This is a genomic window from Dyadobacter sp. HNCC25DJ187, assembly GCF_056895255.1.
On sequence record NZ_JBXHAT010000002.1, the window covers coordinates 288,358 to 403,700 of the forward strand.

Consider the following 115,343-nt stretch of genomic DNA (forward strand, 5'->3'; position numbering starts at 1 on the left):
TTGCTGAAGATAACGTCCGATGCGAACATCTGTGTAAGTCGCGCCTTTGCTTTTGGCTGCGTTCAGTGCCGTTTCAGTCAACTGTTTTTTCGTGGCTACATCCAGCCAGGGTTCAGCCAGTTGCTCGGCGGAGACCGGGTTACCTATTAAAGGCACCGAAGGAAGCATTAAAGCCCCCAATCCCATACCAGACATCTGCATAAAATCTCTTCTTTTCATTTGATTTGGTTTAGTCCTTTAATTTTATGAAGGATGAAGATTAGTTAAATTATTTCGATCAGCCGTGGCTGGATTTACTACAATGTAATTAACAAATATTAGTACAGCAAGAGAAGTGTTCCATGCTATGTTCACATATTACCGTTTCAAGGCTCCTTTTAGTGTTTGACTTTTACTGAATAAGATCTGGACACCAGTCATTTACATTTTGTTATAAATACATTTTCAACCTATCCAAACATTATTCCGAATAAAGGTAAGTTATAAATATAATAGATTGGACTATATCCTTAGCCCGATACATTAGTTTAAATTTACTAATCATTAATATTTATTTATATTTTTTAATAAATATTAGTATACCGCCTTTTACTTAAACTAATCCAAGAGTATCTGTCAAAGTTTTATTCAAAGAGCTGCCTAATATGAAAAAAGCCGCCAGCTGTTAAAAGCTGACGGCGTTTTTTATTATATACAGTGTTTTTATCTCTTTTTAAACTCCAGGTATGGCTGGGTAGAAGCGCCTGTTGATGTATTGGTAATTTTTAAATCAATATTAATCTGCTGAACTCCGGAAGCATTCACCACTTTCGTTCCCTGCCCTTCCAACCGCTCGGTCCTTGTAACCCCTTCTCCCTGATCAACAGTCACCGTTTCGTCAATTGTAAATCTGTCAGCTGATGTTACTGTAACATTGCCTAGCTGAAGTTTATGTACACGAGTAACTGTTTCACCTGGCAACTCAATGATGTAGCTCCTGTTATAGGCAATTTGCAACTGGTTGTTATTTACCTTTCCTATCTCCCAGGCATGTCCAACTGCTATTCCATTGTCAATTGTAGTTGTTTGATAGTTACCTACAAAAGCAGAGGCTAAATCATTTTCCGGCTCCACATCCTTGTCTTTATCCTTACAAGCTCCCATGAAAATCACCAGACAGCAGAAAATTAACTTTTTCATATTATTCTAATTGATGTATGCTTATAAATTCAAATATAAAATAGACTCTCCAAAGATTGATTATTTCATAGCATTAAACGGTATCAAATCGTTTAGTATTGTTCAGCGAGAAATGATTATTTGGATCAGAAAGGAAGCCGGCCCAAATCCACGTTCCCTCCTGAAATCACGATTCCGACTTTCTTGCCTGCAAACAGTTGCTTGTTTTTTAGAACGGATGCAAGCGATACTGCTCCGGAGGGCTCTACGACTAATTTCATTCTTTCCCATAACAGCCGCATGGCTTCAACGATTTCCTGATCTGAAACAGTAAGTACGTCAGCCACATGTCCATGAATAATCGGGAAGGTTTTATCACCGAGATAAGTCAGCAGACCATCTGCTATCGTATTTACATAGGGAGCTTTTTCAATGCGCCCATTTCTAAATGACAAAACCGCATCAGCAGCTCCTTCGGGTTCTGCGGCATAAACCTGCGTACCGGGAGAAAAATATCGAGCAGACAGCGCCGTTCCGCTTAGTAGACCTCCACCACCAACAGGAGCCACAATCATATCAAAATTCGCTTCTGTATCTTCGACCATTTCTTTAGCAACGGTAGCCTGTCCTGCAATTACTTCATAATCATTAAAAGGGTGAATGAAAGCAGCACCTGTTTGTTCCACTATCTTCAGCACTGTACTTTCCCGCTCTTCGGGCGTATTCTTACAAAAGGTTATTTCTGCGCCATATCCTTCAACAGCTTTTATCTTAACCAATGGGGAATTATCGGGCATTACGATAAACGCTTTCGTTCCCACCTTTGCGGCAGCCCATGCAATGGCCTGTGCATGGTTTCCCGAAGAATGCGTCGCAATACCATTTACTCTCTCCTGATCCGGCAACGATAGAACCGCATTCAGTGCACCTCTTGCTTTAAATGCCCCAATCTTTTGAAGATTTTCACACTTGAACATGAGCTCACTACCACTTATACTGTTCAAAGCAGATGAGCCCATGATAGGAGTACGGTGTATAAATGGTGCTATAAGCTCATGAGCCTGCTGAATGTTTTCCCGATTCGGGGCATGAGTCATCATAGAGTTCCGGATATAGTTAAATGAATATTTAATTTTTCAGCCTGTCGTTCCTGAGTCACAAGATAAGCTGAGTCCTTCTAAATACAAAAGGCCCGTCAGTGAAACTGACAGGCCCTTATCAACAATTCAAAGTCAACTTATTTGCCTGCGTTTGGCGTATACAAGTTAAAGAACTGATCCAATTTTGGAGTAATAATGATTTCTGTACGACGGTTCAGGCTACGGTTAGGAGCTGAATCGTTTGGAGCCTTAGGCAAGTACTGGCCACGACCACCTGCGATCATACGAACTGGCTCAACACCATATTTCTTCTGAAGCGTACGTGCAACTGATGTAGCGCGCAATACACTAAGATCCCAGTTATCAGAAACTTTATCAGTAGCGATAGGTACATTATCTGTATGACCTTCAATCAGGATTTCAATTTCTTTATAGTCGTTAAGGATTTTAGCAACCTTAGCCAAAACTGTTTCAGCCTGAGTATTGATTACAGAGCTTCCTGAACGGAACAACATCTTATCTGAAAGAGAAACGTAAACAACACCTTTCTTTACTTCAACCTGAACATCTTCATCGCTTACATCAGCCAATGAACGTTTCAGATTCAGTACAAGCGCCATATTCAAAGAATCTTTGCGCTGAATACTTGCATTCAAATCACGGATCTGAACACCCTGAGCATCCATCATTGCCAATGACTTCTTAATGCTTTCCGAACCTTCTTTGCTGATCACAGACAGATCAGACATACGGTCCAGAAGATTGTTATTGTTTCTCTTAAGGAAGTCAACCTGATCTTCGAGTTCCTTCAATTTTGAATTTTTACTAGTCAATTCGTCATTCTTCAACTTAAGATCGTTGTTCAAACTAGCAGTTCTGCTATCGCAATCATTAAGGTCAGCTCTTGCCTTATCAAGCTGGATTTGGATTTCGTTCGCCTTGTTCTGTACAGCAAGCATTTTCTTCTTACTGGCACATGAACCCAAAACAAACAGCATAGCAACAGCTACAAGCGTATTTCTCATAATTAAAGGGTTATTTGGTATAAACACTGGTTAAACGGTATAAAAGATAAATTCATCACAAAAATCAGGCCAAAATGCCTTTTCCGACCTTGAAAATGCAAAGGTAGAAAAAAATCAGATCGCTAAACACAATCTGATTTTTCTAATTCGATTCTAATATTGCCTGTTTCCGTAGCCCAGGACCCATTTACTATGCAAGTGCACCTAGCCAGTATCAACGAAATTAATACCGGATGGACCAGAAAGGATTTCTCCTCCCCTTGATACTGGTTTTCATCAGATCTGCAATGAGTGCGTTGTACTGAGGTTTATTTAGCTTCTTTCCTTTCATTTTTTTAGGAAGCGCCATCTGCTCTGCTGTCACTGGTTTGAGTTCAATATTGTCGGCTGTGATCACTACATCTCCTTCGTTAATATCCAGCTCGAGTATCAAACCCGGCAAACCGAAATACTTTTCCGGGCCAGCCTGAACTGAAATGTCGTTGGCAAACCAGGCTGTAATCGTCTGATTCCTGATTGTATCTTTGGTTACAGCCATCATGCATAAGTACCCTTTGATTTCCTTGATTTTGTTCATCACTTTCCATTGCGGGGCTTTCAAACTGTCTTCTGTCACGTATGTCTTTCCTGAAACTGTTTCCAGGTCAGTGATCTTTTCCGTCTCATAATTGCGATATATGACGAAGTCCTCCGGCCTTCCCCATCCTCCTTCTTCCACCACATCCTCATAACGGCTTTCGTTTTCATTAAAGTAAAGGCGGGTTTTCGATTTCCATTCATCGTCACCTCCCCAGGTGAGTTTAGCACGATCCTTTTCTTCCTGCGTTAGAAAATCCAGACGGGCAATAATTTTAGTATAATACTGTACACGCTCATAGGTCACAACGCCTTGCTGCGATTGCGCTTTGGCAGCGAAACAGTTTATGACCACAAATAAAACAGTGAATAATCTTTTCATTATAACTTCGAAATTTAGATACGGATTTAATAGCCATAACCTTTACGACGAACTGAATGCGCAACACCCCGCATGTTGTACGTAAAGCTTAACATGAAATATCGTGCAAGTGTGCGAACCTGCTCCTGAGACACTACGTTGCCAAATGCTGACTGCGAGATCCCTCTGTTTTTGTTGAAAAGATCATAGGCAGACAAACGAATTTCACCCTTTTTACTTTTCAGCATGGTTTTGTACACCGACAAATTGAGAATTGGCATAGACTGGTCAAATCCAAAACGCTTGTTTACATAAGAATTGTAAGAAAATCTGCTGTTGAAATAAATGTCCTTCGGCATTCTGAAGTTCATCTCCGCACCATAGTTGGTATTCACGATCTTTTGATTCTGTCCCGTACTGACGGAGTAGCGCGTATCACTGATATTCCAGCCAGCATTGGTGTAAATCGTAAGTTTATCGCTGGGGGTGTAATCCAGTCTCAATCCCATATTGTAACCGTCAGTATTGGTTTCGTTAAGAACCGAATTGATGTTTGTCAGGTTATTGTTGCGGCTATATGAAGCATTAAGATTCAGATTGCTTTTTGTCTTTACGATAGGAAAGCCATAATTACCATAAGCGTTAAAATTATTCCCTCCGCTGATGTTTTCCGCGATAGTGGTTGTAACCAGGTTTTCAGAAACTGTTTGGTTGTAAATCACCTGGTTCTGATAAGCATTGTAATTCAAACCAAAAAACATCTGAACAAAACTTCCCGGGTTGAAATAGTTGAACCCTAAATTAGCGGAGTGAGTTAATGTCGGAACCAGATTGGGGTTACCGACTCTAATATAAAGAGGATTGCTATTGTCCACGATCGGCTGCAAATCCCGGATATTCGGCTCCTGAACGCTCACACTGTAGCCGCCATACAAGTACCTGTTATTTTTCAGGTCGAAGTTCAGCGAGAAGTTAGGCGTCCAGTTGAAAAAATCTCTGTTGATATTGGTACGGGTTGGATCCGACTGGTTCACTGCAAAATCTCCGTTCAGCCTGATTTCCTGCGCTCCTAACCCAGCCGATACATTGAAACCTTTATTAGAATACCTCAACGTAGTCCCTATCCGATTATAGGTTGTTTTATTCTTGTAGTATCTGCTCAGATTGGTATTCATTTCTCTTCCTGATTCCGTGATGTCAAATACATCACGATCTACATCATCTGTTTTCAAACTGAAATTGTAGAAACTCTCCAGAAAGAATTTTTTGGACAGTGGCTCTATATAGAGAAGACTGCTTTTAATCTGGTTACGCAGACTTTTTGTTTCATTAGTCTGATTGATATTGATTACACTGTCCGGAACGGTCTGTGACGAATCATAAAAGCGGTTCATTGATCGCTGTATGGAATTCCCTTCAGAGTTATTGACATTGTAACCAAAACTGGCTGCAAAATTCCGCCCCTTCTTTTTGAATTTATGTCTGAATATGGCGGTATTGCCCAACGCAAAAGAGTTGAAGTCTGAATAATTATTCACATCACTCATGGTGGAGAGTTGGTCCACATCTTGTTGCCCACGGTAATATTCCTGATGGCTGGAATAGTCCGTAGTACCATTTCCAATCCGCATGTTACTCAGCACAATAAGTGTATTCAGGGAATCCAGCGTTTTTTCAAATCTTAAGCCTCCGCGGTGGTTCTCATTAAAATTGCGGCGCGCGTTGATATCCAGCGTAGTAAATGAAGAGTTATTGAGGAAATTAGTCCTGCGCGAAGTCGCATCCAGGTCCTGCGTAGTCTGGTTGTAATAATAACTTGTGTTGAATTTGGTTTTCTTTTCGTCAAAATTATAGTTCGCGCCACCTGCCCAGTTTTTATTGAATCCCCGGTTTTGTCCTCCGCGTCCTGCCTGAATGGTAAGGCTTTCTTCATCATTTTCTCCTCCAAACGAGATATAACGTACACCTCCGCCAAATCCAAAATCACCGTCGTCGCCCCAGTTAAACGACTGGCTTCCCTTAAAATCCTGGTAATCATCCCACGACATGCCACCTGTGTTGGTGTTGCTACCCAGTCCAATTACCGAGAATTGATTTTTTTCATTGAATCTGTTGTAATTAATTTTGCCCTCCACTCTTTTGTCCGTTCCCGCTGCCAGAGATGCTTTTCCAAATCCGCCTTTCTTATGACTGTCCTTGAGCTCCAGATTCAGTGTTTTTTCATGCTTTCCATCATCTACGCCAGTAATTCTTGACTGCTCTGTTTTGTCATTAAAGACCTGAACTTTGGAAATAGCCTCTGCAGGAAGATTTTTGGTAGCGGCTTTCACATCATCTCCAAAAAATCGCTTACCGTCGACCGTTACACGTTTTACCGATTCACCCTGTGCCTTCAGACTACCGTCCTGTTCTACCTGCATGCCGGGAAGCCTACGCAGCAGATCTTCAACCGTTGCTCCAGGCGGAACTTTAAATGCCCGTGGATCATATTCAACCGTATCTCCCTTTATACTTAAAGGTGCTCTGGCCGTTTTAATAACCACTTCATACAAATCCTGATTCAAGAATTTCATACCAAGCTTACCCAAGTCTGTTACATCTCCTTCTTCTGGCTTAACATTCTGCTGATAAGGAAGATACCCAACATAAGAGACTTTTAACAGATAAGGAATACGCTTGACATTTTTAAATTCAAATGCTCCCTGTTTGTCGCTTCTTCCGAAATTCACAAGAGATGAATCTTTCGGAAGCAATAACATGACCGTTGCTTCAGGGAGTCCAGCACCGGCAGTGTCGGCCACAACACCTTTGAGGGTGAAACGTCCGGTTTGGGCGTGTAAGGAGAGCGCTGTCATGCAGCACACCAACAGAAGTAGGATTTTTTTCAAAGCTAATAGATTGTTTAGGGTAAAAAGTAACCGGTGTAATACCGACTGCAATACTAAGAAATCTGACAGATAATAACAACTATAAACTTAGTTTATGTAGATTTTTTGTACTAATTAGATGAATTTTAACATTATTTAAGCTTTACACAGCTATAATATATTGATTATCAATACACTATACTTACATAAACAAATCAAGATTAAAGACTAGCTTCGCTAACAATCACCTGTCACAATGTAAACATCCAGTGATCTGAAAAACCGAATAATACCGACTTCTACTTACATTTTTACAACCTACTCAAATATAAATAAATATCATATATAATTTACTTTAATTAATATTTTTTTTCGTTTTAGTATTTTTACAGATATTTTATGATCCTGAATAACATCCGGCACATCGTCACCAATGAAAAGAATAGGTTTATTATCTGACACACACGGCTTTATAGATGAACGCATTCTCGGCCATTTATCATCATGTGATGAAATATGGCATGCAGGTGATATCGGAGCATTGTCGGTGATAGACAAACTGGAGGCACTTAAACCAACAAGAATCGTTTTTGGAAACATTGATAATAAAGAAATTCAGGTAAGAACACATGAGAATCTTTATTTTGAAATAGAAGGTTTTCGGGTTTGGATGACCCACATAGGGGGAACTCCTCCCAGATATAATCCGATTGTAATGCCCACCCTAAAAGAATCACCTCCTGATATTTTCATTTGTGGACACTCACATATACTACGTGTGATCCGAGATAAGGATCTATCTAATATGCTATATATTAATCCCGGTGCAGCCGGGAAAGAAGGGTTCCATAAAATGAGAACATTACTTCGTTTTAATCTTCACGATGGCGTGATCAGCCAGATGGAAGTCGTTGAGCTTGGAAAAAGGGGAGCTATAGAAAAATAAAAATCCCGATGAAATTCATCGGGATTGTGAAGATTGCTTTGAATAATCTCAAAAAGTCACCTGTACTGTTTTTGGGATATTGTTACGAAGTAAAACAGCTTGGACTTTTTGACCTTTTTCGTGATTTCCCAAAATTTCCATGTAGTCATAAATGGTTCCGATTTCTTTACCGGCCAGTTTCAGAATAATATCACCGGTTAATATACCTGCAGCCTCAGCAGGTCGACCTTTTGAAACCCCGTCAATTTTTAAACCTTTTCCCTGAAAGCTGTAATCAGGCATTACACCTAAGGTAACTTTGAAATTAGACGTCGTCCTGGCAGTATGCGGATTGCCTGCTTCCACAAATTCTGGTTTTTCTTTTTCCTGATCCAATTGGCCGATAACTCCTGCAATAAGTTTCAATATTTTGGCTTCGCCCGTAAAATTAATCTTGTCAGCATCGTCAGAAATTTTGTGATAGTCACCATGTGAGCCTGTAAAAAACTGCAGTACCGGAATATTCTTCAGATAAAAAGATGTGTGATCCGAGGCGCCAACTCCGGAGGAGTCAACCGTATACCGGATTTTGCTTTGCTCAGCTAATGAAGGCACTATTTTACCCCAGACAGGGCTGGTGCCCCAACCTGATACAATAATTCCCTTGGCTTCATCCAACCTCCCGATCATATCCATATTGATCATGGCAGAAACAGTATTAAGCGTAATTGTCGGTGATTCAGTAAAATACTTCGACCCCAGTAAACCGAGCTCTTCCCCTGAAAATGCCATAAAAAGAATATTGTGCTTTTCGTTTTTGCCATTGCCAGCAAAGTGTCCGGCCAGTTCGATCAGGCCGGTTGTACCGGATGCATTGTCATCAGCTCCGTTATGAATCTTGTTTTTACTGTCGGGAGATAATGAGCCGCTCTGATAACCTTTCCCCAAATGATCATAATGTGCTCCCACTACGATCGTCTGCGCTGATCCGTTGTCAAGAAATCCAATTACGTTGCGTCCTGTGACCGTATGTGCATGGCCATCAACAGAATAGGTGACCTGAAAAGGTTGAAAGAATGAATTATCCTTGCCAGCGGGTTTTAAGCCAGCTTTTTTGAACTGTTCAGCTATATAGTTCGCCGCTTTGATTTCACCAAGACTACCCGTTCCGCGCCCTTCGAGATCGTCAGAGGCCAGAAACTCAATATGCTTTCTAATCTGGTCCGCTTTAAACTCCTGAGCGCGAGACTTCACGCTTATGCATAACGCAAGAGCTGCTAATGCAAATAATTTCATCTGTAATTTTTTAGTCTTGCTTTTCAAATTGGAGAAGTTTAAAGCTTCTCCTGGATTTCAGTCAGGAATTTTCGTACACGCAACAGACGCTGTATCAGCAATTGGGAATCCTCTTTTCTACGTAACTGCTCACGTGCCCCTTTGATCGTTCTCCCCTGCTTGTCTTTCTGGTGCATGATCTTTCTGATCACCTCAATATCACGCTCCGTATATCGGCGTCGGTTACGACTATCGCGCTTAGGATTAAGCTGAGGAAACTTTTTTTCCCAAAACCTGAGTGCTGATGGTTCACAGCCAACCATCTCGGCTACTTCGTTTGTGTCGTAATATAATTTTTCGTTGGCTTCCATAAGGTCTGAATTGAGAACAAAAATAGCAGAGCTAACTTATTAATTAATAATAATTCTAAATAATTTCTTTCATCCAATAATATTTCCCGGTTCAATAACATAAAATTAGCTTCATAAGATTCAGGAAGTATTAGGATAGAAGGCAAGTAATTTTTGACACTAAAAGTAAAGCAGGGGTTCGCATCAATTTCCCGATGCCAACTCCTGCTTTACTTGTGGTAATGTATGACTAAGCCTTGTTTTCGGAGAGGGACTTAATTTTCCCGAGCACTTTATCAACGAATTCGGAATATTGGGCCTGCACTTTATCTGCTTCCTTCAACGAACTGAAATCACCTACATCAATTGTCAGCCTGGTTTGATCTTTGGTCTGGCTTAACTCATAAGAGATAGTCACATTAGACTCCGATGGCGCCAGATCCCACTTATTCGAAAACAGCGACTGTACTATTAGTTCATGAGGGATCATTTCGATAACTACGAGCCGTGAGGATCCTGCCCAGTCAATTTCCCGACCTACTTCGAGATAATAATCCTGAAAGTCTTCTGGTAAGGCATCCCACTGTCTGATAAACTTCGGAGCAATTAACACTTCCCATACCTTACTAACGGGCGCTGCAATGGTTATAGCCTTGTGTACATTAAGTCTTTTCATCAGTGTTAAAATTTTTAAGAGCAGTAAAGCGAACGGTTATACCTACACTTATTTGAAAATACAGTGCCAGCTTTCTGTATACAAAAGTTTAGAGGTTAAATACACCTGAAATTTCAAACATCTCATCTTTACTTTATATATATTTACCAGACTTACTAACTTCTGTATCAATGGATCAACGCATCATTAATCTCTTTGACGAATATACGCACAAACCATTGTCGAGAGACATTTTTCTGAAAAAACTAACCAAACTTGCAGGAAGTACGGGAGCTGCCCTGGCACTACTTCCTCTATTGGAGGTTAGCTATGCGAAAGCTGCAACAATATCAGAACAGGATGAGGATATTATTGCCGAAGACATTACCTATCCCGTAGAGGACCGTACCATGAAGGGCTACCTTGTCCGCCCCAAAGGAACAAAAAAGAGGGGTTGTGTACTTGTGATTCATGAAAACCGGGGCCTTAATCCTCATACCAAAGATGTAGCACGAAGAGTTGCGAAGGCTGGCTACACTGCTCTTGCTGCTGATGCACTTGGACCATTTGGTGGTACCCCCGAAAACGAAGATGAAGCCCGGGCATTATTTGCCAAAATTGAACCTGCTCAAAACCTGAACAATTTTTTGAGTGGCCTGGCTTACCTGCGTTCTCTTCCGGAAAGTAATGGTAAAACAGCTGTCGTAGGATTCTGCTGGGGAGGGGCACTTTCGAATCAGCTTGCTGTACATGATCCAAAGCTGAATGCTGCGGTGGCTTATTATGGCCGCCAGCCTGAGAAAACCGATGTTTCTAAAATCAAAGCATCAGTACAGCTACATTACGGAGGGCTGGATGAGCGGATTAACGCCGGAATTCCTGACTACGAAAATGCACTAAAATCAGCGGCTGTAAAGTATGAAATCTTTGTGTATGAGGGTGCTCAACATGCATTTCTCAACGACAGCGCTCCTACAAGATACAATCCTGAAGCAGCTAAGCTGGCCTGGGACAGGACACTGAATTTTTTCGAAAAGAATATTTCGTAACATTAATAAAATGGCCTGCGAGTTCAAAAACCTGCAGGCCATGCTTCATATTAATGTAATACGGGTTGTGCTTCCGAATTGCTTGTCTCTAACTTTTCATTCACTCTCTTAGATAGCGAGCGGAAAAAGGTATACATTACTACTCCGGTCACTACGCCTACTACTACGATCTTTTTCATAAGTCTTCAATTTATATGTTTGTCATTGATTTCATGCTAAATATCCACCATCAAAAATAATACCAGATTAAAGGGTGGGATTAAACGAACTGATCACACCCGACATTCTGGTACGGTTTTTAAACAGTCACTACCAAACAAACACTATGAGAGAATGGACGTGGTTATTTTTTTTGAAGCTATCGGCAATCTGCTTTTTGCAGCAATATTATTTACGGCGGTCGTCATGGCCACGTGTCTCTTTATATTTACGCAACTTATGAAGCAGCTAGGTGAAAAGTTGGCAGTTATGTACCTATCAAACCATAAATTGCTGATGAGACGAATTAATTACAAAATTCACACTTTCAGGAAATTAGCTTCTGACGCAATAAAAATTCGAGCTGATTATTCGCATCAATAAGTTTGCTGATCAATTCCTTATTCTCTTCTCTTAGCCTGAAAATCTCGTAGGCATTTTTGATAATGATCTTCAATTGCTGTTCGTCCCATGGCTTATTCAGGTAATAATAAATGTGTCCCTTATTTACTGCATCAATTACCGCGTTGATGTCCGTGTAACCCGTAAGCAAAATTCTGATTGGATCTGTGTGTTTTTTCAACACTTCAATCAGAAAATCTACACCAGTCATTTCCGGCATACGCTGATCTGTGATAATGACATGTACGAGGTTATTCTCCAATAGGGCAAGCCCTTCCTGACCTGAAGTAGCAAGCAACACCTTGAAATCTCTGCGAAATGCTGCTTTGAATGAATTGAGATTATTTATTTCGTCATCAACATACAGGATGCTGATTTTTTCTGACTGTTCCATGGGTAATTTCTTAGTCTTTCTAGTATAACCAATTAAGCCGGGTAAATATAGCTTTCTTTTCAGAAACGTTGATGTGGTGCAAAAGTACTACATCAACTGTAAAACTATATTATATTCCCACTTCATGGTAAACAACTAATGGTAAACTGATAAATATTTTGTTCCTTGTAATCTGAAGTATACATTTACGAAAAGTGTTCATCGATCAGCATGCCTCCAGTTGCAGATACGATTGGAATTTCAACTTGCACACACCGGAAAAATATTAGTAAACTGCTGGTATTTTACCATTCAAAGTAAGATAACTGCTATACCTGATGCAAATGTTGTTCAGAAACATTACCATTTCGGGTCAGGAATTATAATTTTTGAGAAATGTACCAAAAAGAAGAATTTGACAAAATATTTTCGCCTGTTGTCCTGAATAATGCCTCCGATACAGTTAGTATTGAAATTGAACTGCTGAAAGAAAGAAATCCGGGTTTATCAGTAATCGATTTATTTTCGTCTCAGAAAAAAGAATTATTCAAAATCCAACATCCGCGTGCTCGATTCTCAGAAGAAGAACTGCAGAAAATGTACGACGAATGGCTGGCTGATCAAAACTCATTTCTGCTTGGCACCTGGTTTTTCTATCCATGGAATAACAAGATCATTCATCTATTAGAGCGGGATGAATTCATAAGGTTAAGAACCAGCAGAAATCACTATAAAATATCTCCGGAAGAACAGGCAGAGCTTTCTGAAAAAAAAATAGGTATTATCGGGTTATCAGTAGGACATGCCGTGGCTGTGAGCATTGCTACAGAGCGAATTTGTAGTAAGTTGAAACTTGCAGACTTCGACACCGTAGAGCTCAGCAATCTGAACCGTTTGAAAACAGGACTCCACAATATTGGCCTAAACAAATGCATTGTGACGGCAAGGGAGATTTCTGAAATTGATCCATTCATAGATATAGAATGCTTTACGGAGGGAATAACCGAACAGAATCTCTCGGATTTCCTGACCGGAGGCGGCAAACTGGACATCCTCATTGATGAGTGTGATGATGTTGAAATTAAACTGACCAGCCGCCAGCTTGCACGCCAGAACCATATTCCTGTGGTAATGGAAACCAGCGACCGAGGTATGTTGGATGTGGAGAGATTTGATCTGGATTTTAACCGCCCTATCTTTCATGGATTACTGAATGGAATACCAGTTGAAAAGCTAAGACATATACAGCCTCAGGAACGCCTGGGACTTGTAATGAAAATTGTCGAGCCTAACAAAGGCTCTGTACGGGGAAGGGCATCTTTGCTTGAAGTAGGTCAGTCGATCTCAACCTGGCCGCAACTGGCTAGTGCAGTGACACTTGGAGGAGGTGTAGTGACAGACGTATGCCGAAGAATTTTGCTGAACCAGTTTACCGATTCGGGCAGATACTATGTGGATCTAGAAGAAATTATTTCAAATCGGCAAACCGATAAACAATCGCTGAGTTTCAGAAAGACTATTCTACCATTCCTTCATGAAAATGCGATTCGTATATGTGATTCGTTACCGACGGTTACTGGCAGTAATGTACCTTCATTAAAGGAAATAGAACAACTTGTTGAAGCAGCCAGCGCAGCTCCTTCCTATGGAAATGACCAACCCTGGAAATGGGTTTTCAGAAATGGAAAACTACATCTGTTTCACGATCCTTCCCGATCCTTTGCATTTGCTAATGTAAACAACCTATCAGCATATCTGAGTCTTGGAGCCGCTTATGAAAACCTGACTTTAAAAGGGCGGGCATTGGGATTGGCTCTATCTACTCATACATTCCCTTTGGGAGCGGATTCTGAACTAGTAGCTGTGATATCTTTTCACCAGCCAGAAGACCTTATCGGCGAGCCGGTTGCATTTCCTGAACTTTCTGAATTCATACATTCCAGAGATACCAATCGGTCGTTCGGCAACGCTCAGCCTTTAACACAGCATGATGTAGAAACTTTACAGGCGACGTTAGAGGATACAGATAAGCTCGGACTGTCAATCCTCAACGACCGGGAGCAACTTGTTCAGATAGGTTCATTGGCAGGAGAGTGTGATCTTATTTCGATGTTACATGAACATGGACATCACGATTTTTTTGAGCGTAATATCCGGTGGACATCCACTGACTATACCTCGACGTACGATGGCGTTCCGTTACAGCCAGCCACTACCCCACCTGCAATACTTGCCACCCTTTCGGTATTACGGGATCAAAAAGTGGCTGCTGCCTTACGTAAGGTAGGAGGTGGTAATGTCGTGGTCCAGACAACGACCCAATCTGTGCTGACTGCCGCGTGTGCAGGTGTGTTATGGGTCCGCGAACCATCTGTGGAAAGCTTCTTTCTTGCAGGAAGAAATATGCAGAGACTCTGGCTACGATCCACACAAATAGGTTACACACTACAGCCGGTCTTTTCCCCGGTATCGCTGTTTTTGCGATTGGAGTCAGGAACTGACCTTGACCAGGCTGAAAAAGAGAAGTTGACTAATCTTAGGGAGATTTTTAGAAGTATTACTAAATTAGACGGCGGCAAGAGAGAAGTGTTTTTATTTAAATTATCAAAAACTGAAAAGCAGGTAATTCCTACAAAACGGCTCCCGTTAAGTGAAATTTTATTCCTGTAAAAAGAAAATATCTAATGGTCGCAAAAATCAGAGCTTACAAATCTCCTGATGACATTGAAACCAGCCTGAGATATATTGAGGGACACAGGAAAGTGCTGGAATCTTATGGAGTAAAAAAGGTAACCTCTGCAAATCATAACTGGCTTTATGATGAACAAACTTATGTGGTTATAGTAGAGTCAGAAGACGGGGATAGAATATTCGGAGGAACCAGAGTTCAAATACGCTCCAAGGATCTGAAAATGCCGATGGAGGATGCAATTTCCAAAATTGATACAAACATATACGATTATATGGACAACTATCAAAATAAAACGTTGGCAGAATTCTGTGGTTTGTTCAATTCGAAGGAAGTAGCAGGATTTGGGATAGGAAGTATATTTCTGGGCAGAATTGCTATTGCCATTGCCGCCAATCTGGGGGTTGATCACATGATGGGTCTTTGTTCGCCTGCTACCTTGCGTAACAGTTTACGGGTAGGTTTTGAAATACTACGGGATCTGGGCAATAATGGTACATTCTATTATCCGCGAGAAAGTCTGATCGCAACGGCGCTGATCATTAAAGATGTAGTAAATTTACCTAATGCAACAACGGAGGAAAGAGACCGCATTCTTGATTTACGGAACAACCCGAACCAATTTGCAGTAGAAAAGGGTCCAAAGGGAGAACTGGATATTATTTATGATACAAAGATTTAGGCATTTACTGAGACAAAACTTCTTTCTTCTTCTACTGCTGTGCGTATCTTCTCTATCGTATGCAGATCAGATTGAGTTTAGAGGTCAGGACATCCTGATAGGCAAGTCTTTAGAAATTGCTGAAGATCCTACTAATAAAATTACTTTTGATCAGGTCAGCCAGCTTCAGTTTTCAAAGAGTAAAGAAGCTTCTCCTAACTTCGGATTTAGTAATTCAACCTGGTGGGTCCGGTTCACTGTACGAAACAATACCAAATCTAAAAACCTGTATCTGGAACTGGGATATCCAATGATACATGATATAGAAATCTACGATGCGAATGAGCCCGGTCATTCGCAAAAAATTGCCAAATCTGACTCGTTCGACAAGCGAATCAACCGATATCAGAATCCCGCTTTTATTATATCCATTCCTGTTGGAGAAAGTACCACATATTATCTTAAAATCAGAGAAAATACTCAAATTTTTCTACCGTTATTTCTAAGAAGTCAGAGTGGATTTCTTTCGACTGTTTTAACCGGAGAGATTCTGATGGGAATTTACATCGGAATTCTTCTCGTAATGCTCTTTTACAACCTATTCCTGTACTTTTCAATCAAGGAAAACAGTTACCTTTTTTACGTACTTTATATTCTCTTTATCGGACTTACGCAGATGGCCCTGACAGGCTATGGCTTCAAGCTCTTATGGTCGGATTATCCAGGTTTTAATACTTTTTCGCCCACATTTTTTTCCGCCATTTCCGGATTGTTTGCGGTACTATTTTTTCAGAACTTCCTGTCCACAAATACTAACACACCAGTACTTCACCAAGGTTTATATCTTGTGCTGGCGGGGTATTTCCTGTCGGTCATTTTTAAGATAGCCGGGAACGAGTCTGTGAGTTTCGCGCTTACAAATTTATCAGGCATAGCATCCATCGTATTGGCCCTGACGATATCGGCCATTATACTCAAAAACGGGTATCGCCCTGCTTTGTACTTCCTGGTGGCATGGTCAGTGTTTTTTTTGGGACTGGCCCTATTTGTGCTCCGAAATGTGAACATTTTGCCTTATAATACCTTTACCAATTATACGATGCAGGCTGGGACCGCTATTGAGGTTATCTTACTCTCTTTTGCCCTTGCCGACAGAATCAATATCCTTAAACGGGAGAAAGAATTATCTCAGGAGCAAGCACTTCTGGTATCTAAGGAGAACGAAAAGATCATCAAAGAACAGAACGTCGTTCTCGAACAGAATGTAAAGGAAAGGACTAAAGAACTCCTTCGGGCAAATACAGAATTGATCGATACACTTAACCGGCTGAAAGATACACAGACTCAATTGATTGAGTCAGAAAAAATGGCATCTCTCGGTCAGTTAACAGCAGGTATCGCCCACGAAATTAATAACCCTATTAACTTCGTGAGTTCCAACATCCGTCCGCTGAGAAGGGATATTGGAGAGTTGGTGATGATCCTTGATGCTTATGAAAAAATGTTACCGCCCGGAACAAATACCGTCACAGAACAGCAACTGAAAGAAATTGAAGATTTAAAAGAAGAACTCGACCCCGACTATCTGAAAACTGAGCTTAATACGCTGATGAAAGGAATTGAAGACGGGGCACACCGAACAGTTGAGATTGTGAAAGGGTTGAAACTGTTTGCACGTGTGGACGATACTGATCTGAATATGGTCAACATCAATGAAGGAATTGAATCAACGTTGATTATTCTTAATTATCAGATCGGAACAAAATTAAAGATAGTGGTTGATCTTGATAATATTCCAAACGTGGAAGGCTTCGGAGGCAAGCTTAATCAGGTTTTTATGAATATTATCACCAACTCCGTTCACGTTTTACAGAAAGATTCCACCCATCCAGATCCAACGATTTGGGTAAAAACCTGGATGAGCAGTCCGGATCATGTGACAATTTCTATCAGGGATAACGGCTCTGGAATGAGTCCGGAAGTGAAGGCTAAAATATTTGAACCTTTCTTTACAACCAAACCAGTAGGAGAAGGTACGGGTTTGGGTCTTTCTATTGTATTTAAGATTATTGAAGTTCATAACGGTACAATAAATGTCAATACCGCACCGGGGGAAGGAACAGAATTTGTCATCACCCTGCCCATTTTAAAGAAAAAGAACCCTATCCTGACGATCAATGACTGAGAAACCAATTAGAATACTCTATATAGACGACGAAGAACATAACCTTCAATCGTTTAAAGCCAGCTTTAGAAAACAGTGGGACATCACTACAACGCTCTCTGTAATTGAGGCTGAAGCGCTTTTACAGGAGAAAAATTTCAACATCATACTTGCAGATCAGCGTATGCCGATCATGACTGGTGTACAATTTTTCGAAAAAATCAGAGACCAATATCCTAATATCATCAGGATTTTAATCACTGGTCATACCGATATTGGTGCGGCCATTGATGCGATTAACAAAGGCGAGGTTTTCCGTTTTATAGATAAACCATGGGATTACGTGTATGTCGAAAACGCAATCACACATGCATTTGATATCTACAAAACCAGAGAAGATCTCAAACAGAGAAATATTGAGCTTCAGAAAGCGAACGAAGAGCTTGATAAATTTGTGTATAGTGCATCTCACGACCTGCGTGCTCCTCTGATGTCTGTGCTGGGTATTGTCAATCTGGCGCTCATGGAAGAAGATCTTAAATCTCAGAATGAGTATCTTGAACTGATTCGTAAGTCTGTGAAAAAGCTGGATACATTTATCATCAATGTCATAGATTATTACAAAAATGCGCGTGGGGTTGCTGTGATTACCGACATCAATTTCGATGAGTTAATTACAGAAGTACAGGCGACAATACAATATCTTCCCGAATTCGGTAATCTTAGGATTACCTCAGAAATTACCGAAAATGGTATCTTCAGATCTGATGTGATGAAGCTCAGGATCATATTCAGTAATCTGATTAATAATTCAGTAAAGTTTCAGGATCCTTCTAAATCTGATCCCTATATACATATCAAAGTAGAATCAACGACTGACTATGCCAGGATAATCATACAGGATAATGGCATGGGCATACGGGAAATAGATCAGGACAAGATATTTAAGATGTTTTACAGGGCTGGTGCTACAAACAGTGGCTCCGGAATCGGGCTTTATATTGTTCATGAAGCGATTACAAAACTGGAAGGATCTATAGATATTTCTTCAAATTACGGCGAAGGCAGTATTTTTGAGATACGTATCCCTTCTATAAATAAATAGTCGCTATGAATCATCTTTTAGACGTCATACTTATAGATGATAGTGCCTTTGACTTATTTATATACGAAAAGTTGCTGCACAAGAGCGGACTGACTCGTTCGATCAAAACCTTCAATTCGGCCAGAGAAGCGCTTCAGTATCTGATAGCGGAAGAGCAAAGTCTACCTGATACTTTAATATTGCTCGATCTTCAGATGCCCGATATGAATGGTTTTGAATTTGTGGACAGTTATGACAACGTATCAGAACGGCTGAAAAGCAAAGTCAGGATTTACATGCTGTCTTCCACAATAGACTCCCGCGACATAGACCGAGCTAAATCTAACCCCAATATAATAGATTTGCTTCCCAAACCACTTGATATTCCTTTTTTGAAAGCAAAGCTTTCGATTGGAACATGATCAAAGAGATCCATTCTGCACAACTCTCAGGAATACTGAGAATTGAAATTGGAGGACTCCCCACATTGTTTATAAATAGTACAATTGATCGCTTTATATCTCTTGGGATACTTGCGTGTACGAACCCACTTCTATAACATTTCCTACACAAAAGATAATTTTGCAAAGCATTTCCTTTTCAGAAGGAAGGCAGGTATGATATTGAGAATACTTCTATCCTTGAAACCAATAACTTATTTTCAATGAAAACGGATAACAAAACCCTTGATGAAATTATTAAATTGCATAGTGAGTATGTTAGAGAAATTGATCACAGCGGAATTAAGCCTCTCTCTGCAAACATTTACAAGAACAACTCCTACAACTTCGTAAGATGGATAAGAGACGAGTTCTCTCCAGGCAGCTCAAAGTCAAAAAGAAAAGAAGCATAATTAAAAATCATCCTGAGAGTAATGACTAATAGCCGGTGACTTTTGTTATTTTTGACGACCAATTGAATGTTTTAAATATCAATCACAGGCCATTATGATTTTCGCAGTATTAAATTTTTTGAAAGGACGCTTTTCGAAAGAGGCAATAGACGAGGTTAAGTCCAATCAAAATAAAATTTCCCGCCAGGAAGCGCTGCAGCAGTTCAGAAACCTTGCTTCCAGGCGGGATAAAAAGAGTTGATTAACAACCTTGCCCATAATACGCGTCTTTCCCGTGTTTTCGAAAGTAGTGCTTATCAATCAGACTTTGCTTGATGGAGGGCGTATCAGCACTGATCTGAAGGGTAAGGAATGCCATCTTTGCAATCTCTTCTAAGACTATAGCGTTATACACGGCTTTGGCAGGATCTTTACCCCAGGTAAATGGTCCGTGACATGCTACCAGAACCATTTCTACTTCCTGTGCACTTAGATTTTCCTTTTTAAAAAGATCCAGGATCTGATGACCCGTTTCCATTTCATAATCTCGTTGGATCATCTCATCGGACATGACTGCGGTTACAGGTACCGGCTGAGTCAGGTGATCAGCATGCGTTGTTCCTAAATTAGGAATCGACTTCATCGCCTGTGACCACGCCACTGCATAAGTGGAATGCGTATGGCATACGCCTCCTATTTCCGGAAAACTCTTATATAGCAAAGTATGCGTTTTAGTATCAGAAGATGGTCGCATATTCCCTTCCACCAACTGATTATCCAAATCGACCACGACTATATCTTCTGCTTTGAGACGATGATAAGGTACCCCACTTGGTTTGATAGCTACCACACCAAGCTGCCTGTCAATACCACTCACATTGCCAAAAGTGACGATCGCAAGCTGCTCCTTAGGTATTTCCATATTAGCCTCATATACCATTTCCTTTAAATATCTGAATTGCGACATCATGATAATAGTTTAGCTAAAGGGTATTAAATTTTACGTCCATAATGAGTTTCAGCCCAGCGCAGCTCATTTTTAAACTGTCGCAATCTGGTATCTTGGTCTATCACAACCAGTTCTACATCAAACATTTCTGCAAACATTTCCATATGTTCCGCATTTAAATTCTGACTATACACCGTGTGATGGGCCCCGCCCGCATAAATCCACGCGGCGCATGCCGTACGCAGATCTGGAGCTGGCTTCCATAGTACACGCGCAACCGGTAGTTTTGGCAGCGCATGTTCAGCCTCTACTGCTTCCACCCCATTTACCAATAACCTGAACCTGTTGCCCATGTCTATAAGAGAGACATTCATAGCAGGCCCTGCTGCCGAATTAAATACCAGTCTGACAGGATCTTCTTTGCCACCGATTCCTAAAGGATGAATTTCACATGAGGGACGGGCAGATGCTATTGTGGGACAGATCTCAAGCATGTGTGATCCCAGTACCAGATCATTCTCCGGATTAAAATGGTAGGTATAGTCTTCCATAAAAGAGTTTCCACCTTCCAGCCCGGAACCCATCACTTTAAGAGCCCTCACCATGGCTGCCGTTTTCCAATCACCTTCTCCGGCATAACCATATCCGGATGCCATTAGCCTTTGCGAGGCAATTCCTGGTAATTGTTTCATTCCATGCAAATCTTCAAACGTATTGGTGTATCCTTTGAAACCACCATGTTTTAAAAACTGCCTCATTCCCAGCTCAATTTTAGCCGCATCATACAGGGATGATCTTTTGTCTCCGTTCTTTTGCAACGAGGCTGTAAGGTTGTAAGTGTCATTATATTCCTGTACCAGTCTTTCTGTTTCCTCATCGCTCACCTCATTGATTACAGCAACAAGATCTCCGACCGCATAAGTATTGACAGAAAAGCCGAAAGCCATTTCGGCAGCTACCTTATCACCGTCCGTAACCGCGACTTCACGCATATTATCGCCAAATCTGGCAAATTTAGCACCGTTCAGATCATACTTTCCAACGGCGACACGCGCCCATTGCCCAAGTCCCTGTTCAATATGATCCTGTTTCCAGTGTCCAACAAGCACTTTCCTGTTTAATCTCATTCTGGTCATCATGAAACCGAATTCTCTATCGCCATGTGCCGACTGATTCAGATTCATAAAATCCATATCTATTTCATTCCATGGAATATCGCGGTTGTATTGTGTGTGCAGATGAAGAAGTGGCTTTTGCAATACATGCAAACCACGAATCCACATTTTTGCCGGAGAGAAAGTGTGCATCCATGCCACTATACCAATACAATTTTCTGTGGTATTGGCTTGCTGAATCACCTGGTAAATCTCATCAGAAGATTTTACAACGGGCTTAAATACAACCCTGACTGGAACATGCTTCGAATTATCGAAATACCGACTGATTTCTCTGGAATGTTCATCAACCTGACGAAGCGTTTCTTCTCCGTATAAATCCTGGCTACCAGTAACAAACCAGATCTCAAACTGTTTTAAATCAAGTATCATATGTAAACAATTAATCTACCTGTAATGAAATTGGGGTTTCTCTTAAAAATTCATTTTCAATAAAATCTCCGGCCTTCTGGTATTTGCTATACAACTTCTCATAAATACTTACGGTCTCGGGTCTAGGATGATAAACCGCATCAAAACCGGAATTCATGGCGCGCTGTGCTTCCGTCAGAGATGGATATATCCCGCAGGCTACAGAAGCAAACATCGCTGCTCCCAATGCACAAGCCTGTTCAGATACTGCTACCTTGATGGGCATATTAAGCACATCTGCCAAAGTTTGCATTACAAAAGGAGACTTTTTGGCTACGCCGCCGATAGCAATGACCTCATGAACAGGAACCCCTTCGGCTCTGAATCTTTCAACTATACTTTTTGAGCCAAAAGCAGTGGCTTCCACCAGTGCTTTGAAAACAGCTGGTCCGTTTGTTGCCAGATTAAGCCCGATCAATGCACCTTTTAAAGTGTGATTGGCATCAGGGGTCCGTCGGCCATTGAGCCAATCCACGGCGAGCAGATCTTTGTCGGTAACAGGTAATAATGCAGCTTGTTGGGCCAGATGAGGAATCAACTGATCAGCCAGAATCTGAGCTTGTTCTTCCCCAAGAAGCATTTTAACCGGCTCAATTATTAATTTAGCAAACCAAGCATATACATCTCCAAAGGCAGACTGCCCCGCTTCCATGCCCAGCATCCCCGGCACAATTGAACCATCCACCTGCCCACAAATTCCTTTAACGAGCAGATGCCCCACTTCATGATTAGGTGCGACCAGCATATCACAGGTAGATGTCCCAATTACTTTACACAAGGCGTAGGGTTCTGCCAATGCACCGACTGCTCCCATATGCGCATCAAACGCACCCACACCAATTGTTACGTCCGAAGGAAGTCCAAGCTTTTCGGCCCATTTAGGAGCTATTGTTCCAACCGCTTGATCCGAAGTATAGGTATCGTGATACAGCCTGCCTCTTAAACTGGTTAATAATGGGTCAAGCTCTTTGAAGAACTCGTCCGATGGTAATCCGTCAAAATCCTCATGCCATAATGCTTTATGTCCTGCAGCGCATCGGGAACGCTTCATTAACAGAGGATCCGTATTACCAGCTAATTCCCCTGATATCCAGTCACAATGCTCCACCCAGGAAAATGCACTTTCCCTAACCGCGTCATCTATACGCAGTGTGCGTAATATCTTTGACCAAAACCACTCTGAAGAATAAACACCACCTACAAACTGTGTGTAGTCAATATGCCAGCGGCGTGATAGTTCGTTGATCTCTTCTGCTTCCGCGTTTGCGGTATGGTCTTTCCAAAGAATGAACATACCATTGGGATTGGTCTCAAATTCTGGCAGTAACGCAAGCGGAGTTCCCGTTCGGTCCACGGCTACAGGTGTTGAACCCGTTGTATCAACAGATATGCCTTTAATATGCTGTACGACCGTGTCAGGGACCTGAGCAAGCGCCGCCTTTACCGAAGCCTCCATACTCTCAGTATAGTCGAGCGGGTGCTGACGGAATTGAGACATCGAAGCATTACAATACAATCCTTTTTTCCAGCGGGGATATTCACTGACTGCAGTTCCGGCTATTTCTCCTGTATTGGCATTTATTACAACTGCACGTACAGAATCAGTACCAAAGTCAATACCTATTACATATTTATCCTGCATGATCAAAATCTGATAAGGGAATAACTGAATTTACATTTTTAATTAATCATCGGACAAATATAAACATATCTATACATAGTGTACTTATGACACATTTAAATTTGCAGGAAATTTAAATTCAGTACATACCAAAGGTCTACTTCAGTTACGCATCAAACTTTCCCTGGATTCTGGCATGAAATTCCAGAAAGAATTAAACTTTTTCTTATACCTTACTGTGTCGAGCTTGTACAACGTAGCTTTTTTGGTAGCCGAATGGGTGTTTTTCATCCCCGTATCAATCAGCAAGCCAGTTGATAAAAGTTTCCTGCTGAAGTTTCGACGGTCGATCGGTGTATTATAGATAGCTTCATACAATTTCTGAAGTTGCGGAATGGTAAACTGTTCGGGAAGAAGTTCAAAACCAAGCGGATGCATTGCAGCTTTATAACGAAGGTGTTCAATTGCCTGATTGACCATATCATTGTGATCAAAAATCAATGATGGAAGTCTATCGAGAGCGATCCATGATGCATTGTGATTTCTGACAGCATCCTTATCCTGATCATCAATATTGATAAGTGCAAAAAAAACAACTGATACAGTTCTGGCCACAGGATCGCGACCCACATTTCCATATACCCCCAACTGTTCTGCATAAATATCTTTAAGACCAGTTAAATTACGCAGAATACGACTTGCACCATCTTCCAGGTTTTCTTCTAATTCTAAAAAACCACCCATTAAAGACCAATTTCCACTTTCCGGCTCAAAGTTTCTCTTAATCAGTAAAAGTTTGATATCCTTTCCATCGAAACCAAAAATAATACAGTCAAGCGCTACGATGATACCTGAGGCATTGGGATAACTGGTCATAAAAATCTTATTATTGACAAAACATGCAGCATTGTATCGGCAAATATAAGGGGCAATTATATACGACCACAATTTTCATCCCATCGCATGGGTGGCTATTTCCATCCACTGCCTACCATTGTGCTGCAACAAGTGAAAAGCCTGAACTTCAAAATGGTCGATAAATTCATATTGACTGAATTCCTCCCAGGCCTCCCTGAACAATGCCGGGCTTAGATCACGGTAAGCGACTGTGATGTGAGGAGAAAAATTCCTCTCCGTAAAGCTTGCGGACTGATCCGGAAATGCCTGTTCAAATTGTGTCAGGATCTGTTTCTGTAGTGTATACAGTTGCTCTATATCCGCAGGCTTTATATAGATTACGGGACTTTTTTTATTCGCAAATGCTCCGAAATTACACAATCCCTGATCATATGATTGTACACTGATATCCAGACCTGCAAACCACGAAAGTAATTCGGAGTGCCTGGTATGCTCCAATTTGAATGGAGCTTTAAGGGTGATATGCGGTACCACACGCAGAGACCTGGAGCTTTCGAATTTACCAGCGATATACTGCTGAACGGATATAACCCGATTGCTCACATGATCTGGTAAAACAATAGCTATGAAGTATAAGTTAGTTGCATGGGTCATTCTGATAGCCGGTGGTTGGAATGGTACTGATATAAACGCTTCATCATCTAAACAACCTTACTTTAAAGCTCTAATCACATGCATGGTCCAAATGCGATAAATCTTGCACGGAGCTTATTGGCTTCTTCTTTCGCCACCTTCTTGATGGACAATACCTTCACGCCGCACACGTCATAAAGATGCTCAAACTGCTTTTTTGCAATTTCAGCAGGTAGCATAGATTCTTCGGTCCACAGTATAAAAGAAGCACCATTCTGGTATTTGGCAAAGGGGCCCGTTGTTACGAGAAAAAAATTCATATGTGATAGAGGTATACAATGTTAATTGCCTCCAAGTTACAATAGAGCTAACATTGCCATATCTAATTATACTATTTTTTTGTAAAAAAATTATTAAACGGTTACAAGTGTAGATCAGTTATACCTATTAACCCGCTGGCGCACAATCAAAATGCATTTGCAATAGTCGGATTCAGCATACATATCATTATTTATACCAATAGTACCATTAAGAGAAGTTTAACAAATACTTAATCTTCAATTGCTGTCATTATCGAATTTCTCCACCAGTTTTGCACTCGAATCGCTACACTTATTCAAGAATCCAGCAACCGTACGGGTTCGATCAAAACCTTTGTTCAGGTTGTAATCCAATTGTTCATGAGACTTATATCCTTTTTGTTTGTTTTACTTACCGCATATCTGCCATCCTTTTCCCAGCAAGTCGACAATCCTAAGCCCGAGGCGCATTCGCATAATGACTACGAGCAGAATATACCATTCTGGAGGGCATACTATCAGAATTTCGGATCGATTGAGGCTGATATTATCCATAAAAATGATACATTGTTTACAGCGCACGACATACATGGAATCAGCCCGGAAAGAACATTTTCAGCGTTGTACCTGAAACCGATTATATCCCAAACTATAAAAAATGGTGGGTTTATTTACCCTGAAAAAGAAAGTCAGCTACAAGTACTGATTGATCTTAAAACACCTGCAAAGGAAACCTTGCCTGTTCTGATTCGCGAGCTTGATCCTTACAAACAACTACTTTTCCCCCGTGGATCTGTTAAAATTGTAATTAGCGGTAACATGCCCGAGCCAGATGATTTTGATAAGTATCCTGATTACATTTTTTTCGATGGCCGTCCTGAAATTGAATACACCACAAGCCAGCTTGCCCGTGTGGGTTTGATCAGCCAGGGATTTTATACCTATTCCCGTTGGAATGGTAAAGGAATTCCAACAAAGAAAGAAAAGGATTCCATTGAGAAATTAGTTGCAGAAACACACCGGAAAGGTAAAAAACTCAGATTGTGGGCGACTCCGGATCACATTAATGCATGGAAGATGCTTTCCAATTACGGAGTGGATTACCTGAATACGGATCGCGTTGAAGAACTTGGAAATTATCTTAAAAATAGAAATCATGCTGCATATCAAGCCAAAGATTTCCATATACCTTATAAGCCCACCTATCTGCATAATGACAACCGCTCCAGGGTTAAAAATGTAATACTTTTGATTGGCGACGGAATGGGCTTAACTCAGATTCACGCAGGGCTTACAGCAAATCGGGGAGAGCTTAATCTGACTCAATTTTTAAATATCGGTTTTTCAAAAACAGCTGCATCTGACAGTTACATCACCGATTCCGCTGCAGGCGCAACAGCAATGGCCAGCGGCAAAAAAACCAGAAATCGGGCTATAGGTGTAGATAGCAATTTGTTGGCAATAGCGAATCTGCCCGAAAAGCTAAGACCATTGGGTGTTCGTTCAGCCCTGATATCGGCAGGTAGCGTCACAGATGCAACTCCTGCCGCATTCTATGCACACCAACCCGATAGAAGTTTTGAGACAGATATCGCCGGCGACTTCCTGAAATCACCCGTAGAAATACTGATCGGTGGAGGTATAGATCACTTCCAAAAAATTAAAACCATTGACTCTCTGATAGCAAAGGGCTATCAAATATCTACGAAATGGGACGATCTTGCCAATTTAAAAGCACCGTTTATTCTTTTAGATGATAGTAAAACAGGTTCAATATTAAAGGGGCGTGGCAACTTTCTGACCGATGCCCTCACGAAAACGATCACCACACTGAGCAAAAATCAAACAGGCATGTTTGTGATGGCAGAGGGAGCTCAGATAGACTATGGCGGACATGCCAACGATATAGCGTACGTCGCATCTGAAATGCAGGATTTTGATCAATTGGTTGGAGAGGCAGTCCGCTTTGCCGATTCGAACGGGGAAACGCTGGTCATTGTTACCGCTGACCATGAAACCGGTGGACTTACCCTTTTAGATGGAAATTTCAACTCCGGATATGTTGACGGACATTTCAGCACCAACGACCATACAGCTGTGATGGTGCCTGTTTTTGCCTACGGTCCACACTCCCTTGACTTCCGCGGAACGTATGAAAATACTGCTATTTTTGAGAAAGTTCTCCGCATCATGCATCTTTATAATCATGAAGAAAAAAAAAGTAGTATAACAAACCCTTGACAATTAACTATTAATCAATATATCAGACTTCAAGAATCGCTATCAGGGATTCTTCTTACAAGCTAATTGAAGTAAATCCACGGTCTACTCTTACTTTTACGTATCATTAAATTTCCTTAAACCTGTATGAAAAGAATACTTTTTTACCTCATCCTGACCTGCGGAGTTGTACAAACGGCAGTTGCTCAGAAGAATGCTACGATCAACGTGGCGAGCTACAACCTCAGATATAATAACCAAGGTGATGGTGTGAACGCATGGCCTAACAGAAAAGAAAATGTAAAAGCCCTGATCAGATACCACGAATTTGACATATTTGGTGTGCAGGAAGCATTAGCAGGGCAACTCAGAGATGTAGCGGAACTACCTGAATTTAGCTATTTCGGCAAAGGCCGTGACGATGGGAAAGAAGGTGGCGAACACTCAGCCATTTTCTATAAAAAGGACCGTTTTAAATTGTTGAATTCCGGAGATTTCTGGTTAAGCGAAACGCCAGAGAAACCCGGTAAAGGATGGGATGCTACCTGCTGCAACAGGATTTGCAGTTGGGGCAAATTCACAGACCTTCAGACAAAAAAAGACTTTTACTTCTTTAACGTGCATTTTGATCATCAGGGGGTAGAAGCACGAAAACAGTCTGGCGTTTTGATGGTAAAAAAAATCAAGGAAATAGCTGGAAACTCAACCACATTTCTGACCGGAGATTTTAACTCCACACCTGACACTGAGCAGATCAAAACCATTCAGACGCTTTTAGCTGACGCCCACCAGACCACAAAGCAACCGCCATATGGCCCTGAAGGTACGTTTAACGCCTTCAAATTTGATGCTCCGATGGAAAGCCGCATAGATTATATATTCACAAGCAAGAACGTAGATGTACTTAAATATGGCGTTTTGACTGATGCAAAACAACAGCGTTATCCTTCCGATCACCAGCCGGTTGTGATCAAAGCACAAATCAAATAATTGACAGCTTACAAAATAAAAAGATCCGTAAACGATGTACTGCTTACGGATCTTTTTTATATACAACCTGCTATTGCGCCAGGTATCCGCCATCAACAGGATAGTAGGCCCCTGTGATAAAAGACGCTTTCTCCGAACTTAGAAACAATACCAGCTCCGCTACTTCCTCCGGCCGTCCAAGCCGTCCGACAGGATGCTTGGATTCAAGAAATTGTAAAGTATCCTGATCAAAATCTTTGAGCAAGGGTGTAGCTATAAATGCCGGACCAACTGAATTGGCACGAATATTCTTCGTTCCATACTCCAATGCGACGTTTTTGGTCATACCCACGACGCCATGTTTTGCAGCTACATAAGCAGCACTATTGGCAAACCCTACACTTCCTAATATAGAAGCCATATTCACGATCGCACCTTCACCTGAATCCACCATAGCCGGGATCTGGTAACGCATCCCATAAAAAACGCCAGACAGATTGACAGCTATAACCTTGTCCCAACCTGCAATGGGATACTCTCCTATTGGCGCTGCCGGACCTCCAATGCCCGCATTATTGCAAGCAATATGGAGTGAACCATATTTGTCTACGGTTTTGACAACGAGCTTTTCATGATCATCCGCTATGGCGGAATCTGCTTTTACGAAGAAGGCTTCCCCTCCCGAAGCGAGTATCAATGCTACGGTTTCCTCACCTTGTTTTTCATCAATATCAGAAACAACTACTTTCGCACCTTCACGTGCATAGACGATGGCAACGCTCCTACCTATGCCCGACCCGGCGCCTGTTACAATTGCAACCTTTCCTTCCAGTATTCCCATGATCAATTCTGTTTAAGTGAACAATAATCGTGGATGTAAATTGCTAACATTAGAGATGTCAGTAAATGATGCAGGTCAGCTGTTTACATGACGTTGCAAGCCCTGGTTATAAGTCTGCTATGTATTTTTGCCCTCCTAAGGCACGCATTTGCCTGGATATCTGACCGGTACGCCTAACAATGTAAGGTGAAGGATTTTTAATTGAGAACCGGATTGGATTGGGCAGCACAGCTGCAATACGTGCTGCCTCAGCCCTTCCCAGATTTTTCGCTGACTTATTATAGTAACGAAGCGAAGCCGCCTCCACGCCGAATGTCATCTCTCCCATTTCAGCCACATTAAGGTATACCTCCAGAATACGCTGCTTGCCCCAGACTATTTCAATAAGCACAGTAAAATAAGCTTCCAGACCCTTACGTATAAAACTACGGCCGTGCCAAAGAAACACATTTTTAGCCACCTGCTGAGATATAGTACTGGCTCCTCGCGCACGTTTACGGTCCTCGGTCATCGCATCGTAAATCTCATTGAAATCGAAACCCCAGTGATTTGGAAAATTCTGATCTTCAGAGGCAACTACAGCCAGTGCTACCTCCTTCGAAATATTCTCATAAGGCTCCCAGTCGTGATGTATTTCAGTATCCTGATCCGCCTTAAATGCATCAATTTTACAAGACATCATATAGGGCGTAAACCAGACCGGTAAAAATTTGAGAATAATCACCCAGACAATAGAAATTCCGAAAAACAGTATAAAGATTCTTAACGCAACAAACGATAAAAGGCGGAGCATAAATAATTTTTCTTCCTAACAGATACTAAAAGCTTAAAACAGCGTACAAAGAACTGAAACTAATCAGGTTTAGGCAAAGAATAATTTAGCAATATCTGTCCAATTTTTTCTTCTTACTCAGTCTCAGGTACTATGAATGAAGAAATACTCAGTTTTATATGGCGCTATCAGTACTTTGAGCGCTCTAATCTACGAACCGATGAAGGATTCCCTCTCACTATTCTTCGTCCAGGTTTAAAAAATGCGCACTCCGGCCCTGACTTTTCCGGTGCTCGTATCACTATAGATGGTATTGAATGGGCTGGAACCATAGAAATTCACACACAGTCTTCTCATTGGTTGAAGCATCGGCATCATGATGATCCTGCCTATAAGAGTGTGGTACTTCATGTTGTATGGGAAAATGATATGCCGATAAAACATGAAGAGGGCTCACTGATACCCACATTATCACTTAAGGGGCTGGTTAAATTATCCGTATTGGAGCGATACAGGAGTCTGCTCGATGAAGACCAGACTATAGCATGTTCAAAGTTGTTTTCCGGAGTTGACACAATTCATAAAATGAATATGCTCGACCGGGCTTTATTAAGCCGCATAGAATCCAAAGCCGCACAAGTGACAACATTGGCAGAGGAAAATCATCAGGATTGGGGGCAAACCTGCTATCAATGGCTTACAAAACACTTTGGGTTTAAGCTTAATGATCCCATATTTTTCAGACTCAGCCAGATACTACCTCTTAAAGTTCTACTCAAGCATAGAAACAATCTCCTTCAGATCGAAGCACTTTTTTTCGGCTGTGCCGGTTTAATTCCGCCGCACTGTGAAACCAAGAGTTTAGAAGAAGCAGATCCCTATATTTCCGCCCTTCAACGGGAATACCACTTCTTATCGGCTAAATATCATTTGACGCAGATTCAACCACACGAATGGAAATTTATGCGACTTCGCCCATCAGGATTCCCCACAGTCAGGCTGGCACAACTCTCCGCTTTAATCTTCAATACAGCTAGTATATTCAACGATTTGCTAAAATGTAACAGCATGAATGAACTACATCAGATATTTAATCTTAAACAATCGGTATACTGGCAATTTCATTATACATTTCACAGCAAATCGGAAAAACCAGTACCTTTTATGGGAAAAGATGCAGGAAATTTACTGATTATCAATGCTGTAATACCGCTTCTGGCCGCTTTTGCCCTCCAAAGGCAAAAGCAGGAGCTTTTTGACAAAGCCCTTGAATGGCTATCCAACATCCCTTCCGAGAACAATCACATTGTCAGAGAATGGGCCGCATTGGGAATGCCCAGTAAAACTGCAGCAGACTCACAGGCCCTTATTCAGCAATACAATATGTTATGTAAAGAAAAGCAGTGTTTGAGTTGCGCCGTAGGCCTCGATCTCGTCCGAAAAAACTAGGAACGACCGACCAGATTAACGCCGGTAAGCAGAAATACAGAGCCCACTAGAAAAGGAACAACAGACTCCCATTTGCTTACTGTCAAACCCAATACGGGTTTATCGGATAAAAAAGCGACGCATGCAAACAGCAGAACCGCTATGCCAAGCAATGTAAGAAGAGCACCAAAAAAACGTCTGAAACGTGTAGCTTCCATGAGGGATAAATATGTCCGGTTAATTTTAGGCTGCAAAAGTACGCAATCGGAGCTCTCCGAACAATGAGGTTCAAATCGAAATACATCAAATTACCGGAACCAGACCCATTTTCTTACCTTCTTCAATCATCAGTGCATAAGCCGGTTCATATTCATTGGGGACAATCCCCTCCAATATTGCCTCCCGGATCATTTCTTTAATTACACCCACCTCTCTGGACGGTTTCAGGCCGAAGGCTTCGATGATGATTTCTCCGGTGATCACAGGCTGGAAATTGCGAAGGGCATCGCGCTCTTCCAGATCTTTGAGCTTTTGTTCTACGATATCGAAGTTATGGAGAAACCGCTTGACTTTCTCCGGATTTTTAGACGTAATATCAGCGCGGCACAACTTCATCAATGCTTCTATATCTTCTCCTGCCTCTACGAGCAGACGGCGCATTGCAGAATCTGTTATTGTCTCTTTCGACAATACAATAGGTCTGAGGTGAAGCCTGACAAGTTTTTTAACAAACTTCATCTTTTCATTCAAAGGCAATTTCATCCTTCTGAAAATCGATGGCACCATTCTGGCTCCGATTTCTTCATGATTGTGAAATGACCAACCTACTTTCTTGTCAAATCTCTTTGTAGCAGGTTTGGCAATATCATGCAAAATAGCGGCCCAGCGAAGCCATAAGTCATCTGTGTGCTCCGAAACATTATCAAGAACCTGCAGGGTGTGATAGAAGTTGTCCTTATGCCCCTTTCCATCCTTGGTTTCAACCCCCTGAAGTTCTACGAGTTCAGGAAATATAATAGAAAGGAGGCCGGCATGATAAAGAAGTTTAAAACCGTATGAAGGAGTTGGAGAAAGTATTATTTTATTAAGCTCATCAGAAATTCTTTCCATTGACACGATGTTGATGCGATCTTTCATTGCAATGATAGCATCAAAGGTATCCGGCTCGATGTCAAAGTTAAGCTGTGAAGCAAAGCGTATGGCGCGCATCATACGCAGGGGATCGTCCGAGAAAGTGATGTCCGGAGCTAACGGAGTGCGGATAATCCTTTTACGTAGACTCTTCACTCCTTCAAAAGGATCAATCAGATTTCCGAATGTGTTTTTATTAAGGCTGATCCCCATCGCATTAATAGTAAAATCACGCCGGTTCTGGTCATCCTGGAGTGTTCCATCTTCTACAGCCGGTTTTCGCGAATCAGCCGTATAGGATTCTTTTCTGGCACCCACAAATTCCACCTCCAGCTCCCCCTGCTTGATCTGTGCAGTTCCGAAAGTCTTATAAATACTGACATGAACAGCGGGGCCCAGTTCGGACGCAACCAGCTCAGCAAGCTCAATTCCACTACCAACAGCTACAATATCAATATCCTTACTACCACGTTTTAGTATCAGGTCACGTACAAAGCCTCCGATTATATAAACATCAATACCAAGCCGTGACGCGGCCTGCGCTACAACTTCCAGTATAGGATATTGTGTTAACTGCTCTTTAAAATTCATTCCGCAAAGGTATACATTTCTTAACCTCTACGGAATTGTAAAACCATCAAGTGTTCGTAAAAATACGTCAGCAGAAGGTTTAAGCTACGAAAATGCCTTAATATCTGATATTTTGAGGTTGCCATATATGGGAAGATATCATCAGTAATATCTGAAACGGAGCGAGAAGAATGGCTGTAAGGATAGCCGCTACAATCCATATCAATCCCATCATACCGCGGAGAAAGTAAACGATAAAATCATCCATCATGGCATTTAATATTATATTTTATGACAAAAATATCACATTAAAGCGACATACGTCTTATTTGTCACTTAAGATCACTAAAACGGATGAATTTTCTACCCGGGACGAATTGAATTGTCACCCCGGATAATTATTAGCTGTTCACCATAAAAAATGCCGTTCTCGGGAATCGGTCGAACAACTCGTCTTTTAAAGATTTTTCTATAGGTAATTCTCCTATAGCAGCAGACATGCATTGCAACCAGGCCACTGCATCATCCTCAGTAATCGTGTGTGGCATGTGCCGTGCGCGCATCATTGGATGTCCGTGCTGGTCAGAGTAAAGCTGAGGCCCGCCTAAAAACTGGGTGAGAAATAGTCGCTGTTTTTCCTTAATCTCTTCTTTGTCGCTTTTAAACAATCTGGAAATCAGATCATGTTCAAAAACCAGATCATAAAAACGGTCTGTAAGCAACCGGAGCGTTTTTTCTCCGCCAATTCTTTCGTAAAGTGATATATGTTCCATCTATGATTCAAAACGAAGGTGCTTCACTGATTCCCCTGACTTCCGAAGTTCAGTAAGAGCTTCAATCCCAATTTCCAAATGTGTTTTAACATAATCATTTGTTACCTTTTTATCACTTTCTTCTGTTTTTACCCCTTCCGGCACAAGTGGATTATCAGAAACAAGCAGCAATGCTCCGTGAGGAATGGAATTGGCAAAACCAACGATAAAAATGGTAGCCGTTTCCATATCTATCGCCATGGCTCTGATCTGACGGAGATATTCCTTAAAGGTGTCGTCATGCTCCCATATCCTTCTGTTGGTCGTATAGACTGTACCCGTCCAGTAGTCCATTTTATGCTTCGCAATACTAGCCGAAACCGTACTCTGCAAACGGAATGAAGGGAGTGCAGGAATCTCAGCAGGCATATAGTCATCCCCTGTACCCTCACCTCTGATGGCCGCAATAGGAAGAATCAGATCTCCGATCTGTGTTTTCTTTAAGCCTCCGCATTTACCCAAAAAAAGAACCGCTTTAGGACTAATTGCGGATAGCAAATCCATGACAGTTGCTGCCATTGGACTTCCCATACCAAAATTAATGATGGTAATGTCATGTGCAGTGGCTGTTTGCATGGCACGCCCCTGCCCTTTCACCTCAACATTAAACTTCTCTGCAAACATGTTAACATAATTTACAAAGTTGGTAAGCAAAATATAACTTCCAAATTCTTCCACCGGCGTACCAGTATACCTTGGCAGCCAGTTTTCAACAATTTGTTCTTTTGTAGTCATGTGTATACAAATGGTAAAGTTTCTGATGCAGTATCACCCGGACAATTATCCGGTCTATTGATTCAATTCCATTTAGCAGCCATCCACTATATTTGTGCATGGAATCATTGAATCTTCCCGCATTTGAGCACAAAGTTAAACAGGTAAACGGGAAACCTTATATTTTCGACATCATCCGCCGAAAATTCGTCATGCTTACGCCGGAGGAATGGGTACGTCAGCATTTTATACATCTTCTGATCAACCAGTATGGTTATCCTAAATCCTTATTTGCTGTAGAAACAGGAATGAAGTATAATACCCTTTCTAAACGAACTGATATTATGATCCTCTCACCGGAAGGAACTCCATTTCTTTTGGTAGAATGTAAAGCGCCTTTCGTGAAGATCGGAGAAGCTACACTTGCACAGATAGGACGATACAATTTTACTTTGAAACCTACGTATCTGGCAACGACAAACGGATTTTCTCACTATTGTTTTCAGGCTATCGGGGGGCAAATTCATTATATGGATGATTTTCCAGCCTACCGAAATGTGGCACCTGAAAAATAAAAAATGGTTTGCCGACACCTATCCGGCAAACCATTCTGTCATACTTAACTACTTTGAATTATTTATTAGCAACCAATTTCACATCGATAGAGAAATCATCATTGATTACTTTGTCGCCCAGGTTATCAAAAAATGATTTTGAGCTGTATTTGATGTCATATTTCGAACGGTCTACAATCATTTTACCAGTTGCTTCGGCACCGGTTGCAGTTGGTTTAACTGTTACAGGGAAAGTTACCGGCTTTGTAATTCCTTTAATAGTAAGATCTCCTGTTACGTCATAAGCACCGGCACCTTTTGCAACCGCTTTGGTTACAACAAATGTAGCAGTTGGATGTTTTTCAACAGAAAAGAAGTCATCAGATTTAAGGTGACCGATCAATTTACCATTGTATTCTTTATCAGCGATATCGGTACAAGTGATCGTGTTCAGGTCAGCTACAAACTTTCCTCCGGTCAATTTTGCGCCGTCAAGAGTCAATGTACCTTCTTTAAGACTGATTTTACCTGTATGCTCACCAGCAACTTTTTTACCCAACCAGGTAAGCTCACTTTTTGAAGTATTCACTTTCAAATTGGAAGCTTTTGCTTTTCCGCCGTCAGCAGCAGAAACATTTGAAGATACAAAAAGGGCAACGGCAACAGATGCTACGAACGCTTTTACTAATTTCATTTTAGTCTTAATTTTAAAAATTGAATTGATTGTTATTTACTTTTATTGGTTCTTATTGTTTGAATCTGATTCTCTCATTTTGTCAAGCAATCCGCTTATAAGCTCCGCTTCTTCCACTGTGATAGATGCACTCAGGCCATTTTCCCATTCTTCCAAAATCGGATCAATCCGCGAAAGCAGCTCAAGACCTGTTTCTGTTATGACTACATCTACGGCACGACGGTCACTTGGGCATGAGGTCCTTTTCGCAAATCCCTTGACCAGCAACTTATCGATCAGCCTGGAGGTATTCGAGTTCTTATCCAGCATCCTGTCGGCAATATCGCTTACCTTGATAGGATTTGACTGCTGCCCTCTCAAAATCCTCAGTACATTATATTGTTGTGAAGTGATATCGTGCTCTTTGAAAAGCTCCAGTTGTTTATACCCTAACCAATTACTGGTATAGGTAAGATTGATGGCAAGACGCTGAAACGCACTTCGAAATTTTTTCTGCTTTATATCGGTTTCAATAGACATAGCCTGGTCGTTTAAATGATTCAATGCCCATGTATGTACATTTAATGTATCAACATCTATTTGCAACAAAATCGTTCAGCTGGAAACAAAAATTTCCCTCCGATTTTAACTATTCCAATACAACACCATCACAAACAATTCATTTACAACACATTAACCATTTATAAAATTTTTAATATTTTATGTTTAAACTCAACACATCACTGATACTTGCTTCTAATTCTCCCCGGCGAAAACAACTATTGGAGGAAGCTGGATTTGATTTTGAGGTGCAGGTGAGGCCAACTGACGAAAGATATCCAAGTGATACAGAGCCGGAACAAGTGGCTGCTCATATTGCAGAGCAGAAAGCTGAAGCATTCAGAAATGACAGTAGTGATAAGCTGATCCTTACCGCCGACACAGTGGTCTTACTGAAAAATCGCATACTTGGGAAGCCTGCAGATCGCGAAGAGGCATATACCATGCTTCAATCACTGTCAGGTAATACCCATCAGGTGGTGACAGCTATATCGCTTTTAGCGAACGGCCAAATCGCTACTTATTCCGACATTGCAACAGTTTCATTCAAAAAACTCGAAGATTTCGAAATTAACTATTATATTGATCATTATAAACCATTCGACAAGGCAGGTTCCTACGGTATTCAGGAATGGATTGGCATGGTGGGTGTAGAGCGAATACAAGGTTCATTCTATACAATAATGGGCCTACCGGTCCATCTGGTGTACCAAATACTCCGGCCATACATACTTAACCCAACCTTAACTACATCAAAATCCGATTCATTAATCAGGTAAACAGACACCAAATTCTCCCTGCATGATTACAGATCATCCCGAAATGATTCCCAAGGTTTGTTACGAGATATTTGTCAGATCATTTTGTGATTCAAACGATGATGGAATTGGTGATATAAGGGGAATTATATCAAAGCTGGATTACCTTGCAGATCTGGGTATAGAGGCGATATGGCTAACTCCTATCCATCCTTCTCCTAGCTATCATAAATACGATGTGGTCAATTTTTACGAGATTGATCCGGAATATGGTACACTTGCAGATTTTACAGAACTTCTTGTTCAGGCCCGCAAAAGGAATATTGCTGTCTACCTGGATTTGATTGTTAACCATATTAGCACGCTTCATCCCTGGTTTATTGAAGCGAGCAAAGGAAGTCACAATCCTTTCCGTGAATTTTTTTGGTGGATGTCTCCCGAAAAGATCGAAGCAATGGGTATAAAAAAAAGAGAAATGTCGGCGGATTCCGATGAGGTCTATCCGTGGCACGACAACCCGGGTGACGAAGAACTTTTTTACGGGATGTTTTGGAAAGGAATGCCTGACCTGAATTACGACTCAGAAAATCTGCGCTTTGAACTCTCAAAAATTATTTATTTCTGGTTGATTGACATCGGAGTGGACGGATTCAGGCTAGATGCTGCCCGGCATATATATCCACCATGGGTTGAATTTAACAATCAGAATTTCTGGTGGTACTTTGATTACTTCGTCAGAAACATCAAACCTGATACATATACGGTTGGTGAAATCTGGGCAACCTCAGAAGAAGTCGCTCCTTATTTCAAAAACCTGAATGCTGCGTTTAATTTTGACCTGAGTTTTGCTATTCAACGGATTCTGATCAATGAGAAAAACGAAGGTTTAACAGCCCAATTACTGGCCAGCTATGCCTTATTTGAAAAGTACAATCCTCAATTTATAGATGCGACCATGCTGACCAATCATGATCAGAGTCGCATCGGCAGCGTTGTAGGTGGAAATCTTGAAAAGATGAAACTGGCTGCATCAATATTGCTGACGCTTCCGGGTCAAGCATATATCTATTACGGGGAAGAAATCGGTATGCTGGGAATGAAACCAGATCCGAACATCAGAGAACCTTTTATGTGGACAGATATGCATACTGATCCTCAGAAAACCAGGTGGATTGATCCTGTATTCTCTACGGAAGAAACTGTGGTGCCACTTTCCCGGCAACAACATCACCCCGATTCCGTTTTTACCCACTACAAATCGTTAATTGCGCTGAAAAAAAACTATCCCGCACTCTCAAGAATTCTGAATCCCAATCTCGCAGAAGTGAGTACATCCGACGAAAGATTATTGGCTTTTCGTCGTTCCGATGCGGAAGAGCCTGTTCTGGTGATGCACAATGTTTCGGCCCAGGCTGTTGCCGTTGCACTCCCCGAAAATGAGCAGTATTTCAGCAAGGTTATATTTGCTACCAATTTCCCGGATAAGCATATTAGTCAGACATTTACCCTACCCGCATGGTCAACCATCATCCTGGTTCCGGAAATCGGAATCAGTAAGTAGCCTACACATATTTACTTTTAAAGGCAATGATGTATTTCAAACGACTATGAACATTAATTCCTCTTTCTACACCGCATTGTTTTTTATTTCATTAAGCACCTGCGCTATGGCTCAAAAAATATATCCCACGATGGGAAAAGTAGTTTATGAAGATCCCGAATTTGAGAAATTACTCCCAAAATCTTCAGTAGTGGAAGTAGTAGCATCCGGATTCACATGGTCAGAAGGACCCGTATGGAACAGATCTGAAGGACATTTACTGTTCTCCGATGTACCTGAGAACAAAGTTTACAAGTGGGACGAAAAGTCTGGGTTGTCGGTTTTTCTAATGCCGTCGGGATATACAGGTTTAGGAACTTATAGCGACGAACGCGGAAGTAACGGTTTATTAATCGACAATTTGAGAAGACTCGTTTCCTGTGAGCATGGCGACAGGCGCATATCAGCAATGCCCTTAAACACTGGCGGTAAAGTTACACTAAGTGGGAACTATAACGGAAAAAGATTCAACAGCCCCAATGATGTGGTGCAGCATTCTGCTAACGGTAACTACTATTTTACAGATCCTCCTTACGGACTGCCCAAAAAACAGGATGATCCATCACGCGAATTAAAAGAATTTGGAGTTTACCGCATTGACCAGCAAGGGAATACCACATTACAAATTGCAGATCTGACCAGACCAAACGGACTCGCCTTTTCTCCGGATGGCAAAATCCTATACATAGCCCAATCTGATCCTGAAAAGGCCATCTGGATGTCCTATCCTGTTGACGAAAAAGGAAATATTGGAAAAGGAACATTGTTATACGACGCAACTGCGATGGTAAAAGCAGGAAAATCAGGGCTGCCTGATGGCCTGAAGATCGACAAGCATGGAAATTTATGGACCTCCGGCCCCGGAGGCTTACTGGTACTTTCGCCCAAGGGAAAGTTGCTGGGTAGAATTGAAATGGGTGAATTAACTTCCAATTGTGCCTGGGGTGGCGACGGATCAGTGCTTTACATGACGGTAAATGGCTACATCTGCAGAATCAAAACTGCAGTTACAGGCGCAGGTTGGTAAGAAAAGGAGAACAATATCCGATCATGAATCAGATGTTGCTCTCCTCAGGGTATTACCTATCCAGTCCTCTCAATTTAAGAAATGTCGCATCTACCTCAGCCTTTACTTTAGGCCAGTCCGCCTTCCCTTGCTTGTAAATGCTCACATAAGATTTATAAAGTGTTATTTGATTGGAGCTGAGCTGATCCAGCTCAGCTGATATGCTCTGTCTGCTCTCCGCACCAGCACTTTTATAATCACCAAGCAGCTTGTTATAGCGCCTTTCGGTAATATCTAATTCATACAAAACAACATCGGCCAGTTTATCCATTTCGCCATTGAGCTTAATCAGTTGACCGTACTGATCACTCATTTCCGTTTTTTGAATGGTAGCATCAGTCGCATTCCCACTGTTCAGATTGACATGATTCCTTCGATATTCTCCAGCCTGGCTTGTGGAACTGCCCACCGCAGACCTCGAATTGATGCGGAGTGAATCCTGTCTTGCTGATTCGGTGAGGTAATTGCCATGCCTGGCAGTTGTCACAGTCTCCGAACCATCCGACTTTTTAAGTGAACCAGACATATTTTTCACACCGGTACATGAATACGTAAGCAATGATGTAAGAAGCACACCAGCAAGTAAAGTTTTACTTCTCATCGGAGTTGTATGTTAAAAGTTATGTCTTAAACCTATGTTCAGATTCGGATTGAAATAGAATATTTTCGGCAGAAGCTCTACATAAGCGCCTGTTTCAATAAAAAATGATGTTGGCTTGCTGGCAAAGAAAAACTCCAGTCCGCCAGTGGCCGACGGTCCGGTGGAAATATTGGTCGTATGAACACTTTTTACGTTACGATCAGGGTAGTAACGCCGTGAGTTGAGCTGTACCCCCACTCCTCCATAAGCCATCATTCTCTCGTTGAACATCGGAACATACCATAGATAGGTTCCATTGAATGACACACCAATAGCACCCAGGTCGTCATTAGAAGTTTTGTAAGTAGATTTATTTTTCAAAAACCCCGTATAAGTGCCTACTGACAGGTCCAATCCGTTACGATCTCCATATTTACGTAGTGATACACCTGTAGGCTCTCCCAACTTGAAACCTATAGCCCATTTCTGCGTTTGGGCACTTGCTGTTAAAACACTAAAAATCAATAAAGAAGCCAGATAATACTTTTTCATAACTAATCATTTTAAGTCGGGATAGTCCCCATACTGTTTCAAAAACTATCAATTTCAATGCCACAAACCTATAAAGATTTCAACATAACTGTCAGAGCATCGATATGATATTTTACGACTCGCACGTAATAAATCCGTCACATTTCAATAAATGTTCAGAGCCACCCGCTTGCTCAACTTATTTCTAATAAATTGTTTCAGTACTATTTTATCTTTAATATTGCGCCAGAAACACAATGTCACATACTAATTTTCCAAAACAGTGTCGGAAGGTAAAAAGAGCCAGATTTTTAATTCAAAAGACTTAATTGCCTATTTCCTCGTTGCAGGTACCGGCGCTGCAGTTCAGCTACTTTGCTCTAGTTTATTTCAGGACTGGTTCGGACTTACATTCCAGGAGTCCATCATGCCAGCTTACGCTGCTTCCTTTATTGTAGGTTTTGCCCTCACTAAACTTTTTGCTTTCGATGCCCGCAAAACAAATCAGACCCGACGTGAAATGGTTAAATTTCTGATGGTGGCTGTTTTTTCCGGATTTGTAACTTACATATTTTCAAACGCTGCTTATTACATCTCCAATAATTATTTTGAAACATATCAGTTTCTTATTCCATATTCTGAGAAAACTGTCAATTTCAATGAAATGGTGTGTTACACAGTTGGGATGGGGTTCAGCTTTATAAGTAATTACATTCTTCATAAGACCTTTACATTCAAAAGCACAGGTTTTTACAACCGCCTGAAAGTCCTGATCCGTTAGCTATTATAATTTTTCAATAATAATCGCTGAGGCTCCTCCTCCACCGTTACAAATCGATGCAAGGCCATATCGGCCGCTCTTCTGTTGCAACACAGACAACAGCGTACTGATGATCCTTGCTCCGGAAGCTCCAAGCGGATGACCTAAAGAAACTGCACCACCATAAATATTAACTTTTTTCTGATCCAGATTCAGCTCAGAAATATAAGCGAGTGCAACAACGGCGAAGGCCTCATTTATTTCAAAGTAATCGATATCTGCCAAAGACAGTCCAGCCTTTTTTAATACCTTTTGTGTGGCAAGCATCGGTGTTGTTGTAAACCACGCAGGTTCCTGTTCCGCATCGGCATAAGCCACAATACGTGCAACAGGTTTCAGGTTTTGAGATTGCACAACTTCAGCAGAAGCCAAAATCAGCGCTGCAGCCCCGTCATTGATAGTGGAAGCATTCGCAGCTGTAACTGTACCGTCTTTGGAGAACACGGGTTTTAAAAACGGAATTTTCTCGAATTTGACCCGCTTGTATTCCTCGTCTTCGGTGATGTAAGTACTTTCCGCACCTTTTATGCCAGGTATTTCTACCGCTGTTATTTCATCTTTGAAAAAGCCCTTCTCGGTAGCAAAAGCACTTCGCTGATAAGATTGGATGGCGAAAGCATCCTGTTGTTCGCGTGTGATATTATATTTACTGGCCGTATTGTCACCACAAACACCCATCCCCACCTGATCGTATACATCAGTCAATCCATCTTTGACCAACCCATCCAGCACTTCGCCGTGACCATAAGCCTGTCCGTAACGCGCCTTGGGAAGGTAATAAGGTATTTGCGACATATTCTCCATCCCACCTGCAACGATTACAGATGCATCCCCGAGTTGAATAGATTGTGCGGCAAGCGTAACCGCTTTCATTCCTGAAGCACAAACCTTGTTGACCGTTGTGCATATTACTTCCGGTTTTAAACCGGCATAAATAGCTGCCTGCCGTGCCGGAGCTTGTCCAAGGTTGGCTGATATGACATTGCCCATGTATAGTTCATCTACCACGTCAACGTCAAGCTGTGTCTTAGAGAATGCTCCTTTAATTGCCGCAGCACCAAGTTGAGCTGCATGAATACCCGACAAACTTCCGCCAAAACTTCCGATAGGTGTACGACATGCCGACACGATAAATACGTCTTCCTTCATGGTTTCTGATTTGATGATACTCAAAAATAGAAACTATTCTGAAAGTAACACCTTGTCATGACAGATTCCTGTTCAGAAAACTCATTTCAATTCATCTGAGCTTGATGGAAGCTTATTATATTCACCTTTAAAACTATAAAATCCAAAAATAACAAGGCCAGCACAAATCGGGATAAAGATCAGGATGATAATTCCCCATTGTAAGGAGGTATTCATACGGTCAATTCCTAAATCTGCTTCGGCGATTTTTTCTATGGCCTGAAAGATTAAAAACACAATTATAGCCGGCCCGAGCAATATCCAAACAGCCCCAAGTATTCTTTTCAATATGTTCATATTCAATGTTTTTATTATGTTAGTCCATTACATCTTCATCACCTTTGTTATTGATGTATACTGCTCCTATGACAAAGGATAATGCAGCAATTCCTATAGGGTACCACAAACCAGACAACGGTGTAGAACCCGGATAAGAAGCAACCAGCGTAGCAATAAACGGTACCAATCCACCAAAAACGCCGTTACCGATATGATACGGCAGCGACATGGAGGTATACCGGATCTGTGTAGGAAACAATTCCACCAGAAATGCAGCTATCGGCCCATAAACCATCGTCACAAGCAGTATCTGAAAGAAAACCAATGCTATAAAAATGATATACGTAGCCGATGAAAGGGTTACATCAGCGACCACAGATTTATCTTCAATGGGTAGCAATACATCATCCGGTACCATTCTGGTATTGATTTCACTGAAAGCCATACCATTGTCCAAAGTTTTACGCACCGTACTGGTAATTAGTGAGTCTTTGTCTTCGTTGATCATCGTTTGCTTAACCACAGGCTCGGAGGTGGTATTGAGCTGAGATTGCGCCATGGCTTTCACGTCTGTCGCATCCAGAAAATACTGGTATATAGGCCTGTAGAAAAATACACCAAGCAGCATACCAGTCAGCATAATCCATTTACGACCTACGTTATCACTCCAGGATCCGAAAACGACAAAAAATGGCGTAGCCAGCGCAATTGCCCATAGAAGTATGTATCGGGATTCATTAAAATCCAGCTTACATGTATTTTCCAAAAATGACTGCGCATAAAACTGACCGGTATACCAGATCACCCCCTGCCCCATCGTAGCTCCAAACAAGGCAAGCAGTACCATTTTGAAATTAGCCTTCTTCTGAAAACTTTCTTTCAATGGATTTGCAGAGACCTTTCCTTCTGCTTTAAGTTTTGTAAAAACAGGTGATTCATGCATTTTCATTCTGATGTATATCGAAACACCAACCAGAAGAATAGACAATAAGAACGGGATTCTCCATCCCCAGTCAGCAAACTGATCGGCACCAATGAGATTCTTTGTGACCACGATAATACCAAGGGAAAGAAACAGCCCCAATGTCGCAGTAGTTTGTATCCAACTGGTGAAAAAGCCACGTCTGCCAACGGGAGCATGTTCAGCCACATAGGTAGCAGCACCGCCATACTCTCCGCCGAGCGCCAGCCCCTGCACCAATCTTAGAATAAGCACTAATATTGGTGCAGCATAACCTATGGTTTCGTAAGAAGGAATAAGACCGATCAGAAATGTAGATCCGCCCATAAGCACGAGGGTAAGCAGAAATGTATATTTCCGTCCTATCAGATCTCCGAGGCGACCAAAAACCAGGGCACCAAACGGCCGGACAATGAAACCCGCAGCAAATATAGCTAGGGTGTTTATTAGAGCTGAAGCACCGGCGTCACTTGGGAAAAGTTGTTGTCCGATGATCACCGCAAGACTTCCGAAAATGTAGAAATCATACCATTCAATAAGTGTTCCCAGTGATGAGGCAGCGATTACCTGCGTGATACTCTGTGTAACGTTGTCGTTCTTAGAACTCATGGGTAAAAATCAGGATAAAGTAGCGGGTGATTCAGTGTTACTACCAAACCAGTGTAACAAGGAATATTAAACTAATTTCTACGAAAGTAACAATCTGCACGACGTTACTCATGTGGTTTTGCAAAAACCTGTATTTTCATGTTTTGGTTGTATATGATGCCTGGCAAAACACTATTTCATGCACCTCCGCTGATGTTTTGTAGTCAGGTTTGGTAATATCTAAAAACCTGTACAACTTGATTGCTCTTAAATCCAACATCATGGGCAAAAACCTGATTCTAACACTCATACTATCTCTGACTATCGGGCATGTACGTACGATAGCCCAACCAATATCGCCAGACTCATCTTTGATCGTAAAAAAAACGACTGATTTTGATGTAGACGGCAAGGGATCCTCCTCAAACTGGCAGACTACACAATGGCTTCCTATAATCATTCAGAACAACTCCCAACAAAAACAACCTGGCAGACAGTACATATCACGTATCAAAGTTCTTTATTCAGAGAAAGGCATGTATTTCCTGTTCGACTGTGAAGATCAAAGACTTACCTCCACGATTCAGGAGGACTTTGGAGCCTTGTATAAGGAAGATGTCGTAGAAGTTTTTCTGTGGCCCGACACTTCCGTTCCCATCTATCTTGAATATGAAATATCTCCGCTAGATCATGAGTTGGTGATCCTTGTGCCTAATCTGAAAGGAGGAATGCAAGGCTGGAAACCATGGAATTATACCGGCGATATGAAGGTAAGACATGCCACGAGTGTTCAGGGAAGTTTGAAAAAGAGTATGGCAGCGGTGGAAGGTTGGAAAGCCGAATTTTTTATACCTTTTTCTCTGATGAGTCCAATCGTTCCACAAATTCCAGTATCTGGTACTATATGGAGAGGGAATTTTTATCGTATTGATTATGATCAGGAACCCGCCTATTATTCCTGGAAAAGAACGAATGGCAGCTTTCACGAATATCAAAAGTTTGGAACCTTATTATTTGAGTAGCCATGAACTCAATCCGATTCAAAATGGCCTATACTAAAAAAGTCCTCAAGTTGTAAAACCCAAGGACTTTCTTCAGTATCTATATTTGAATCAGGAAGTATCAGATCCTAATCCAAACCATTTGCTTTTTCTTCTTTTTCAACCTCATCTTCACTTTTTCTGGTGAGATCAGGATCATCGGCTGGCTTCCTGGTCGGTTGCGTGTTAGTAGGTATATCCGGAAAAACAGGTGCCTCTCCAATTGCCTTACTTCTTTCCAATATTGCTGGTTCTCCTCGTTGACGTGCCATAATGATTGTTGTTTGGTTATGATTACTAATACATTACATCTGACCAAATCAAATAATCATTCCAGCGGTGGTTAACTGTCATTTTGCTAAAAATCGTAGACAAACAGCCCGCTGCTGTTTCATTCCTGACACCGTATATACTTTATATCAATCCTCCTGCAATATCAGTTGCATAAAAACTGCATCCAGCCACTGATCAAATTTAAAACCCACCTCACGCAGATACCCTTTTTCTATGAATCCGAATTTTTTATGAAACTCAATGCTGCCTCTGTTAGATGCATCAATAACACCAATCATCGTGTGAATGCCTGATTCGCCGGCCCGCTGTATAAGACTTTTCAATAACCTGCCGCCAACACCCAGACCTCGTGATTTCTCATCCAGGTATATGGAGTGCTCGACACTAAATCTATAACCTATTTTGGGTTTGAAAATATTATACGAACCGTATCCTATCACTTTTTTGTCATGCTCGGCAACAATTACGGGCATTCCGTCCTCAATCATTTTCTCGAACCAGGCTGTTTGCTCCTCCAGCGTCCTGGTCTCGTAGTCGTAGATGGCTGTGGTGGTTAGAATCGCCTGGTTGATGATGTCAAGAATGACAGGGAGGTCTTTCGGAGAAGCATTTCGTATGATCAGATCCATTAAAACAATATACTGTTGTTTGCGTAGTGTTAAAATTCAAAGTTAGCCCAAAATACTAAAAGTCAAATTATTCGACCTGTCCATGCAGGAACTTTATAACATTTATTTTTCATTCCTCAATTTTTCCAATAGCTTTGTCGAAACTTTAGGGGTGTCCCATATGCGGACTGAGATAATACCCTTTGAACCTGATGCAGTTAGTACTGCCGATAGGGAAAAGTCGGAGATAACCATTCATTGGTATCTATATGAATCTTTCGCGAGGTCCATTCCTGAAGTTTTATTTACAAAACGTTATTCAGAATGGAAATCAGCATCAATCAGCAACTTACGGAAATCTCAGAAAATGTGACGGTGCAAAAGCTACTGACTTCTCTATTTTCTAATCCCGGAAAGGGGATAGCCGTAGCAATCAATCAGAGCATCATTCCTAAGTCACAGTGGGAAAAACACATCCTTCTGCCCGACGACAAAGTCACTTTAATCAGAGCCACACAAGGCGGCTAAACGCCGGCTTTGCATTCCAAAACATCCGAGTTAAGATTCATCCCACCATTGCCGACACGACCGGCCAAACAGCACATATACATGAAAATTGAAAAAACACCAGGTGAAAATGTAATCACCCGTACCCCGTTTCCGGCTTCAAAGAAAATTTATGTAAAGGGAACCATTCACAACATCGAAGTTGCGATGCGGGAGATCACACTGTCTGATACACGCATACACGGCAAAACAGGTATCACAGATGTCAATTTACCAGTTACTGTTTATGACACGAGTGGTCCTTATACAGACCAAAACATTGCTATTGACGTACGAAAAGGTCTCAGTCCGTTAAGAAAGTCATGGATTATGGACCGTGGTGATGTGGAACAATTGGATACGATATCCTCCGACTATGGCAGGCAAAGGCAGCTGGAGCCAAGTCTGGATTCCTTACGATTCGCCTGCAACAACAAACCGCTCCGTGCAAAATCGGGACAAAATGTATCTCAGCTTCATTATGCAAAACAGGGCATAATCACTGCAGAAATGGAGTACATTGCCATACGGGAGAACCAACGAATTGCTGAGCAAATCGAGAGGCTCGATAAGAAAGACCGCTTTCTGGCGCATCAACATACCGGTCAAAGTTTTGGAGCGAACACTCCAAAAACATGGATTACACCTGAGTTTGTACGCGAAGAGGTCGCATCCGGCAGAGCTGTAATTCCTTCCAATATCAATCATCCCGAAAGTGAGCCCATGATTATTGGGCGAAATTTTCTGGTTAAGATTAATGCGAACATAGGTAATTCTGCTGTTACTTCGAGCATTGAAGAAGAAGTTGAAAAAGCTGTATGGGCGTGTCGCTGGGGAGCCGATACAATTATGGACCTTTCAACAGGTAAAAACATACATGAAACCCGTGAGTGGATTATCCGCAATTCCCCTGTTCCCATTGGTACAGTTCCCATTTACCAGGCACTGGAAAAAGTGAATGGCAAAGCAGAGGATCTAACCTGGGAATTATTCAGAGATACCCTTATCGAGCAGGCTGAACAAGGTGTCGATTACTTCACGATACACGCCGGAGTACTTTTGAGGTATATTCCGCTGACAGCCCGGCGTGTCACCGGCATCGTTTCCCGCGGTGGTTCTATTATGGCCAAATGGTGCCTTGCCCATCACAAGGAGAACTTCCTTTACACGCATTTTGAAGATATATGTGAGATCATGAAAGCTCATGATGTAGCATTTTCACTTGGTGACGGTTTAAGGCCGGGTTCCATTGCAGATGCGAATGACGCAGCACAGTTTTCCGAACTGGAAACCCTTGGCGAACTGACGAAAATTGCGTGGAAGCATGATGTGCAAACCATTATTGAAGGTCCGGGACACGTACCCATGCATATGATTAAAGAGAACATGGATAAGCAGCTGAAGCATTGCCATGAAGCACCGTTCTATACACTCGGACCATTGACTATGGATATCGCGCCCGGATACGATCACATCACTTCTGCAATCGGCGCGGCAATGATCGGCTGGTTTGGAACGGCTATGTTATGTTATGTCACTCCCAAGGAACACTTGGGATTACCAAATAAAAAGGATGTGAAAGATGGGGTAATCACTTATAAGATTGCTGCACACGCTGCCGATCTTGCGAAAGGACATCCGGGAGCACAATATCGTGATAATGCACTTAGCAAAGCCCGATTTGAATTCCGGTGGGAAGATCAGTTTAATCTGGCTCTGGATCCTGACACTGCAAGGGAATTTCATGACGAAACATTGCCTGCTGAAGGTGCCAAAGTAGCTCATTTCTGTTCGATGTGCGGACCCAATTTCTGTTCGATGAAAATTACGCAGGATGTACGCAATTATGCTGAAGAAAACGGCCTGATGGAGCAGGATGTATTGCAGGAAGGTATGCAAAAGAAAGCGCTCGAGTTCGCCGACAAGGGAAGTGAAATATATCTGTAATGAAACTATTGGCCATATCCAGTCCCGATTTTATCCCTCACGAAGCCCGTATCATCAACGGACTTTTCAGGGCGGGACTGGAATATATCCACATCAGAAAACCGGAATGTACCCTGGATCAGTTAAGGGTCCTGCTTGATGAGATCGACGAAGAATTCATCAGCAGGATTGCTGTTCACCAACATCATCAAGTGGTTTCAGAATTTAAAATTTTCAGGTTGCACTTTACTGAATCAATCAGAAGAAAGACGAATGAAAACGAATTGAAAAATCTGAAAATGCGGGGCTACTGTTTGAGTACCTCGGTTCACGATTTGGAAGAAATGGTAAATTTGAACCCTTACTTCAGCTACACCTTTTTCGGGCCGGTATTTGACAGCATTTCAAAGTCGGGGTATAAAAGTTTGCTTGCCAAAGACTTTTATCTGGAAAAGAAATATAAAACAGTTCCGGTAGTTGGCCTCGGAGGGATTACTATTTCCAATCAACAACAGGTAAAGGACATGAATTTAGATGGTGCAGCTATTTTGGGAATTTTATGGCAGGAGCCCTCAAAAGCCATTGAAGTTTTTACATCGCTGGCTTCTGCCATTAACTCTTAAAAAGAATAATACTGGCAGAAAAGCTCATGCCTATGCAAAATATTAATGACATGATTGACAAGCTACAATTCATATCTAATCAAACCGACGAACTTAGTCATCTGGAATGCATCCAAATTGCATTGGACGCAGGATGTACATGGATTCAGCTTCGCATTAAAGACCAACCAGAAAAGTATGTTTGCGAAATTGCTCATCAGGCAAAAAACCTATGTGATAAGTATGATGCGAAATTAGTTATCAACGATTTTCCGACAGTAGCAAGAGAGGTAAATGCCTACGGTTTACATCTTGGCCTACAAGACATGACAATTTCCGAAGCCCGAAAAATCACAGGTTCAAATATCATCATCGGCGGAACGGCCAACACTGCAAAAGATGTACGCAACCGCATAGAAGAAGGTGCAGATTACATCGGACTGGGACCATACCGGTATACCAGTACCAAGCAGATTCTAAGCCCTTTCCTGGGTTTGGACGGATACCGCGCAATCATGACAAATCAAGCTAGACAAAACAAGCAGATTCCCATAATTGCTATCGGAGGTATTACAGATCATGATATAAATGGTCTGGTATCAGTTGGAGTGCATGGCATTGCTGTTTCGAGCTTAATAGTTCAGGCTGAAAATCCTGAACAACTTATTTCAAAAATTCAAAAAGCACTATGTTAAAAATAGCAGATAAAGCATTTTCTTCCCGCCTGTTTACGGGTACTGGAAAATTCAGTTCTTCCGAATTAATGCGTGAGTCGCTGATTGCTTCCGGTTCGGAATTGGTGACCGTGGCATTACGCCGTGTAGATATGAACAGAGCCGAGGACGACATTTTAATACACCTTAAACACCCAGGTGTCAATCTGTTACCTAATACGTCCGGTGTCCGGACAGCAAAGGAAGCAGTTTTTGCAGCCCAATTGGCGCGGGAAGCATTGGAAACGAATTGGCTCAAACTGGAAATTCATCCGGACCCTAAATACCTGATGCCGGATCCGATTGATACATTGTTAGCTACAGAAGAGCTCGCAAAGCTCGGATTCATCATCCTCCCCTATATCCATGCTGACCCCGTTCTTTGCAAAAGACTTGAAAATGCAGGCGCTTCTGCTGTAATGCCATTGGGCTCTCCTATCGGAAGCAACAAGGGGTTAAAAACCATTGATTTCCTGGAAATCATTATTGAACAAAGTAATATTCCGGTGGTGGTTGATGCTGGCATAGGATCTCCCTCGGATGCGGCGAAGGCAATGGAAATAGGTGCGGATGCTATTCTTGTGAACACAGCTATCGCAGTAGCCGGAGATCCAGTTCAGATGGCAAAAGCATTTCGTATGGCCGTTGAAGCCGGCAGAATGGCATTTGAATCCCGATTAGCCGGACAGGGTCATTATGCAATAGCCAGTAGCCCACTAACCGCTTTTTTGGATGAATAGCTTTAAAGATGTATTTGAAACCCATGACTGGGACACTGTAAAAAACAGCATCTATTCGAAAACCGGATCAGATGTGCAGCGTGCCCTGGAAACAAATAAACGCACACTGGAAGATTTTAAAGCATTGATCTCTCCCGCAGCGGCAGCTTACCTGGAACCGATGGCACAGCTCAGCCGCCAGCTAACACAGAAGCGATTCGGGAAAATCATTCAGCTTTACATTCCGCTATATCTATCAAATGAGTGTACCAACATCTGCACGTATTGCGGATTCAGTCTTGATAATAAAGTGCGAAGAAAAACGCTGACCGAAGAGGAAATTCTCAAAGAGGTCCACGTAATAAAAGACCTTGGTTATGATCATGTATTGCTGGTAACAGGTGAAGCCAATCAGACTGTACATGTGGAATATTTCAAAAAAGTACTCAAACTGATTCGCCCCCATTTTGCACATATTTCCATGGAGGTGCAACCTCTGGATACAGAGGAGTATACAGAGTTAATTCCCCTGGGACTTACGTCAGTGCTGGTGTATCAGGAGACCTATCATAAAGAAGACTACAGAAAACATCACCCTAAGGGCAAAAAAGCTAATTTTAATTACCGACTGGAGACACCTGACAGATTAGGCCAGGCAGGTATTCATAAAATGGGCCTTGGGGTTTTAATTGGACTGGAAGACTGGCGAACTGATAGTTTTTTTACTGCGTTACATCTGCAATATCTGGAAAAAACATATTGGCAAATACGCTATAGCCTTTCTTTTCCACGCCTGCGGCCCTTTTCAGGAGGATTGGAGCCTAAGGTAGAAATGAGTGACAGGGAACTGGTGCAACTGATTTGTGCTTATCGTTTATTCAATGAAGACATTGAACTTTCTTTATCGACCAGAGAATCCGAAAATTTTAGAGATCACTGTGTGCAACTAGGAATTACTTCCATCAGCGCCGGATCAAAAACGAACCCCGGAGGCTACGCGGTGGAGCCGGAATCATTGGAGCAATTCGAGATATCGGATGAACGTAGCCCTGAATTGATTGCCAATATGATTAAATCGAAAGGTTACGAACCCGTCTGGAAGGACTGGGATAGAGTGATGCAGTTCTGAATTAGCGGGTGATTGGCAATTATCGTAAAGAAATAGATAGGCCCGGTAACTAACCACTGGAAAAATGGAACCATTAGAAAGAAAACGATACATCCGTCAGATCACACTTCCCGAAATGGGGCTGGAAGGGCAGCAAAAACTTAAACATGCAAAGGTACTTGTCATAGGAGCAGGTGGCTTGGGTTGCCCTTTGCTTCAATACCTTACTGCGGCAGGAGTTGGCATAATCGGAGTTGTAGATGACGATACTATCGATCTTACCAATCTGCATCGGCAGATTCTATATTCTCCGGCTGATATTGGCAAAAACAAAGCATTAACAGCGGTAGAAAAACTATCGGTGATGAATCCGTTTGTGAAACTGACCGCTATTCCGGTCCGACTCAGTAAGCAAAACGCATCTGAAATCATTTCCGGATATGATGTAATTGTAGACGGTTCCGATAATTTCCCGACAAGGTATTTGGCCAATGATGTTTGCGTGAAAGAAGGCAAGCCACTTGTATTCGGATCTATTCTCAGATTTGAGGGACAGGTTTCTGTCTTTAATCACAAGGGAGGACCTACCTACAGATGCCTGTTTCCTGAGGCAGAGGAAGGTGATAATTGTGAGATTGCAGGTGTGCTTGGTATATTACCTGGTATCATCGGCACCTATATGGCCAACGAAGTAGTGAAGATTATCTGTGACATCGGTGAAACACTATCTGGTAAACTACTTATCATCAATACGATCAACAATCGCACTGATATTTTTTCTTTTAGTAAAAGTGTTCCTGATACTTTTGAGAGAATCAATCAATCTGATCCAGTCTCCTTATCTGATTCAAAACAGATAGTCTTCTCAACCTACAACGCACTTTTGTCAGCAAATCCTGACCAACTTTTGTTTGTAGATGTGCGCGAGGAATATGAGTATGACGAAGACTTTGTATCTGGCATCAACATTCCCTTACCTGATCTACCGGAAAAAATAACGGATTTGCCAAACGAAAAAACAATCATTTTTTATTGCCGCAGTGGTGCACGTAGTAAAATGGCTGTGAAACTGTTAGCAGGAAGAAATTTCGAAGGAGATATTTACTGGATGAAAGAAGAGTAACACCAATTTCATTAGTTCAGTTAAAGTAATAATTTAACTAAGTTTCATTGCTTGTGCATTTCCGATCCTGCTATCATCACAGTTCGGATTGCTCAGGAAAACTATCGGAGTAGATAACAGGTTAGCTGGAAAATACCCTGACCGTTCAAAAATATTATTCAAATAATAACTCTATAAGTTTGGTAGATTAGATGGTTTTAGTAGTTTTGCATCCACTTGATATTTAGCATACAACAAACAAAACTATCAATGTTGCAAAAAGTCCTATCACTGAAACTACCTTCACTTAACATCTGGGTCATTCTTCCAATAAGTATTCTGGCTTTAACTGCTGTTATTTTGCTGTTTACAAACGGAACTGTATCCATTGATCAGGAAAGTATTCAGTCTTTTATTCAAAGCGACTTTGCGTTGTATCTGTTGGTAGGATTGGGAGCTCAACTCGTCGACGGCGCACTTGGAATGGCTTATGGTGTAACGTGTACTTCATTTTTATTGAGCCTCGGTGTAACTCCCGCAGTCAGCAGTGCAAGCGTACACGTGGCGGAGATGTTTACAACAGGCGCCTCTGCGATATCACATTTTCGTTTTAAAAATATCAATAAAAAATTATTTAAAAGTCTGCTTATTCCTGGCGTTTTAGGAGCTGTAGTGGGTGCCTATTTACTATCCGGCGTTATTGATGGTGAATTTATTAAGCCATTTATTGCATTCTATATGTTGGTATTAGGATTAATTATTATCCGAAAGGCCATTCAGAAAAATCATGTAAAGAATAAGACTAAACGACTTGGTCTGCTTGCAGCATCCGGAGGTTTTTTGGATTCGATAGGCGGTGGTGGCTGGGGACCTATTGTAACCTCCACACTGCTTGGACAAGGTCGTGACCCGCGTTATACGATCGGCTCGGTGAATGCTGCGGAATTTGCTATTACGTTCGCCAGCGGAATTACATTTCTCATATTTCATGGTGTAAACAGCTGGCAAGTTGTACTCGGACTTATTGTGGGGGGTGTAATTGCTGCACCATTCGGAGCCTTGGTTGTAGGAAAAATCAAGCGTAAACCACTTATGCTAATTGTCGGTTGCCTTGTTATTTTCCTAAGCCTTCGCACAATTCTAAAAAGTACCGGCGTATTGTAGACAGTCCATTTTGGGCGTTGCGTCAAAATCAGTAGATTTGCTCAAATCTGTTTCCCATCTATGACTTCTGATTTCGGCTACATCTTACTTTTCATCATTGCAGGTATTGTTTTGATTGGTCTCATGCTGACTATAGCTAAATTCCTCCGGCCGCATCGTCCGAATGAAGAGAAGCTTAGCACCTATGAATCCGGTGAGGAACCGATGGGAAATGCCAATATCCGATTCAACGTCAGATTTTATGTAATCGCGCTGATCTTTGTTCTCTTCGAGATTGAGCTCATTTTTCTTTTCCCCTGGGCCATTGTGTTTGGAAACGAAACGCTCATTGAACAAACAAACGGCCAGTGGGCATGGTTTGCAATGGCTGAGATGACCGTTTTTGTTGGAATTCTTGTACTTGGTCTTGCCTACGCCTGGGGAAAAGGATATCTGGACTGGGTAAGACCTAATCCGTTGATACCGGAAATTAAATCTCCGGTACCTACAGACCTTTATAAAAACATCAACGAGAAGTATAAAAGCAGATAATTCAGGAAATATTACCTGTGCATACCTCTCCAAACCTTTTGGCTGCCTTTCGGAAAAAACACCAGACCAAGCTGAGCATATAGCTGATTAGCTCTGAAAGAAGGCAGATCATTAATTGTCACATCGTCCCCTCTCCACATTCCTCTGCGCAGCACAGGTAGATGATAAGTGGCCTTTGCGCTGATATATACTTTATCGTGGATCTTAGGAAGAAAATTCATTTTATAATCTACCCCTACGCCTCCATGCAGATTCAGGCTACCGTTGTAAAGCTTCATAGATTTGAAGTCACCCGGATTCTGTATGACTTGTAAAAGACTGGCGGACTGATCGTTTTTAATCCTGAGTTGATATAGCATTAAATCCCATCCCAGTGGAACCAATACATTCCATCTTTCGGTATTGACAAATTTAGGACTTGCGTCCACACCTATGCCTATACCTCTGAACATGCTTCTTGGCATATCCTTGTCTCTATTGTACTTAGTGCTGTTGGCAAGTATCAACCTATGTTCCATATAGAACTTATCGGTCTCTCTACGCTTTGCCAAAACAATAGATGTCATTAAAGACTCAAAAGGTCTGATATTCAGCTCCCTCATCTTGTCACGGATTCCACTGAAACTTTTATTAGGCAATACCCCTACCTCACCATATATGGCAAATCCACTGGTATAGGTCTTTGAGCGAGTCGAGTCCGCAACTTCCTGCGCCTGAACTCCGATATGCGTAACCAGCAATGTCAGGCCTGCAAGTAATTTATTTTTCATAGGTTTTGTTAGTATTATATAGTGAATGATGAGTTTATGCAACAATCGTTTCTGTCCATTTATATTTACATTTGTAATAAATGGGTATAAATGGAATGACAAATATTGTACCAACAATACCTAACAATGAGCTGAAAAATGAGTGAGAGAATAAAAAACGGAGACGGAGGTATAATACTTACGAACGCAGAAGATCTGATGAACTGGGCCAGGCTTTCATCGCTGTGGCCAATGGGGTTCGGACTGGCTTGCTGCGCAATTGAAATGATGGCCACATACGCTTCTCACTACGATTTGGAGCGATTTGGAATTATGCCTCGCCCTTCACCCAGGCAGTCAGATGTAATGATTGTCGCAGGAACCGTAACATTTAAAATGGCGGACCGGATCAGACGCTTGTATGAGCAAATGCCTGAGCCCCGCTATGTCATATCGATGGGAAGTTGCTCAAATTGCGGTGGCCCGTACTGGGAACATGGCTATCACGTCGTAAAAGGTGTGGATAGAATTATACCTGTTGATGTATATGTCCCAGGTTGTCCTCCCCGCCCGGAAGCGTTAATTGGTGGTTTTATGAAATTACAGGAAAAAATAAGAGGTGAGCATCCCCTGGCACCGGAATTGTTTTTAGAAATGGAAGAGAAATTTTCAAGTGTTTCGTAGGAGCCTGCATTTTTCTATATACCTGTTCAGTTTTAACATTATTTAAAAGGAATGACATTTCAGGAAATAACGGAAGCCGTAACAAACCATTTCCCTCAAATCAAAATAGACGGAGACCTTAAAGGTCCTCAACCTATTCTTATTGTGTCATCTGATGCGATTGCGGAGGTTTGCAGGTTTCTGCATACAGATGAGCGGCTCTTTTTTGATTACCTGGCATGCATCACGGGCATCGATAATGGTCCCGGGCTGAACACCATGGAATTGGTCTACAATCTTACTTCGATTCCATATGGTCATGATCTGATGGTCAAAGTGATTTTCCCGCGCAACATCCAGGGAGAGACTTTACCTGTTGTACCTACCGTAAGTCATATCTGGAGAACAGCCGACTGGCACGAGCGGGAAATATTCGATCTTATAGGAATCAGTTTTGAAGGTCATCCTGATCAACGAAGGATTCTGCTTCCTGAAGACTGGGTGGGTCATCCACTCCGAACAGATTACATCCTTCAGGACCGGTATCATGGTATTTATGTAAAGTATGAGGATGGTCCGCAACTGGAATAACACTTCATTGAAATTTTACCTAAAATCGTTTAGTTTAAGCAATCGTCAATACAGAATCAAATGCGCTTCGTCATCTCAATTGCAATCCTTACCTGCCTGTCAATATCGGCATTTGCTGCCACAGATTCGCTGATTATTAAGGGACGTATTTCAAATTTGAGTGGCCGTCTTTACAGACAGGCTCCGTCTATTACCTTCTCCCGTAACAACATTCTTCAGCCGCAGTCCGAGCTCAGCAAACAAGCGTCGCTAGCACCAGATGGCAGTTTTCGGGTGTCGTTACCGATGTTGTACAGTAAGGAAGAGATTTATCTGGATTATGGTGGTAAGGCCTATACGACATTTCTGGGATCACCGGGCACCATTGAGATTACATTTAACGGAGACTCCTTGTCTACTAAAAACCGACTGTTTTACTTCGCAGGTGTAAATGCGGAAGCCAATAATCAAAACTACCTACTTGTCAATGAGGAGGCAAAACGTATCAGAGCAAACTCCGTATTAGGAACCCGCTTTTATGAAACTTTTTGGGCAAAAAGCCCCACTGAAGCACAAAACCTTTCCAGCAAAAGAGCTGAACTAAAATTATCAGCACTTCAGGCTGTAGCGGCAACCGGTATAGTCGACCCGACCCTGAAAAGCTGGGCCCAGGCACTTGCCGACGACGAAATGCTACAAAACCTGTATGAGTATGCCTTGACAAATCAATACGCTTTGGGTAAAGATCTGCTTGACAGCCTGAATCGATTTGGTCGATCGCCTCTTACCATGCAGCGGGTTACATGGGCTAGCCGTTTCGGTAGTTTTGCCGACAGACAAATTGACGAAAAAAAAGCAACGACCCCATCCAGAAACAACTCTTTACCAGTAAAAAGGATGGCCTTTCTGATTCGCAGCAATTCATCAAAGCTTACCGCATCGGAGCGGGACCGACTCGATGAAATTATCTCCAAAGGAACAGCCGAAAAAGTTGAGCTTGACTTTCTGAGTAATTTATATGCAAAAAATGAAATGCTGCTCAACCTGCTATTCAGTTATGAACGAGAAAGCCGGTTTTACGGTGAGATGTTTGACAGTACGGCGAGAGAATTTCTTAAAGCAAGATTCTTACCTCGTAATTTTTATAGATATACATACAGCCAGCAGCTGAGATTAAGTCAGCATATTCAGAGTACTTTAAGCATTCCGCAGTTCAAGGCCTCTCTGGATGAAATCGTCAGGATGGAAGTGAGTGACAGTGTTAATATTGAGAAATTCATTGCATTCAAAGATGCACGCGCGGAGCCTACAGAAGCTTTGCCCGGATATTTCATCAGTGCATCCAATGAAAGAGGTACAACCTGGTTTAAACGTATGACAGACCTTTACAAAGGGAAAACAGTCTATGTCGTAAAATGGAGTTTCGAGGATTCTAAAAGTCGTGATGATCTTGCTTTTATAGCTGCCTTGCAGGCACAGCTCCCGGCGGATGTAGTCTTCCTTTTCCTTCATCTGCCTTCCGATGAAATATTTGTTTCAGGTGATTTGGTAAAACAATATATCATCAGGCATCGTTTGAAAGGAATACATATGTTTTTATCGAGTGGTCAGGCGATGGATTTACTGTTTAAACTTAATCCTATAGAGGCCGGAACTTATGCTATTATTAAACCAAACGGAAAGTTTGCTCAGAAAACAGCCTCTTCTCCTGCTGAGCTTGATAAAACCATCCAGGCTATTTTGCAGGCGTCTGGTAAATAACCATTTTATAATTCCGTTTTTGTATATTCACCTACCATAAACTGCCGCATTTATCTTACATAACATTTCTTATACAGCCTGAGGCTTTGCCCTGTTGATCCAATGTATAGATATTTGATACTGTTTTTATTTGTAACCAGCCTGGCTTCTGCGCAAAATCCGGATAGTCTCAAAAGAGTTACATATGAAAGAGACAGCATCAGATATACCAATCTGAAAGTACGCATGTCGAAAACTAAGTTTTCCAAAGCAGTATACAGATTGTTATTCAGAGATGTATACAACCAGGGGAAAGTGAGCGAGGTGAAGGAGATTGAGAAAAATCCTTTTACTCCCTATGAAGGAATGGTGATCCGAAACATCGTCATTCATCAACTGGATATGTTGGGTGAGTCTGTCTATGATACCACGAGAAAGGGCAAACGACTCGAAAGGTTTTTAAGCAAGAACTTTCACACAAATACAAGAGAAGGCATTGTAAGAAAGTCTTTTCTGCTATTCTCTGAAGGTGATGACATACGTGCGCAGGTACTCAAAGACAATGAACGTCTACTTCGTTCCAACAAACTAATCACAGATGCCAGGATACTGGTTATTCCCAGACAAGACGTAACCTGGATGGCCGATGTTGTCGTTTTGATTCAGGATGCCTGGTCACTTAACTTTTCAGGCGGGTTCAGTTCCTTTAACAAATTCAATATTGGCCTCAATAATATTAACGCCAACGGAACCACGCATTCCCAGCTTACCGCAATCCGGTGGGATGGTCGCGACACACTTCAGAAATTCCAGTTCCGTACTATATATACAGTTCCTTACATCGGTAAAACTTTTATCACCGGTCAGGCAAGTTTCATTTACGAACGGGATCTGAAAGAACAATCTGTCAGGTTTTTCAGGCCATTCCTCACGACTGAAACAAAATATGCCGGTGCCGCTGAAGCAGGAAGTTTGAGACAAAAGCACTATAAAAGAAATATTATGGATGCTGAAGAGCCTATACCTCTCTTCGAAACCAAGTACAATTACTACGATATGTGGTTGGGGAGAGCTTTTAAATTTCCTTTTAAAAATACTGTTTTATCTGAAAACTCACGTCTTGTTACTGCTGTCCGCTACAACAATTATAAATTCCTGGACAGGCCACCCGTATCAGCTGATTCTAATAAGATCTATTGGAACAAAAGCGCTCTGCTTTTCAGTTTGGGCTATTCCAACCGAAATTATAAAAGGGACGTACTGATATATGGATTTGGACGAACAGAAGATGTACCGGTGGGAAATCTTTTTTCGCTTACCATAGGCAAAGAAAAAACAGAATTTGGCCAGCGTGGCTATGGTGGTCTGCAATATGCTACCGGAAACTATCTGCCCCACAACCTTGGATACCTCTATCTTTTGTTTAATGCAGGAAGTTATTATCAAAGTGGCGTGGCCCGGCAGGGCGTGATCAATGGCCAAATGAATTATATCAGCAACCTGATTCCTTTCAGATATAGCTTTTTCCGGCAGTTTCTCACCTTGCGCTACACGCATGGTATAGACAGGGATGCTTACGATTACCTGAACATCAGCAGGGATCAGGGCATCAGAGGGATATATAGTGATCAATTGATTGGAACTAAAAGATTTACAGTCGGAACTGAAACCGTATTCTTCTCGGACAAAAGTTTATTGGGATTTCGTATCGCCTACTTTATTTTCGCGGATTTGGGACTTGTAAACAGCGTGGAAAAGTTGCGCAAAAGTCCTCTTTATCAGGGATACGGATTAGGGCTTAGACTACGAAACGAAAACCTGACATTCAATACGTTTCAGATCCATTTTGGTTACTACCCAAACATCCCCGGCAATAGCAGCCCGATGCGCTTCGGAGCTGCCGGAAATGTACCCCTTCGGTTACGCGATTTTGATATCTCCGCGCCTTCTATTGTGCCATTACAGTAGAAATCTGAATCAGTCTTCCTTTGAGAATAGTCTGCTGATCAGTTCATCGGTCAAAAGCCGCGGCCCTTCTTGTTTCCATTCTCCTTTGCTTTCGGGAAAGTTATTACGACAAAACCCTTCTCTTTTCGAGAAATCAAACAAAGCCTGACAGTATCCATTGATCAGCAGCGAAGCGATCATACCATCCTGTGTCCACATGATCTGAATTTTGCAAGGTTTATCTTTATGTATGACGTCCACTGTATTATAGATGTGCAATGCATCCAGAATATTAATCTGTTCGCCAATAGCAACTGCATAGAAGTAGCCGGTTTGTGTATCATCTTCAAAAGATACTACATAAGAGGTCACCGGAGCCACACTTGTAAAGTAAGCATCCTGGCCAATCTGAAATGTCTGCTCAAATCCGATTGTCTGCGATTTATAAATACTCATTCACCTTATAACGATTAGGTTAGTAATACAAGGAGTTTGATAACAACTCCTTTTCCGAACTTTGCTGTGGCAAGAAACACAGAATTTCTCCCAAGTAAAAACATAGTGTTGAGAAACAGTAAACTCAAAAAATTAACATTAAATATGCCCTGCCAGTGGTCTTTTTCAGATATACGAATTAACTTTGTGGAATTTTTGGACCTACACCTACTTATTAAGGCTGGAGGCATCACCGAAAGTTGCTAAAAAGTTTTTTTCTACATTCTACAAATTACCAATTACTGTGCCCAAAAATACGAATATCAAGTCCGTTCTAATTATCGGTTCAGGTCCAATTATTATAGGTCAGGCGTGCGAGTTTGACTATGCCGGTTCTCAGGCCGCCCGTTCTCTTCGTGAGGAAGGAGTTGAGGTAGTATTAATCAATTCCAATCCGGCAACGATCATGACCGACCCCATCAGTGCGGATCATGTGTACCTGCTTCCTTTGGAAAAGAAATCCATAATTAAAATTTTGGAACAGCATATTGCGATGGGTAAACCTATTGATGCTGTACTTCCCACCATGGGTGGACAAACTGCATTGAATCTTGCTATTGACTGTGATAAAGCAGGCGTATGGAAAAAGTACAATGTGGATATTATAGGTGTTGATATTAAAGCAATCGAAACAACCGAAGACCGCGAAAAATTCAGGCTTAAAATGCTTGAATTGAACGTTAACGTTTGTAAAGGACGTACGGCCCGCTCATTTTTGGAAGGAAAAGAAATTGCTCAGGAAATAGGATTTCCTTTGGTTATTCGCCCATCATTTACATTGGGTGGTACAGGAGGTGGTATTGTTGATAAAGAAGAAGATTTCGATCAGGCACTTAACAATGGTCTTCATGCTTCTCCAACCCACGAGGTATTGGTTGAACAAAGTGTGACGGGCTGGAAGGAATATGAACTTGAACTACTCCGAGATAATAAAGGAAACTTTATCATCATTTGCTCTATTGAGAACTTTGACCCGATGGGTGTTCATACGGGCGATAGTATCACAGTAGCGCCGGCGATGACACTGCCTGATACACTGTATCAGCAAATGCGTGATCTGGCTATCAAAATGATGGACGGAATCGGAAAATTTGCAGGTGGTTGTAACGTTCAGTTTTCAGTAAATCCTGAAAATGATATGATCATCGCTATCGAGATTAATCCTCGGGTTTCCCGTTCTTCAGCTTTAGCCTCAAAAGCTACAGGTTATCCTATTGCAAAAATTGCTGCTAAAATGGCGATTGGATACAATCTGGACGAACTTATTAACCCGATTACAGGAAGCACCTCTGCTTTCTTCGAGCCTTCGATTGACTACGTTATCGTAAAAGTCCCACGTTGGAATTTCGATAAATTCAAAGGTGCAGATCGCTCACTGGGACTGCAAATGAAGTCTGTGGGTGAAGCGATGGGAATAGGACGCAATTTTCAGGAAGCACTGCAGAAAGCATGTCAGTCTCTGGAGATTCGTCGTAACGGACTCGGTGCTGACGGTCGTGAACTACGTGATCAGGAAGCGATCAAATATAGTCTTGCTCACCCAAGCTGGGATCGTCTTTTCCACATATATGATGCATTCAAAATTGGTTTGTCTTTCAAAACAATCCAGAATCTTACTAAAATAGATCCATGGTTCCTTCGCCAAATCGAAGAATTGATTGAGCTGGAACAAGAGATTGGTAAGTTTGATCTTGAAGATCTGCCTAAAGAGCTGTTGCTTAACGCCAAACAAAAAGGTTATGCGGATCGTCAGATCGCTCATTTGCTAAATACAAAAGAAAGCAAGGTTTACGACAGAAGAAAAGAACTGGGTATTCAGCGTGTATACAAATGCGTAGATACCTGTGCCGCAGAATTTGAAGCCAAAACCCCTTATTACTACTCTACTTTCAATTCATCTCAGGACATGCCTGACAACGAATCCGTTGTAAGTGAGAAAAAGAAGGTGATCGTCTTGGGTTCCGGGCCTAACCGTATCGGACAGGGGATTGAATTCGACTACTCATGTGTTCACGGAGTATTGGCCGCGAAAGAAGCAGGTTACGAAACCATTATGATCAACTGTAATCCTGAAACTGTATCAACAGATCCGGACATTGCAGATAAACTATATTTTGAGCCGGTTTTCTGGGAACATGTTTATGACATTATACAGCATGAAAAGCCGGAAGGTGTGATTGTTCAGCTTGGTGGACAAACTGCACTGAAAATGGCAGAGAAACTAGATAAATACGGTATCAAGATCATTGGAACCAGCTATAATTCGTTAGACTGGGCTGAAGACCGTGGCCGCTTCTCTCCCTTGCTGGAAGAGCTTGGTATTCCTTATCCTAAGTTTGGAACAGTAAGAACTGCTGATGCTGCCGTTGAACTTTCCCGTACACTTGGGTTCCCGTTACTTGTTCGTCCAAGTTATGTATTGGGTGGCCAGAACATGAAAATTGTTCTCAACGAAAAAGAGCTGGAGCAACATGTGGTTAAAATCCTTCATGACATTCCTGATAACAACATTCTTCTTGACCATTTCCTTGAAGGCGCACTTGAAGCAGAGGCTGATGCAATTTGTGATGGCGAAGACTCTTACATTATAGGTGTAATGGAGCATATTGAGCCAGCCGGAATTCACTCAGGTGACTCACATGCTACACTTCCTCATTTTGATCTTTCGGATGATGAGGTGCGACAAATTGAGGAGCATACACGCAAAATCGCAAAAGCGATGAGCGTGAAGGGTTTAATCAACGTACAGTTTGCTGTGAAAAACGGAATTGTATATGTAATTGAAGCTAACCCAAGAGCATCAAGAACTGTTCCATTCATATGCAAAGCGTATCAGGAACCTTATGTGAATTATGCAACCAAGTTGATGCTGGGGGACAAGAAAATTGCTGACTTCACTTTCAATCCGGTAAAAAAAGGTTGGGCTATTAAAATACCGGTATTCTCTTTCAACAAATTCCCCAATGTAAATAAGGAACTTGGACCAGAGATGAAATCTACCGGTGAGGGAATCTACTTTATTGATGATCTTGAAGACGAATTTTTCCAAAAGGTTTACAGTGAAAGGAATTTATATTTGAGCCGATAGGTTCTTGATACAATAATTGAAAGCCCGGTGTTAATCCGGGCTTTTTTATTGTATTGTTAAATTATTCTTACACATTCACTATTTAACTAATGGCCACGTTGTTATTTTCACCTCTCAAGATAAAAAATATCACACTTAAAAACCGGATTGTCGTATCACCCATGTGCCAGTATTCATCGGTAGACGGCTTTGCGACGGACTGGCATCTGGTACATTTGGGTAGTCGTGCCGTAGGCGGTGCAGGATTGATTATTTCTGAAGCCACTGCTGTATCTCCTGAAGGGCGCATATCGCCTGATGATTTGGGAATTTATAGGGATGAACACATCGATAAACTGAAACAAATCACCACCTTCATCAAGCAGCAGGGCTCGGTTGCCGGTATTCAGCTGGCACATGCCGGAAGGAAAGCGAGTACGCAGGCAGCATGGAAAGGTCGTGGGCAAGTACCGAAGGATCAGGGAGGCTGGCAAACACTGAGTGCCTCTGCCATTCCGTTTAATCAGGGAGATGCAGCTCCGTTGGAGATGTCGCATGGGGATATCAGTAAACTTATTCAAGACTTCGCTAATGCAGCTCAAAGAGCATTACAGGCTGGTTTTGAAGTAGTAGAGCTGCACGCAGCCCATGGTTACCTGATACACCAGTTTCTGTCGCCACTCAGCAACCAGAGAAACGATAACTATGGAGGCTCTTTTGAAAACCGTATCCAGCTTCTCCTTGAAATTATAGAAGCAGTACAGGAAGTTTGGCCTTCAAATCTGCCGCTTGTTGTTCGTATTTCAGCAACAGACTGGGCGGAAAATGGCTGGGACCCAGAGCAATCGGTTGAATTATCGAAGATTTTGAAAGAAAAAGGTGTTGATATGATTGATGTATCAACAGGTGGATTGGTTCCACATACCAAAATACCTATCGGTCCACTTTACCAGGTTCCGTTTGCGTCACAGATCAAAAAGAACGTAGGTATTTTAACGGGTACTGTTGGATTAATTACTACCAGTGAGCAGGCGGAGGGTATTTTGCAAAGCGGTGAAGCAGATCTGATTTTCCTGGCACGTGAAATACTGCGGAATCCTTATTTCCCCATCGAAGCAGCTAGAGAACTTAAAGAAGACATCGTTTGGCCTGTGCAGTATGAAAGAGCCAAGGTTTAAAAGATTCCAGATAAAAAAAATCGCCTGTTAAGTTTTACAGGCGATTTTTCAAACAAAATTTTCAGTAAGCATCAGATTTTTTGCAATTACTATCGTAACAGCGATTAATAATGGTATCTCAGATTATCCGACACTGGTACCCAACTGTGAGTGGTCCAATCGGTGTCAAGAATCTGACGAATAGCCTGTTTCAACTTAGGAAATGAACCTGGCTTGCGTATAAAATAATTGGCGCCGTGATCATACACTTTCCGAATCATATCTTCCTGTCCGGTTGTTGAGAAAATAACTATTGGAATGTCTTTCCATTTTATAGTTGCCCGAATCTGCTCCAGACATTCAAAGCCATTTTTTCTAGGCATATTCAGATCGAGGAAAATTACATCCGGCGGGGGCGGTACCGTCGTTTCCATCAGATCCAATAGTTCAACACCATCATTAGCAGTGGTAAGCTCAGTAGTATCACAGACCTCCCTTAATGCATCCTCAAACAACATGCAGTCGTCTGCATCGTCGTCTGCCAGATAGATTGATTTATTTGATTTCATTATCATAATATCTTCATTTTCTACACTTTCTCAGTATAAATACTTGATCAATACTTGTACGTGAAATTGATGTAAGTAATTGGAATTAGTTACCGTTTAACGGAATCTACTCTTAAACTGAAAACACCCGGTATTTCCTGAATGCTGGGGATACTTAACCTGTGAAAACACAGGTCAATACGTAGAAGAACAGTGCAGGACTAAAATAAATTCTATATAAACTTAATGAATTTAAATACAAGAAACAAATAGAAGCTCAGTTTTCACAGATCATCTTACCTAAGTCTATGGGATTAATATACACTTCACACAGTTAAATTAACCACAAACGACTCATTCAATGCCAGTTAGCACATCAAAATTCACCATCTAATCCTTCTTTCGGTTTCTTTTTAGCCTGATGCAAACGATAATTTAACGTTAAATTAATTTGGCGTAGTCTCCCTTGTGAGTTAGTTCGTGCATAGAAATTGGGTCCCTCAGTAATAGATCTGAATTTTCGTGAGTTAAAGATATCAACCACACTCAATGTAAGCGTTCCGTTGCCTTTAAGTATGTCCCTGGTAGCCGCCAAATCGAGTGTTGCCAGCGCTTTACGTCTTCCCTGAGGTGTCTGTTGCGGGGCTTCGTAGTTTCCTCTTAGCTGAACGTCTGCTGATTGCCATAACGTGAAACGAGACATCATCCGCACAAACCAGCTATACGTATCACTTTGGAATGTTTGATCTACGTCTGTTCCATCGGTGATGGCGCGAAAGAAATTGATGCTTCCATCCAGTTTCCACCACTTGTATGGAACAAGTGATCCTGTAAATTCTGCTCCGTAAGAATCCTCGGTCCCCAGGTTTTCAGGACGTGTATAGGAATTGCCATTATCCTGAACACGACGGATACTCGTTATTTTCCCGGTTGTGTGCCGGTAATATACAGAAGAAGTTACGGAACCTTTCTCCAGGTACTTGATGTGCCCCGCTTCAAATACGTTGGTAAATTCCGGATTCAGATCAGGATTACCGCTCCAGTAGTTCCTATTATCGCTAAATGTAGCAAATGGAGTCAGATCATTATACTGAGGTCGCCTAACCCTTCGGCTGAAGCTAAGCTGTAATGCATTTTGCTTTGCCAGATCATAGGTAATATGCGCACTTGGAAACAAATTTGCATAGTTTCTGTCATTTACCTCACGGGTGGTACGAAGTTCGGTAGTTACACCGGTCCACTCGCCCCGAAGTCCCGCCTGATAAGAAAATTTACCTGTCTTATTTCCTATAATGGCATATGCCGCATGAATATCTTCTTCATATAGAAAATCATTAGTCAGGTTAGGAAGTTCAAACCATCCCCCTGATTCATTTCTCTGGGTTACAGAATAGTCGTTAGTCATATCGCGCGAGCTACTCCTTAGTCCGGCTTCGACCTTTCCATCCTTACCAAAAGGATGCACATAGTCTACCTGGAAAAGCAACTGCTTCTCCGTCTCAAAGTTAAGTGCTCGTTGAAGAATCGGAGGAATGCCACTCGGAGTACCGTTTGGCTTGAATATATTTTCATTGTAATACTGATCTGAATTTTCCCAATTGTCCAGATAACGTACATCGGCCGTGAATTCCCTGCCTTTTCTGTTAAAAGTTTTCCTGTAAGTGATGGCATACTCCGCGTTAGGCTCCGTCTCTGTTTCATCCTGCGTTCTGGTTGTAATTCCTGTCGGGTTGTCAGTAGAAAAAAGATAATCCCTGTAAGTAAGCGTTGAGAACCTCTTACCTTTACTTGTACGCCAGGTATATGCTCCGGTTAGTACATTTTTATCATTAAAATAGTAATCAATTCCTCCACGCGCGCTGTTGTTCATGCCTTTCAGCTTACTGGTCATATCACGTTGCATAATAATGGTGGAATCATTGCGGTATGTTTCCTGATACACATCATTGCGTCCTGGTGTATTGCGGAAAGACAATGTATAGTTGATAAAAAAATTCAGCTTATTTTTCCTGTAGTTTACATTAGCCGCCGCACCATAGTTGGTTGGGTGGCCTGCAATGATATCAAAAGAGCCGTTAAATCCTTCTTTACGTTCTTTTTTGAGTACGATATTGATAATACCTCCCATACCTTCAGCTTCATACCGCGCCGATGGATTGGTAATAATTTCAACTCTTTCAATAATACTTCCCTGTAACTGCTGAAGTCCTGCTCCTCCTTTGAGGCTCACCAAACCGGATGGCTTTCCATCAATCAGAATTCTCACATTACCGGACCCACGCAGGCTCACATTCCCTTCCACATCCACCGCTACAGAAGGCACATTCGTCAGGATATCCACTGCCGTTCCACCTGAATTGGCCAGATCCTTTCCTACATTGAAAATCTTTTTATCCAACGACAGTTCCATACTACTCTTTTCGGCCTGAACCGTCACCTCATCCAGGTTTCTGGCAGAGGCCGTCAATTTGATATCGGGCAGATTCAACATTTTCATTCCTTGCTGCACATGAACATCAGACGTAAAACGAGGTTTATAACCGATAAACTCCGACAGTGCGTAGTAGTTACCAGCAACAACTTCTACCACGAATCCACCGGTTTCATCAGTGATGGCCCCTGCTGCATAGGAACTATCAACGGACTTAAATAAACGTACGCTGGCGTAGCTAAGTGGCAAGCCACCGGCAGCATCAACTACTTTTCCTTTGACTTTGAGTTTTTCCTGTGCCAGCGCTTCAGCGGAAACAAGCATGGATAGAAATAACAGGACTCCAAGGCACGAGGTACCCGACTGACCTGATGTATTGAATAGGCTGGTAAATATTAATTTCATTTGTAGCGACCGTAGATCGGCCAGTATGCTTAGGTTAAATACTTTCTATAAAACCCTATTATTCTTTTATTTTACTCAATGAGATTTATAGTCAGACGAAGATAGCGCCAGCATACCTGCACAGTCGATCCGTGTTACGATAACAATATCTTTCTAATGCCAGCTTCTGCTTGTTTTAAAGTTGCGTACCTTTGCAGACTTTTTAATTATTGATTCACATAAGCTATGAAAAACGAAGCATCACAAACGATCCGTCTTGCACTTCCTATCGTCATTGGAGAGCTGGCTCAAATGGCACTCCATCTGATCGACAGTGCCATGGTTGGTGCTATCAGCTACAAACAATTAGCAGCTGCGGCACTGGTGATTAATGCAATGAATATCCCTTTTGTGATTGGTATAGGCATGACCATTTCCGTTTCCCAAATGGTATCCATGGCACACGGACGCCGTGATGCACAGCTGGTCTCGCACTATTTGTTTAACGGATTCATTTTATGTGCGCTTACCGCCCTTGCGATTTCATTTACACTCATATTCGGAAAAGGTATACTCCATCATTTGGGTCAGGATCCTGAAGTTGCAGAACTCGCCATGCCATTTATGCAATTAATGGGCTTGTCCATCATTCCGATGCTGCTGTTTATGACTTTGAAACAATTTGCTGACGGACTGGAATATACCCGTACCGCCATGATACTTTCACTGGCCGGTATGCCACTAAACATTTTGCTGAACTGGCTGCTGATATACGGCAACTGGGGGCTGCCGAGACTGGAACTTGCCGGCGCCGGCTGGGCCACATTAATTACCAGAACCTGCATGTTTCTGGCTTTGCTACTGGTGATTCTTAAACACAAAACTTTCAGTAAGTACATAGCGGTTAGCAAAAATCAGTGGAAACTAAAAATGGGAACCATCAGAGAATTGCTTCATATCGGAGTACCAAGCAGTCTGCAAATTGGTATGGAGGCGGGCGCTTTCGCAGTTTCCGGTATCATTATTGGAACATTGGGTGCTGTTGCGCAGGCATCTCATCAGATTGCACTAAGCTGCGCTTCTTTCACATTCATGGTTTCAATGGGTCTTGCACAGGCTGGCTCTATACGTGTCAGTAACGCTTTCGGACGTAATGACTGGGGTAAGATATTTGTGATAGGCAAAAGCACTATTTTTACGGCTCTGATTTACGGAATACTGTGTGCTATTGGTTTTGCTGTCTTTCGTAATGTTCTTCCAACCGCTTTTAATGATAATACAATGGTGGTTGAGATGGCTGCTCTGTTACTGCTGTTTGCTGCTGTTTTTCAGATATCCGACAGTACACAGGCTATCAGTGCAGGATTGCTGCGAGGTATTAAGGATGTGAAAATACCTACGGTGCTCATTGGAATTGCTTATTGGGTTGTGGGCATACCTTTCGGTTACCTTCTGGCATTCCATTTCAATATGGGAGCTCCCGGTATGTGGCTGGGATTGATTATGGGACTCACCTTGGCTTCGGTATTTCTGATCACACGTTTTTTCAAAATGACTAAAGCAAATACCCACACGAACTAGCAACAAACTACTGTATACTAACCTATTACGAAAGCTGCGAATAATCATTCGCAGCTTTTTTATTTTATTTCAGCAGTGCTATCAGGTTACCATGTAGCTCATTTCGTCAATTGCGTATAACTATTTATTTACATCAGAAGTAAATTGAATCTGAATGTATCTTTTGCCTATTAACGCTGCTGGTCCGACCATGCCGGGCTTCGAGCTAACCTGTAAATTTTAATACATTTCCCACTCATTCTTATCGCCTATGCTTATATAAGGTACCAGAATAATGCCCTTTAAAATAACTGTCTAATTGACATATAATATCCGGTTTATTAATCAAGTTTAACTCGTTACAAGAAATGGATTTTAACTCCACATTACAAAGTATTTTCCCCCATCCGGATCGGATTCCGGCAGAGTATCAGCTTGATGCGCCCGTGCATCAGCGCGAATATCTCAGCAATGGCGAAATGAAATCCTGGGATGGTCAGGTTCATGAAGTCTTCTCCCCTATTTGTACACATACGGATAAGGGACTACAGAGAGTACTGATTGGCAGTTATCCGGTATGCTCTGAAAAAGAAGCACAGCTTTCGTTAGATGCGGCAGTAGCAGCGTATAACAATGGCCGGGGTGAATGGCCAACCATGGGTGTTGCGGAGCGTATTCATTGCGTCGAGCAGTTCACCGGAAAAATGATCGAGCAAAAAGACATCATTGTGAAGCTGATCATGTGGGAAATTGGTAAATCCTTTGCCGATTCCATCAAGGAGTTTGACCGGACTGTTGAATATATCTATGCTACAATAGACTCATTGAAGAATTTGGACAGAGATTCATCCGGCTTTGATATTGTGGATGGCATAGCAGCTCAGGTACGCCGCTCTCCTCTTGGAGTTGTACTTTGCATGGGGCCGTTCAATTATCCCTTAAACGAGACATTTACTACCCTGATTCCGGCGCTGATCATGGGTAATACAATCCTTTTCAAACCTCCCAAATTCGGTACACTTTTACATTATCCTTTGCAGGAAGCATTCAGAGACTGCTTTCCGAAGGGTGTGGTCAATATTATTTATGGTCGTGGTAACACCATCGTACCTGGCCTGATGCAATCCGGTAAGATCAACGTCCTTACACTGATCGGCTCAAGCAAGGTGGCAAATGAGCTCAAAAAGCAACATCCAAAAGTAAACCGTTTACGGGCTGTTCTTGGACTTGATGCAAAGAATGCCGCGATTATTACAGCGAATGCTGATATTGAGCTGGCTGTTAAAGAAACGCTAACCGGCTCATTGTCCTTTAACGGACAGCGGTGCACGGCGTTAAAAATTGTTTGGGTACACAGGAGCATTGCGGATGAATTCATCAGACAGTTTAGTGAAGCAGTAGCAGGCCTGAAATACGGCATGCCCTGGGAAAAAGGAGTTTCACTTACGCCCCTGCCCGAACCCAATAAGATTGATTATCTCAATGAATGCATTGCAGATGCAAAAGCACATGGCGCCAGCGTGGTAAACGAAAATGGTGGAAGCTCTGCCGGTTCATTTTTTTATCCTGCAGTAGTTTATCCGGTTAACAAAGATATGAAGCTATACCACGAAGAGCAGTTTGGTCCTATAGTGCCTGTGGTTGCCTTTGATGATCTGGAAGAATCGATTGAATATCTTATTGAAGCAACACACGGACAGCAGGTAAGTATTTTCAGTAACAATTCTGCCGAGGTAGCGGCGCTGATAGACCCTTTGGTTAATCAGGTGAGCCGTGTAAATATTAACACCCAATGCCAACGTGGACCGGATGTATTCCCATTCACGGGCAGAAAGGATAGCGCCGAAGGAACACTTTCGGTTGCCGATGCGATCCGTGCATTTTCGATCCGCTCCCTTGTTGCTTTCAAGATGAATAATGCCAATACGCAATTGATCAATGAAATCGTGCATCAGGACACATCTAATTTTTTAAGCACCAAGTTTATATTCTAAAAAGTAAAAAAGCGGCTATGTTACCAGAGTGTAACATAGCCGCTATGCTTATGCAGCAAGCCATTTGTCAGCAATGATCTATTTTGCAAGCGCCTTATCTACTGCCGGCTTTACCTTGGTGCCGAGCAGCTCAATAGTGCGCATCAGATCTTTATGCGAAGGCGCTCCTACATCCACGTGAAGTAAAAATCTTGTGAGCCCGAACAACTCCTGATGGTAAAGAATCTTATCTGTTACCTGAGCTGCATCTCCTACAAACAATGCCCCTTCTTTCCCTCTCCCTCCTTCAAACTGGTCTTTGGTATACGGTGACCATCCTCTATCTCTGCCAATACGATTCATCTGATCAGCATAATGAGGGAAATAACGATCCGACGTTTCCTGCGCATCATCTCCTATCAAACCGTGAGAATGCGTGGCCAATTGCATCTGGGAAGGATCATGCCCGGCTTTCAGGTATTCTTCTTTGTAAAGCTGAAAAAACGGTTGAAACTGCCTTGGCATCCCACCTATAATAGCAACGATAAGTGGCAATCCCAGGCGAGCGGCTCGTACAACGGATTCGGGAGTACCACCAACAGCTATCCATACATCCAAGTTATTATCAACTGCACGAGGTAATACCTGCTGTTCCACCAAAGCTGCACGAAATTTCCCTTTCCAGGTAATGACGTCATTTTTATTTATAGCCAGAAGTAACTCCAGTTTCTCGGTAAAGAGCCCGGCATAGTCATTCAGATTATATCCGAACAGTGGAAAAGATTCTATAAAACTTCCTCTTCCTACAGTAATTTCAGCACGACCATTGGAAATCAGATCCAAGGTAGAGAAATTCTGATAAACGCGTACAGGATCTGTTGAACTCAGCACCGTTACCGAGCTTGTAAGTTTAATATTTTTAGTGATTCCTGCCGCAGCTGCAAGGATAATTTCTGGACTTGAAACTGAAAAATCCGGTCGATGATGTTCGCCTATACCGAATACATCCAGTCCGACCTCATCAGCCAGTTTTATTTCTTCCAGTATTTGCTGTATCCGCTGTTGAGCAGGTTGAAACGAATTTGTGGAGCGGTTGAATGCCAGATCTCCAAACATGCTTATTCCAATTTCCATAAGACCATTAATATTGATTCGACTTATATGGCAAGATATACATCTTCCTATGTTTTACTAATGACAATATTTTTCTTATATGAATTCCCTTGTCGTTAAGTAATAATACGCACATCATATTCTGAAATTACAGATATCTGTACTTCTCAGAATTACCAAACTTCCATTTTCGGCTGTTAAGTTGTTAATTGATTCTTGGGCACAGATTAACCAAAAAATAATTAATAAATTAATATTCTATCAAAACAAATTAATCAGACATTCTACACATTCGACGATATGGAGTAGCATCATAGAATTACTATCGATTTTACGAAATAGCGCTAATCTATTAAGAATTACAAAGACATCCAGTTCTCAGGCATCATTTTTATATTATTACCTTAGACCAAACTGATAGAAATATGGAAAATATAACGATGCCGGCCGATCATAAACAAGTAAGGTTTACGGACAAAGACGGAACACAGAGAGAGGGTATTTACAGGGAAATTCTAAAATCCTTTGTTGATACCACAGACGGAAAAGGAACGGATGACTTAGCTAATATTTTCCCTGAACATCAAATTACTCATTGGGAATATATTGATCGTGATAAAAACCCCAACGCGGACATCATGGTGATACTGTAGTTCTGTGTAATTACTCAAGCTGCTATACAGGATACATTTTTTGGATTTATTGATTTATCAGATTCCGACAGTAAGTGTATGATAGTACAAATTTTAATCTCTCAAATCTTTTGTTTTGCATCATGAGATTATGATTAGCAGAAGGATAATTAAATAAATGCGTCAATAAATTATTAAATTAAAAATAGTGGCTAAATTTGTCTCAAATAATCCACATAGAACTATCTTGATAAATGAAAAGTAAAAACATTAAGTTTTTCACTCCTCAGGAAAATACTCCTGAAGTTACTAAGTCAAAAGCTAAATCAAAAGAGGCTCCAACAGGTTATATTTCAGCTACAGGTAAGCTTGTATTTCCTACAGCATCATTGGCCGAACTTGCAATAAAAGCGGATTCTGCTCATTTTAAAATTGGAACTCAGGAAGGGAAAAGAAAATTAAAATCGCTTTACCTACTTCCATCCGAAGAGCAAAACGATACTTTTGCTTTTGAAAAAGCGGGTAGAGGTTTTGTTATTCCATTAGCATTTATCCTTAAGAAGGGTGGTATTGATTTTGATAGCACTAAATATACCTTTAGTATAAATTCGTTCACTTACGAAGATGGTATTAATGGCTTTGAACTTGAATTGATTAGCTCTGCTCCAAAACCTGAATACACAGGAAAACCACGCGGACGTAAAAAAGCAGTTCCTGCTACTGAACAATAACAAAATAAAAAAAGGGAAGTTGCAGTCAATTTGCAGCTTCCCTTTTTTACTTTTAAGAAACACATTCCTATTTCCGGAAACCCAATTTTAAACAAGGCGATTCCATTAACAATTAGAAATAGTGAAAAAGTAACATTAAGGGTACCACCTCAAATCTCGTTTAAGGTGGTCCGCTTAATCTGAACTCAGGATTAGTTATTACGGCGCCTTTCTCCTTGCCTGCGCTGCTCAGTCTCTTTTTTGTAGATTTCTTGCTGCTCAGAAGTGAGCACCTTGTTGACCGATACATTGTAAGCCTCCATAGAAGCTCTCATTTTTTCTCTATCCGGTGTACCACTCGCTCTCATCTCAGCCATTTGCTTCATCCTGTCCAGATTTAAGGTATAAATCTGCCTTTGCTGCTCTTCATTCAGTTGAAGGCTTTCCGTAAGTGATTTGGTTTGTGCTTCAGCCCGCTGCTCCGGTGTTCTGTTATTATCGGGACGCTGAGCATACAAAGTTAATCCCGCAAAAGTTAAAACGACTGCAATCAATATTTTCTTCATGGTTTTAAAATTTAGGTACTTTGTTTAGAGCTTGAATAGCCAGGAGGGTTTAATCACTGAAAATGGTTATTAACTTTTTAATTGACTTATGGGTAAAACATTTTGGCAGCCATTGCAATGATAATAGCACATGTATAACTCATCAATGTTCCGACCAGCACATATTCCGATTTTTTACTGATGTAGGCTGGCGGAATGTCACCTGTTGCGCTTTTATCGTTATATCTCAATAAAGACTTCGCAGCGATCAGGAAACCAATCGCTGAGAATTGTCCTGCAATTACAAAGATAAAGATTAACAGACGTTCTGAAATTCCGATCCACCTGCCTGCATTAGCCAGATTATCATTCGCATCCGGCATTAACGCATTCAGCTCATCTCGCCACGGTCTGGTCAGAATACCAACCAGAAAAGATACCGGGGATAAGCACAGCAGAGCTCCCGACAATTGTGCCAGTACCTTTGGAGTATATAACCATGTTTTAAACAGATCTGTACTGATCGTAACTGTACTTGTTAGCCACACCGCTACCAGAGTAATGGTAATAATATGTGCGAGCTGGTCAGTAACAAACCAGATAGCTGACCCTCTTTTATCAAATTCAATTTTAGCAATATCAATCATGGTATGCATTACACCAATTGCTAATGCCGGAAACGGATTGGTCCAGTAACTTAGAAAAATATATGAAGATATTGTCACTACTCCTGTATGCATATACAAATAGGGTGAGCGAAACGACCTGACTTTTTTGTCTTCTACCCAGCGCGTTGGTTGCCAGTAAAAGTCAGCTAGTATATGAGCCAGTAGTAGCAGGAGGAATTCTTTCATGGCATTTTTTTGAAGTATAAATCTATTTGCTCCGGGAAAGCTTCAAGAAAACTGTTTACTGCCCACCATTTTGCAGAGGATAGTCTTTGACTAACAGCAGGCTGGCTTATAGCTAAGTGCTCTGCAATTTTGGTTACACTACGCTGCATCATTATAGCAGCAACGACTTCACTTTGAGCAATTGTCCAATCTTCAATAATTGTTTCCAGTAAATCCAGTGTCGCATCAAGAGCTAATGCAGGCGTGGGTAACGCAACACCGATTCTGGCCTTTTGCTTCCGGATATGATCTGCCAAATGACCAGACAATCTAAAAGCTTCTCCATCTGATGTACCCGTATGTGCTGTCATCTCTTCCCCTCTCCCAATACCTATTGCGATGCGCAAGTCCGTGTTACCGTCATGCGTTCGAAAAAGTGCTCTGGACAGTACAGCCACTTTCAAAGCATCATCAGGTGTTTTCAAAACCGCCTGAAAGCTATCTCCCCGGTAAATCTCTGGTCGTAAAATCCAGTTAAAATCAGCGTTTGAGCTCAGCCCTTCAATAAGTTCATTTAACCACTGAATCACATCAGCTCGAGGAAATTTGGTGGAATTCACCATGTCAGCAGTAATAACAGCGATCATAATTTCGTCCAAATATTCATCATAGATTAGAATATAATACAAAAACCTTATGCAAGAATATTATAAGACAAAAGACTTATAACTTGTAAATATAAGCTTTTTGACTTATACATTCACTACCTATCAAAGCAAGCCTTGAACCAGTTCAGCCCACTCATCTTTAAGAGGACCTTCATAAATCTTTACTCCTGCGCGGCGATACCAGTATCCGGCGTTCCACTCATCACCTTCAACCCGATGAAGATAAGCATGCAGGCGATCGTAGCTTTTGGTACCTTCCCGGCTTTGTGCAATATTATGAGCTGACTCCCAATCTCCTTTTCCATCGTACCATAATGCCTGTAACAAAACCGGCATGTCAGCTGGTGGAGTATCCAAAGAAAGTGATTTTGAAAATTGTTCGAATGTCATGATAAATTCTGAAAAACAGTTGTAAGAAGCTGCACAAGATGCAAAAAAACCAAGATACATAAAAATTCCACGGGGCAATTGTATGTTCTCCCGAACTGCTGCTGTAACACGGATTCTTTATATTTTTCATTGTATATTGTAACACTGATTATATTTATAAACCAACACCATATGATGAAACGATTATCAACGGTAATGGCCTTTCTAACCGTAAGTGTACTGTCGTACGGACAGGAAACTTTCCCGAGAAACGGAGCTTATGACGAACGCTCAGGCCGTTATGCATTCACCAATGCCAACATTGTAGTAGACTCCAAAACTACAATCCAGAATGGAACATTACTGATCGAAAACGGACTGATTCGCGAAGTAAGCAAACAGGTTAAGATCCCAACCGGGACAGTGGTAATTGACCTGAAAGGCAAGTACATTTATCCATCTCTGATCGATCTCGATTCGGATTATGGTATGCCTGAAGTTAAAACAGAACGCCGCGCAGGCGGTGGAAGACCAACTCCTCAGCTCGAATCAAACAAAAAAGGTGCGTTCGGATGGAACCAGGCAATTCAACCTGAAAATGAAGCAGCACAGCTTTTCACTCCTGACGCAAAAAAAGCGGAGGACCTTCGTAAAATCGGATTCGGTACGGTTCTAAGTCATTCCCACGATGGCATTGTAAGAGGAAGCGGTACACTGCTGACGCTTACAGATGAATCTGCGAACAAAGCGATTATCAATGGAAAAGCATCCGCTCACTTCTCTTTCAGTAAAGGAACTTCCACACAGACTTATCCCTCTTCGGGCATGGGGATTGTCGCTTTACTGCGTCAAAATTATTACGATGCTGAGTGGTATGGGAAAAGTGGAAAAACACAAGAAAAAAATCTTTCTCTTGATGCTTTCAATAACCTGAAAGGCCTTCCTTCCATCTTTGAAACCAATGACAAGTATAGCGTACTGCGTGCCGACAAAATCGGTGATGAGTTTGGCGTGCAATACATCATTCGTGGAGGTGGAGATGAGTACCAACGCCTGGATGAAATCAAAGCAACCAAGGCTCCGCTTATTTTGCCTCTGCAATTTCCTGAAGCTTACGATGTAGCAGATCCATGGGACGCAGATTTGGTAAGCATCACCCAACTTAAGCATTGGGAACTTGCTCCTAAAAATGCTTCCGAAGTTGCTAAAGCAGCAATACCCTTTACATTTACGGCTGCAGGCCTGAAAAACAAAAGTGATTTTTGGAAGAATCTCAGAACCGCGGTAGAATACGGTCTACCAAAAGAAAAGGCACTTGAAGCTTTAACTACTCTTCCTGCAAGCCTGATCAAAGCCGAAGGCCAGGTAGGAAGCCTGAAAGCAGGCCTGCTTGCCAACTTCCTGATCACATCTACAGACCTGTTCAGTAAGGATAATGTTATCTATGAAAACTGGGTACAAGGCAAAAAATTCATTATCGCCCCACTGAACGCTACAGATCCTCGGGGAACTTATACACTGTCAATCAACAACCAGCCAACAGGCAAAATCCAGATTTCGGGAACAATAGAAAAGCCCGAATATAAAGTTATTCTTCAGGATACTTTAAAGATTACGCCGAAAGCAGTGTTAACCAATGAGCTACTGACACTTACCTATCAGCCAAACAAAAAGCGTCAGGAAAACATTCGTCTTACAGGTTGGTTTACCGGCAACGGACTTATCGGTGAAGGTGTATTACCAAACGGAAACGTAGTTCCATGGTCAGCATCGCTTTCTGAAAAGTATACAGCCACTGTGCCTAAAGATTCAGCAGCTAAAAAACTGGCAGAAACGGGTAAAATTGTATATCCGTTTACAGGTTTCGGAAATGAAGAACTTCCAAAATCTGAAACTGTACTGATCAAAAACGCAACAGTTTGGACCAATGAGAAAGAAGGTATTCTGCAAGGGACTGACGTGTTAGTGCAAAATGGCAAGATCACTAAAATCGGCAAATCCCTTTCAGCACCATCCGGAGCAAAAACAATAGATGGTACCGGAAAGCACCTTACTACAGGTATTATTGACGAACACTCTCATATTGCATTGTTTACGATTAACGAAGGCGGGCAAACCAGCTCAGCCGAAGTAAGAATGAGCGATGTAATCAATCCTGATGACGTAAATATTTACCGCCAGCTTGCCGGAGGTGTTACTACCTCTCATCTGCTTCACGGATCGGCTAACTCTATCGGCGGTCAAAGTGCATTGATTAAGCTGAAATGGGGAGCTAACCAGTCGGAGATGCTGATTCCTCAGGCCAAAACAATCAAATTTGCTTTGGGTGAGAATGTAAAACAGTCCAACTGGGGTGATGTGGCGCGCGTACGTTTCCCTCAAACCAGAATGGGTGTAGAGCAGGTATTTTATGATCACTTCATCAGAGCCAAAGAATACGCGCAAAACTGGAAAACCTATAATGCCAAGAAATCCGGAATAGCGCCGAGAAGAGATCTCGAACTTGATGCACTGGCAGAAATCCTGGCAAACGAAAGGTTTATCACCTGTCACTCCTATGTACAATCTGAAATTAATATGCTGATGAGTGTTGCGGATTCTCTGAAATTCAGAATCAATACATTCACCCATATTCTGGAAGGTTACAAACTGGCAGATAAAATGCAGCAAAGAGGCATCGGCGGATCTACTTTCGCTGACTGGTGGGCATATAAGATGGAGGTAAAAGAAGCTATACCTTACAATGCTGCACTGATGTATCACGAGGGTGTAACGGTAGCAATTAACTCGGATGATGCAGAAATGGCCCGCAGACTTAACCAGGAAGCGGCTAAAACTGTAACATACGGCGGTGTACCCGAAGAAGATGCATGGAAAATGGTAACGCTTAACCCTGCCAAGCTGCTTCGTGTGGATGATAAACTGGGGAGTGTAAAAACAGGTAAGGATGCTGACCTGGTTCTATGGAACGCCAATCCGCTTTCCGTGTACGCGCGTCCTGACTTCACCATGATTGAGGGTACCGTTTACTTTGACCGCAAAAAGGATGAGGAAAAGCAAAAGACCATGGCGGTAGAACGTGAAAGATTGATCCAGAAAATGCTTAGCGATAAAGCAGAAGGAAAACCGACACAACGTCCGCAGGGAGCGCAGCCAAGAATGTGGCATTGCGAAGATATCGTAGGTGTTCATGCCGAGCATGCTGAGGAAAAATAATCAGCTTTCAGGAACAAGGTTATTAAAAATCTTTCCGTTAAAAATACAACGATGACAAAAAGGAAAAACAATATATTCAACCGGGCCATATTCGCTGCAATGATGGCACTCACAGCGCATTTTACAAATGCCCAGAACCCGGCACCTGCAGCTGCACAGTCCAGACCAATCGTATTGACCGGCGCTACGATCCATACCGGTAATGGCCAGGTGATTGAGAACGGTGTGATCGCTTTCGACAAGGGAATTATTACACAGGTTGGACCAGCCGGCACAGGAAGTACTTCCGGAGCAGAAATAATCGATGTAAAGGGAAAACACATTTTCCCTGGTATTATTTCATTAAACACCACAGTTGGTATTCAGGAAATCGCATCTGTACGTGCCACGTTGGATTTCAACGAAGTGGGTGATATCAATCCGCATATCAGATCTCTGGTAGCTTACAATACTGACTCAGAAGTTATACCTACGCTCAGAGGAAACGGTATTTTGTTGTCTCAGGCGGTTCCCCAAGGCGGTATTATCTCAGGATCATCGTCTGTTTTCTATACTGACGGATGGAACTGGGAAGATGCTGTATTGAAAAAAGATGATGGAATCTGGATCAACTGGCCATCGTTTCTGGCAAGAAGTTTCAATTTTGAAGATTTCTCGGTATCGATGAAACGCAATGAGAAGCGCCAGGAAGTGATTGATAAATTCAGCGCCGTATTTGCGGATGCAAAAGCGTATGCCGACTTGAAAGGTCCATCACCGGTGAACTTGCGTCTGGCGGCAATGAAACCTTTATTCAATGGCTCAACAAATCTTTATATCCGTGCGGATTATGCAAAAGATATTGTTGAATCTGTGAAATTTGCGAAGGCTATCGGCGTGCAAAAAATTGTAATTGTCGGTGGAGATGAGTCTTACAAAGTAGTTTCATTTCTTAAAGAGAATCAAATACCAGTCGTTTTAAATCCGACACACCGTCTTCCCGGGCGCGTAGATGAGAATGTATATCTTCCCTACGAGCTGCCAGGCCTGCTGCACAAAGCAGGTGTTAAAGTAGCTGTAACCTATGCTGATGAATGGTGGAGAACCCGTAACCTTGCATTTTTAGCTGGTACATCTTCCGGATTCGGAAACATTACCAGTGAAGAAGCACTACAGTTCATTACCCGTAATGCTGCAGAGATCATTGGTGCTGACAAACAAATCGGTACACTGGAAAAAGGAAAGCATGCATCTCTGCTTGTGTCTCAGGGCGATATCCTGGATATGCGTGGGAATGATGTAGAGATGGTTTTCATCAAAGGTGGAAAGGTCAATCTGGATGACAAACAGAAACGTCTTTATGAAAAGTATAAAGATAAATATGGCAAAAAATAGCCCATTGAATAGTCTACAATAAAATTGGCCCTGCTGGAAATTTCCGGCAGGGCCAATTTTATTTATCGCACTGATAGATGCGTTAAAGCAAGTGAATTCCGTCATCACCGATACGAATAATACCTTGTTTATATAGTCCACCAATGGCTTTCTTAAACACCTTCTTGCTTACCTGGAATACTTTGTAAATATCTTCCGGAGAACTTCCGTCGGACAAATTCAGAAAGCCACCAGCCTTTTTCAGTTCTGCAAGTATTTGCTGCGCACTTGGCTCAATCTGCTCCACAGTTGCTTTTTGCAAACTAATATCCAGCTTGTTTTCAGGCCTGATCTTTTTGACATACCCTTTGATCGCATCACCTACTTTCAAATCTCTGAATACCTCATTGCCATAGATCAATCCTTTATGGTACTGATTGACGATCGCGTTATAGCCCAGATCCGTTTTTTGCCATACAAGCAAATCCACTTCATCACCTTCCTGAACGCTCAATCGTTCATTTTCAAGAAAACGGTCAATTTTCGTAGAGGCAATAAGGCGAGAGGACTTTTGATCAAGATATAAAAATACGACATGCCACTCTCCTATTTCCATCGGAACGCTCTGCTCGCGAAATGGAACAAACAAGTCTTTAATCAGACCCCAGTCAAGAAAAGCACCATATTCAGAAACATCCTTTACTTCCAGAAACGCAAACTCGTTACGAACGATTTTTGGTGTTTCTGTTGTAGCAACCGGTCTGTCCTCAGAATCCAGGTACACGAAAACCCGAATGGTATCTCCTACCTGCATTTCATCCGTCAGATATTGATTTGGCAGAAGCACTTCTTCCCCTTCTACCTCACTTAAAAACATTCCGACACTGGTTACCCTTTCAATGGTAAGCAGATTGTATTTTCCTATAAAGAGCATTTTCTTTTCCTATGTTAAGCTGCAAAGGTAGCAGTTTAGCGGTTAGAATCATTGTTCATCCCCCACGTCATCTCTGCTATCCGCACGTTCTTTCTCCTTCGAACGGTTCAATCGATAGGAAAAAGTAACAATAAACTGTCGGGCACGCCATTGAAAGTCAGACCTGGAATAGTATCCTGCATTTTCAACAATACGTCTTTGCATTCTGGAATTCATCAAATCGCGTACACTGGCAGTTATCGTACCATTCCCTTTCAATATATCCCTGGACAAACCTAGATCAATGAAATATTGAGAAAGGTCTCTTCCCTGAGTTGTACGGCGCGGAGCGCGATAGTTGAAAGAGGACTGAAAATCAATGTTCTTAAACAAAGTGACACGTGACGAAACGCGGCCGTTCCATGTGTATGTATCACTACGCAATTCCTGGTCAGCATAGACGCCTTCATTCACCGCTCTGAAAAGATTCGCATTGGCAGTCCATTTCCACCAATTAAATGGATCATAAGTAAGGTTAAATTCCATACCATAAGCATTTCCTGTAGATAGATTGACAGGCATTATACGGGTAAAACCGGTAGAATCTACAGTTGTTATATTCTCAACCACACCCAATCTGCGACGGTAATATACACTGGACAACAGTGACCCTTTTTCCATATTCAACAAATGTCCTGCTTCAAAAGAATGCGTAAACTCCGGATTCAGCAGAGGATTTCCCGATCGAAAAACACGTGAATCGCTAAAGCTGGAAAAAGGAAGCAAGTCACGGAAACCCGGACGACTTAGCCTGTAGCTGTAGCTTAACTGTAGCGTTTGAGCATCTTCAAGCTTGTAAGATAAATGAAGACTGGGAAACAAATTGAAATATTTTCGGTGGTTTACCTGACTGGTCTTTTTAAGCTCGGTAAGGATGTCAGAATACTCCCCGCGCAGACCTCCCTGAATAAAGAATTTACCAAATTGATTGCTGGCCATTAAATACGCCGCGTGAATCTTCTCATCATAAGCTAGGCGATTGTCAAAGTCAGGTAGAATGATCCAGTTCATTTGTGCATTTTGCTGATGCACCGAGAAATCGTTATCAAGCAGCCTTGTACTACTTTTCAGACCAGCTTCCAGCTTTCCGTTTTTGGCGAAGGGATGAATATAATCCAGTTGAAAAAGCCAGTTTTTTTCATCCTCAGTATTGAAAGATCGCTGTACAAGACTATTTTCTTCTCCAACACTTCCCTCATTGTAGCGCGAAGCTTCTGTCTCATCGCTGATAATATACTTAGCATCGAAGCTCAGACTCTGCCCTTTTTTATCAAATGTCTTTCTATAACTAAGTGCAGCTTCAATGTTGGTTCGCGGCTCACTTTCATCCTCAGTTCTGATGACCGTTCTGGTAAGATTATTATTAAAATCGAAATCCCGGTATTCCAGACGTGAACTGTTAGAATTTTGTGAGTTCCGGTACGAAAGCGTTCCGGTAAGTGTATTGTGTTTATTCAGAAAGTAATCCATTCCAACCATGAAGTTATTAGAATAGCCTCCCCGTGTTCTGTTAGTTCTTTGCTCATAAACAAAGCTTGTATCAGCGCTGGTGTACTCCTGTCGAGATGTACCACGCCCTGGTCCTTCCCGGTAAAGGTGTCCGTAACTGGCAATCAGATTCACCTTCTCTTTGCGGTAATTAATATTGAAAGATCCTCCCAGGTTGGCAGGATACCCAAGTGTACCGGTAAATGATCCGTTCAGACCATACCGGATATTCTTTTTCATAACAATATTAAGAATACCTACTTCCCCTTCCGCGTCGTACCTTGAAGAAGGATTTGTTATAATTTCAATACTTTCAATCAGATCAGCAGGTATTTGTTTGAGTGCTTCGGCAGGGTTAAGCCCTACCATACCGGACTGTTTTCCATCTATCAGAATCCGAACATTACCACTTCCCCGCAATGCTACATTACCATCCACATCCACCGTTACCGATGGCATATTATTGAGCACATCGGAAGCATTTCCTCCGATATTACTCAAATCTTTTCCTATATTGAATACCCTTTTATCCAGTTGCAGTTCCATCTGGCTTTTCTCTCCCTTCACCACCAGTTCTTCAAGTACCTGCGCATCCGCTTTAAGTGAAATATTACCCAGGTCAATATTACCCGCAACCACTTTGACGTTGGGGACAATCTTCTCGGCCATTGCGAGATATGAAATTCTGAGGTAATAGTTGCCCGGTTTGGCTGGTATTTTAAAAACCCCGTTTTCGTCAGATGCCAGTCCTCCTGCAAGTGTAGAATCAGCACTGTTAAACAGAGCTACATTGGCAAACAAAACCGGATTTTTGTCCGCGTCGAGAAGTTTTCCGGAAATGATTGCATCCTGTTGTGCATATAATTTACCAAACGACAGGATAACAAAGGTTAGGGGTAGCAATAGAATTTTCATAACGAACCAATTTTTTTCGTATCTCATCCAAATCGGATTGGGATACATCAGAAATTAAGTCGTTTGGACAAAAAAACGTACCGAAGGTTTAACGAGATTTTAAGTTTTCTTATAAAATACGCCAGTCAACGACATTGCGATAGAGTGAATAACGAAATGCCAACATGCCTACTCTAACGTATTACCTAATCTTTTCAACTCAATTTCAGCAGCTTTGGCAGCGTAGTTAATATTGATCATACGATAACCTGCATCTTCGAAACTTCTCTGTGCTTCTCGTACATCGATAATGGTGGCTTGAATTAGTTGAAAACGTTGCAATGTAAGATCAAGCAGCTGCTTGCTTAATTCAAAGTTCTGCTTCTGAATTTCCAGCTGTTCAAGTGAGCTCCTGTAGGTTTGAAACATTTTGACTGCCTCCGAAGAATAATCCCTCAAAACCGTATTTTTTTGAATTTCGGCATTGGTGGTATTGATTTCAGCAACCTTTTGCTGACGTTTGAAAATGCCACCATTGTATATAGGAACCGCAACACTGATTCCTGCATTCGGCCCGTTCGTTTGATTCAAAAGTGTAAATCCGGCACCACTCTGGTTACGAGAGTAGTTGTAGGCAGTATTAAGGCGGACCGTTGGATAACGAAGCGCCGCAGTTTCTTTTACAATCAGTTGATTAATGCGCACCTGATGGTCAGCTGCCTTGATGTCAGCATTTACCGGAAGCCTATCCAAAACAGCGTCAATGGTCATGTTGTTGTCAACAGTAATCGTATCCTGAATGGAAACTGGTGTTTGTACGTCCAGGGTCAGGAGTCTGAGAAGTTCAGTTTTAGCAACCTCAGCTATCATCTGCTGATTTTGCAATGTCTGGCTGGTCGTATTCAAATCAATCTGCGCCTGAAAGATGTCTGCATTATTAGCCATCCCCGCTTCTTTCCTGACCTTCAGAATGTCAAGACGCTGCTGAGAGGCAGCAATCGAAGTCTTGAGAGTATTCACATAACTCAGCTGTCGGACTACATCATAATAACTTGTTTGAACATCAGCTATTGTATTCTGAATTTGAGAATTCAGGAATTCTGCACTCTGGTATTGCAGCTCAGCAAGACGCTTTTTAGTAGATACCACCCTATTACCATTGTAAAGCAAAATACCGGCGGATAGTCCTGCCTGCGTATTATTTCCAACAGCTCCTTTTCTACTGATCTCTACACCTGTATTTAGTTTTTGATTTACATCCGTAATCTGTTCGGTATTGGAAAGTGTTGCGGCGATAACTGGCAACCCTCCGGCAATCCCATAGTGATTAAAAAGTGTATTCGCTTCAACATTGTTCTTAGCGATCTGGATTTCAAGGCTATTTTTCAATGCCGTTGCAATAGCCAGATCCAATGTAAGCCTGAGACTGTCAGCAGCCTGGCCGAATGACTGCACAGAAATCATTAACAACGTCATCAATACACTTGATACACCATTCAAAATTGCACGTGGGTTCATGAATAAAACCAATAGTTATTTTTATAAATATTTTGTTTAGGAAGATGCTTAGCTCATCAATGCTATTTCTTCGTCCATTTTTTGCTCCTCCGACTTTTTATTATGCTTTGGGGAAATGAATGTGTAAACAGCAGGAATTACGAAAAGAGTAAGTACCAATGAAAAAGTAAGCCCTCCCACAATTACTACCCCAAGTGGCACACGGCTTGTTGCAGCAGCTCCCAAACTAAGCGCAATAGGTAACGCACCAAACGCCGTAGCCAGACTGGTCATCAAAATAGGACGAAGACGCTGTGTGGCTGATTCAATCGCTGCCTCCATTCGCTGCATACCCTCGTGTTCACGCTTCTGATTAGCAAACTCTACAATCAAAATACCATTTTTGGTAACCAGACCGATCAGCATGATCATCCCGATTTGCGAGAAGATATTGATCGTAAGATTAAACATATACAGACTTAACAGTGCCCCCGCCAATGCAAGAGGTACTGTAATCATGATGATGAACGGATCCGTAAAGCTCTCGAACTGACCAGCCAGTACCAGATAAACCAACAGAAGCGCAAGACCGAACGCAAAACTTGTATTCGAAGAGCTTTCTTGGAAATCGCGGGAAGGGCCGGTTAACGAAGATTGGAACGTCTCATCCAATAATCGGGCACCAATAGCCTGCATGGCTACGACACCATCTCCCACCGTTTTACCTTCAACCAGTGAAGCAGATACGGTCGCACTTTTGTAGCGGTTGTAGTGATATATTGTTGGCGGACCACTTTCTTCCTCCATATGCACCACCGCCGTTAGTGGAATGCTTTCGCCTCTGTTATTACGCACATATAATTTAGAAATATCTGCCGGCTGGCTACGTTCCGTGCGCTCAACTTGCCCGATCACCTGATACTGCTGACCATTCATGATGAAATAAGCAAGGCGTCTTCCACTGAATGCTGATTGAATCGTGGCAGCAACATCCGTTGTTGATAGTCCCAGGTCTTTTGCTTTCAAACGATCGACGGTAAGACGAACCTCAGGTTTATTGAATTTCAGGTTGGCATCTACGTTCTGGAACGTAGGATCTTTACGGGCTTCTTCAAGGAACTTGGGCAAGACTTCTGAAAGCTTTTCAAAATCAAGATTCTGTAGAACGAACTGAACGGGCAGTCCACCACGGGAACCAGAACCTACAGCAATCGTCTGTTCCTGAGTTGCAAAAATTCGGGCATCGTTGAACTGAGGTAATTTTTTGTTAATCACCATCGCAATATCATTCTGGCTACGGATTCGCTGGTCAGCGGGTACCAGACCAATACGCCCCATACCACTGTTCACACCTGATCCGCCAAATCCGGGTGTTGATGAGAATGTAAAAGATTTCTCTGGAATAGAATCATTGAGATAATCCACGACCTCATTAGAAATTCGCTGCATCTGATCAAAGCTTGTTCCTTCCGGTGCCGTCATATTCAGACGAATACTGTTTCGGTCTTCCATTGGAGCCAGCTCACTTTGTAAATTGGTGTAGGTAAAATACATCAATACACCACAAGCCAAAACCACAACCCAGGCCATCCACCGTACATTCATGAAGCCTTTGAGCAGACGGTTGTAACCATCTTCCATACCAGTGAAGAAGGGCTCCGTTTTATCATAGAACCATCCATGTCCTGATTTTTTTCTATTTAGTACTACATTCAGTACCGGCGTAATAGTAAGTGATACAAACGCTGAAATTAATACAGCCGAAGCAACCACAATACCGAATTCACGGAAAAGACTACCTACAAACCCTTCCAGGAAAATAACGGGAAGAAACACAACTGCCAGCGTTAAGGACGTAGAAATAACAGCAAAAAATATTTCCTTACTACCTTCCAGTGCAGCCTGACGAATGTTAAGACCACTTTCAAGCTTTCTGAAAATGTTTTCTGTTACTACAATTCCATCATCTACCACAAGTCCTGTAGCCAGTACGATACCGAGTAGCGTAAGAATATTGATAGAGAAACCACACAGGTACATCACAAAGAATGTAGCCACAAGAGAGATAGGAATATCAATCAATGGACGTATCGCCACCAATATGCTCCGGAAGAAAAAGAGAATCACGATCACAACCAAACCGAAAGATATCAGAAGGGTTTCCTCTACCTCTTCAATCGATTGCTTTACCAGTCTTGTGTTATCAACTAATACACTGAACGTGATATCTGATTTATTGGATTTCTGAATTTCGGCCAGACGCTTATTAAACTCTTCTGAGATATTTACATAGTTAGCTCCCGGCTGCGGAATTACTGCAAGACCTACCGCCAGCACGCCGTTATATTTCCAGCTCTGCTCTTCGTTTTCAGGCCCCAGCTCCACCTTCGCAACGTTGCCAAGACGCACAATCCCAGTGCTGTCATCCTTAATCACCAGATCAGAAAACTCTTTTTCCGAAGTCAAACGGCCCATCGTGCGAATAGTAAGTTCGGTATTCGCCCCGTATATTTTACCGGCAGGCAACTCCACGTTTTCAGCACTGAGTGTACTACTGATATCATTGAAGGAAACATTGTAAGAATTCATCTTGTCAGCATCCAGCCATATCCGCATCGCATATCTTTTCTGGCCAAATATGTTGATCGCACTCACACCATCAATCGTCTGCAGACTCTGTTGCAAAACGTTTTCTGCGTATTCACTTAGTTCGAGGATCCCCTTCGAAGGACTTTGCACCGCGAGCAAAAGAATGAAATCACTATTTGCATCCGCTTTGCTCACAACGGGGGGAGCGTCAATGTCCTGTGGCAGGTTACGCTGTGCCTGGCTTACCTTGTCGCGCACATCATTGGCAGCAGCTTCAAGATCCGCCTCCAGATTAAATTCCACAGTAATATTACTCGTCCCAACCTGGCTGGAAGAGCTGATCGTTTTGATCCCGGGAATACCGTTGATGCTTTTTTCGAGCGGTTCGGTGATCTGGCTTTCAATGATATCCGCATTGGCTCCCACGTAGCTTGTACGTACGTTTACGACCGGAGGGTCAATGGCGGGGTAATCGCGCAGAGAAAGAAAGTTGTAGCCCACCACACCAAACAGGATGATGAGCAGGTTCATAACCACAGCCAGTACCGGCCGTTTCAATGATAATTCTGAAATATTCATATTGCTGGTTTCAGGGAATAGGTTGGCCGGGTGCCTTACTTGCTTACAACTTTTAAGTCTCTCACACTTCTTACTTTCACCGGCGCATCCGGACGGGTAAACAGCACTCCGGAAACCACAACAGAATCACCGACATTCAAGCCTTTAATCACTTCTATATACTCTTCCTGACGAACACCTGTCTCAACATTTACAAATGCAGCTTTACCATTTTTCACAATTACCACCTTCTTGCTTTTGGCTTCAGGAATAATACTGTTGGCAGGAATCAGAATACTACTTTTTTCAGCACCTTCATTCAGATATACCTTTACGAAAGAACCGGGAGTCAGAGAGCCTGAACTTAGTACAGCCCTTACTGTCAGGTTTCTTGTACTCTGGTTTACCTGAGGTTCAGATGCAATAATACGAGCTGATTGTTTGGTACCCTGAGCAGGATCCACCAGCACCTGAACAGAACTTCCTTTGGGAACGTAGTTCTGATACACTTCCGGCACTGTAAAATCAACCCTGAGTTGCGTAAGCTGTTGCATAGATGCAATCACACTATTCGGCGATACATATGATCCTGCACTCACCTTCCGTAATCCGATCGTACCTGTAAAGGGCGCTCGAACAACGGTTTTCTCAATCAGAGCCTGGGTATACTGCATGTCAGCTTTCAAACCATTCACCGAGTTTACTGATATATCGTAATCCGCCTGATTGACACCGTTAATATCTATTAATTGCTTAAGTCTTTTCTCGGTAGTTTCAGCCAGCTCGAGCTGCACTTTCAATTTAGTGAGCTGAGCCTCCAGATCTGCGCTGTTTACTCTGGCTACCACGGTTCCTTTCTGAATTACCGATCCCTCGGGTACACTCAGGAATGTAAGCAAACCACTCACCTCCGGCCGGAGCTCGGCGAACTCGTTTGCAACAACTGTCCCATTCACTTCTACCTGATTTCCGATCCGCTCCGACTTTGCGATAATCACGTCAACAGTGGTTGGCGCTCCTGCCCCCTTTTGTTGAAATGTATCCTTTTTCTCCTTGCAGGAAATTGAAAAGAAAAGCGTACCCGATAAAAAAATAGATGAAATAAGTGGATTAAAATTCAGAATACCTGCACTGGCAGACCGGGCATACTTAGAATTCATAAACGTGATTCGTTTCCGAGGCTTAATGTTAAAGAGGTATGGTTCAGATTGAAATAGTTCTTCCTGTGAAAGAACGTATAAAAATATAGAATTAATCAAACTGTATATTCTATATATTAATATTAGTTAAGTGTTCCGCAAAAAAAATTTACTCGTTTGCACCAATCACTCTTAATAAAGTATTGCATTTTAGTTCTGTTTCTTCCCACTCCAGGTCAGGGTCGGAGCCTTCCGTAATGCCTCCGCCTGCATAAAAAGTTGCAATTCCGTTCTTAAGACGCAAAGTCCTCAGATTCACAAAAACAGAAGATTGCCCTTCGACCTGCACCGGTCCCAGAAAGCCACTGTAGAACGATCTGTCGTATCCTTCAACAGCATTAATAAATTGACGGCTTTCTTTTTTCGGAACGCCACATACTGCTGATGTTGGATGGAGCAATTTGAGCATTGTAGAAGCAAGCTCTGGAAAATGTACGCTTATCGTATCTACGTCAAATTCAGTTCTGAGGTGATATACATTTCCGGCCAATACCGTTTTAGGACCCGTCTCGGTATATTCCCGCAAACGAATTTTTTTAAAGCACTCCACTATATAACGGCTCACAAATGCCTGTTCTTCAATCTCTTTCTGCCCCCATCTGACGTCATAGTTTGAGATAACCTCACCCTGCTCATTATAAGCCCTTTGCGTGCCTGCTAAAGACATAGTCCTGAATATACCGTCAGACTCTAGTGAGACCAGCGTTTCAGGTGTTGCCCCAAGCCACATTTCATTCCGATCTGGTAAGTTTATCAATGATACAAATGCATGGTGATATACTTTGGTCAATTTAAAAAACGCCTCCACCGGCTCAAATCCCTTACTGACTTCCATCTCCCTGGTGCGGGACAAAACCACTTTCTTAAATTCTTTATTATTGATAGCCGCAACTGCCTGTTCAACCGTTCTTTTAAAACGCTCTCTGGCATCATCCGGTGTACATAATTTGCCGGAAAGTGGCTGATATGGCAAATCTGTTTCCGCATTAAACTCAGCGGCAATTTGCACCAACTTCCTTATTTCTGGGTGCTCTTCTCCCAGTTTATTGATTGCATGTACATGACCCTTTTCATCATAGGATACGATGATGTCGCCTTCCATGAACAACACCTTATCGTGTTCTTCAAAACCAAATGGACCCAGTATAAAACCTGAAGGCATTTTTTCCAGATCGGGCGCTACTGAGGATACACCACCCTGAACTGAGATTAGTAATTTCACCTCTGCTGTATGCGGCAACTTCCAGATTGCTGAAGGGAATCCAAGCTTTTGTGAAGCCTTCCACAAATCTGCAGCACGCAAATCCTCCAAAACACAGACTTCACATTCCGTCTGACTCGAAACCATCGTGAACTATTATAACTTTGTAACTATTTTTTTACTAATACTTTGCAAATTAACGCTATCGGTTTGCATCCACAATAGCAACCGTAAGTCTGCAGATACAAACAAGCTTATTTTCTTCATTTGTGATTTTGATATCCCACACATGCGTGGATCTACCTACATGAATCGGTGTTACTTTTCCGTACACGAAACCACTTTTGACTGAACGAATATGGTTAGCATTAATCTCCAGTCCCACAGCATGTTGTTTTGCAGTATCTTTCAAACACAGATACGACGCAATGCTGCCAAGTGTTTCTGCCAGCACCACAGAAGCGCCACCATGTAATATCCCGAATGGTTGATGGGTACGCTGATCAACTGGCATACGTGCTACAATATATTCATCACCAATTTCTGTAAACTCAATACCCAGGTGATTTGCTAAGGTTGGTACGCTCATGGCGTGCAAAGCATCTAGTGTCACCGAATTTGTAAACATATCTAAAAAATGTATAAATTTGTATCTGCTATATTAATTCAAAACAGGGTATTTACAAAATTAATATATAAATAATACAATTATTTTGAAAAGAAAGTCTATCTATCTTATCCGCCATGGCGAAACTGATTTAAATCGCCAGGGCGTCGTTCAGGGAAGTGGTGTAAATGCTCCTTTGAATGAATGGGGCGAAGCACAGGCTGCTGCTTTTTTCAATGCCTACCAGCATATCCCATTTGATAAAGTATATACCTCTGATTTAATTCGAACACATCAAACGGTGCGCGGGTTCATCAACCAGGGTATTCCTCACGAAAGCTACTCGGGTTTGAACGAAATATCATGGGGAATCAGAGAAGGACGTGAACCGAACACGGGGGATAATAACTATTACCGTGAACTTACGCAGGCTTGGAGCGAGGGCAATGTGCAGCTGGCTTCTGAAGAAGGAGAAAGTCCGGAACAGGTAAGGGATCGGCAACTCCCGGTCATTGAAACGATCCTTTCCAGATCACACGAAAGAAATATATTGGTAGCCATGCATGGGAGAGCGATGCGCGTACTACTGACCACCCTTTTTCAGCAACCACTTTTCAAGATGGATGATTATGGTCACAGCAATCTGTGTCTTTACAAAATCAATTATTCTTATGAGACCGGCCTGTTTGAAATAGAACTTGCCAACGATATCACGCACCTTCTTTCGTTGGAAATACCACAAACTGTTTAAGAGCCGTTTATGTATGGGCAGTTCCATTGGTGTATTTCCGCTGCCATGAACAACGACTGCTCCCCTACTTTTACGACATCACCGCTGTACAATCTGCGGCCACTATTACCATGTCCAAACGACAAATTTACTGGACCTTACAAATCGTAGGCTGGATGGTACTGATTCTGCTTGAATTTGTTCCTTACACGCTGGAGTATGGTTTTGAATCGGGCGTATTATATTCTGCTATTGCCAATATAGTCCTGGGTATATTCCTGACACATACTTACAGACTGGTTTTGAAGAGATGGAATTGGTCCTCCCTTCCTCTTGATAAATTAGCCATACGCGTAATCCTATCTGTGCTGCTTTTGGGACTTGTGATGGCCTTGATGAACCAGCCGCTCGACCGTCACTATCTGGAAGATAATCTGATGAACCAGCCATTTCTTTTCTGGGGTTATTATGCGACCTGGTGTAAAAATCTTTTTGCCTGGATACTATCATATACAGTATATCAATATGTTGAACAAAACCGTCTGGCAGGCTATGAAAAGATTATGCTGCGAATGTCTATGCGTGAAGCGGAAGCAAAAGTACTTCGCTCTCAGCTGAATCCTCATTTTACTTTCAACGCTTTGAACAGTATCAGAGCGCTTGTTTACGAAGATCCGGCTAAAGCGCAGGTGAGCATTACACAGCTTTCTAATATTCTGAGAAATTCATTATTGGCCGACAGACGTAAAACTGTAGATCTGCAAGAGGAACTACGGACAGTAGAAGACTACCTGGAACTTGAAAAAGTACGCTATGAAGAACGATTGAAATACACGATCAATGCCAACCCACAGAGCATTTATTGGCAGGTTCCGCCTATGATGCTGCAGACGCTTGTTGAAAACGGTATCAAACATGGCGTTTCCAAGGAAATGGGTGGTGGTTTTGTAGACTTGAAAGCAGAAATAGAAGAAGACCATCTTTTTATTACAATTCGAAATTCCGGAAGTCTCATCTCTACTGATTCTTCCAAATCAGAATCCGGAGGAGTTGGTCTGAAAAATACAGCTGAAAGGTTATCGATCTTGTATGGAAAAGCTGCATCTTTCCATATCTTTCAGGAAGCTGATAAAGTTGTTTGCTCAGAAATCAGGATTCCTACCCTATCTGACAACAGCATGATGACTGGACTTTGACAACACTATTTTATATTCACATTATAAATTATAACAACCACAAATACCAGCCATGAGAACCTTGATTGTCGATGACGAACGCCTAGCTCGTAATGAATTAAAAAGATTGCTTGAACCCTACACCAAAATTGAGATCGTTGGTGAAGCCGCCAATGCAGAAGAGGCACTTGTGATGATTGAAGAGTTACAGCCTGAACTGCTTTTTCTGGATATACAAATGCCTGGAAAAAATGGTTTTGAACTGCTTACATCCATCGAAGGAAAAAGTCCTGAGGTCATATTCACCACAGCATATGACGAGTACGCCATCAAAGCTTTTGAATTCAATGCACTCGACTACCTGCTCAAACCTATTGACAATGAAAGGCTTAAAGAAACAATTCACCGGATTGAAGAAAATCAGTCTCAACCGGAAGCTTCACTTCCGTCCAACGAAAGAGCCGAAAAGATTTTGGGTGAAACCGATCAGGTCTTTGTAAAGGATGGGGAAAAATGCTGGTTCGTAAAACTGGGTAAAATCAGGCTTTTTGAATCTATGGGAAATTATGTGCGTCTTCACTTTGACGATCAGAAACCGTTAGTATTGAAGTCGCTCAACAATTTGGAGGAAAGGCTCGACCCAAACACTTATTTCCGTGCCAACAGGAAACATATTATTAACCTGCAGTGGATTGAGAAAATTGAACCGTGGTTTAGTGGCGGTCTTCTTGTGACGCTTCAGGGTGGAGACAAAATAGAGATTTCAAGACGCCAGGCTATACGATTTAAAGAGCTAATGAGTTTATAATATATCACCTCATATTTCAGACAAATGCATTTTGCCAAATACTTGTTACTCGCCCTATTCCTCGGTTTTATTGCCTGTAACCCATCCAACAACAACGAGAACCAGCAAGCACAACAGGGCATCCAATATGGAGAATTTCTCAAACAGCATTTTGGTAAATGCGATACCGTTTCCGGCTCCGGAATTTATGCAGACATAGACGTATGGCTTCCGGCGGACACTACATCGGATGCAGCTAAAAGTGTTCGCGATCAACTACATCTTAAACTGGTGGAACGCATTAATTCATACTCTGACAGTGCAAGTCTTGCCAAAAATCCCGATGCCCAAAAAAGCGTAAAAGATGCCTTTGAGGTGTTTGAAAAAAATTATAACGGTTTCAAAAAACAATTTCCGGAAGCGCCTGGCTGCTGGTTTGTACAACTGAAGGGGGACACAATCATGTCGACTGGAAAAGTGCTGATCTACAGATTGGAGCATTTTGCCAATACAGGTGGCGCTCATCCGAATACATTCAGATCGCTACATATCTTCGATGCAGCAAACGGTCAGGAAAAAGAAAGTAAGTTCTTTGTCGCTGACTCCGCGGCGTTACTAAAAAAAGTGGAAGCAGCCTTCCGTAAGGTAGAAAAATTAGACGATTCTGTCAACCTGGAAGAAAACGGTTATTTCCTGTCCGACCATCAGTTCTTCATACCTGCGAATTATACATTTACAAAGGAAGGTGTGCTCTTCTTTTATAATCCATATGAAATCGCTCCTTATGCCAGAGGGCCCATTGAGTTTACGATTCCTTATAGCGAGTTGGACGGAATTGTAAAAAAAGACCTCATCTTTTAACGTCAAAGCAGCCCTTCGTCGATAAAGCTGAAGTATCCGTTGTCCGAAAAAATCAAGTGATCCAAAACAGGAATGCCTAGCATATTTCCGGACGCAGCGATTTGCTCAGTTAGTTGCTTGTCTGCCTGACTGGCAACTAACTGACCCGAAGGATGATTGTGAACCAGAATAACCGAGCTTGCCAGGTTTTCTATCGCTTCCTTAAATATCATTCTGGCATCTGCAACCGTACCTGAAACCCCACCGCTGGAGACTTTAACCACTTTCATAACCACATTGGCCTGATTGAGCAGCAGTATCCAGAATTCTTCATGTCTGAGATCCATCATATAAGGTTTCATTTCCTCGTAAATATCAGGAGGACCTTTGATCTTTCTTTTCTGCTGAGCACCAATATCTTTTCTTCTTCGTCCCAGTTCAAGTGCTGCAACAATCGTGATCGCTTTGGCCTCGCCAATGCCTTTGTTTTTCATCAGATCCTTTACCGTTTGACGTGCCAGATCATTGATGTTGTTACTCACGGAATTCATGATAGCCTTGGCAACATCTACTGCTGACAGCGATACGGTCCCCGAACCGATCAGGATCGCGATTAATTCTGCATCGCTGAGTGCCGCTTTACCTTTAAGCAACAATTTCTCGCGCGGCCTGTCTTCTTCTGCCCAACTTAATATTTTATGATGATTGAAAGGGTAGTCGTTTTCGTTCATAGCAACCTGGTATAATTAATTGCTAAGACGAAATTCAAGTAGAAAAGTAATTCAATTTAACTATCCAAAGATGTTAATGCCGCTCTGGCTTTACTGTCAATGCTATTTTTGTACTCGTATTTTTTGTAGGTCATTGCAGATTTAAAATATTCAATCGCTTTTGCCCTTTGCCCTTTTTCTTTGTAGATATACCCAAGCTGTAAAGCGGAGCTGGCACCAAATCCTATCGGAGATCCTTTTGTCAGATCGACACAACGGATGAAAAATGGTATAGCCGAATTCCCTTTATCGGCTTTTTGTAAAATCCTTCCCTGTCTGTAATTATATTCTGCTTTATCACTTACGGATGTAAAACTAGCTTCACTTACATCATTCAGGAAATGCGTCGCGGTGTTCAAGAAACCGCCATCGGTCGCATACCTCGATTTGTAAAGCACCTTCTGAATAGCAGTCACTTTACCAGAATTATAGTCCTCTGCTACACGCAAAGCAAGTTTATCGGCTTCTATAATAGCACTGCCTTCCGATTTGATTTTTACGATAAAAGACTTTGCTGCTGCATCGTGGCCAGCCAGCCACCGACACATGAACATTTTCATGTTACTGTCTTTGATGTAATTGAAACCCTTGTATCTGGTTTGAAATCCTGAATAATAATCAAAAGCCTTACTATAATCACCAGACTGCAAAGCAATTTCTCCTCTCAGGTAATCCAAAAAAGGGAATGCGATGTATGCCGGACCCGTTGGCACCTTTTCCAGCATATGTTGCGCCTCTTTGCTTCTTGCTTCCTTCATCAAGGTTGTGGCCGCAAAGAAATGAAGTAACAGGTTATCCGGACTGGATTCCGCAAGTTGCTTGATTTTGTTCAACTGTCTGCTACCCAACTCCAAAGTATATGCATGCAACAACAGATTCATCAACTCTGCTTCCTGACGGAAAAGCGGATCTTCATCCACTACAGTTTGAAGTTCTGTAAGTCCCAACTCAATATTTCCCCGAAGACCTAATATGCGGGTAACCCATGTATAGTTTTCTGGTACTGAACCAATCAGTACATGCAAAAATCCCAGTGATTTAAGTGTAGGAAGAAAAGATGGGAATTTCTGCTTGTTTTCAGCCAGTAATTTGTATGCTTTAATTACCTCCCACGCACCGCTAACTTCGTTGCCAAACTTGATCTTGGCAAAAGCCCAGTGAAGCCGGATTTCCGCCTGCAAAAAACGTTTATACGGAGAATTGTCAGGAAGCTTACCTATTATCGTCAGCCTTTCATCCTCTTTGGCACTTAATTTTTTATATGCATCACGATCCTCTGAAATCATCAGAAAATGGAGATCAGCGTAATTATCCAGATAAGTAACAAATGCGTTTGTACGATTGCCACTTCGCTCCTCACTGATTAATGACCTTGCCGTTGTAATCCGCAATTTTTGTATCTCAAAATAAGCTTTCTGTAACTTAGGCGTAAATCTGACAGAATAATCCTGACCACTAGCAATCTGACAGACAAAAAAATACAACCAGCCAAGTAAAACACGGCATCTGTATTTTCTGATTCCAACGCTATAATCCATCGACAGTCCTGTTCTTTAAATCTGTTACTGTAAAACAAAAAAAGGTTGCCTTTAAGACAACCTTCAATCAATTTCATGACGCTTTTATCTACGCTGGTGAACAGGTGCACCGCTTTCCACATCTGCGAAGATACGGCCGCAGTGCTCACAAACGATCAGTTTTTTGCGCTCACGGATGTCAGCCTGACGTTGTGGGGGTACGATACTAAAACATCCACCACATGCTCCTCTTGATACGTGCACAACTGCAAGACCATTGATAGAGTTATCGCGAATTTTCTGATAAGATTTCAAAAGACGATCCTCAATTTTCTTAACATGTTTTTCACGTTCAGCAATAAGGTCCTTTTCTTCTGTCTCGCTTTCTGAAGTAATTACTGAAAGCTCGTCTTTCTTTGCCTTGAGGTCTTCGTTTCTTTCGTTCAAACCATTTTCAGCCCGGCTTGCATCATCTTCTATCAGTCTGATGCGTGCCTTCGCTTCGTTGATTTTCTTATCAGCCAGCTGACCATCCAGCTCCTGCAATTCAATTTCTTTGGTAATAGCGTCGTACTCCCGGTTGTTACGAACGTTCATTTGCTGATCTTTGTACTTCTTGATCAGTTTTTCACCTTCCTTTTGAGCACTTTTGAAACTATCAATTTCAGAGTTTAAGTTGCTGATCTCGCTTTTGAATTTTCCCAGACGAGTTTCAAAGCCTGCGATATCATCTTCAAGATCTCTCACTTCTTCAGGAAGATCGCCACGCGTTTTTCTAATGTCGTCAAGGCTTGAATCAATTTCCTGCAATTTCAGGAGAGCGTCTAATTTTTGTGCGATTGTATTTTCCATGTATGTCTTTAATGGACTTGTTTCAATGCGTAATTTGGTGAAAGATGGCTTATCATTCTTCAATATAACCCTAACAAATACCGTCGAAATTAATTTCTACACGAAATACCTGACTGGATTAGTATTGACGTCCGACAAACAGAGTGCGAAATTACTAAAAATTCCTGACAAATACTTATATAGTAAATCTTTAGTAAATACTTCACTTTCGTAATGCCCTATGTCACAGATCATAAGATTATTCTCAGCATCAAAAAACTCGTGATACTTATAATCTGATGTCACGAAAACATCTGCATTCGCGTTTTTTGCAGCACTCAGAAGGAAACTTCCGGCACCTCCGCAGACGGCCACACGTCTGATTGCACCTGTAGTCGGAGTGGTATACTTCACAACCTGAAGGTTCATATTCGTTTTTAACATCGCCAGAAATGCATCCGGCGACAGTGGCTCTACTAATTCTCCCACCGCCCCGGCTCCCACTTCCTGATTCTCGTTTTCCAACACATGCAGATAATAGGCAACTTCCTCATAGGGATGTGACTCTTTTAACGCACGCATTATTTTCCCTTCCAGAAATGCCGGAAACATCACCTCGCTACGATGCTCGGCAACCAGTTCCTGCTCGCCGATTCTTCCAATGACCGGATCTGCTCCTTTGGCTGGCTTAAAAGATCCTACACCTTCCGTGCGGAAACTGCAATTGACATAATTCCCTATCCGCCCCGCACCTGCTTCAAACAGCGCATCAAGCACCGACTGAGACTGCTCTATCGGACAAAAAAAAGTCAGCTTTTTAAGAATATTCTTTTTGGGAGCAAGAATACGAAGGTTTTGCAACTCCAGCTTTTGGGCTATCATGCCATTGACACCACTTGCCACATGGTCCAGATTCGTATGGATGGCATATATGGCTACATTAGCACGGATCGCCTTGATGACGGTGCGCTCTACGTAATTATTGCCGTTAAATCTTTTGAGTCCCTTGAACACTATGGGATGATGCGCGATGATCAGGTTGCATCCCCTACTCACAGCTTCGTCCACTACCTGTTCAGTCACATCCAGTGTCAATAACGCACTTGTAGCCTCTTCGGCGGGATCCCCGACTATCAAACCTGCATTATCATAGTCTTCCTGGTATGCTGTGGGAGCCCATTTTTCCAACTCCGTGATAATATCTTTTATTTTCATTTTTTTTCAAAATACAACTAGTTAATAATCAGAACCATTCGATTCCAGGCGAAATTTATTTGCAAATAAATAACAATTTTAAACCCAAAGGTATTGCGTTGAATTATAAAATCCCTACTTTTGCACCACGTTAAACGATAACGATCAGCAACGAAGTCTGGTTTGGTAGTTCAGTTGGTTAGAATACATGCCTGTCACGCATGGGGTCGCGGGTTCGAGTCCCGTCCAGACCGCCAGATTTAATATCACAATACATTAAAAGCCTGTAAATCACACATTTACAGGCTTTTTCTTTTTCTGGAATATACCAAATTTTTCAAATAATCGCAGAGATATGATGAGTATTTGAATACTATATAAAATCTGACTTAGGGAAACACAATCTCAGCGAAGAAGTATCAAAAGTTGAATTTTTTCATTTCATTCAATCCTATAATCGTACCTTTGCGGCTTCAAAAAATGAGAAGATGATTACAGTTGAAAATTTGGCCGTTGAATTTAGCGGTTCTGTCCTTTTTAGCGAAGTTTCCTTCGTGATCAATCCTACGGATAAAATTGCCCTGATGGGTAAAAACGGAGCGGGAAAATCGACAATGATGAAAATTATTGCTGGTGAACAAAAAGCCAATCGTGGTCATGTACGTGCGCCTAAAGACGCGGTGATCGCTTATTTACCGCAACATTTGCTCACCGAAGATAACTGCACCGTTTTCGAGGAAGCGGCCAAAGCATTCAGGCAGGTTTTTGAAATGCGATCCGAAATGGAAAAACTGAATGTTGCGCTCGAAACCCGTACAGATTATGAGAGCGACGAGTATATGGCAATCATCGAGCAGGTTACAGAACTTGGTGAAAAATATTACCAGCTGGAAGAAGTTAACTATGATGCGGAAGTTGAGAAAGCCCTGAAAGGATTAGGATTCAGGCCGGAAGACTTTCACCGACAAACCAAGGAATTCAGTGGTGGGTGGCGCATGCGAATCGAGCTTGCCAAAATATTATTGCAAAAGCCGGACCTTATTTTATTGGATGAACCTACCAACCATATTGATATCGAATCGGTGATGTGGCTGGAAGATTTTTTAGTGAATAAAGCCAATGCAGTGATGGTTATTTCCCACGACCGTGCCTTCATCGACAACATTACCAACCGTACAATTGAAGTGACGATGGGGCGGATTTTTGACTATAAAGCCAACTACTCGCATTACTTGGTGTTGCGTGAAGAGCGTAGGTCACATCAAATTAAGGCATATCAGGAACAGCAGAAAATGATTGCCGACAATATGCAGTTTATTGAACGCTTCCGTGGAACCTACTCCAAAACCAATCAGGTTTCCTCGCGCGAACGCATGCTGGAGAAACTGGAAATTATTGAAATAGATGAAATAGATAATTCCGCCTTGAAACTTCGTTTCCCTCCTTCACCCAGGTCAGGCGACTATCCCGTTACAGTAAAGGATGTGTCAAAATCCTATGGTGATCATGTTGTGTTTAAAAATGCCAGCATGTCTATTTCAAGAGGGGAAAAGGTATCGTTTGTGGGTCGTAATGGTGAAGGTAAATCTACAATGATCAAGGCCATCATGGGCCAGATCGATGTGGAAGGAACCTGTCAGCTGGGGCACAATGTAAAGGTGGGCTATTTTGCGCAAAACCAGGCATCTTTACTGGACCCGAATCTGACTATTTTCCAGACAGTAGATGAAGTAGCGGAGGGCGATGTAAGAACCCAGATCAAAAATATTCTGGGCGCCTTCATGTTTCAGGGTGAAGATATTGATAAGAAGGTAAGTGTATTGTCGGGTGGAGAAAAAACGCGGCTTGCTATGGTGAAGCTGCTTCTGGAACCTGTGAATCTGTTAATTCTTGATGAACCTACAAACCACCTCGATTTGAAGTCAAAGGATGTTTTGAAAGAAGCACTTAGAAACTTTGATGGTACACTTGTACTCGTATCTCACGATCGTGATTTTTTACAAGGTCTTTCTCAAAAAGTGTTTGAGTTCAAAGACAAACGCGTAATCGAGCATTTTGAAACCATTGATGCTTTCCTTGAACGTAACCGGATAAAAAGTATAGCTGATCTGCAACTTGCAAAGTAGACGCTGATGACATCCTGACGGTTTCTATTTTACCGTTAATTCGGAATACGAATGTTGGTAAGAGAATACTTTTTATCTCAGCTAAACTTCTTACGCCTTAAGGATCAAACGTTAAAAATGCCTTCAAGTCTTTCGATTTGAAGGCATTTTAACTATATATCATCTTTACAATAGATGTTTCTGCTTATCCCCATTTAAAAACCTAACCTTTCTCACTTCCCCGCTTCCCTGAAAACCAAATCGCACTCCTACAATCTTTCCGGGATCCCTGTTAAACCGACCCATGTAAGCCTGTTTGTCATTTACATAAACCTTTACCTGCCTATCTTTCACTTCGCAACGTACTTTTTCCCAGTTTGCAAAATCGACTCCCAGGCCTGATAGATCGCTGGTTTTGCCAGACACAGATAAATCGGAGAAAGAAAGTTCCAGCTCCCCTACGCATCCTTTGGCTGAGAGCTCTAATATATGCACCCCATCTGAACATAAAATCGTGATCATCGTTTGTTGACAAACAGCATTATTACGTTTGAAAGTACTTTTCAGTTCTGCTTCAAAAGTAAAATTACTGGCGGACAGATCACCCATTGGTCTCACATGATGAAGACTCACCGACGGAACGGACTGTTGTAAATTGACTCCCAGTTTCTCCAGATCTTTTTCAGTAACCGCCACCACGCCATTCTTCAGGATGTCCCGACCCTGCAAATACATCGGGATAGAATCCTTGCTAATCGTGCATAACCATCCTTCCGTTGTAATGAACAGATCATGTTCCTGAACAATGGAGTTATTTAAAACTAGCTTGGCGCGAAAATAACCAGGGTAATAATAGGTGCTCGCGTAATGCTGATTGTTCTTATCAACCCGGAAACGAAGCTTGGGATTCCAGCTTTGTTGTATAAAGACACTATCTGCATTTGAGTCAGCAGCATTGTAATCAAAAATGACTGTATTCGGCAAACCTTTCGTGACAGGACGACTACCAAAGGTAACCACTCCGTACTGCAACAGCTTTACCCGTTTCCTGAACGCCCAATTACTTATTAGAAATATAGCAGCAGGAAGTGCAAAAATCCAAAGCCATTTGGTCTGGCTCAAGCGAAATTTTGACTTTGATGTCCAAGGAGCTATAAAATGCTCATCAGGTGCGACCTGCCTGGCAGCTGCAGTCGCCTTGCAAAACTCTCTCCAGTTCTCATACTCCAGAAACTGCGCCAACGTATTCAAAGTAGTAGCTGTAGGTGCACTGTCATATTGTACCTTTCCCCACAAACGCTTCAAAGTGCTTACACTCAATGTCACTCCGATTTTGGTTGCAATACGTTCGCTTAGGCTTTCAAAATCCTGATTCAGCCAGTGAGCACTACTCCCCCATCCCAATTTCTCTTCAATCAGGATCAGACACTGTGTTAGCATTTCATTACCATAAATCATTGATAATCAACATTATAAAACTTGAACCATTTTGAACATGCTCTGCCTGTTTGTTTTTCAAACCTTTTAGCACCTTTGCTCCGTTAATTTCAACTCAACCAAAATTACAAAATCTGTCATGAAAAAATCATTAGTATTTATCCTTGCTTTATTGATTTTTCAATGTAAGCCACTACTCGCTCAGGATGATAAACTCAAACGTCCCAACCCATCTGCGCAAAGGAAAGAATCTGCTCGTAAAGCAGTTGGCGCTGATAAAATTCTCTTTAACCATTTTAACGGCAAGAAAATCAACCTCGTTCAGCTTGCCAAGCAGAATGGCTACCAGCTGGATGGCAGAATAGTGAAAGTGCTACCTGATAGCCAAGGCATTCAGCTGAGTGAAAGTGCGAATGCAAGTTTTGCTATTGCGTGGCTGCCGGGCATAGAATTCAGTGAAGGAACCGTCGAAGTGAATATACGTGGTAAGGATGTACTGCAGGGCAGCTTCGTGGGAATCGCGTTTCATGGTTCCGATTCAAAGGGTTATGACGCAATTTATTTCCGCCCGTTCAATTTTCGGGCGACCGACCCTGTTCGCCGCATACATGCCGTGCAGTATATCTCTTTACCCGGATACGACTGGCCCGTACTCAGAAAAGATTTCCCTGAACAATATGAAAAAGGCATTAACCCTGCTCCACCAGCGGATGAATGGGTAAATGCCCGCATTGTGGTAAGCAGAGATTCTGTACAGGTGTTTGTAAACAATAATCCTGAGCCAAGTCTGACAGTCGAACTGCTCAACAAGCGCCGCAAGGGAGGCATTGGGCTTTGGGTCGGCGCGGGTTCCGGAGGAGATTTTGCAAATTTGAAGATTAGCAGATGATAGTTCCAACTATGTGCTTTTCACCACCCAGGCCTATACCGTCACAGAACATTATACTGTTACAGTCCCGTAGAGACACGACCCAAGGCAGTAATTTCCTACTTGACGTTCTTCCTCCGATTGCGTTGAAAATCTTCCAATACAAACCCACCTAATCCCTGCAGATTGCTGTAATAAGCACGGCCATTGTTGATCTCCGTAAAGTTCTGGACAAATTGCTTCAGGTAAGGATCTGTCGCGATCATAAAAGTAGTTACAGGGATATCCAGCTTACGGCACTGAGCTGCCAATGTCAGGGTTTTATTGATAATTTTTCTGTCCAGACCAAAACTGTTTTTGTAATAACGAATACCTTCTTTCAGACAAGTCGGCTTTCCATCCGTGATCATGAAAATCTGCTTATTCCTGGTCTTCTTCCTGCGTAAAATATCCATGGCAAGCTCCAGTCCGGCAACAGTATTGGTATGGTAGGGTCCAACTTCCAGATAAGGCAGATCTTTCAACTGAATCTGCCAGGCATCATTACCGAAAACGATGATATCCAATGAATCTTTTGGATATTTGGTACGGATCAATTCGGCAAGAGCAAGAGCCACCTTTTTTGCTGGCGTGATACGGTCTTCTCCATAAAGGATCATAGAATGACTGATATCAATCATCACCACGGTAGAAGTTGTCGTTTTCTGCTCACGCTCAACAACTTCCAGGTCATTCTCCATTAACATAAAGTCACCTATGCCATGGTTCACCTGGGCATTTTTGATCGACTCGGTCATCGCGATCTGATCCAGCGTATCGCCAAACTGAAAGTTGCGTACGTCGCTGGTGAGTTCATCTCCGGAGCCCAAGTGTGGCGTGTGGTGATTACCTCCGGATTTAGATCGTTTCAGTTTCCCAAAGATCTCGTCCAATGCGCTTTTTCGGATACTTTTTTCAGCCTTTGGCGTCATGATCAGCTGACTACCACCCTCAGCCTTTTCCTCAGATATATATCCTTTCTTCTTGAGATCATCAAAAAAATCGCCTATACCGTAGGAATCGTTGGTAAGATTGTATTGCCTGTCAAGCTGACTAAGCCACGACATAGCCTCTCCCACATCTCCGGAAGTCATCAACAATAGCTGCTGAAAAATGTCCAAAAGCTGGTCAAATTTATTATTTCCGCTTTGCTGGGCAGGCTTGAATTTCGAAAAAATATGTCCACGCATTAGAATTCCTGTTTTGTGAATAGCAATCTAATATATAATTTTTATAAGACAAACGGCTACTCTCAACAATTGAAAGTAGCCGTTTGTCTGTTACCGGTAAGCAGACATTAAGCCTCTTCTCCGCAATATTCCTCAAAAGCCATTTGCAAATGCTGAGCAATCATTTCAGCTGAGCGGCCTTCAATGTGATGACGTTCTACAAAGTGAATCAACTCGCCATCCTTGAAAAGCGCTACGGCAGGTGAAGATGGAGGATATGGCAAAGTATATTCGCGCATTTTAGCAACAGCTTCCAAATCCGCACCCGCAAATACGGTTGCAAGGTGATCTGGCTTGATTTCGCTACGGGTTACAGCAGCACGAACACCGGGACGAGCAGCACCAGCTGCACAGCCACAAACAGAATTGATAACAACCAATGCTGTTCCTTTGGTATTCTGCATGAAGTTATCTACTTCTTCTGCAGTTGTCAAATCCTGAAAGCCGGCATTTACCAATTCCGCTTTCATCGGCGCCACTAGGTGTGGAGGATACATATTTTTATCAGTTTAAAGTAATTAATTAGTTATCCGCTGTAAGCCATTAACTTTCAGCTTCATATTGTATTCTTGCTTTTCTACATGAACCCGAGTTCAAGTTTGGCCTCTTCGGACATCATTTCCGTCGTATAAGGAGGATCGAAAGTCAGTTCCAGACTTACGTCATTAACACCTTCCACTTCTCTGATTTTCTGCTCCACTTCACTTGGCAAAGTCCCCGCAGAAGGGCAGGAAGGCGATGTTAATGTCATTGAAACGAAAACGTTATTTACCGGGAAAATTTTCAGATCGTAAATCAGACCCAGTTCATATACATCTACCGGAATCTCCGGATCATAAACCTGTTTAATGGCTCTGATAACTTCTTCTCTTAAATCCGATTCTGACATTGTATAGATGATAATGCAGGTTGAAATTATTTTAATTCGCTTCAGTACGCGCCTGGAAAGCTACACCATAAGCCCTCATTTGTTTCAGCATCGCTGCCAGTCCGTTTGAACGTGTCTGAGCCAAATGCTGGTGAAGGCCGATCCGATCCATAAAGTAAATATCAGCTTGTGCAATTTCTTCAGGAGTATGCGCCGAAAGTACCTTCACAAGCATATTTACAAGACCTTTCACGATAATAGCATTACTATCCGCCTCAAACTTCAGCAAATCGCCATCCATGTAAGCATGTAACCAAACCAGTGACTGGCAACCTTTGATGATGTTATCGTCTGTTTTATACTCCTCACCAAGATCAGGAAGTTGTTTTCCAAGATCAATGATATACTCGTACTTACTCTCCCACTCATCAAACAGTTCGAAATCTTCAATTAGTTCGTCCTGTGCCTCGTTTATTGTCATAAATTACTATTCTTATTATTTTGGGATAAATGAAGATCGCGATATAAAGATCTCAGCTCAACATTCTTTTCACCTTCTGAAGCCCCGCAATGAAGCGATCCACTTCTTCTATTGTGTTATAAACAGCAAAAGATGCTCTTGTGGTTCCTGTGATACCAAATCGTTGCATCAAAGGTTGCGTGCAGTGATGTCCCGTACGTACAGCGATCCCCTGCTGATCCAGCAAAACACCAATATCCTGATGGTGTATTCCATCAATAACAAAAGAAATAACGCTTACTTTTTGCTTTGCATTTCCGATGATACGCAAGCCTTCGATATCCACCAAAGCTTCGGATGCATACTTCAAAAGATCATCTTCATGTGCTGCAATATTTTGCTTACCGAGTGCATCAACATAATCCAATGCAAACTTGGCTGCAACTACGTCTGCAATATTGGGCGTACCTGCCTCAAATTTATAAGGAAGTTCGTTATAAGTCGTTTTGGCAAATGTAACCTCTTTAATCATCTCCCCTCCTCCACGGTAAGGGGGCATAGCATCCAGAATATCTTTTTTGCCATACAGAACACCCATTCCAGTTGGTCCGTAAATTTTATGCAAAGACATAGAATAGAAATCACAATCCAGACCCTGAACATCAATTTCAAGGTGTGAGCTGGACTGAGCTCCGTCAATAAATACTACTGCTCCGGCAGCATGTGCCTTTTCAATGATCTCCTTTACTGGATTTATTGTTCCAAGCGCATTGGAAACGTGCACCACAGAAACAATTTTGGTGCGCTCTGTCAGCAGTTTTTCATACGCATCCATCAGAATTTCTCCGTCTTCATTGATCGGAATCACTTTCAGGATACATCCTTTCTCTTCGCATAACATTTGCCAGGGAACAATGTTGGAATGATGCTCCATGGTACTGATGATAATTTCGTCACCTTCTACAAGAAACCTGCGTCCGTAGGTCTGCGCTACCAGATTGATACTATCCGTTGTACCGTATGTAAAAATGATCTGTTCCGCCGCTGGTGCATTGATAAACTGCTGTACGCGGCGGCGGGTATCTTCAAAAGACGCAGTTGCTTTTTCTGCCAGATGGTGAATTCCTCTGTGAATATTGGCATTGGAATGCTCATAATAATCAGCGAGTGCATCCAAAACCTGTCTTGGTTTTTGTGTAGTAGCCGCATTATCGAAGTAAACCAGCTGTTTACCGTTAATTACTTCATTCAGTATTGGAAAATCATTTCTGACAGAGGTGATATCAAGAATATTTCGGGAAGCTATCATGATTTGTATGTCGGTAACGGAATTGCTCGGGGAAATCTCAGGTACGGATTCCAAGTCTGTCACTTAATTGTAATTGAAATCTCAGTTAAAAAGTATCCGGACATACACTGTAACGATCACCATGGTGATCTTCATTTGCATCCGGATCTTTCAACTTTTATAAATAGAACCACCTCGTCTTTTCAGTCAAGGTGGTTATCAATATTCTTTACTTCTTACTTAGTTTATCAGCAATCACATTTTCAAGATACTCACGTATCGAGTCAATTTTGATTTGAGAAATTACATCCGCACAAAAAGCATACATCAACAAAGACATCGCTTCATTTTTTGAAATACCTCTTGAACGCATATAAAAAAGTGCTTCTTCATCAATCTGACCGGTTGTAGTTCCGTGCGAACACTTTACGTCATCTGCGAAAATTTCAAGCTGAGGCTTCGTGTTCATGCTTGCTTCTGTCGAAAGCACAATGTTTTTGCAAGATTGAAACGCATTGGTTTTCTGTGCATCTTCACGAACAAATATTTTGCCGTTGAACACCCCCTTAGATCGATCACGCAAGATCCCTTTGTAAAGCTCGTTGCTCTCGGAATTTGGCTTGCGGTGGTCTGCCACAGTGTGGTTGTCGACGTGCTGCGAGCCATCCGGAAAATAAAGTCCGTACATGTGCGCATCGCAGTATTCACCATCCAATGCGATATTAAGGTTGTTGCGAGTGAATTTGCCGTTCAGCGTAACCGTTCCCGCGTAGAAATGGGCCTTATCCTTCATATTCACCTGCGTGGTGCCTATGTGGTATGCATTTTCGCTCTCATTCTGCACTTTGTAGTACTCAACGTGCGCGTCGCGCTCCACGAAAATTTCGGTAACCGCATTGGTAAATGAGCGCTCCTCTCCCAATGTACGAAAAGCTTCAGCCACTTTCACCTGAGCGTTTTGGCCAACAACAATGATATTGCGAGGCTGACTAGCTACATTCTCCTGACGCGCATCACTGATAAATCTCAGAATAACAGGCTGTTCCACTACCTGGTTATCAGGAACGTGAATAAACAACCCATCCAAGGTAAAAGCTGTATTCAGCGCTGTAAACGCCTCTGAATCATCGGCAAGCGCATTAAAATAACGATTTACTAGTTCAGGATTTTGCTTATATGCATTCTGAAGCGAATCGATGATAATCTTGTCAGTGGAAGAGACAATGCTGGAAAGCTCCGGCTTATATTGTCCGTTCACAAAGTACAGGATATTGGCTACCTGCTCAGGAATACGAAGATCCTGTAGGTCTGCCAGCTGCAAGGTACTATCCGCGTTGAAGTGATACGACTCTCCGATCAGTTCCTTTACGTTGCTGTATTTCCATTCCTCATCTCTGGTCGTCGGGAAACCCAACTCTTCAAAACGGCGAATGGCAGCACGCTTTTTCTGATGAAAAGCCGAGCCTGCTTCTCCGTTCATCAGCGATTCCCGAACCTGAAAATCGGCTAATAACTTTGTTTTTAAATCTATTGTTTCGGTACTCATGCCGTATTAAAGTAATTGGTATAGGATTGGTATTCAGAAAGGATTTTAGCTATTGCCAGAATCCAATCAGCCAACTGCTTCTACTTCCGCCTTGATCCAATCGTAGCCTTTTTCTTCCAACTCCAAAGCCAGTTCTTTCGGACCTGACTTCACGATGCGACCTTGGTAAAGTACATGAACAAAATCGGGAACGATGTAATCCAGCAAACGCTGGTAGTGCGTTACGACAATGGCCGAGCGGTCAGGAGAACGCAATGAATTGACACCTTCTGCAACAATACGAAGCGCATCGATATCCAATCCGGAGTCTGTTTCATCCAGAATAGCCAGCTTTGGCTCTAGCACCGCCATCTGAAAAATTTCATTACGCTTTTTCTCACCACCTGAAAATCCTTCATTCAAAGCACGCTTCAGAAGAGAATCATTCATGCTCACCAGTTTCGCCTTTTCACGTACCATTTTCAAAAACTGAGCCGCATCTAATGGATTTTCACCTTTGTATTTGCGTATCTCGTTTACAGCAGTCTTCAGAAAGTTAATCGTTGTAACACCAGGAATTTCAACCGGGTACTGGAAGGCAAGAAAAATTCCTTCCGCAGCTCTTTCCTCTGCAGCAAGCTCGAGCAGATCTTTTCCGTCAAACGTCACACTTCCACCTGTTACTTCATAATCTTCTCTTCCTGAAAGAACAGAAGCCAAAGTACTTTTTCCTGATCCGTTAGGGCCCATGATGGCATGAACCTCACCCGGTTTCACTTCCAGATTTATTCCTTTTAATATTTCCTTGCCTTCAATTGAAGCGCGCAATTCATTAATAGAGAGCATAATTGATTTATACTTTTATATGTAGTCCGTGGTATTTTACCGCAAAAGTAGTAAGGAATGACGGTATATGAAAATGGCCGGCGGACGGTTGATCTGAATACTATACTTTCTACAACCTTTTTCAGATTCTCCCCGTTCCTTTATTTACTGATATTTGACGGCGAATTCTTCATACCATCACACCGTCCTGTTATTAATTTCAAGAATAGCTTTTAATTTGCGCTATGAGCATTCCTCAGCAAACAACTATGAAAGCGACAGATTTTACATCTTCAAATATACATGTAGCTACAGAAACCGCTACATTGAAGAGATTACTGGTACATAGCCCCGACCGCGGACTGGGTAAGGTGGTACCATCAAAAGCCCAGGACTGGCTTTTTGAAGATATCGTGCATCTGGATACCATGCGCAGAAGCGAATATGATTACTATATCAAATTACTTCTCTACTTTCTGGATCCATCCAAAATCAAAGGTAAACTGAAAGAAATCGATGCCGATACCTCGCGGGCCTTTTATATTCCCGGTACGGCAACCTACTTTAACTCTGACAAAGTAATTGATATTCAGCAACTATTAGGTGAAATTCTGATAAATGATGTGGTTCGTGTTAAATTGACAGCGGCCATATGCGGTATTGAAAAATGTACATATCATACCCAAAGAGAACTGGATGCCGTGGATGCGCATGAGCTCGCCAAGATTTTCATTTCCGGTTCCTACGCCGACGACCGCATGCTGTTTGCGCCTTTGCCTAATCTGATTTTTATGCGCGATATCGGTATTGTGATCAATGACCATATTCTGCTCAACAAACCTGCGAAAAGTGCCCGCACCAGAGAATCCATTCTGGCGCAGTTCGTGTTTTTCTATCATCCTATTTTTGCTCATATCAGGGAAAAGATTCTGGAAATCCCCGATAATGAAAGACACTTTCTGCTACCTGATGATGAAAAAGCCAGTGATTATCACAAATGCACGCTGGAAGGTGGAGATGTGATGATGGTAGCACCACGGCACCTGCTGATCGGCTGTAGTGAAAGAACCTCCATCTATGCAGCGCAGCAAGTCATGAAAATGCTGTTTGAAAAGAATATTGTTGATACAATCACAATTATCAAAATACCCAAGAAACGGGATTACATGCATATTGATACGATTTTCACACAAGTCAAAAAGAATGTATGGGTATTGCTCGGATCGTTGGCGCGCGTGGGTGATGAGTTACGTAAAAAAGATGTATTACACTTCTTCGGGCCACAAAACTCGGGTGAGGAATTCAAGATTCTGCAGTTTATCAAAGGACTTGAACACAAACCCATCGAAATAGAAAATCTGGAAGATCTACTGACAGATATCAGCCGTAACGATTTGGGTGCAACAGAGGAAGTCAAATTTATTTATTCAGGAGGAAATGAGTTTCCTTATGGAGAACGTGAACAGTGGACCGACTCCTGTAACTTACTGGCCTTAAAGGAAGGCGTGGTGATAGGTTACGACAGAAATGATAAGACATTGGAAGCATTCAGCAAAGCAGGTTTTAGTATCATCCGCGCCAGCGATCTGCTTGATCAGTTTGAGAAGGGAACACTTTCGCCCGAAATGCTAAAAGACACATTTATTACCCTTCCATCAGCAGAGTTATCCAGAGCACGGGGAGGATCCCACTGTATGAGTATGCCGCTTTTGCGCGAATAAATGCTAGGAACAAGACCATTTGATTTGTAAATTGCGTTAACAGCTAATTACCAACTCCTATGAGAACGATCACTTCAACCGCACAAATTCAGCCTCAGTCTACAGCCCAGATCATGATGATCCGCCCGGCTCAGTTTGGATTCAATACTGAAACAGCCCAGAGTAACGAATTTCAGGACGACACCGTTGGCAACACCAATAGTAGTGAAGTTCAGAAATTGGCTCAGGAGGAATTTGACCTGATGGTTGCGCAAATGGAAAATACGGGTGTGAATGTGCAGGTTTTTGAAGACAATGAGGATGTGTATCGCCCTGATGCTATATTTTCCAATAACTGGGTATCATTCCATCAGAGCGGAAAAGTGGTGTTGTATCCTATGATGGCTGAAAATCGCAGAAATGAACGCCGCAGGGATATTATCGAAGAGTTGGGTAAAGCTTATATGATTGAAGAAATTATTGATCTTACTCATTTCGAAAAGGAAGGAAAATTTCTGGAAGGCACCGGCAGTATGGTACTCGACAGACGATATAAAATAGCCTATGCATGTCTCTCACCTCGTACGCATTCGGATGTACTCAATGCGTTTGCCGATGCGTTGGGATACGAATTAGTTACGTTTTCTGCGTCGGATGAGAAGGATAATGCCATTTATCATACCAATGTAATGATGTGCGTGGGGGATATTTTCGCCATTGTTTGTCTGGAAGCAATTAAAGATCCGGATGAGCGGCTTTTGGTACGATCGGCACTGGAGGAAACTAATAAGTACGTAGTGGAAATTTCGCTGGAACAGGTACATCATTTCGCTGGAAATATGCTGATGATCCGGAATCGTGACCAGGATAAATTTCTGGTGATGTCCACGCAGGCCTATGAAGCCCTTACTAAATCACAACGCGAAATCCTCAATGACTATGCACGCATATTTCACAGTGACCTAGCTGTTATTGAGCGCTATGGAGGAGGTTCTGCCCGTTGTATGATGACCGAAATTCACTTACCAAAAAAATAATCTGTATCAGAAACATAAAAAAACGCTCACAGGTTAATGCCCCATGAGCGTTTTTTTATGTTTTATATGCTGAATTAGTCTTTTAAATCAGCTTCTACTTTGTTGATTTTAGCCTTTGTTTTGGCTTTAAAATCATCCCACTTTTCTGCAGTCTCAACCTTTGTGTCGTTCCAGGAAGCTTTTAATTCATCTCTCTCCTTATTCAACTCCTTTTTGCGCTCCTGCCATTTTTCTTTTTCTTTGGCAGTTGCCTTTTCCATCTTGGCGTCAGCTTCCTCTATTTTTCTATCAATTTTAGCAACCGCGCCATCGATATCTGATTTGAGCGCATCCTTATCTTCTTTCACTTTTTGCTCGAAGTCGTTACCGGCGTCTTTAATGTCTGCCTTTGCTTCGGCGACATTCTCATCCATATCATTTTTAGCTTCTTCTACGGTTTCGTCAGCTGAGTCTTTCGTTTTTTCAGAACAGCTTGTGAAAGTAAGTGTTGCCATCATCATTAGGGATGCTCCCCAGTAAGTGATCTTTTTCATTTGATGTGTAAGTTTAAGCGAACCTGATTTAGTTCATATTAATAACTATAGAAAAATCTTTCCAATCAAATTTTAATGTCCTTTGGCATTAAAATTGTAGAAATAGCTCCGCAAAAGGAAACTATATACGCAGTATCGGACATAACTCCTACGGCATTTTTATAATACCTTTACAAAACCTTAAACTCTTACTTAAC

109 protein-coding genes, 1 tRNA gene and 1 riboswitch (1 of these 111 running past the window's edge) are annotated in these 115,343 nt (G+C 42.0%); of the genes, 48 read left to right on the top strand and 62 right to left on the bottom strand.

What is annotated here, in order from left to right; all coding sequences use genetic code 11:
- The 6 genes from AC1XUE_RS12215 to AC1XUE_RS12240 all read right to left on the bottom strand — a co-directional run.
- Positions 1-219: the 5' end (the start) of a TldD/PmbA family protein gene (locus AC1XUE_RS12215; protein WP_483356258.1), read on the bottom strand. The gene continues 1,425 nt to the left of window position 1, outside the view; the window shows 219 of its 1,644 coding nt (coding positions 1-219); it begins with the start codon at positions 217-219; the stop codon falls past the left edge of the window.
- A 483-nt stretch (positions 220-702) separates the two neighbouring features.
- Positions 703-1,179, bottom strand: coding sequence for a hypothetical protein (locus tag AC1XUE_RS12220; protein WP_483356259.1), 477 nt, complete (start codon positions 1,177-1,179; stop codon positions 703-705).
- Between the two features lie 125 nt (positions 1,180-1,304).
- Positions 1,305-2,255 (bottom strand): pyridoxal-phosphate dependent enzyme, encoded by a 951-nt coding sequence (locus tag AC1XUE_RS12225; RefSeq protein ID WP_483357987.1) that lies wholly within the window; start codon positions 2,253-2,255, stop codon positions 1,305-1,307.
- Between the two features lie 140 nt (positions 2,256-2,395).
- Positions 2,396-3,283, bottom strand: coding sequence for an OmpA/MotB family protein (locus tag AC1XUE_RS12230; protein ID WP_483356260.1), 888 nt, complete (start codon positions 3,281-3,283; stop codon positions 2,396-2,398).
- Between the two features lie 223 nt (positions 3,284-3,506).
- Positions 3,507-4,241 (bottom strand): GLPGLI family protein, encoded by a 735-nt coding sequence (locus AC1XUE_RS12235; RefSeq protein WP_483356261.1) that lies wholly within the window; start codon positions 4,239-4,241, stop codon positions 3,507-3,509.
- A gap of 26 nt (positions 4,242-4,267) precedes the next feature.
- A complete protein-coding gene (locus tag AC1XUE_RS12240; protein WP_483356262.1) occupies positions 4,268-7,108 on the bottom strand; it encodes a TonB-dependent receptor domain-containing protein in 2,841 nt (946 codons plus the stop codon).
- A gap of 412 nt (positions 7,109-7,520) precedes the next feature.
- Here AC1XUE_RS12240 and AC1XUE_RS12245 point away from each other — a divergent pair, with 412 nt between their 5' ends.
- Positions 7,521-8,033 carry a metallophosphoesterase family protein gene (locus AC1XUE_RS12245; protein WP_483356263.1) on the top strand — a complete coding sequence of 171 codons (513 nt, stop codon included), beginning with the start codon at positions 7,521-7,523 and terminating at the stop codon, positions 8,031-8,033.
- Between the two features lie 48 nt (positions 8,034-8,081).
- On the opposite strand, the gene AC1XUE_RS12250 is transcribed toward AC1XUE_RS12245, so the two are convergent.
- From AC1XUE_RS12250 to AC1XUE_RS12260, 3 genes are all read right to left on the bottom strand, one after another.
- Positions 8,082-9,308 carry a M20/M25/M40 family metallo-hydrolase gene (locus tag AC1XUE_RS12250; RefSeq protein WP_483356264.1) on the bottom strand — a complete coding sequence of 409 codons (1,227 nt, stop codon included), beginning with the start codon at positions 9,306-9,308 and terminating at the stop codon, positions 8,082-8,084.
- A 38-nt stretch (positions 9,309-9,346) separates the two neighbouring features.
- Entirely contained in the window at positions 9,347-9,658 is a 312-nt protein-coding gene (locus AC1XUE_RS12255; RefSeq protein WP_115830069.1) for a MerR family transcriptional regulator, read from the bottom strand.
- A gap of 229 nt (positions 9,659-9,887) precedes the next feature.
- Positions 9,888-10,313 carry an SRPBCC family protein gene (locus tag AC1XUE_RS12260; RefSeq protein WP_483356265.1) on the bottom strand — a complete coding sequence of 142 codons (426 nt, stop codon included), beginning with the start codon at positions 10,311-10,313 and terminating at the stop codon, positions 9,888-9,890.
- Between the two features lie 170 nt (positions 10,314-10,483).
- Between AC1XUE_RS12260 and AC1XUE_RS12265 the strand changes: the two genes are divergently transcribed.
- Positions 10,484-11,341, top strand: coding sequence for a dienelactone hydrolase family protein (locus AC1XUE_RS12265; RefSeq protein WP_483356266.1), 858 nt, complete (start codon positions 10,484-10,486; stop codon positions 11,339-11,341).
- Positions 11,342-11,391: 50 nt separating this feature from the next.
- Here AC1XUE_RS12265 and AC1XUE_RS12270 read toward each other — a convergent pair whose 3' ends face one another.
- Both AC1XUE_RS12270 and AC1XUE_RS12275 read right to left on the bottom strand, forming a co-directional pair.
- Positions 11,392-11,520 (bottom strand): hypothetical protein, encoded by a 129-nt coding sequence (locus tag AC1XUE_RS12270; protein ID WP_483356267.1) that lies wholly within the window; start codon positions 11,518-11,520, stop codon positions 11,392-11,394.
- Positions 11,521-11,867: 347 nt separating this feature from the next.
- Positions 11,868-12,335, bottom strand: coding sequence for a response regulator (locus AC1XUE_RS12275; protein ID WP_483356268.1), 468 nt, complete (start codon positions 12,333-12,335; stop codon positions 11,868-11,870).
- A 375-nt stretch (positions 12,336-12,710) separates the two neighbouring features.
- Between AC1XUE_RS12275 and AC1XUE_RS12280 the strand changes: the two genes are divergently transcribed.
- The 7 genes from AC1XUE_RS12280 (at position 12,711) to AC1XUE_RS12310 (ending at position 20,006) form a co-directional block, all read left to right on the top strand.
- Positions 12,711-14,984, top strand: a complete 2,274-nt coding sequence (locus AC1XUE_RS12280) for an Rv1355c family protein (protein WP_483356269.1) — start codon at positions 12,711-12,713, stop codon at positions 14,982-14,984.
- Between the two features lie 14 nt (positions 14,985-14,998).
- Positions 14,999-15,685, top strand: a complete 687-nt coding sequence (locus AC1XUE_RS12285; protein ID WP_483356270.1) for a hypothetical protein — start codon at positions 14,999-15,001, stop codon at positions 15,683-15,685.
- On the top strand, positions 15,669-17,849 hold the full coding sequence (locus tag AC1XUE_RS12290) for a sensor histidine kinase (RefSeq protein WP_483356271.1): 2,181 nt from the start codon (positions 15,669-15,671) through the stop codon (positions 17,847-17,849). Before AC1XUE_RS12285 ends, AC1XUE_RS12290 begins: the two co-directional genes overlap by 17 nt.
- The gene (locus AC1XUE_RS12295; protein WP_483356272.1) at positions 17,842-18,933 is read left to right on the top strand and encodes a sensor histidine kinase; all 1,092 of its coding nucleotides are present in this window, start codon (positions 17,842-17,844) and stop codon (positions 18,931-18,933) included. The genes AC1XUE_RS12290 and AC1XUE_RS12295 overlap by 8 nt, the downstream gene beginning before the upstream one ends.
- 5 nt (positions 18,934-18,938) lie before the next feature.
- Positions 18,939-19,334 carry a response regulator gene (locus AC1XUE_RS12300; protein WP_483356273.1) on the top strand — a complete coding sequence of 132 codons (396 nt, stop codon included), beginning with the start codon at positions 18,939-18,941 and terminating at the stop codon, positions 19,332-19,334.
- Between the two features lie 242 nt (positions 19,335-19,576).
- The gene (locus AC1XUE_RS12305) at positions 19,577-19,765 is read left to right on the top strand and encodes a hypothetical protein (protein ID WP_483356274.1); all 189 of its coding nucleotides are present in this window, start codon (positions 19,577-19,579) and stop codon (positions 19,763-19,765) included.
- Between the two features lie 94 nt (positions 19,766-19,859).
- Positions 19,860-20,006 (top strand): hypothetical protein, encoded by a 147-nt coding sequence (locus tag AC1XUE_RS12310; RefSeq protein ID WP_483356275.1) that lies wholly within the window; start codon positions 19,860-19,862, stop codon positions 20,004-20,006.
- Here the strand turns inward: AC1XUE_RS12310 and AC1XUE_RS12315 are convergent, their stop codons facing one another.
- From AC1XUE_RS12315 to AC1XUE_RS12340, 6 genes are all read right to left on the bottom strand, one after another.
- Entirely contained in the window at positions 20,007-20,711 is a 705-nt protein-coding gene (locus AC1XUE_RS12315) for an L-ribulose-5-phosphate 4-epimerase (protein WP_483357988.1), read from the bottom strand.
- Positions 20,712-20,737: 26 nt separating this feature from the next.
- Positions 20,738-22,237, bottom strand: coding sequence for an L-arabinose isomerase (araA, locus tag AC1XUE_RS12320; RefSeq protein ID WP_483357989.1), 1,500 nt, complete (start codon positions 22,235-22,237; stop codon positions 20,738-20,740).
- 13 nt (positions 22,238-22,250) lie between these two features.
- Positions 22,251-23,921, bottom strand: a complete 1,671-nt coding sequence (locus AC1XUE_RS12325; RefSeq protein WP_483356276.1) for a ribulokinase — start codon at positions 23,919-23,921, stop codon at positions 22,251-22,253.
- Positions 23,922-24,062: 141 nt separating this feature from the next.
- A complete protein-coding gene (locus AC1XUE_RS12330; protein ID WP_483356277.1) occupies positions 24,063-24,776 on the bottom strand; it encodes an NUDIX hydrolase in 714 nt (237 codons plus the stop codon).
- 75 nt (positions 24,777-24,851) lie between these two features.
- A complete protein-coding gene (locus AC1XUE_RS12335; RefSeq protein ID WP_483356278.1) occupies positions 24,852-25,412 on the bottom strand; it encodes a 2'-5' RNA ligase family protein in 561 nt (186 codons plus the stop codon).
- Between the two features lie 74 nt (positions 25,413-25,486).
- Complete coding sequence (locus tag AC1XUE_RS12340; protein ID WP_483356279.1) at positions 25,487-25,711, bottom strand: hypothetical protein; 225 nt, start codon at positions 25,709-25,711, stop codon at positions 25,487-25,489.
- Between the two features lie 360 nt (positions 25,712-26,071).
- On the opposite strand from AC1XUE_RS12340, the gene AC1XUE_RS12345 reads away from it, so the two are divergent.
- Positions 26,072-27,931, top strand: coding sequence for an alkaline phosphatase (locus AC1XUE_RS12345; protein ID WP_483356280.1), 1,860 nt, complete (start codon positions 26,072-26,074; stop codon positions 27,929-27,931).
- A gap of 126 nt (positions 27,932-28,057) precedes the next feature.
- On the top strand, positions 28,058-28,900 hold the full coding sequence (locus AC1XUE_RS12350) for an endonuclease/exonuclease/phosphatase family protein (protein WP_483356281.1): 843 nt from the start codon (positions 28,058-28,060) through the stop codon (positions 28,898-28,900).
- Positions 28,901-28,970: 70 nt separating this feature from the next.
- Here the strand turns inward: AC1XUE_RS12350 and AC1XUE_RS12355 are convergent, their stop codons facing one another.
- Positions 28,971-29,720, bottom strand: a complete 750-nt coding sequence (locus AC1XUE_RS12355) for an SDR family NAD(P)-dependent oxidoreductase (protein WP_483356282.1) — start codon at positions 29,718-29,720, stop codon at positions 28,971-28,973.
- Between the two features lie 106 nt (positions 29,721-29,826).
- Positions 29,827-30,513, bottom strand: a complete 687-nt coding sequence (gene mtgA / locus AC1XUE_RS12360; RefSeq protein ID WP_483356283.1) for a monofunctional biosynthetic peptidoglycan transglycosylase — start codon at positions 30,511-30,513, stop codon at positions 29,827-29,829.
- Positions 30,514-30,645: 132 nt separating this feature from the next.
- Here mtgA and AC1XUE_RS12365 point away from each other — a divergent pair, with 132 nt between their 5' ends.
- Positions 30,646-31,941 (top strand): DUF2851 family protein, encoded by a 1,296-nt coding sequence (locus AC1XUE_RS12365; RefSeq protein WP_483356284.1) that lies wholly within the window; start codon positions 30,646-30,648, stop codon positions 31,939-31,941.
- Here AC1XUE_RS12365 and AC1XUE_RS12370 read toward each other — a convergent pair.
- The 5 genes from AC1XUE_RS12370 to AC1XUE_RS12390 all read right to left on the bottom strand — a co-directional run bounded on the left by AC1XUE_RS12370 (position 31,938) and on the right by AC1XUE_RS12390 (position 35,168).
- Entirely contained in the window at positions 31,938-32,138 is a 201-nt protein-coding gene (locus AC1XUE_RS12370) for a hypothetical protein (protein ID WP_483356285.1), read from the bottom strand. The genes AC1XUE_RS12365 and AC1XUE_RS12370 overlap by 4 nt on opposite strands.
- A gap of 85 nt (positions 32,139-32,223) precedes the next feature.
- Positions 32,224-33,642: a CCA tRNA nucleotidyltransferase gene (locus AC1XUE_RS12375; protein WP_483356286.1), complete on the bottom strand. Its 1,419-nt coding sequence runs from the start codon at positions 33,640-33,642 to the stop codon at positions 32,224-32,226.
- 97 nt (positions 33,643-33,739) lie between these two features.
- Positions 33,740-33,892 (bottom strand): hypothetical protein, encoded by a 153-nt coding sequence (locus tag AC1XUE_RS12380; RefSeq protein WP_483356287.1) that lies wholly within the window; start codon positions 33,890-33,892, stop codon positions 33,740-33,742.
- A 130-nt stretch (positions 33,893-34,022) separates the two neighbouring features.
- Positions 34,023-34,394, bottom strand: coding sequence for a globin domain-containing protein (locus AC1XUE_RS12385; protein WP_483356288.1), 372 nt, complete (start codon positions 34,392-34,394; stop codon positions 34,023-34,025).
- A complete protein-coding gene (locus AC1XUE_RS12390; protein WP_483356289.1) occupies positions 34,395-35,168 on the bottom strand; it encodes an AMP nucleosidase in 774 nt (257 codons plus the stop codon).
- A 98-nt stretch (positions 35,169-35,266) separates the two neighbouring features.
- On the opposite strand from AC1XUE_RS12390, the gene AC1XUE_RS12395 reads away from it, so the two are divergent.
- Entirely contained in the window at positions 35,267-35,722 is a 456-nt protein-coding gene (locus AC1XUE_RS12395) for a type I restriction enzyme HsdR N-terminal domain-containing protein (protein WP_483356290.1), read from the top strand.
- 58 nt (positions 35,723-35,780) lie between these two features.
- Here AC1XUE_RS12395 and AC1XUE_RS12400 read toward each other — a convergent pair whose 3' ends face one another.
- Together AC1XUE_RS12400 and AC1XUE_RS12405 are read right to left on the bottom strand one after the other, a co-directional pair.
- Positions 35,781-36,395, bottom strand: a complete 615-nt coding sequence (locus tag AC1XUE_RS12400) for a YceI family protein (protein WP_483356291.1) — start codon at positions 36,393-36,395, stop codon at positions 35,781-35,783.
- Between the two features lie 42 nt (positions 36,396-36,437).
- A complete protein-coding gene (locus AC1XUE_RS12405; RefSeq protein ID WP_483356292.1) occupies positions 36,438-36,914 on the bottom strand; it encodes a MarR family winged helix-turn-helix transcriptional regulator in 477 nt (158 codons plus the stop codon).
- Between the two features lie 182 nt (positions 36,915-37,096).
- Between AC1XUE_RS12405 and AC1XUE_RS12410 the strand changes: the two genes are divergently transcribed.
- From AC1XUE_RS12410 to AC1XUE_RS12420, 3 genes are all read left to right on the top strand, one after another.
- On the top strand, positions 37,097-37,714 hold the full coding sequence (locus AC1XUE_RS12410; RefSeq protein ID WP_483356293.1) for a Maf family nucleotide pyrophosphatase: 618 nt from the start codon (positions 37,097-37,099) through the stop codon (positions 37,712-37,714).
- Positions 37,715-37,736: 22 nt separating this feature from the next.
- Entirely contained in the window at positions 37,737-39,254 is a 1,518-nt protein-coding gene (locus AC1XUE_RS12415; RefSeq protein WP_483356294.1) for an alpha-amylase family glycosyl hydrolase, read from the top strand.
- Positions 39,255-39,360: 106 nt separating this feature from the next.
- Positions 39,361-40,320 carry an SMP-30/gluconolactonase/LRE family protein gene (locus AC1XUE_RS12420; protein ID WP_483356295.1) on the top strand — a complete coding sequence of 320 codons (960 nt, stop codon included), beginning with the start codon at positions 39,361-39,363 and terminating at the stop codon, positions 40,318-40,320.
- Between the two features lie 52 nt (positions 40,321-40,372).
- Here AC1XUE_RS12420 and AC1XUE_RS12425 read toward each other — a convergent pair whose 3' ends face one another.
- Positions 40,373-40,960: a hypothetical protein gene (locus AC1XUE_RS12425; protein ID WP_483356296.1), complete on the bottom strand. Its 588-nt coding sequence runs from the start codon at positions 40,958-40,960 to the stop codon at positions 40,373-40,375.
- 12 nt (positions 40,961-40,972) lie between these two features.
- Complete coding sequence (locus AC1XUE_RS12430; protein ID WP_483356297.1) at positions 40,973-41,491, bottom strand: hypothetical protein; 519 nt, start codon at positions 41,489-41,491, stop codon at positions 40,973-40,975.
- Between the two features lie 262 nt (positions 41,492-41,753).
- On the opposite strand from AC1XUE_RS12430, the gene AC1XUE_RS12435 reads away from it, so the two are divergent.
- Positions 41,754-42,251, top strand: a complete 498-nt coding sequence (locus AC1XUE_RS12435) for a GtrA family protein (RefSeq protein WP_483356298.1) — start codon at positions 41,754-41,756, stop codon at positions 42,249-42,251.
- Positions 42,252-42,254: 3 nt separating this feature from the next.
- Here the strand turns inward: AC1XUE_RS12435 and AC1XUE_RS12440 are convergent, their stop codons facing one another.
- From AC1XUE_RS12440 to AC1XUE_RS12450, 3 genes are all read right to left on the bottom strand, one after another.
- Entirely contained in the window at positions 42,255-43,439 is a 1,185-nt protein-coding gene (locus AC1XUE_RS12440; protein ID WP_483356299.1) for an acetyl-CoA C-acyltransferase, read from the bottom strand.
- 81 nt (positions 43,440-43,520) lie between these two features.
- Positions 43,521-43,775 carry a DUF6814 family protein gene (locus AC1XUE_RS12445; protein ID WP_483356300.1) on the bottom strand — a complete coding sequence of 85 codons (255 nt, stop codon included), beginning with the start codon at positions 43,773-43,775 and terminating at the stop codon, positions 43,521-43,523.
- Between the two features lie 19 nt (positions 43,776-43,794).
- Positions 43,795-45,327, bottom strand: a complete 1,533-nt coding sequence (locus AC1XUE_RS12450) for an MFS transporter (RefSeq protein WP_483356301.1) — start codon at positions 45,325-45,327, stop codon at positions 43,795-43,797.
- A 236-nt stretch (positions 45,328-45,563) separates the two neighbouring features.
- Between AC1XUE_RS12450 and AC1XUE_RS12455 the strand changes: the two genes are divergently transcribed.
- Positions 45,564-46,328 (top strand): carbohydrate-binding family 9-like protein, encoded by a 765-nt coding sequence (locus tag AC1XUE_RS12455; RefSeq protein WP_483356302.1) that lies wholly within the window; start codon positions 45,564-45,566, stop codon positions 46,326-46,328.
- A gap of 107 nt (positions 46,329-46,435) precedes the next feature.
- Here the strand turns inward: AC1XUE_RS12455 and AC1XUE_RS12460 are convergent, their stop codons facing one another.
- Together AC1XUE_RS12460 and AC1XUE_RS12465 are read right to left on the bottom strand one after the other, a co-directional pair.
- Complete coding sequence (locus AC1XUE_RS12460; RefSeq protein ID WP_483356303.1) at positions 46,436-46,618, bottom strand: hypothetical protein; 183 nt, start codon at positions 46,616-46,618, stop codon at positions 46,436-46,438.
- Positions 46,619-46,765: 147 nt separating this feature from the next.
- The gene (locus tag AC1XUE_RS12465) at positions 46,766-47,269 is read right to left on the bottom strand and encodes a GNAT family N-acetyltransferase (protein ID WP_483356304.1); all 504 of its coding nucleotides are present in this window, start codon (positions 47,267-47,269) and stop codon (positions 46,766-46,768) included.
- Positions 47,270-47,406: 137 nt separating this feature from the next.
- A riboswitch (TPP riboswitch) is annotated at positions 47,407-47,502 on the top strand.
- 70 nt (positions 47,503-47,572) lie between these two features.
- Here AC1XUE_RS12465 and thiS point away from each other — a divergent pair.
- The 9 genes from thiS to AC1XUE_RS12510 all read left to right on the top strand — a co-directional run bounded on the left by thiS (position 47,573) and on the right by AC1XUE_RS12510 (position 55,659).
- Positions 47,573-47,776, top strand: a complete 204-nt coding sequence (gene thiS / locus AC1XUE_RS12470) for a sulfur carrier protein ThiS (protein ID WP_483356305.1) — start codon at positions 47,573-47,575, stop codon at positions 47,774-47,776.
- Between the two features lie 81 nt (positions 47,777-47,857).
- Entirely contained in the window at positions 47,858-49,741 is a 1,884-nt protein-coding gene (gene thiC, locus AC1XUE_RS12475) for a phosphomethylpyrimidine synthase ThiC (RefSeq protein ID WP_483356306.1), read from the top strand.
- Positions 49,741-50,343 (top strand): thiamine phosphate synthase, encoded by a 603-nt coding sequence (locus AC1XUE_RS12480; RefSeq protein ID WP_483356307.1) that lies wholly within the window; start codon positions 49,741-49,743, stop codon positions 50,341-50,343. Before thiC ends, AC1XUE_RS12480 begins: the two co-directional genes overlap by 1 nt.
- Before the next feature lie 32 nt (positions 50,344-50,375).
- Entirely contained in the window at positions 50,376-51,017 is a 642-nt protein-coding gene (locus AC1XUE_RS12485) for a thiamine phosphate synthase (protein WP_483356308.1), read from the top strand.
- On the top strand, positions 51,011-51,775 hold the full coding sequence (locus AC1XUE_RS12490; RefSeq protein WP_483356309.1) for a HisA/HisF-related TIM barrel protein: 765 nt from the start codon (positions 51,011-51,013) through the stop codon (positions 51,773-51,775). Before AC1XUE_RS12485 ends, AC1XUE_RS12490 begins: the two co-directional genes overlap by 7 nt.
- Positions 51,768-52,883, top strand: a complete 1,116-nt coding sequence (thiH, locus tag AC1XUE_RS12495) for a 2-iminoacetate synthase ThiH (RefSeq protein ID WP_483356310.1) — start codon at positions 51,768-51,770, stop codon at positions 52,881-52,883. Before AC1XUE_RS12490 ends, thiH begins: the two co-directional genes overlap by 8 nt.
- 64 nt (positions 52,884-52,947) lie before the next feature.
- Positions 52,948-53,985, top strand: coding sequence for a ThiF family adenylyltransferase (locus AC1XUE_RS12500; RefSeq protein ID WP_483356311.1), 1,038 nt, complete (start codon positions 52,948-52,950; stop codon positions 53,983-53,985).
- Between the two features lie 249 nt (positions 53,986-54,234).
- Complete coding sequence (locus AC1XUE_RS12505; protein ID WP_483356312.1) at positions 54,235-55,128, top strand: sulfite exporter TauE/SafE family protein; 894 nt, start codon at positions 54,235-54,237, stop codon at positions 55,126-55,128.
- A gap of 60 nt (positions 55,129-55,188) precedes the next feature.
- Positions 55,189-55,659, top strand: a complete 471-nt coding sequence (locus AC1XUE_RS12510; protein ID WP_483356313.1) for an NADH-quinone oxidoreductase subunit A — start codon at positions 55,189-55,191, stop codon at positions 55,657-55,659.
- A gap of 11 nt (positions 55,660-55,670) precedes the next feature.
- Here the strand turns inward: AC1XUE_RS12510 and AC1XUE_RS12515 are convergent, their stop codons facing one another.
- Positions 55,671-56,429 (bottom strand): hypothetical protein, encoded by a 759-nt coding sequence (locus AC1XUE_RS12515; protein WP_483356314.1) that lies wholly within the window; start codon positions 56,427-56,429, stop codon positions 55,671-55,673.
- Between the two features lie 138 nt (positions 56,430-56,567).
- Between AC1XUE_RS12515 and nuoB the strand changes: the two genes are divergently transcribed.
- The 4 genes from nuoB to AC1XUE_RS12535 all read left to right on the top strand — a co-directional run bounded on the left by nuoB (position 56,568) and on the right by AC1XUE_RS12535 (position 61,349).
- The gene (gene nuoB, locus AC1XUE_RS12520; RefSeq protein ID WP_483356315.1) at positions 56,568-57,092 is read left to right on the top strand and encodes an NADH-quinone oxidoreductase subunit NuoB; all 525 of its coding nucleotides are present in this window, start codon (positions 56,568-56,570) and stop codon (positions 57,090-57,092) included.
- Between the two features lie 51 nt (positions 57,093-57,143).
- Positions 57,144-57,662, top strand: coding sequence for an NADH-quinone oxidoreductase subunit C (locus AC1XUE_RS12525; RefSeq protein ID WP_483356316.1), 519 nt, complete (start codon positions 57,144-57,146; stop codon positions 57,660-57,662).
- A 60-nt stretch (positions 57,663-57,722) separates the two neighbouring features.
- Complete coding sequence (locus AC1XUE_RS12530; RefSeq protein ID WP_483356317.1) at positions 57,723-59,402, top strand: hypothetical protein; 1,680 nt, start codon at positions 57,723-57,725, stop codon at positions 59,400-59,402.
- Positions 59,403-59,504: 102 nt separating this feature from the next.
- On the top strand, positions 59,505-61,349 hold the full coding sequence (locus tag AC1XUE_RS12535) for a BamA/TamA family outer membrane protein (protein WP_483356318.1): 1,845 nt from the start codon (positions 59,505-59,507) through the stop codon (positions 61,347-61,349).
- 9 nt (positions 61,350-61,358) lie between these two features.
- On the opposite strand, the gene AC1XUE_RS12540 is transcribed toward AC1XUE_RS12535, so the two are convergent.
- Positions 61,359-61,784 carry a DUF2251 domain-containing protein gene (locus AC1XUE_RS12540; RefSeq protein ID WP_483356319.1) on the bottom strand — a complete coding sequence of 142 codons (426 nt, stop codon included), beginning with the start codon at positions 61,782-61,784 and terminating at the stop codon, positions 61,359-61,361.
- Between the two features lie 283 nt (positions 61,785-62,067).
- On the opposite strand from AC1XUE_RS12540, the gene carB reads away from it, so the two are divergent.
- Positions 62,068-64,911 (top strand): carbamoyl-phosphate synthase large subunit, encoded by a 2,844-nt coding sequence (carB, locus tag AC1XUE_RS12545; RefSeq protein WP_483356320.1) that lies wholly within the window; start codon positions 62,068-62,070, stop codon positions 64,909-64,911.
- Positions 64,912-65,000: 89 nt separating this feature from the next.
- Positions 65,001-66,068: an NADPH dehydrogenase NamA gene (gene namA / locus AC1XUE_RS12550; RefSeq protein ID WP_483356321.1), complete on the top strand. Its 1,068-nt coding sequence runs from the start codon at positions 65,001-65,003 to the stop codon at positions 66,066-66,068.
- Positions 66,069-66,172: 104 nt separating this feature from the next.
- Here namA and AC1XUE_RS12555 read toward each other — a convergent pair whose 3' ends face one another.
- Together AC1XUE_RS12555 and AC1XUE_RS12560 are read right to left on the bottom strand one after the other, a co-directional pair.
- Positions 66,173-66,616, bottom strand: a complete 444-nt coding sequence (locus tag AC1XUE_RS12555) for a response regulator (RefSeq protein ID WP_483356322.1) — start codon at positions 66,614-66,616, stop codon at positions 66,173-66,175.
- Positions 66,617-66,971: 355 nt separating this feature from the next.
- Positions 66,972-69,431: a TonB-dependent receptor gene (locus AC1XUE_RS12560; protein ID WP_483356323.1), complete on the bottom strand. Its 2,460-nt coding sequence runs from the start codon at positions 69,429-69,431 to the stop codon at positions 66,972-66,974.
- A gap of 225 nt (positions 69,432-69,656) precedes the next feature.
- Here AC1XUE_RS12560 and AC1XUE_RS12565 point away from each other — a divergent pair, with 225 nt between their 5' ends.
- Positions 69,657-70,991: an MATE family efflux transporter gene (locus AC1XUE_RS12565; protein ID WP_483356324.1), complete on the top strand. Its 1,335-nt coding sequence runs from the start codon at positions 69,657-69,659 to the stop codon at positions 70,989-70,991.
- 347 nt (positions 70,992-71,338) lie between these two features.
- Positions 71,339-72,964, top strand: coding sequence for an NADP-dependent glyceraldehyde-3-phosphate dehydrogenase (locus AC1XUE_RS12570; protein WP_483356325.1), 1,626 nt, complete (start codon positions 71,339-71,341; stop codon positions 72,962-72,964).
- Between the two features lie 78 nt (positions 72,965-73,042).
- Here AC1XUE_RS12570 and AC1XUE_RS12575 read toward each other — a convergent pair whose 3' ends face one another.
- Positions 73,043-74,077, bottom strand: a complete 1,035-nt coding sequence (locus AC1XUE_RS12575) for an LLM class flavin-dependent oxidoreductase (RefSeq protein WP_483356326.1) — start codon at positions 74,075-74,077, stop codon at positions 73,043-73,045.
- Positions 74,078-74,481: 404 nt separating this feature from the next.
- On the opposite strand from AC1XUE_RS12575, the gene AC1XUE_RS12580 reads away from it, so the two are divergent.
- Both AC1XUE_RS12580 and AC1XUE_RS12585 read left to right on the top strand, forming a co-directional pair.
- Positions 74,482-74,709 carry a hypothetical protein gene (locus AC1XUE_RS12580; protein WP_483356327.1) on the top strand — a complete coding sequence of 76 codons (228 nt, stop codon included), beginning with the start codon at positions 74,482-74,484 and terminating at the stop codon, positions 74,707-74,709.
- 233 nt (positions 74,710-74,942) lie between these two features.
- The gene (locus AC1XUE_RS12585) at positions 74,943-75,419 is read left to right on the top strand and encodes a hypothetical protein (protein WP_483356328.1); all 477 of its coding nucleotides are present in this window, start codon (positions 74,943-74,945) and stop codon (positions 75,417-75,419) included.
- A 191-nt stretch (positions 75,420-75,610) separates the two neighbouring features.
- On the opposite strand, the gene AC1XUE_RS12590 is transcribed toward AC1XUE_RS12585, so the two are convergent.
- The 4 genes from AC1XUE_RS12590 to AC1XUE_RS12605 all read right to left on the bottom strand — a co-directional run bounded on the left by AC1XUE_RS12590 (position 75,611) and on the right by AC1XUE_RS12605 (position 77,834).
- Positions 75,611-75,964: a hypothetical protein gene (locus AC1XUE_RS12590; protein ID WP_483356329.1), complete on the bottom strand. Its 354-nt coding sequence runs from the start codon at positions 75,962-75,964 to the stop codon at positions 75,611-75,613.
- An 86-nt stretch (positions 75,965-76,050) separates the two neighbouring features.
- A complete protein-coding gene (locus tag AC1XUE_RS12595; RefSeq protein ID WP_483356330.1) occupies positions 76,051-76,797 on the bottom strand; it encodes a DUF3307 domain-containing protein in 747 nt (248 codons plus the stop codon).
- Positions 76,794-77,423, bottom strand: coding sequence for a helix-turn-helix domain-containing protein (locus AC1XUE_RS12600; protein ID WP_483356331.1), 630 nt, complete (start codon positions 77,421-77,423; stop codon positions 76,794-76,796). The genes AC1XUE_RS12595 and AC1XUE_RS12600 overlap by 4 nt, the downstream gene beginning before the upstream one ends.
- Before the next feature lie 123 nt (positions 77,424-77,546).
- Positions 77,547-77,834 carry a hypothetical protein gene (locus tag AC1XUE_RS12605; RefSeq protein ID WP_483356332.1) on the bottom strand — a complete coding sequence of 96 codons (288 nt, stop codon included), beginning with the start codon at positions 77,832-77,834 and terminating at the stop codon, positions 77,547-77,549.
- A 171-nt stretch (positions 77,835-78,005) separates the two neighbouring features.
- Between AC1XUE_RS12605 and AC1XUE_RS12610 the strand changes: the two genes are divergently transcribed.
- Positions 78,006-81,029: an amidohydrolase family protein gene (locus AC1XUE_RS12610; RefSeq protein ID WP_483356333.1), complete on the top strand. Its 3,024-nt coding sequence runs from the start codon at positions 78,006-78,008 to the stop codon at positions 81,027-81,029.
- Between the two features lie 51 nt (positions 81,030-81,080).
- Positions 81,081-82,403, top strand: coding sequence for an amidohydrolase family protein (locus tag AC1XUE_RS12615; RefSeq protein ID WP_483356334.1), 1,323 nt, complete (start codon positions 81,081-81,083; stop codon positions 82,401-82,403).
- 82 nt (positions 82,404-82,485) lie between these two features.
- Here AC1XUE_RS12615 and AC1XUE_RS12620 read toward each other — a convergent pair whose 3' ends face one another.
- The 7 genes from AC1XUE_RS12620 to AC1XUE_RS12650 form a co-directional block, all read right to left on the bottom strand.
- On the bottom strand, positions 82,486-83,316 hold the full coding sequence (locus AC1XUE_RS12620; protein ID WP_483356335.1) for a CvfB family protein: 831 nt from the start codon (positions 83,314-83,316) through the stop codon (positions 82,486-82,488).
- Between the two features lie 48 nt (positions 83,317-83,364).
- Positions 83,365-85,758, bottom strand: coding sequence for a TonB-dependent receptor domain-containing protein (locus tag AC1XUE_RS12625; RefSeq protein WP_483356336.1), 2,394 nt, complete (start codon positions 85,756-85,758; stop codon positions 83,365-83,367).
- A gap of 168 nt (positions 85,759-85,926) precedes the next feature.
- Positions 85,927-87,255 (bottom strand): TolC family protein, encoded by a 1,329-nt coding sequence (locus tag AC1XUE_RS12630; RefSeq protein ID WP_483356337.1) that lies wholly within the window; start codon positions 87,253-87,255, stop codon positions 85,927-85,929.
- A 48-nt stretch (positions 87,256-87,303) separates the two neighbouring features.
- Complete coding sequence (locus AC1XUE_RS12635) at positions 87,304-90,402, bottom strand: efflux RND transporter permease subunit (protein WP_483356338.1); 3,099 nt, start codon at positions 90,400-90,402, stop codon at positions 87,304-87,306.
- Between the two features lie 35 nt (positions 90,403-90,437).
- The gene (locus AC1XUE_RS12640; RefSeq protein ID WP_483356339.1) at positions 90,438-91,541 is read right to left on the bottom strand and encodes an efflux RND transporter periplasmic adaptor subunit; all 1,104 of its coding nucleotides are present in this window, start codon (positions 91,539-91,541) and stop codon (positions 90,438-90,440) included.
- Positions 91,542-91,689: 148 nt separating this feature from the next.
- Positions 91,690-92,928: a chorismate-binding protein gene (locus AC1XUE_RS12645; RefSeq protein ID WP_483356340.1), complete on the bottom strand. Its 1,239-nt coding sequence runs from the start codon at positions 92,926-92,928 to the stop codon at positions 91,690-91,692.
- A gap of 55 nt (positions 92,929-92,983) precedes the next feature.
- A complete protein-coding gene (locus AC1XUE_RS12650; RefSeq protein ID WP_483356341.1) occupies positions 92,984-93,409 on the bottom strand; it encodes a hotdog fold thioesterase in 426 nt (141 codons plus the stop codon).
- A gap of 85 nt (positions 93,410-93,494) precedes the next feature.
- Here AC1XUE_RS12650 and AC1XUE_RS12655 point away from each other — a divergent pair, with 85 nt between their 5' ends.
- The 4 genes from AC1XUE_RS12655 to AC1XUE_RS12670 all read left to right on the top strand — a co-directional run bounded on the left by AC1XUE_RS12655 (position 93,495) and on the right by AC1XUE_RS12670 (position 96,941).
- Complete coding sequence (locus AC1XUE_RS12655; RefSeq protein ID WP_483356342.1) at positions 93,495-94,139, top strand: histidine phosphatase family protein; 645 nt, start codon at positions 93,495-93,497, stop codon at positions 94,137-94,139.
- Between the two features lie 110 nt (positions 94,140-94,249).
- Complete coding sequence (locus AC1XUE_RS12660; protein ID WP_483356343.1) at positions 94,250-95,314, top strand: sensor histidine kinase; 1,065 nt, start codon at positions 94,250-94,252, stop codon at positions 95,312-95,314.
- Between the two features lie 52 nt (positions 95,315-95,366).
- Entirely contained in the window at positions 95,367-96,101 is a 735-nt protein-coding gene (locus tag AC1XUE_RS12665) for a LytR/AlgR family response regulator transcription factor (protein ID WP_483356344.1), read from the top strand.
- A gap of 24 nt (positions 96,102-96,125) precedes the next feature.
- Positions 96,126-96,941: a DUF3298 and DUF4163 domain-containing protein gene (locus tag AC1XUE_RS12670; RefSeq protein WP_483356345.1), complete on the top strand. Its 816-nt coding sequence runs from the start codon at positions 96,126-96,128 to the stop codon at positions 96,939-96,941.
- A gap of 2 nt (positions 96,942-96,943) precedes the next feature.
- Here AC1XUE_RS12670 and radC read toward each other — a convergent pair whose 3' ends face one another.
- The 4 genes from radC to AC1XUE_RS12690 form a co-directional block, all read right to left on the bottom strand.
- Positions 96,944-97,651, bottom strand: a complete 708-nt coding sequence (gene radC / locus AC1XUE_RS12675; RefSeq protein WP_483356346.1) for a RadC family protein — start codon at positions 97,649-97,651, stop codon at positions 96,944-96,946.
- A gap of 56 nt (positions 97,652-97,707) precedes the next feature.
- A complete protein-coding gene (locus AC1XUE_RS12680; protein ID WP_483356347.1) occupies positions 97,708-99,228 on the bottom strand; it encodes a hypothetical protein in 1,521 nt (506 codons plus the stop codon).
- 84 nt (positions 99,229-99,312) lie between these two features.
- Entirely contained in the window at positions 99,313-100,059 is a 747-nt protein-coding gene (locus AC1XUE_RS12685; protein ID WP_483356348.1) for a zinc ribbon domain-containing protein, read from the bottom strand.
- Positions 100,060-100,155: 96 nt separating this feature from the next.
- Positions 100,156-101,253 carry a Nif3-like dinuclear metal center hexameric protein gene (locus AC1XUE_RS12690; protein ID WP_483356349.1) on the bottom strand — a complete coding sequence of 366 codons (1,098 nt, stop codon included), beginning with the start codon at positions 101,251-101,253 and terminating at the stop codon, positions 100,156-100,158.
- 159 nt (positions 101,254-101,412) lie between these two features.
- On the opposite strand from AC1XUE_RS12690, the gene AC1XUE_RS12695 reads away from it, so the two are divergent.
- Positions 101,413-101,489: transfer RNA gene (locus AC1XUE_RS12695), tRNA-Asp, on the top strand.
- A 231-nt stretch (positions 101,490-101,720) separates the two neighbouring features.
- Positions 101,721-103,358 (top strand): ABC-F family ATP-binding cassette domain-containing protein, encoded by a 1,638-nt coding sequence (locus tag AC1XUE_RS12700; protein WP_483356350.1) that lies wholly within the window; start codon positions 101,721-101,723, stop codon positions 103,356-103,358.
- A gap of 165 nt (positions 103,359-103,523) precedes the next feature.
- Here AC1XUE_RS12700 and AC1XUE_RS12705 read toward each other — a convergent pair whose 3' ends face one another.
- Positions 103,524-104,777 carry a hypothetical protein gene (locus AC1XUE_RS12705; protein WP_483356351.1) on the bottom strand — a complete coding sequence of 418 codons (1,254 nt, stop codon included), beginning with the start codon at positions 104,775-104,777 and terminating at the stop codon, positions 103,524-103,526.
- Positions 104,778-104,913: 136 nt separating this feature from the next.
- On the opposite strand from AC1XUE_RS12705, the gene AC1XUE_RS12710 reads away from it, so the two are divergent.
- Complete coding sequence (locus AC1XUE_RS12710) at positions 104,914-105,663, top strand: hypothetical protein (protein WP_483356352.1); 750 nt, start codon at positions 104,914-104,916, stop codon at positions 105,661-105,663.
- Between the two features lie 98 nt (positions 105,664-105,761).
- Here the strand turns inward: AC1XUE_RS12710 and AC1XUE_RS12715 are convergent, their stop codons facing one another.
- The 7 genes from AC1XUE_RS12715 to sufC all read right to left on the bottom strand — a co-directional run bounded on the left by AC1XUE_RS12715 (position 105,762) and on the right by sufC (position 111,897).
- A complete protein-coding gene (locus tag AC1XUE_RS12715; protein WP_483356353.1) occupies positions 105,762-106,871 on the bottom strand; it encodes a vWA domain-containing protein in 1,110 nt (369 codons plus the stop codon).
- A 107-nt stretch (positions 106,872-106,978) separates the two neighbouring features.
- Positions 106,979-107,407, bottom strand: a complete 429-nt coding sequence (locus AC1XUE_RS12720) for a BrxA/BrxB family bacilliredoxin (protein WP_483356354.1) — start codon at positions 107,405-107,407, stop codon at positions 106,979-106,981.
- Between the two features lie 80 nt (positions 107,408-107,487).
- The gene (locus AC1XUE_RS12725; RefSeq protein WP_483356355.1) at positions 107,488-107,799 is read right to left on the bottom strand and encodes an SUF system Fe-S cluster assembly protein; all 312 of its coding nucleotides are present in this window, start codon (positions 107,797-107,799) and stop codon (positions 107,488-107,490) included.
- Between the two features lie 31 nt (positions 107,800-107,830).
- The gene (locus AC1XUE_RS12730; RefSeq protein ID WP_483356356.1) at positions 107,831-108,259 is read right to left on the bottom strand and encodes a SufE family protein; all 429 of its coding nucleotides are present in this window, start codon (positions 108,257-108,259) and stop codon (positions 107,831-107,833) included.
- A gap of 52 nt (positions 108,260-108,311) precedes the next feature.
- Positions 108,312-109,547: a SufS family cysteine desulfurase gene (locus AC1XUE_RS12735; protein WP_483356357.1), complete on the bottom strand. Its 1,236-nt coding sequence runs from the start codon at positions 109,545-109,547 to the stop codon at positions 108,312-108,314.
- Between the two features lie 208 nt (positions 109,548-109,755).
- Positions 109,756-111,072, bottom strand: coding sequence for a Fe-S cluster assembly protein SufD (gene sufD, locus AC1XUE_RS12740; protein WP_483356358.1), 1,317 nt, complete (start codon positions 111,070-111,072; stop codon positions 109,756-109,758).
- Positions 111,073-111,138: 66 nt separating this feature from the next.
- Entirely contained in the window at positions 111,139-111,897 is a 759-nt protein-coding gene (gene sufC / locus AC1XUE_RS12745; RefSeq protein WP_483356359.1) for a Fe-S cluster assembly ATPase SufC, read from the bottom strand.
- 248 nt (positions 111,898-112,145) lie between these two features.
- Between sufC and AC1XUE_RS12750 the strand changes: the two genes are divergently transcribed.
- The gene (locus AC1XUE_RS12750) at positions 112,146-113,597 is read left to right on the top strand and encodes an arginine deiminase family protein (protein WP_483356360.1); all 1,452 of its coding nucleotides are present in this window, start codon (positions 112,146-112,148) and stop codon (positions 113,595-113,597) included.
- A 59-nt stretch (positions 113,598-113,656) separates the two neighbouring features.
- Complete coding sequence (gene ctlX, locus AC1XUE_RS12755; protein WP_483356361.1) at positions 113,657-114,613, top strand: citrulline utilization hydrolase CtlX; 957 nt, start codon at positions 113,657-113,659, stop codon at positions 114,611-114,613.
- Positions 114,614-114,687: 74 nt separating this feature from the next.
- Here the strand turns inward: ctlX and AC1XUE_RS12760 are convergent, their stop codons facing one another.
- Complete coding sequence (locus AC1XUE_RS12760) at positions 114,688-115,146, bottom strand: hypothetical protein (RefSeq protein WP_483356362.1); 459 nt, start codon at positions 115,144-115,146, stop codon at positions 114,688-114,690.
- Positions 115,147-115,343 lie beyond the last annotated feature (197 nt).

What these genes read in the sequence shown, in the direction of transcription:
- AC1XUE_RS12325 (WP_483356276.1), bottom strand. Translation starts at nt 23,921, where the DNA reads ATGCAGGATAAATATGTAATAGGTATTGACTTTGGTACTGATTCTGTA.
- AC1XUE_RS12250 (WP_483356264.1), bottom strand. Translation starts at nt 9,308, where the DNA reads ATGAAATTATTTGCATTAGCAGCTCTTGCGTTATGCATAAGCGTGAAG.
- AC1XUE_RS12430 (WP_483356297.1), bottom strand. Translation starts at nt 41,491, where the DNA reads ATGAAAAAGTATTATCTGGCTTCTTTATTGATTTTTAGTGTTTTAACA.
- AC1XUE_RS12640 (WP_483356339.1), bottom strand. Translation starts at nt 91,541, where the DNA reads ATGAATTCTAAGTATGCCCGGTCTGCCAGTGCAGGTATTCTGAATTTT.
- nuoB (WP_483356315.1), top strand. Translation starts at nt 56,568, where the DNA reads ATGAGTGAGAGAATAAAAAACGGAGACGGAGGTATAATACTTACGAAC.
- AC1XUE_RS12225 (WP_483357987.1), bottom strand. Translation starts at nt 2,255, where the DNA reads ATGACTCATGCCCCGAATCGGGAAAACATTCAGCAGGCTCATGAGCTT.
- mtgA (WP_483356283.1), bottom strand. Translation starts at nt 30,513, where the DNA reads ATGCTCCGCCTTTTATCGTTTGTTGCGTTAAGAATCTTTATACTGTTT.
- AC1XUE_RS12285 (WP_483356270.1), top strand. Translation starts at nt 14,999, where the DNA reads ATGGTCGCAAAAATCAGAGCTTACAAATCTCCTGATGACATTGAAACC.
- AC1XUE_RS12260 (WP_483356265.1), bottom strand. Translation starts at nt 10,313, where the DNA reads ATGAAAAGACTTAATGTACACAAGGCTATAACCATTGCAGCGCCCGTT.
- AC1XUE_RS12725 (WP_483356355.1), bottom strand. Translation starts at nt 107,799, where the DNA reads ATGTCAGAATCGGATTTAAGAGAAGAAGTTATCAGAGCCATTAAACAG.
- AC1XUE_RS12490 (WP_483356309.1), top strand. Translation starts at nt 51,011, where the DNA reads ATGTTAAAAATAGCAGATAAAGCATTTTCTTCCCGCCTGTTTACGGGT.
- AC1XUE_RS12395 (WP_483356290.1), top strand. Translation starts at nt 35,267, where the DNA reads ATGGAATCATTGAATCTTCCCGCATTTGAGCACAAAGTTAAACAGGTA.
- AC1XUE_RS12590 (WP_483356329.1), bottom strand. Translation starts at nt 75,964, where the DNA reads ATGAAGAAAATATTGATTGCAGTCGTTTTAACTTTTGCGGGATTAACT.
- AC1XUE_RS12690 (WP_483356349.1), bottom strand. Translation starts at nt 101,253, where the DNA reads ATGAAAATAAAAGATATTATCACGGAGTTGGAAAAATGGGCTCCCACA.
- AC1XUE_RS12585 (WP_483356328.1), top strand. Translation starts at nt 74,943, where the DNA reads ATGAAAAGTAAAAACATTAAGTTTTTCACTCCTCAGGAAAATACTCCT.
- AC1XUE_RS12315 (WP_483357988.1), bottom strand. Translation starts at nt 20,711, where the DNA reads ATGTCGCAATTCAGATATTTAAAGGAAATGGTATATGAGGCTAATATG.
- thiC (WP_483356306.1), top strand. Translation starts at nt 47,858, where the DNA reads ATGAAAATTGAAAAAACACCAGGTGAAAATGTAATCACCCGTACCCCG.
- AC1XUE_RS12600 (WP_483356331.1), bottom strand. Translation starts at nt 77,423, where the DNA reads ATGATCGCTGTTATTACTGCTGACATGGTGAATTCCACCAAATTTCCT.
- AC1XUE_RS12345 (WP_483356280.1), top strand. Translation starts at nt 26,072, where the DNA reads ATGAGACTTATATCCTTTTTGTTTGTTTTACTTACCGCATATCTGCCA.
- AC1XUE_RS12760 (WP_483356362.1), bottom strand. Translation starts at nt 115,146, where the DNA reads ATGAAAAAGATCACTTACTGGGGAGCATCCCTAATGATGATGGCAACA.
- AC1XUE_RS12625 (WP_483356336.1), bottom strand. Translation starts at nt 85,758, where the DNA reads ATGAAAATTCTATTGCTACCCCTAACCTTTGTTATCCTGTCGTTTGGT.
- thiH (WP_483356310.1), top strand. Translation starts at nt 51,768, where the DNA reads ATGAATAGCTTTAAAGATGTATTTGAAACCCATGACTGGGACACTGTA.
- AC1XUE_RS12560 (WP_483356323.1), bottom strand. Translation starts at nt 69,431, where the DNA reads ATGAAATTAATATTTACCAGCCTATTCAATACATCAGGTCAGTCGGGT.
- AC1XUE_RS12380 (WP_483356287.1), bottom strand. Translation starts at nt 33,892, where the DNA reads ATGATGGATGATTTTATCGTTTACTTTCTCCGCGGTATGATGGGATTG.
- AC1XUE_RS12580 (WP_483356327.1), top strand. Translation starts at nt 74,482, where the DNA reads ATGGAAAATATAACGATGCCGGCCGATCATAAACAAGTAAGGTTTACG.
- radC (WP_483356346.1), bottom strand. Translation starts at nt 97,651, where the DNA reads ATGAACGAAAACGACTACCCTTTCAATCATCATAAAATATTAAGTTGG.
- AC1XUE_RS12615 (WP_483356334.1), top strand. Translation starts at nt 81,081, where the DNA reads ATGACAAAAAGGAAAAACAATATATTCAACCGGGCCATATTCGCTGCA.
- AC1XUE_RS12555 (WP_483356322.1), bottom strand. Translation starts at nt 66,616, where the DNA reads ATGAAATCAAATAAATCAATCTATCTGGCAGACGACGATGCAGACGAC.
- AC1XUE_RS12530 (WP_483356317.1), top strand. Translation starts at nt 57,723, where the DNA reads ATGCGCTTCGTCATCTCAATTGCAATCCTTACCTGCCTGTCAATATCG.
- AC1XUE_RS12385 (WP_483356288.1), bottom strand. Translation starts at nt 34,394, where the DNA reads ATGGAACATATATCACTTTACGAAAGAATTGGCGGAGAAAAAACGCTC.
- AC1XUE_RS12575 (WP_483356326.1), bottom strand. Translation starts at nt 74,077, where the DNA reads ATGGAAATTGGAATAAGCATGTTTGGAGATCTGGCATTCAACCGCTCC.
- AC1XUE_RS12500 (WP_483356311.1), top strand. Translation starts at nt 52,948, where the DNA reads ATGGAACCATTAGAAAGAAAACGATACATCCGTCAGATCACACTTCCC.
- AC1XUE_RS12715 (WP_483356353.1), bottom strand. Translation starts at nt 106,871, where the DNA reads ATGCGTGGACATATTTTTTCGAAATTCAAGCCTGCCCAGCAAAGCGGA.
- AC1XUE_RS12310 (WP_483356275.1), top strand. Translation starts at nt 19,860, where the DNA reads ATGATTTTCGCAGTATTAAATTTTTTGAAAGGACGCTTTTCGAAAGAG.
- AC1XUE_RS12505 (WP_483356312.1), top strand. Translation starts at nt 54,235, where the DNA reads ATGTTGCAAAAAGTCCTATCACTGAAACTACCTTCACTTAACATCTGG.
- AC1XUE_RS12480 (WP_483356307.1), top strand. Translation starts at nt 49,741, where the DNA reads ATGAAACTATTGGCCATATCCAGTCCCGATTTTATCCCTCACGAAGCC.
- AC1XUE_RS12330 (WP_483356277.1), bottom strand. Translation starts at nt 24,776, where the DNA reads ATGACCAGTTATCCCAATGCCTCAGGTATCATCGTAGCGCTTGACTGT.
- AC1XUE_RS12450 (WP_483356301.1), bottom strand. Translation starts at nt 45,327, where the DNA reads ATGAGTTCTAAGAACGACAACGTTACACAGAGTATCACGCAGGTAATC.
- AC1XUE_RS12620 (WP_483356335.1), bottom strand. Translation starts at nt 83,316, where the DNA reads ATGCTCTTTATAGGAAAATACAATCTGCTTACCATTGAAAGGGTAACC.
- AC1XUE_RS12400 (WP_483356291.1), bottom strand. Translation starts at nt 36,395, where the DNA reads ATGAAATTAGTAAAAGCGTTCGTAGCATCTGTTGCCGTTGCCCTTTTT.
- AC1XUE_RS12235 (WP_483356261.1), bottom strand. Translation starts at nt 4,241, where the DNA reads ATGAAAAGATTATTCACTGTTTTATTTGTGGTCATAAACTGTTTCGCT.
- AC1XUE_RS12280 (WP_483356269.1), top strand. Translation starts at nt 12,711, where the DNA reads ATGTACCAAAAAGAAGAATTTGACAAAATATTTTCGCCTGTTGTCCTG.
- AC1XUE_RS12525 (WP_483356316.1), top strand. Translation starts at nt 57,144, where the DNA reads ATGACATTTCAGGAAATAACGGAAGCCGTAACAAACCATTTCCCTCAA.
- AC1XUE_RS12365 (WP_483356284.1), top strand. Translation starts at nt 30,646, where the DNA reads ATGAATGAAGAAATACTCAGTTTTATATGGCGCTATCAGTACTTTGAG.
- AC1XUE_RS12660 (WP_483356343.1), top strand. Translation starts at nt 94,250, where the DNA reads ATGTCCAAACGACAAATTTACTGGACCTTACAAATCGTAGGCTGGATG.
- AC1XUE_RS12305 (WP_483356274.1), top strand. Translation starts at nt 19,577, where the DNA reads ATGAAAACGGATAACAAAACCCTTGATGAAATTATTAAATTGCATAGT.
- AC1XUE_RS12350 (WP_483356281.1), top strand. Translation starts at nt 28,058, where the DNA reads ATGAAAAGAATACTTTTTTACCTCATCCTGACCTGCGGAGTTGTACAA.
- ctlX (WP_483356361.1), top strand. Translation starts at nt 113,657, where the DNA reads ATGAGAACGATCACTTCAACCGCACAAATTCAGCCTCAGTCTACAGCC.
- AC1XUE_RS12540 (WP_483356319.1), bottom strand. Translation starts at nt 61,784, where the DNA reads ATGAGTATTTATAAATCGCAGACAATCGGATTTGAGCAGACATTTCAG.
- AC1XUE_RS12645 (WP_483356340.1), bottom strand. Translation starts at nt 92,928, where the DNA reads ATGGTTTCGAGTCAGACGGAATGTGAAGTCTGTGTTTTGGAGGATTTG.
- AC1XUE_RS12425 (WP_483356296.1), bottom strand. Translation starts at nt 40,960, where the DNA reads ATGAGAAGTAAAACTTTACTTGCTGGTGTGCTTCTTACATCATTGCTT.
- AC1XUE_RS12245 (WP_483356263.1), top strand. Translation starts at nt 7,521, where the DNA reads ATGAAAAGAATAGGTTTATTATCTGACACACACGGCTTTATAGATGAA.
- AC1XUE_RS12610 (WP_483356333.1), top strand. Translation starts at nt 78,006, where the DNA reads ATGATGAAACGATTATCAACGGTAATGGCCTTTCTAACCGTAAGTGTA.
- AC1XUE_RS12465 (WP_483356304.1), bottom strand. Translation starts at nt 47,269, where the DNA reads ATGGATCTGATCATACGAAATGCTTCTCCGAAAGACCTCCCTGTCATT.
- AC1XUE_RS12230 (WP_483356260.1), bottom strand. Translation starts at nt 3,283, where the DNA reads ATGAGAAATACGCTTGTAGCTGTTGCTATGCTGTTTGTTTTGGGTTCA.
- AC1XUE_RS12700 (WP_483356350.1), top strand. Translation starts at nt 101,721, where the DNA reads ATGATTACAGTTGAAAATTTGGCCGTTGAATTTAGCGGTTCTGTCCTT.
- AC1XUE_RS12410 (WP_483356293.1), top strand. Translation starts at nt 37,097, where the DNA reads ATGTTTAAACTCAACACATCACTGATACTTGCTTCTAATTCTCCCCGG.
- sufC (WP_483356359.1), bottom strand. Translation starts at nt 111,897, where the DNA reads ATGCTCTCTATTAATGAATTGCGCGCTTCAATTGAAGGCAAGGAAATA.
- AC1XUE_RS12415 (WP_483356294.1), top strand. Translation starts at nt 37,737, where the DNA reads ATGATTACAGATCATCCCGAAATGATTCCCAAGGTTTGTTACGAGATA.
- AC1XUE_RS12565 (WP_483356324.1), top strand. Translation starts at nt 69,657, where the DNA reads ATGAAAAACGAAGCATCACAAACGATCCGTCTTGCACTTCCTATCGTC.
- AC1XUE_RS12680 (WP_483356347.1), bottom strand. Translation starts at nt 99,228, where the DNA reads ATGGATTATAGCGTTGGAATCAGAAAATACAGATGCCGTGTTTTACTT.
- AC1XUE_RS12605 (WP_483356332.1), bottom strand. Translation starts at nt 77,834, where the DNA reads ATGACATTCGAACAATTTTCAAAATCACTTTCTTTGGATACTCCACCA.
- AC1XUE_RS12570 (WP_483356325.1), top strand. Translation starts at nt 71,339, where the DNA reads ATGGATTTTAACTCCACATTACAAAGTATTTTCCCCCATCCGGATCGG.
- AC1XUE_RS12720 (WP_483356354.1), bottom strand. Translation starts at nt 107,407, where the DNA reads ATGTATCCTCCACACCTAGTGGCGCCGATGAAAGCGGAATTGGTAAAT.
- AC1XUE_RS12750 (WP_483356360.1), top strand. Translation starts at nt 112,146, where the DNA reads ATGAAAGCGACAGATTTTACATCTTCAAATATACATGTAGCTACAGAA.
- AC1XUE_RS12665 (WP_483356344.1), top strand. Translation starts at nt 95,367, where the DNA reads ATGAGAACCTTGATTGTCGATGACGAACGCCTAGCTCGTAATGAATTA.
- AC1XUE_RS12295 (WP_483356272.1), top strand. Translation starts at nt 17,842, where the DNA reads ATGACTGAGAAACCAATTAGAATACTCTATATAGACGACGAAGAACAT.
- AC1XUE_RS12460 (WP_483356303.1), bottom strand. Translation starts at nt 46,618, where the DNA reads ATGGCACGTCAACGAGGAGAACCAGCAATATTGGAAAGAAGTAAGGCA.
- AC1XUE_RS12255 (WP_115830069.1), bottom strand. Translation starts at nt 9,658, where the DNA reads ATGGAAGCCAACGAAAAATTATATTACGACACAAACGAAGTAGCCGAG.
- AC1XUE_RS12445 (WP_483356300.1), bottom strand. Translation starts at nt 43,775, where the DNA reads ATGAACATATTGAAAAGAATACTTGGGGCTGTTTGGATATTGCTCGGG.
- AC1XUE_RS12730 (WP_483356356.1), bottom strand. Translation starts at nt 108,259, where the DNA reads ATGACAATAAACGAGGCACAGGACGAACTAATTGAAGATTTCGAACTG.
- AC1XUE_RS12650 (WP_483356341.1), bottom strand. Translation starts at nt 93,409, where the DNA reads ATGTTTACAAATTCGGTGACACTAGATGCTTTGCACGCCATGAGCGTA.
- AC1XUE_RS12355 (WP_483356282.1), bottom strand. Translation starts at nt 29,720, where the DNA reads ATGGGAATACTGGAAGGAAAGGTTGCAATTGTAACAGGCGCCGGGTCG.
- AC1XUE_RS12405 (WP_483356292.1), bottom strand. Translation starts at nt 36,914, where the DNA reads ATGTCTATTGAAACCGATATAAAGCAGAAAAAATTTCGAAGTGCGTTT.
- AC1XUE_RS12290 (WP_483356271.1), top strand. Translation starts at nt 15,669, where the DNA reads ATGATACAAAGATTTAGGCATTTACTGAGACAAAACTTCTTTCTTCTT.
- AC1XUE_RS12370 (WP_483356285.1), bottom strand. Translation starts at nt 32,138, where the DNA reads ATGGAAGCTACACGTTTCAGACGTTTTTTTGGTGCTCTTCTTACATTG.
- AC1XUE_RS12670 (WP_483356345.1), top strand. Translation starts at nt 96,126, where the DNA reads ATGCATTTTGCCAAATACTTGTTACTCGCCCTATTCCTCGGTTTTATT.
- AC1XUE_RS12390 (WP_483356289.1), bottom strand. Translation starts at nt 35,168, where the DNA reads ATGACTACAAAAGAACAAATTGTTGAAAACTGGCTGCCAAGGTATACT.
- AC1XUE_RS12705 (WP_483356351.1), bottom strand. Translation starts at nt 104,777, where the DNA reads ATGCTAACACAGTGTCTGATCCTGATTGAAGAGAAATTGGGATGGGGG.
- AC1XUE_RS12630 (WP_483356337.1), bottom strand. Translation starts at nt 87,255, where the DNA reads ATGAACCCACGTGCAATTTTGAATGGTGTATCAAGTGTATTGATGACG.
- AC1XUE_RS12635 (WP_483356338.1), bottom strand. Translation starts at nt 90,402, where the DNA reads ATGAATATTTCAGAATTATCATTGAAACGGCCGGTACTGGCTGTGGTT.
- AC1XUE_RS12270 (WP_483356267.1), bottom strand. Translation starts at nt 11,520, where the DNA reads ATGAAAAAGATCGTAGTAGTAGGCGTAGTGACCGGAGTAGTAATGTAT.
- AC1XUE_RS12515 (WP_483356314.1), bottom strand. Translation starts at nt 56,429, where the DNA reads ATGAAAAATAAATTACTTGCAGGCCTGACATTGCTGGTTACGCATATC.
- AC1XUE_RS12510 (WP_483356313.1), top strand. Translation starts at nt 55,189, where the DNA reads ATGACTTCTGATTTCGGCTACATCTTACTTTTCATCATTGCAGGTATT.
- namA (WP_483356321.1), top strand. Translation starts at nt 65,001, where the DNA reads ATGGCCACGTTGTTATTTTCACCTCTCAAGATAAAAAATATCACACTT.
- AC1XUE_RS12685 (WP_483356348.1), bottom strand. Translation starts at nt 100,059, where the DNA reads ATGGAAAATACAATCGCACAAAAATTAGACGCTCTCCTGAAATTGCAG.
- AC1XUE_RS12735 (WP_483356357.1), bottom strand. Translation starts at nt 109,547, where the DNA reads ATGATAGCTTCCCGAAATATTCTTGATATCACCTCTGTCAGAAATGAT.
- AC1XUE_RS12375 (WP_483356286.1), bottom strand. Translation starts at nt 33,642, where the DNA reads ATGAATTTTAAAGAGCAGTTAACACAATATCCTATACTGGAAGTTGTA.
- AC1XUE_RS12265 (WP_483356266.1), top strand. Translation starts at nt 10,484, where the DNA reads ATGGATCAACGCATCATTAATCTCTTTGACGAATATACGCACAAACCA.
- AC1XUE_RS12535 (WP_483356318.1), top strand. Translation starts at nt 59,505, where the DNA reads ATGTATAGATATTTGATACTGTTTTTATTTGTAACCAGCCTGGCTTCT.
- AC1XUE_RS12485 (WP_483356308.1), top strand. Translation starts at nt 50,376, where the DNA reads ATGCAAAATATTAATGACATGATTGACAAGCTACAATTCATATCTAAT.
- sufD (WP_483356358.1), bottom strand. Translation starts at nt 111,072, where the DNA reads ATGAGTACCGAAACAATAGATTTAAAAACAAAGTTATTAGCCGATTTT.
- AC1XUE_RS12300 (WP_483356273.1), top strand. Translation starts at nt 18,939, where the DNA reads ATGAATCATCTTTTAGACGTCATACTTATAGATGATAGTGCCTTTGAC.
- AC1XUE_RS12595 (WP_483356330.1), bottom strand. Translation starts at nt 76,797, where the DNA reads ATGAAAGAATTCCTCCTGCTACTACTGGCTCATATACTAGCTGACTTT.
- AC1XUE_RS12420 (WP_483356295.1), top strand. Translation starts at nt 39,361, where the DNA reads ATGGCTCAAAAAATATATCCCACGATGGGAAAAGTAGTTTATGAAGAT.
- thiS (WP_483356305.1), top strand. Translation starts at nt 47,573, where the DNA reads ATGGAAATCAGCATCAATCAGCAACTTACGGAAATCTCAGAAAATGTG.
- AC1XUE_RS12440 (WP_483356299.1), bottom strand. Translation starts at nt 43,439, where the DNA reads ATGAAGGAAGACGTATTTATCGTGTCGGCATGTCGTACACCTATCGGA.
- AC1XUE_RS12340 (WP_483356279.1), bottom strand. Translation starts at nt 25,711, where the DNA reads ATGAATTTTTTTCTCGTAACAACGGGCCCCTTTGCCAAATACCAGAAT.
- AC1XUE_RS12220 (WP_483356259.1), bottom strand. Translation starts at nt 1,179, where the DNA reads ATGAAAAAGTTAATTTTCTGCTGTCTGGTGATTTTCATGGGAGCTTGT.
- AC1XUE_RS12335 (WP_483356278.1), bottom strand. Translation starts at nt 25,412, where the DNA reads ATGACCCATGCAACTAACTTATACTTCATAGCTATTGTTTTACCAGAT.
- AC1XUE_RS12710 (WP_483356352.1), top strand. Translation starts at nt 104,914, where the DNA reads ATGAAAAAATCATTAGTATTTATCCTTGCTTTATTGATTTTTCAATGT.
- AC1XUE_RS12275 (WP_483356268.1), bottom strand. Translation starts at nt 12,335, where the DNA reads ATGGAACAGTCAGAAAAAATCAGCATCCTGTATGTTGATGACGAAATA.